The sequence below is a fragment of the Prevotella sp. P6B1 genome, assembly GCF_000702825.1.
In the GTDB taxonomy this organism is placed as follows: Bacteria; Bacteroidota; Bacteroidia; order Bacteroidales; family Bacteroidaceae; genus Prevotella.
Genome location: NZ_JNKF01000013.1, coordinates 1 through 115,343, shown reverse-complemented (window position 1 = coordinate 115,343; position 115,343 = coordinate 1). Strand labels below are relative to the sequence as shown.

The window sequence follows — 115,343 nt, the reverse complement described above, 5'->3', positions numbered from 1 at the left end:
GCTGTTGGGTGATATCTATCTGGAAGCCTACGTAGCCGTAGTCTGTTCCTCCTATATGCTTACCATTCAGCCATACATCGCCCACGTACATGATACCTTCGAAATCGAGCAGGATACGACGACCTTTCAGTGTGGCATCGGGTGTAATTATTTTGCGATACCAGCCTGCCCCCATCTCTTTGAAACCTCGTGCCGAGAGTCGGCTCTTGATGTTGGCAGCCACATCGCTATTGTCGGCCCGTTCATCTGCCGAAGGGGCAACCCAAGGCTGTTCTATCTGGAAATCGTGGGGCACATCAATCTGATACGACTGAGTAAAAAGTGAGTCGCGTGCGAAATCCCAACCATAGTTCAGGTTGACCACCTCTCGTGGTTGCGCCTGCATGGTGGATGCGAGGCACAGCAGAAGAGAGACTGAAAAAGTGCGGTACGTTTTCATTTATTTACTTGTTTTTTGGTTTCTGCTGCAAAGTTATGTATATTATCCTGCTACTTTCATATTCTTTTGTTCTGAATTTAGCAATATTGTACAACTTTATTAGATTGCGGACAAAAATGAATGATATGGACGATTAAAAACATCTACTTTTGCAGTAACTAATTAAAACTGTGATGAAAAGACTAATATTCCTAACGTTGGCATTCGCCGTAGGTCTGTGTGTAAAGGCGCAGACTGTCGACACCTTATTAAATATATATAGTGTCAACCCCATCGATTTCTCGGTTCGTGTACCTGATGGTAATTATCGTGTTACCGTTACCCTTGGTTCGAAGAAACGTGCCGCCCAGACGGTAGTACGTGCTGAGAGTCGTCGCCATTATACGGATGTCATCACCACCAAGAAAGGCAAGTATCAGACATTATCCTTCGTGGTGAACAAGCATGAGCCTCAAATTGATGCTGCTAATCGTGTGAAGCTGAAAACACGCGAGCAGACCTATAAGAACTGGGACGACGCCCTGAACCTGCAGTTCTGCGGACCAGCACCTGCCGTGCAGCGCATCATCATCGAGCCCGACACTGCTGCCACTACCGTTTTCCTGTGTGGCAATAGCACCGTGGTCGATCAGGAGAAAGAGCCCTGGGCTTCGTGGGGACAGATGATTACCCGTTGGTTCACCCCCGATGTAGTGATTGCCAACTATGCCGAAAGCGGTCTGTCGGCTACTACCTTCCTCGCTCAGCTGCGCCTTGATAAGATTCTTACGCAACTGCGTCGCGGCGATTATGTGATCTGTGAGTTCGGTCATAACGATGAGAAGGAACATAAAGCCGGCGATGGCGCTTGGTACAGCTATAGTCGTAACCTGAAGATTTTTGTGGACCGTGTACGTGCGAAAGGCGGTCATATCATTTTTGTAACACCTACAGCCCGTCGGTTCTTCGAGGCTGATCAGCGTACCCTGCGCAACACTCATGGCGACTATCCTGAAGCCATGCGCACTGTAGCCCGCAGAGAGCAGGTGCCAGTCATTGAATTGAACGGGATGACTACCGCCTTTTATGAAGCCCTTGGTTTCGAGGGTTCCAAGCGTGCGTTGGTACATTATCCCGCTAACACTTTTGCCGATCAGCCAGAACCATTGGCAGATAACACCCACTTTAATCCGTATGGAGCCTGGGAGGTGGCCAAGATGATTGTGATGGGACTCAAACAGATGCATTGTCCACTTGCTGATCACCTGCGAGCCGACTGGCAGGACTTTGATCCATCGCACCCAGACAACCCTGATGCTTTTATCTGGTATCCGTCAGGAAATACCAACCTGACCAAGCCCGATGGCAATTAAAAAAAAGTACAGGTTGAACGATAATCATAGTAATCGTACGATTTTTGTATATATGTATAGATAAAAACTTGCTACTTTTGCAGCAAAACCTAAATTTCAAATTAATAAATTACTAATTAAATTATTTAAAAACAGTATGAAAGACATTGGTAAATCAAGTCTGAACAGCAGCTGGACCATGTTCCAGAGGTTGATGTTTACGGTACTGTTCGCCGTGTTTGCCGTTGGTGCATTCGCTCAGAGCAAGATTACCGGAACAGTGGTCGATGCTAAGGGAGATCCTATCATCGGTGCAAGCGTGGTTATTAAGGGAACAAGCAATGGTGCCATTACCGATTTGGATGGTCATTTCACGATTGCTAATGCGCCCGGCAAAGGTTCTTTAGAGGTTTCTTACATTGGCTATAAATCACAGAGTGTAGCCCTTGGTGGAAAATCGCAGATCAACATTACGCTTCAGGAAGATAATGCTTTGCTCGACGAAGTGGTTGTAGTAGGTTACGGCACGATGAAGAAGAGCGATGTAACCGGTTCTCTGGCACGTGTAAGTGGCGATGATCTGAAGGCCATGCCAGTAAAGAATGCGCTGGAAGGTATGCAGGGTAAGGCTGCCGGTGTGGATATCACTTCTAACCAGCGTCCAGGTTCTGTAGGTAAGATTCAGATCCGTGGCGTGCGCTCTATCGGTGCAAACAATGACCCTTTGTATGTTGTCGACGGAATGGTGCTACAGGCTGGTGGTATTGACAACCTGAACCCCAGCGATATCGAGAGCATCGACATTCTGAAGGATGCTTCTGCTACTGCTATCTATGGTAGCCGTGGTGCCAACGGTGTTGTGCTGGTAACAACCAAGAAAGGTAAGGCTGGTAAGGTGAGCATCAACTACTCTGGTACTGTTTCGTTCGAGACCTTGCATGAGGTGACCGAGATGATGAACGCTGCCGAGTGGCTCGACTACGCACGTCTGGCAAAATATAACATGGGTTCGTATAAGAGTGCTACTCCTGATTACGAGCAGGATAAGCTGGCCTTTGGTGGTGTGGCTGCCTCTTGGGCACAGATTGACAAAGCTTGGTCTAATGGCACATACGATCCTTCAAAGGTTGGTGGCTATGACTGGGTAGCTGATGGTAAGCGTACAGGTATCACCCACGAGCACACCCTGAGTGTTTCTGGTGGTGCAGAGAAGTTTAACGGTTATGCCTCGTTTGGTTACCTGAATCAGAAGGGCACTCAGCCTGGTCAGTCATATGAGCGCTTCACGCTGAAGACTTCGTTCGAGGCTAAGCCTCTTGATTTCTTTGTATTTGGTGCTGGTATCAACGCCTCTTACGGTAATCAGGATTATGGCTACAGCTTCACCAAGTCGACTACTGGTGCTGGTGACTATTATGGTGCATTGCAGGGCATGCTGCCTTGGACTGTTCCTTATGATGCTGATGGCAACTATCTGCGTTTGCCTAACAATGATATCAATATCATCAACCCCATCCGTGAACTGCAGTACAATACCAATAACCGTAAAACCTTCCGTGCACAGGCTAACGTTTATGGTGAGGTGGATTTCGGTAAGCTCTGGAGTTCGTTAGACGGTTTGCGTTATCGTATCCAGTTCGGTCCTGAGTTCCGTTACTACACACTGGGTATTGCCAACGCTGCTGGTGGTATCAACGGTGATGGTAACAATAAGGCGCAGTATCAGAATGATATCCGTAGAGCCTACACACTCGATAACCTGATTTATTATAATAAGACAATTGCCGACGTTCACAACATTGGCTTGACTTTGATGCAGAGTGCTTCTGAGTATCATTATGAGATGGGTAACATGAGCGCTACCAATGTCAGCTCTGCCGAGCAGCTGTGGTACAATCTGTATTCTGCTGGCTCTTTGAGCGGATTCGGTACGGGCTTGACCGAGACTCAGATGACTTCTTACCTGGTTCGCTTGAACTACGGTTTCATGGATAAGTATCTGCTTACCGCTTCTATGCGTTGGGATGGTGCCTCACAGCTGGCTGAGGGTCATAAGTGGGCAAGCTTCCCATCTGTAGCGCTGGCTTGGCGTGCTAATCAGGAGAACTTCCTGAAGGATGTGAGCTGGTTGAGCAATCTGAAACTGCGTCTGGGTTGGGGTATCACAGGTAACGCTGCTATCTCAGCATATGCTACAAAGGGTGCCATCCAGGGTGCTTACTATCAGTGGGGTAAGGAGAATCCTGCCTTAGGTTACGTGCCTTCTGACCCATCAGCAAAGACCCCAAACAAGATGGCTAACAATCAGTTGACCTGGGAGAAGACCACACAGCTGAACCTGGGTATCGACTTTGGATTCATCAACAGCCGTATCAATGGTAGCTTTGATATCTATAAGACTACCACCAAGGATTTGTTGTTGCCCATGACTATTCCTTCGTTGACTGGTTATACCTCTACTTATGCCAATGTAGGTAAGACTTCGGGTTGGGGTATCGACTTCCAGTTGAACGCCATCCCTGTAAAGACACGTGATTTCGAGTGGACATCTACACTCACATGGAGTATGGACCGCAGCGAAATCAAGGAGCTGGCCAATGGTAAGAAGGAGGACGTTAACAACCGCTGGTTTGTAGGTGAGGAGATTGGCGTTTACTACGACTATGTATATGATGGCATCTGGAAGACCAGCGAGGCTGAAGAGGCTGCCAAGTATGGTCGTAAGCCTGGCCAGATTAAGGTGAAGGACTTTAATGAAGATCATGCTATTGATGGTAACAACGACCGTAGGATTGTTGGTAAGTATCGTCCTGACTGGACTGCTGGATGGACCAACACCTTCAACTACAAGAATCTGGAACTCTCTGTATTCCTGTATTCACGTTGGGGATTCACCGTTCCCGCAGGAAGTGCAACGCTCGATGGCCGCTACATGATGCGTAAACTCGACTACTGGGTAGCAGGAACCAACGAGAATGCTAAGTACTATAGCCCTGGTTCTACCGGTGAGGCTGCTGATACCTATGCTTCGTCTATGAACTATCAGGATGGTTCGTTCATCAAGGTTCGTAATATCTCTCTGGGTTATAACTTCACCGCTAAGCAGCTCAAACCACTGGGTATCAATAGCTGTAAGGTTTATCTACAGGCTAACAACCCATTCTTCCTGTATAAGAAGACCGACTGGTTGGATACTGACTTGGTAAGTTATGCAAACAATACACAGACAAATGCATCGGGTGTTACCCTTAAGAGCTTTGTTGTAGGTCTTAACATCGGATTCTAATTAAAGAAAGGACTAATTATGAAATTTAAAAATATAGTATCAATCGCCCTGATGACGAGCGTTGTGGGCGGTATGACCACATCTTGTGGTGATGAATTCCTGAAGGAGGAGCTGAAGACTGAATTCAGCACCGACTATTTCAAGACTCAGGATGGCTTGGACGATTTGGCTACAGGTGCCTACTTGAAACTGAAATTTAAGTTCAATTATATCTGGGGTATCGAGTGCTACAATATGGGTGTCGATGAGTTTACCGATGCCAATAACCAAATGCCTGCATGGAACCACTATGGCGATGCGCTGAACTCGACTGAGGGTGGTGCCAACCAGCCTGTGTGGGATAACTACTATGGCTTGATAGAGCCTGCCAATGTTCTTATTAAGAATGTGCCAGAGTTCTATGGCCAGTCGAATGCTGACTATAACACCCGCCTGGGTGAGGGCTATTTCATGCGTGCCTATGGCTACTTCGAATTGGTGAAACAGTTTGGTGGTGTGCCTCTTAAGTTGCAGCCTTCAACAGGTCCTGAGACTTATTTCACCCGCAACAGCGAGGAGGAGGTCTATGCTCAGATTATCAGCGACTTAGAGGAGGCTTATAAGTTGCTGCCTACCACACCTGCCCAGGTAGGTCGTGTCACCAAGTATGCTGCTGCCCACTTCCTGGCAAAGGCTCATCTGTTCCGTGCTTCTGAGGCTTATGATAAATGGAACAGTGCATATAAGAATGATGACCTCGATGCCGTTATCAAGTATGCTACCGAGGTGGTCAATGCGCATCCGCTGTGCAGCGACTATGTGCAGTTGTGGGATTACAAAGAGGCTAATGGTGCTAACGAGAATGTATCAGAGGTGGTGCTGGCTGCTCAGTTCTCTAACGATGAGTCAACCTGGGGCCGCTTTGGTAACCAGATGCACCTGTACTATCCCTCTGTTTATCAGGATATGAAGGGTACAAACCGTGATATCTCTGGTGGTCGTGAGTTCTCTTATGTAAGTGCCACTGAATACACCATGGAGGTGTTTGACCGTGTAAACGACTCTCGTTTCTGGAAGTCGTTCATCACTTGCTACGGTTGTAATAATACGAAGAATGCGCCCACATGGACGGCTGAAGATATCGCTTCGGGTAAAGCGCCTGCTGGCGTAGCTGCTGGCGACAAGCGTTTCGTTGGTGGTCAGGTAGGTATCAAGTATATCGTCAACAATCCTGGTGACGACCGCTATGAAAACTATGCTTCTGGTGCTTCTGATGTTCTGGTATCTAAGGATGGCGTGCTTCAGGCTCCTCACACCTTTGTGCGTTACTTCAAGGGACAGGATTTCAACTGGAACACCGACATTAAGAATCTTACCGGTAACTACTACGGCGTGATTCCTCACAAGCGTAGCGTAGCGCTGAGTAAGTATCGTGATGGTGCCCGTAACTCTATTGCGTCTCAGTTTGGTACACGTGATGCCATCATCGCCCGTTCGGCCGAGGATGTGCTGATGATTGCCGAGGCTTATATTCGCAAGGGTGAGAGCAACTATGCTCAGGCCATCGAGTGGATCAACAAACTGCGTGAGCGTGCAGGATATGCTGCTGGTGAAAACCGTTCGGTGAATGTGGATGGTGGTCAGGCTTATAAGAATAACTCATATTGTACCGGTAAGGGTGGTGGCTATAGCGCTGATGGTGCTATCTACAGCGAGCAAAACACTTACTATGAGAGTAACAATATTGCTGAGACAACAGCTTCTTCTAAGGCTGCCATGCGACTGAATAGTGTTGACGATGTATACAACTCGCCCACAGAGCAGCGCATCTATAAGGTCCTGAAGTGCTCTACCAATGCGGAGAAGATGATGTGCTTCCTGCTTGATGAGCGTACACGTGAGCTTTGTGGTGAGGCTCTCCGTTGGGAGGATCTGGCGCGCACACGTACACTCGATGCCCGTTGGCATGCCTTCAACGATGGTGTGAGCCGTGGTATAGGCGACTTTAAGGCTGATAAGCACTACTATCGTCCTATTCCACAGTCGTTCCTCGATGGTATCACTACCGAGAGTGGAGCAGGCCTCACTGCTGAGCAGAAGCAGGCTATGCAGAATCCTGGTTATTAATTTAGGCTACATAATTTGGTTCATACATATTAAATGTTAGCACATTAATTAAGGTTAGTTGTTTTGTAGACCGCCCCGCGAGCAGTGGCTCGTCGGGGCGGTTTCTTTTTTACTGACCTTTGCCGTATTTGCTGGGTGGAACACCGTATTTCTCCTTGAAACACTTGTAGAAATAGGTGGGCGACTGGAAGCCTACCTTGTAGCTCACCTCCGTCACGTTCAGGTCGCCTTCTATCAGCAGGTCAGCCGCTTTCTTCAGGCGTTCGGTCTGCAGATAGGTGTTGGGCGACATGCCTGTAAACTCCTTCATCTTGCCATAGAACTTGGTGCGGCCCATCTTGAGCAGCGCTGCGAGCATGTCGACATTGAAGTCGGGATCGCCCATGTGCTGCGCCACGATGGTCTCCATCTTCTCACGGAAACGCTGGTCGGCTTCGTCGGTGATGATGGGCTGAGGCGCTGCCGCTGTGCTGGCAGCGGTGTCGATGGGTTGCACGCGGCTGTACCACTTGATGAGTTGGGTGATGCGGAGGATGAGCAGCTCGAAGTTACAGGGCTTGACCATATAGTCGTCAGCGCCGGCTTTGTAGCCGCGTAGCAGCTGGTCGTCGCCATCGAGGGCGGTGAGCATGATGATGGGGGTGTGGCGCGAGGTCTCGCTGGCGCGCAGCTGACGTACAATCTCGAAGCCGTTGATATCGGGCAGCATCACATCGCACAGTATCAGATGGGGCTGCTGCTCAGCAATGCCAGCGAGTGCCTTGCTGCCCGCGGTATAGCTCACCGTGCGGAAATAGCGGCCTACGCTATCACGTATCTGGTCGAGCATGTCGAGGTCGTCTTCGATGATGGCCACCGTGATGTTCTCGTTGAAAGCCACTGGCGCCAACTCGCGGATGTGGTCGGGGGTGGCTTCGGACTGATAGGAGGTGTTGACAGCCGTGGCGCTGGCATAGTCTTCGCTGGTATAGACATCAGCGCTGGCAGGCAGGCTGACGGTGAACCGCGAGCCACCCTCAGCCGCGATACGCTCATAGGTGAGGGTGCCCTTGTGGAGGCGAGCCGACTGGTAGGCGGTGTAGAGGCCTATGCCCATGCCGCCCTGCGACACGTAGCCATGCATGAAGGGCTGGAACAGCTGTGGCATCTGCTGCTCGCTGATGCCAGGTCCGTTGTCCTCAACCATTAGCTGTATCTGCTGTCTTTCTTCGAGCAGTTTCACTTTCAGACTGATGTGTCCACCTTGTGGCGTGTATTTCACCGCATTGCTCAGCAGATTGTAGAGTATCGTCTCTACCAGATGGGGGTCGAAGGTCATCTGGTACTGGTGTGCGAATGGGGTGTAGGTGAGCTGTTGCTCCTTGCGGGCAGCCATCTCGCGGAACTCGTCGCTGGTGGCGCGTCCCAGTTTGATGATGTCGCCCTCCATCACGCCTAATCGCTGGTTACCTGTGTTGATACGTCTGAACTCCATCAGTTGGTTCACCAGTTTCGAGAGTCGCAGCGTGCCTCGGCGTACAGTCTGCACAGCCGAACGCGATACTTGCTCGCTGCCCTTCTGGGTGAGCTTGTCGGCAGCGCCGCTGATGATGGCCAGGGGTGTACGGAACTCGTGGGCGATATGGGTGAAGAAGTTTAATCGGAAGGTCGAAAGCTCTTTCTCCACGCGTATCTGCTGGTTGAGTTCGAAGTTACGTCGCCAGGCGCGATAGAAGTACCAGCACAGCACGCCGATAATAAAGAGGTAGATGAGCCATGCCCACCACGTGTTGTACCACGGCTGGCGGATAATGATGGTAAACACGTACTCCTCGCTCCATTGGTTGTTCTTGTTCAGCGAGCTGAGGTGGAACAGGTAGGTGCCTGGTGGCAGACTGTTGTAGCGTGCGCTGTTGTCGCTGGTCAGCTGTCGCCAGTCGTGCTCCACACCTTCCATATAATAGCGGTATTGGGTAGATGAGATACCAGCGTAGTCAAGGTTCGAGAATCCTAACTCTATCGAGTTCTGGTCGTGGTTCAGCACCAGTTGCTGGTCGCTGGTCGACAGGTAGCGTGCCACACCGTCAATGCTCACCATGGTGATGATGGGTCGTCCGGCTTTCTCAGGCAGCTCTGCGTTCAGTCGTTCTGGTTGCAGTATCATCATGCCATAGGCGGTGCCGAACAGCAGTCGTCCGTCAGGCAGCATGGCAGTACTGTTCTCGCTGTAGATGTTGCTTTCCATGGTGTGTCCGAACTGGTAGCTGTTCACCTTCTGGTCCTTGCGTATACAGGTGATGCCGTTGTCGGTACCAGCCCAGATATTGCCTTGTCGATCAGTGGTAATCGAGAGTATATTGTTGGTAATCAGTCCGTCGTGGGTGGTATAGCTGCGCTCGATGGTGAATTTCCCGTTGTCGTAGCGGCATTTCTGCAGTCCGCCGCCACGTCCGCCAACCCAGATGTTACCAGCCGAGTCGGGCATCAGACACGATATCTCGTCGAAGGGAAAGTCGCCCTGCTGTATGTTATGGCTGATGAGGTCGTTGTTGGTCAGCGTCTTTTTCAGCATGTCGATATGGTACACGCCGTTGTTGCTGGCCAGCCAGTACTGGTGGCGGTTGTCGGCACGGATGATACGTATCAGACTCTCGTTGTACGAGCGCTTCATCAGGTGTGTGGTGTTCAGCAGTCCGTCGGCCTCCAGGTGCACCACAAACAGTCCGTCGCCCCAGGTGGCTATCCACAGGCGCCCTAAGGGGTCTTCGGTGATGTCGTAGATCTGTGCCGATGGGAAATCGATGCGCTTGCCGTCGATATAGAGTCCGCCGCCTCGCAGTCCCATCCACTCGTGGCCCTTGGTGTCCTTATAGTAGGCATATACGGCAGCAGGCAGCGATTGTGGCTGTTGGTGCTGCCATGTGGCAGGATTCAGTTCGTATAACAGGTTGTCGCGTGTGCTCAGCAGCACCCTGTTGCCGCCGGCATAGTTCACCATGCGCACAAAGTTACTCCAGTCGCCCTTGCGGTTGGGCTGTGGGTAGAAGTAGTCGGCATTGGTGCGGTCGGGTGGCAGTATGCAGGTCAGTCCTGTCGATTCCTCGCTCAGCCAGATGCAGCCGCTGCGGTCTATCAGGATGTTGTTCAGATAGCTGTTGCCCACAATGGCCCATGGCGAGGTGGCCGAGTAGTGCTGCAGGCGGTCGTGCTCAATGTCGTACACAAAGAGTCCGTTGCCGTAGCTGGCTATGTAGTACAGTCCGTCGGCACCTTTCTTGATGTTATAGCGGCGGAATCGCTCCACCGTCGATTTCACGCCCTGCATCAGGTTCAGCACGCGCATGTCGCCCTTGGCAGGGAACACGTAGAGTATGCCCGTGCTGTTGCTCACAAAGTGGTTCTGGTCGTCGCTGCTCAGACCCTCCATCTGTGCGCCTCCCTGCATGTGATATTTGTTGGTGGCGTTGGCGGTGCCGTCCTTGGGGTTCACCATCAGGGTTTCGTTGTTGGTCATGATCATCCAGCAGCCGTGCCACTCGAAGCTGGCCGATACCATATTGATTTTCTTCATGTCGGCAGCGATGGCGATTCGTCGCAGTTCGCGTCCGTTCTCGTCGAAGGTGTAAATCAGTCCTGTGTTGGTCAGCGCCAGCATGGTGTGTCCAATCTGTATGCCTCGGCGGAAGAACACGCCCTGGGCAATGGTGCGTGCCTTGCCCTGTGCATCGATGATGGTGATGCCCGATGAGGTCATGGTCCACAGGCGTCCCTGCTGGTCTTCGAAGGCATCGTTCACGTGGTTCACGGGCAGGGTGCCGCTGGCTTTGGTATAGTCGATACAGCTCACTAGTCCGTCGGCGCTGCCTTTCACACGGCGCACGCCGCTCTCATCGTCGAACATCCACACCACGCCCTGTCGGCCGCGTATGAATCGGCGGTACGTGCGTGCGTAGTCCTTCTTGCCGGTAAAGTCGATAAAGGTTCCCGTACGCAGGTCGTAGCAGCAGTACACGTAGGTGCTGGTTCGCATCCACAGGTGGCGCTTGTCGTCGTCAGGAAACACGTATCCCACCACGCCGTGTATAGGGTCGCCGTCAGGTCCTAAGTTGTATATGTTGTAGAACTGGTATCCGTCGTATCTGCACAGTCCGTTGGCTGCCGCCATCCAGATGTAGCCGTCGGCATCCTGCGTCATGTCGAAAATCTGGTTACTGGGCAGTCCGTCGGCCGAGCTGATATGCCGGCTGTTGGTCAGCAGCTTGTCTTGCGCTGTCAGTATGCTGCTCAAGGCGAGCAGGCAGAGTATGGAAACTTGTCTTAAGTTCATGATGGTTAGTTGTTATCGGGTGCAAATATACTCATTATTTTCCGATTAATGGACTTGTAAACGGACAAAAATGCATGTTTTCGGATAAAATAGTTGGCTGAGTATGGAAAATAAACATTAATTTTGCAGCAAAAACCAAAAACAACGATGAGAAGCTCTACTTTAACAACCGTTTTACTGCTGTTGGCAGCCGTCATGCTGCAGGCCCAACCGCGCTATGACATGCAGCATATTCAGCGCGAACATCTGAACCGTGGTGTGGTTGCCATCCGCAGTGGCAAGCAGGTTGTGGTCAGCTGGCGCACGCTCAGCAGCGATGCTGTCGGGCAGCCGTTCAGTGTGTATCGCAACGGGCGTAAACTCATCCAGCAGCCGCTGCGCGAGGGCGGCACTTTCTATATCGATCAGGCACCGCTCGCCAGCGATGCCACCTACGAGGTGCGAGGCGGCGCCCGCAACGGTCGTTTCACGTTGCGTGCCAATGCCCCTGAGGGCTATCTGCCCATCAAGCTGCAACAGCCAGCTGGTGGTACCACCCCTGATGGTAAGCCGTTCGGCTATACTGCCAACGATGCCAGTGTGGCCGATGTGGATGGCGACGGACAGTATGAGATTGTGCTGAAGTGGGACCCCACCAACGCCCACGACAATGCCCACGATGGCTATACCGGCCCTACGCTGTTTGATTGCTACCGTCTGGATGGCACCCTGTTGTGGCGCATCGATCTGGGCATCAACGTGCGCAGTGGCGCCCATTACACCCCCTTTATTTTCTACGACCTTGATGGCGACGGACGTGCTGAGTTCATGGTCCGTACCAGCGATGGCACCCGCGATGGCAAGGGTTGGGTGATAGGCGATGCCCAGGCCGACTATCGCCACCGTGCGCCTGCCGATGCCGAGCAGCCTTTGCCCACGCCTGAATGGGCGAAATACAACAAGCAGGGCCGCCCCAAGACAGGGCGTATCCTTACTGGCAATGAATACCTCACCGTGTTCGACGGTCTTACTGGCACGGCCTTGGCCACCCAGCCCTATGTGCCCGAACGTGGCAACCTGAGCGACTGGGGCGACAACTATGCCAACCGTTCCGACCGCTTCCTGGCAGCTGTGGGCTATCTCGATGGCAAGCATGCCTCGGCCATCTTCTGTCGTGGCTACTACACCCGCACCGTGCTGGCAGCCTGGGACTGGGACGGCCGCGAGCTGAAGCAGCACTGGGTGTTCGATACCCTCCAGCCCGCGTGGGCAGCCTATGCAGGGCAGGGCAACCACAACCTGCGCGTGGCTGATGTCGATGGCGACGGCTGCGATGAGATTACCTATGGCTCGATGGCTGTCGATCACGATGGTCGAGGCCTCTATAACACAGGCATGGGTCATGGCGATGCCATCCACCTGATGTGCTTCAATCCGCAGAGCACCGACCTGCAGGTGTGGGACTGCCACGAGAACCGTCGCGACGGCTCCGACTTCCGCGATGCCCGTACTGGCAAGGTCATCTTCCAGGTGCCCTCCAAGAACGATGTAGGTCGCTGCATGGCAGCCGATATCGACCCCACCAATCCCGGACTCGAGATGTGGAGTACCGATAGTCATGGCATCCGCACGCTGAAAGGCGAGGTGCTCTATTCCGCCGAAGATCCTGACGACCCGCAGCACAAACAGCATCTGAAGTTAGGTGGCCGCTACCTCTCTGTCAACTTCGGCATCTGGTGGGATGGCGACCTGCTTCGCGAGCTGCTCGACCACGAGGCGGTGAGCAAGTACGATTGGCAGAACCATACCATGAAGGATGTGACCAGGTTCGATGGCGTGGTGTTCAACAACTGGACCAAGTCCAACCCCTGCCTGTCGGCCGATATCCTTGGCGACTGGCGCGAGGAGGTTGTCGCCCGCACCTCCGATAACAGCGAGTTGCGCATCTATGTGTCGCCCATCCCCACAGCCTATCGCATCAACAGCCTCATGGAGGATATCCCTTACCGCTTATCCACCGCAGCCCAGAATGTGGGCTATAACCAGCCCTCCGAGCCCGGTTTCTATCTGGGCCCCGACCCAACGGTCAATCCCTTCCTGAAGTCACTGCAGCCCCCGCGTGAGTACCAGCTCACCGAGCCTGCACAGCCCAAGGCTATTCGTAGCGACCACCTGCGTATGGGTGGTGCTAATCCCAAGGGCGAGCGCATCGATATCAACAACTTCTACATGTCGATGGCAGGCAAACCCGTCATCCCCGTGATGGGCGAGTTCCACTTCTCGCGCTATCCTGCCGAGCAGTGGGAGGAGGAGATCCTGAAGATGAAGGCGGGGGGCGTAACCGTTATCCCCACCTATGTGTTCTGGAGTTTGCATGAGGAGGTCGAGGGCCAGTTTCGTTGGGACGGTCAGCGTAACCTGCGCCGCTTTGTCGAGCTCTGTCAGAAGCACGATATGGCAGTGATTGTGCGTATCGGCCCCTTCTGTCATGGCGAGATCCGTAGTGGCGGATTCCCCGATTGGCTCTTTGCCAAACCTTTGGAGGTGCGCAGCAACGATCCCGAATACCTGAAACTGGTGAAGCGCCTCTATACCGAGATCGGTAAGCAGTTGCAGGGCCTGTATTATAAGGATGGCGGCCCTATTATCGGCTGTCAGGTTGAGAACGAGATGCAGCATTCGGCTGCCCCCTGGGCCATCTGCTATCCAGGCGAGCCCAAGGATAATACGGCTGCCAGCTACAATGCCGGCGAGGCTATGATAGGTGTGGGCAACCAGGCACGCAAGGCCACTGGTGCCGAGATGGGCACCCTGCACATGCAGCTGCTCAAGCAGATGGCCGTCGAGGCTGGTATCGATGTACCTTTCTACACCGCCACAGGGTGGGGTAATGCCGCTGTCATCGAGGGCGAGGCCATCCCCGTCACAGCCGCCTATACCTATCCCTTCTGGGCTAAGCCTCACATGTCGAAATTCCTGATGTTCAAGGATCTCACCAAAGAGGCCGATTATGCGCCTACGCGTTATAACCCTGCCGATTACCCCTCGTTCTGTGCCGAGATGGGCGCTGGTATACAGATGATCTACAGCGCCCGTCCCATCGTCACAGCCGAGGCAGCCGAGGGCCTGATGGTGCGCACCTTGGGTAGCGGTAGTAATGGCATCGGCTACTATATGTATCACGGAGGCAGCACGCCCAAGCAGATAGGCGGTGTGGGCTCGTTCCAGGACGAGCCTATGGGCATGCCCAAGATAAGCTATGATTTCCAGGCACCTATCGGCGAGTTCGGACTCGAAGGCAAGATGTATCGCAACCTGCGCCTGCTCCACACCTTCTTAGCCGATTTCGGCCATCTGCTGGCGCCCATGGAACCCGTTCTGCCAGCCGATTGGCAGCAGATGACGCCCGGTAACCGCGACCACCTGCGCTATGCCGCCCGTATCAAGGATGGCAGCGGCTTCCTGTTTATGGTCAACTTCCAGGACCACGACACCCTGCGCCACGACCAGTCGGGCGTGGTAAAACTCAACTTGAAAAACGAAACCATCTCTATCCCCGTTACGCTTCCTAAGGACGAAAGCATGATTCTGCCCTTCAATCTCGATATGGACGGTGCGCTGCTCAAGTATGCCACAGCCCAGCTACTCATGAAGCTTCAGGACAAGGGCACACCTCACTATATCTTCTTTGCCCCCGAAGGTGTTAAGCCTGAGTTTGTGTTTGCTGGTGGCAAGGTGTTCCGCCCGGTACCTGGCTTTAAGAGCACCTTTACTTATAAGGGCATTAAAGTTACCACGCTCACCCTCCAGCAGGCGCTGAATGCGTTGAAGGTTAACGGCAAACTGCTGATAACTGATGCCACCGTGCTGCCTACAGCCGATGGTGCCACGCTGCTCAGTCTGGGCAACCATCAGGTCAGCTATGTGGTGTATCCCAGCAAGCAGGGCTTTAAGGCTCAGACAGCCAGCGTAGCCCCCGTCGAGCCCCAGTTCAAGGTCAAGCAGGCTGGTCCCCGCCGCATGTCGGTTAAGGTGTTGGATAATGGTCAATCATCCCAGGTACAGGAGTATTTCCTGCGCATCAATTACGTGGGCGATGTGGCTATGGCGTTTATGAAGGGGCAGCTGGTGCAGGACGAGTTCTACCATGGCGAGCCTTGGACGATTGGCTTGAAGCGCTATGCCGACGATCTGAAGACCGACCCGCTGACGTTCTATTTCCGTCCGCTGCGCAAGAACGCCCCCTTCTTAGGCGATCTGCCCCAAAAAGCCGTGCCCGATTTCGAACACGGCCCTGTAGTAGATATCCAGCAGGTAGAAGTCATCCCCGAATATAAATTCGATATCAGGTTTTAGTGGGTTTACTCCATACGGCCGTATTTGACTGCGTCTCCGTCCTTCGCGACTCGGCCATTCATGCAAGCATGATGGCTCTCGCTGCTCTGTCCGGTCATCTCTTCGCCCTGTTTGTCGTACTGTTTGCGCTTGCCAACAGGAGGCTCTGTCAGGGTGATGCGCACTACGGCTGTATGGTCCAGACTGCGGGCGATGGCATCGTCGAATGCCGCCATGTGGTGTGGTAGGAATCGCTCACAGATGGCTCGCAGTGCTGCTATCTTCTCTTCGCGATCGTTCACCAGCTCTGCCTTACCTACGGCTGTGGCCGATTTGAATTGCAGGGTAAAACTGCCGTCCTTAGGGCCAACCGTAGGCGCACATTTAGTGACAGCCGACAGGAATACCGTCGGCTGATGGGTTATGCAGTCCAACTTGTCGCCCTCCAAGGCACAGTGGAAATAAAATGTTTTCTCATCGGTACGCGCCAGCGACAGGGGCAATCCATAAGGAGTGCCGTCGGGGCGCGTCATGCTTACTGTCACGTATGGAGCCTTGTCCAGCACCTCCAGTGCAAAGGCGGCATCCATCTCTCTGCTTACTTTTCTCATTTTTCCTTTAATCTTTGTATCAGGCCGCTAAAGTACAAAAAATCCCAGACATATCGCTATGCCTGAGACTTTCATTCGCATCTTTTATGCTTTATTGTGATTTTGTGTTTGAATTCAATGTTCAATGGTCATAATCTTCGTGGGGCAGGCCAGTACGCACTTGCCGCACTTGATGCAGTCGGGGTGCAGGTATCCCGATTCCTGGCCGCGCGAGTCGTAGGGCGTGAGCTGCATGGGGCATACGCGGGCACAGCTCTTGCACTTCATCTGACAGGCGCTCGATACGTGTACGTTGGTATATGCCTTGGGCAGTGGGGCCTTTTTGGGCGACACCCAGTTTGAAATGGTTCCCATGGGGCAGAATGTGCACCAAGTGCGTGGGGCATAGATGAATGCCAATACCACACCAACGATGGTGGTAGCCACAATAATTTTCCAGAACACCATGCCGATGCCAGCCCACATGGCCAGTCCGCCTTCGCTCCAGGGCACAAAGCTCAGCTGTATGCCAAACATGGTGAAGATAAAGAACACCATAAACAAGCGGAACCCGAAGGAGCGCACAAACTTAGGTATCTCGCGGTGGGGCGAGTATTTCGACAGCAGTTGGCTGAACAGATTGCCACGCGGACAAACGTTGCCGCACCACCAGCGGCCTCGCCAGATGCTGAACAGCACGGGGCCAACCATACAGATGATGGCCGCTAAACCAATTACTGGGAAGAGCCAGCCAAGGATGATATAGGCGATGATAATCCAATATAGTGGTCGCCCTGGTGTTTCAAAGTGGCGATGGAATTGCTTCTTTGTTGTTTTCTTTTTTGTTTCTTCTTGAGTCATCATTTTTACCTTTTTTTGTTTTCACGGTGCAAAATTACGCATATTTTGATAGACATACGAATTATTTTATCTATCTTTGCATCGATGTAATCTATTATAATGATCTGGAACGTATGACACTACAGCAACTAAAGTACATTGTAGCTATCGATCGCTATCGTAGTTTTGCCAAGGCTGCCGATGCCTTAGGCATCTCGCAACCCACCTTGAGTGCCATGTTGGTTAAGTTGGAAGATGAGCTCGACGTGCGCATTTTTGAGCGTAGCAACAAAAGTGTAACACCCACGATTGCTGGCGGAAAAATTATCCGTCAGGCAGAGCGTGCCATCGCTGAGGCTGAGCGTATCAATGAGTTGGTGAGCGAAGACAGGAGCGATGTGACTGGCGAGCTTCGACTGAGCGTGGGTCCCACCATCTCGCCCTATATCCTGCCCAAGTTTATCCGTTATTACACCGAGGATTATCCGCAGGTGCGGCTGACCATAAACGAGCTGAAGGGCGATGCCATGCTGGCCGAACTGCAGTTAGGGCATATCGATGCCGCCATCGCCATCAGCGGACAGGCACGTCAAGGCATACTCGAGATACCGCTTTATACCGAGAAGTTTATGGTGTATCTTGCGGCTGACTGCTGGCGCAAGTTACCCGTGTTCCATCCCGAGAATCTGGAACACGAAAAGATGTGGATTATGCGCGATGCCCAGTGCCTGCGCGATAGCGCATTCAGCTTCTGCAAGGCGCGCACCAAGGGGCGCAGGGTGTACGAGGCTGGCAGTATCGACACCCTTATCCGTATCGTAGATGAGAACGGCGGTTTTACCATTATCCCCGAGATGCACCTGCCGTTCCTTAGTGATGAACAGCGTGAGAATGTGCGCCGTATCGAGGGCGATTACCTGTCGCAGCGCCGTGTGTCGCTCTACATCCGCGAGGATTACATCCGCCAGGCCATGCTGAATACCATCACCAAAACACTCCTTCGATTCATGCCTGCTGGCATGATGGAGGACCGCATCGCCAAGTATGGCGTCAAACTAGGGTGACGTACCGAACAGAATGATTAAAAAATACGTAGTTGGTCGAATACGATATGGGCATCGAGGGCACGCAGTGTCATGGTGTGATGCCCTTGGTGCAGGTGTACCTTTGTGTTGCGAACAGCTTGTCCGCTCAATACATTCTGCTTCCAGCGTTCGGAACGGAAGGGCTCTTTGAGTGAATAAACCACAGGCTGTTCATTATCGATGGTCACGCTGAATCGCAGGTCGCCATCGTCGTTTGGCTGGGTAGGGATGAGGGCGGTCTGCAGGATGTAATCGTCCTCAGCAGCTATCTCTATCTCGTAAGTAAGCTGCCCGTCCCTAGGCATGGCTACGGCATGCATGCTATGCCCTAACATCTGGATGATGCGTACCCCATCGGTGGCCGACTGGTAATCAGCGGCATCGCGCTTCATGATGCAAGGCTGGTCGGTACCTGTTAGCTGGGCATGCACATTTTCGAACACTGGGAGCCTCCGTGGGGCGGCATCCATCAGATAGCGCCATTTGCCACCATTCATCTCGTTGTAATGCCTGGTCAGTGCTTGTATCTCTTCGTAGGCGCGATGGCTCTCTGTTGAATCGCCAAGCATCTTGGTGTTCATGGCTGCGGCTGCAAAGACAGGATATTCGATAGCCGCAAAGAAGGCATCGCCCAGTTCGCAGCGAACAAGCGGACGGATGGCCGTGATCTCGGCCATGAGGTGCTGGAAGGCTGACAGGCGCTGGGCTGCCTCGATAGGTGAGAGGGGCGCAGCGCCAACAGGTGAGAGTCCGCGAGGGTATTTCTGCTTGTCGAGTTCTACCTGTGTGTAGCCCATGAACTCCGGTCTACGCTCACCACAAAGGCGATAGAACGTGTGCATCACGGGTAGGAGCCGCTTGCCGGCTTCCTGACCAAACTGCCGGCATAGCCAGGCTGCCAGATGGTTTGTGAGTGTATGACCTTCTACACAGTTGATGTTCCAGGCCAGATCGAGAAACAACTCCAGGTCATAGGCAGCCACCTTGGGATCGTGAACGTTGGCTATCCAGAGCTTACGTACGTTGTGTTGGTAGGCCTCACGCATCTCGTTATAGATAAGGCCTGGCTGGGTGGTGGTTAACCAGAGGTAGTCGTGTGGCCGCCCCCAATAGCTCAGGTGGTAATACACGCCTGCACCGCCTGGGCGCTGCTGCTCCCTGGCATTCGACAGACGTGTCATGTAACCATAGTTGTCGTCGCACCACATCAAGGTGACATAGTCGGGCACGCGCAATCCTTTTTCATATAGCTGTAGTACCTCCTTGTAGGGCACGAACACCTGCATCTGCTTGGCTGGATCTCCTACGTGTTGGCGCAGGAGTGCCTGCTGGTTGTCGATGACCTGTTGGAGGGCATCGAATTTTTCCTGTTCGGTTTGGTAGCCTTCCATCGAGCTGTCGTGTATGCCGCGCATGCCGATGGTGAACATGTTATCTTTCGACTTCCTGACCTCTTGCAGGCGTTCTATCCAGTATTGGTGTACTTGTTGGCGATTGGTGCGATAGTTAAAGGCACCCCGTTCCGCCACCTGCCACTCGTCAACATTGTTGCGAAGCAGGGGCTCGCAATGCGATGTGCCAATCACGATGCCACACGAGTCGGCCATCGCCTTTGCGCCGGGAATCTTGAAGAAGGCCGTTGTGCCGGGATGCATGCCGGGCCAGATGGTGTTGGCGCGTAAACGGAGCATCAACTCGAAGATCCTACGATAGGTTCTCGGTCCAATCTGGCTTTTTCCTGATGGCTCAAAGGTCTTGTGACTCCAAGGGCGCAGACTCCAGTCCTCGTCGTTCAGGAAAATGCCACGATAGGCTACGCTGGGCTGTTGCTCCGTCCTGAAATCATCATTTAACACCAGGCGACTCCGCTTTTCTGGCACCACGTCGCCCCACCATATCCAGGGCGATACGCCTGCCAGGCGTGACAGCTCCAGCAGCCCATAGGCCATGCCGCGACCATTACCCCCTTCGATCAGGATTCTTCCTCTGTTTACTTGAATCCTGAATCCGTCATGAGGTAATGACGGGTTAGGGGTTACCTTAATGATGCCGTTTGCTGAAGCCATAGGGCGCATTCCCGTTACCTGTTGCATGTCGCCCATCCACATGTCAAGGGCCGTCTTTACAACGGGTTCTACCTTCTTCGGTATCTGATAGGTTATCGGATGCAGTCCGTCAAACCATACCACCTCAGCCTGTGAGGCTAAAAATGTAAGTTGGAAAACTGCGATAGCAAGTACTCTTTTTATATTCATAACGTTTTAGTTGAATTCTTGGTGCAAATTTAGGAATAAGTACCATAATATAGTTCGAAAAATATTCGAAAAGATACAATTTTGTACAAAAATGGACGGAATTACTGATGTTGTTTCGCAATAAATCGCTATCTTTGCAGCAGAAAAAGCTAAAACTGAAATATGTTATGAGGGAAAATTACTTTGCGGATAAGAACCGCTACGACAATGGAATGGAGTTTGAGCGCTGTGGGCGCTCGGGTGTACTGCTGCCAAAGGTGAGCCTGGGATTCTGGCATAACTTCGGTAGTGTCGATCCTTATGAGCGCAGCCGTGAGATTACGCACTATGCCTTTGACCATGGCATCACGCATTTTGACCTGGCCAACAACTACGGCCCTGTGTATGGCTCAGCCGAGGAGACCATGGGACGCCTCATGGACGAGGATTTCCGTCCTTATCGCGATGAACTCTTCATCTCGAGCAAGGCTGGCTACGACATGTGGCCTGGACCTTATGGCAACTGGGGTTCGAGAAAATACCTGATGGCCAGTCTGGACCAGAGTCTGAAACGTATGAAGATAGATTATGTAGACCTGTTCTACAGTCACCGCTACGACCCTGAGACCCCGCTCGAGGAGACGCTTCAGGCGCTCGTCGATATTGTGCGCCAGGGCAAGGCGCTCTACGTGGGCATTTCAAACTGGCCCCTTGAGCCGCTGAAGTTTGGCTATGAGTATCTCAAGGCCCACGACGTGCCTCTGCTCATCTATCAGGGACGACTGAACATGCTGGACCGTAAACCTCAGGAAACGGGTATCCTGGATTTCTGTGCCGAGAAGGGTGTGGGCTTTATCGCCTTCTCGCCATTGGCACAGGGTCTGCTCACCGACCGCTATCTGAACGGCATACCTGCTGATAGTCGTATGTCGAAGGGCAAGTTCCTGCGCGAGGAGATGCTCACGCCCGAGCTGTTGGACAAGCTGCGTGCCTATAACCAGGTGGCAGAGAGCCGTGGTGAGACCCTTGCAGAGATGGCACTGGCCTGGGTGCTGCACCAGAAGGGTGTGACATCGGTACTGGTGGGCGCCAGCTCGACAGCACAGTTGGAGAAGAACCTGAAGTGCGTGAGTGCTGCGCCGTTTGATGCGGAGGTGTAATGAAACAGTGGGTCCTGGTTGTTATCGTTGCCCTCGGTGGCGTTCTTCCCGGGCAGGCTCAGATAGTGAAGGACTATCTGCATAAGTTGGGCTCCTTCATCGACTCCATGTCGGTGAAGGGGCTCGACCGCCGCTATATCGATGCCCCTCAGCACCCTTGGCAGCTCATTGTGCGTGGCAATGTGAACCAGAGTATCCTGAGTATGAAAGCGGCAGGCGAACTGGAGGGCATCCCCTATACGGCACAACCCTATCTGAAGACCGAGCCTTCGCAGTATGTGGGACTATGGGCCGGCTATCGCGGCTATGGCTTCGGTTATACCGTGAACGTGGGTGGCGACAAGGGTAGCTATCTCACCTTTGGTGCCACAGGTGGTGCCTATGGGTTGAACGTGCGCATACACAACTTTGAGAACGATCACCCCGATTTCAATCTGGAGAGCTCGATCATCGCTGAGGGTCACGAGGAAGACTGGCAGAAGGTGCAGCTGATGAATCCCATCAAAGTGCGTACCGTCATTGCTGATGGCTACTACCTTTTCAACGGTAAGCGCTTCTCGTATGCGGCCGCCTATGACCAGAGTGTGATACAGAAACGCTCAGCGGGCTCGCTGATGGCTGGCGCGATGTACTATTACGGGCATGTCGACTATTCCAATGACCTGAACGGCGACCTTGTCTATCTGATGCACGGACTGGGCAAGGTCAAGCTGTGGCAGGGCAGTGTGGGCATCGGTTATGCCTACAACTGGGTGCCGGTGCGCGGCCTGCTGGTGAGCGCCATGGCCATGCCTATGCTCACTGTTGTCAATAAAATCAGGGCCTATGGTTTTGCTACCAATGTGGAGCAGCTCGCTCAGGATCCGATGTTCGATGCCGATATCTCTGACGAGGAGTGGGACGAGTGGTTCTACGGCCATCTGAGAGTGATACCCATGGGCAGCAAGACATTTAATAGCGGTATGACGGTGAACTTTGATGCCCGTCTGTCGGTGACCTATAACTTCGACCGTTGGTTTATCAACGCCTATGGCCAGTTCAATAACTTTCGCTACAGCCACCAGCACACCAGCGGGCATCTCAACGACTGGTTTGTCAATACCTCTGTCGGACTGAGGTTATAATCCTGTCAAAATCGTACGATAGTATAGGAAAACGAACGGATTTTATATTGAAATTCGGCAAAATATGCTATCTTTGCATCAAAATTACTAAAACAAAAAAATGATGATCAAAGAAAGCGGTATATCACTCCTTTTCATGGGTATGTCGATGGTGGCTGCGGCGCAAGTGCCCGAAGCCCCGAAAGATGTGAATGGTGTGGTGGATAACACCCCCGACAGTATAGCCCAGGCCATGACGGCGCGCCCTGTGCCAGGCTCGAGTCGTGTGGGCACCAACCCGGTATTGTTCCTGATAGGCAACTCTACCATGCGAACGGGTACACTGGGCAACGGCAACAATGGTCAGTGGGGCTGGGGCTACTATGCCCATAATTATTTCGACCCCACCAAGATAACAGTCGAGAACCAGGCCTTGGGCGGCATGAGCAGCCGAACCTTTTATAACCAGCTGTGGCAGCCTATCAAACAGGCCATCCGTCCGGGCGACTGGGTGATTATCTCCATCGGACATAATGACAACGGCCCCTATGATGAAGGTCGTGCCCGTGCCTCTATCCCCGGAGTGGGCGACGACTCGCTCCAGGTGGTGATCAAGGAGACCGGTGTGCATGAAACGGTCTATACCTATGGCGGCTACATGCGCCGCTATATCCGCGATGTGCGCCAGCAGGGCGGCAACCCCATCCTGATGTCGCTCACGCCCCGTAACGCCTACGACGAGCAGGGTCGCATCGTGCGTAAGCCGCACACCCAGTGGCTCATGCAGGTAGCGGCTGAGGAAGGCGTGCCCTTTGTCGACCTGAACGAGCTCTCTGGGCGGAAACTCGACCGTTATGGTGCCTGGAAAACCAGCTACCATTTCTTTCTCGACAAGATTCATACCAGCCGTTTTGGTGCCATGATGAACGCTCAGAGCGCTGCCGAGGGTCTGATGGCCAGTCACAACCCCGCCCTCCGTCCGCTGCAGGCCATGATGCGTGGTGTGGTGCCCGCCAGCTATGAGGTGGACCGCACAGGTGGCAAGCCCGTGGTGTTTATCACCGGCGACAGTACGGTGAAGAATGAGGATAAGGAAACCGATGGCATGTGGGGCTGGGGCTCCCAGGCCGGCACGGTGTTTGATGAGCGACGTATCAGCATCGTCAATGCCGCCATGGCCGGACGCAGCTGCCGCTCCTATCTGAACGAGGGCCGCTGGGACAAGGTCTATAACAGCCTGCAGCCAGGCGACTTCGTGCTCATCCAGTTCGGCCATAACGATATCAGCGTCATCGATAAGCCCAAATATCGGGGTGCCATCGCCACGGCCACCGACACCTGTCATGTGTACAAATTGGATACTGGGCATTACGAGGTGGTCTATTCGTTTGGCTGGTATCTCAAGAAGTTTATCCAGGATGTGCGCGAAAAGGGAGCCACCCCCATCCTGGTGTCGCTCACCCCGCGCAATGAGTGGACCGACGGCAAGATCGAGCGCCGTAACGACAGCTATGGCAAGTGGTACCGCCAGGTGGCAGAGGAGACTGGCGTGGAACTGGTCGACCTGCATAATATCGCCGCCGACCTGCTCGACAAGAAATGCGGCAGTAAGGCCCGCGCCCAGAAATACTATAAGCGCGACCATACCCACACCTCGCTTCTGGGGGCTAAGACCAATGCCCAGTGTGTGGCCAAGGGGCTCAGGGATAACCACAGTGTATTAGCAAACTATTTGAAAAAGAAATAAAACCAAATGAAACGATTTGCTTTTAAGATGCAGCTGAAACCAGGCTGCGAAAAGGAATACGAGCGCCGGCATGCTGCCATCTGGCCCGAGTTGGTGCAGATGATCAAGGAGGGCGGCGTGAGCAACTACAGCATCTACTGGGACAAAGAGACCAACATCCTCTTCGGCTACCAGGAGTGCGAGGGCGAGGGTAACTCGCAGGACACCACCAACGTGGATCCCATCACCCAGAAATGGTGGGACATGATGGCCGACATCATGGAGGTGAACCCCGACAACTCGCCGATAACCAAGCCTTTACAGGAAGTGTTTCATCTAGACTGAATGCCCCTATGAACAAACTTTTAATCGTGTTGCTCTCGGTGCTGGTGCTCACGGCAGGCGCCAAGACCAGAAAGAAAGCCATCGTTGAGCGGTGGCCCGATGGTACCCAGATGGACGCCTGGTTCAAGGACACCACCAAGGTGGATGTCGCCAAGCTGGGTCCGCAGTATGTGATTACCGACTATGGGGTGCAGTGTGACTCCACCCTGTTACAAACCAAGGCCATCCAGGCCGTCATCGACCGCGCCGCACAGGCGGGTGGGGGCGTGGTGGTCATCCCCCAGGGCACCTTCCTCACTGGCGCGCTGTTCTTCAAACAGGGCACCCACCTGCATGTGAAAGGTCGTCTGAAAGGCTCCGACCGTATCATCGACTTTCCTTATATGACCACCCGTATCGAGGGCGAGACCTGTACCTATTTCTGTGCGCTGGTCAATGCCGATGGCGTGGATGGATTCACCATCAGCGGCCATGGTACGATCGACGGCAACGGACTCACCTATTGGCAGGAGTTCTGGATACGTCGCAAGTGGAACCCCCAGTGCACCAATAAGGATGCACAGCGCCCACGCCTCACCTATATCTCTAACGCCAGGAATGTAACCATCCAGGATGTGCACCTGGTCAACTCGCCCTTCTGGACCAATCATGTCTATAAGAGTAGCCATGTGCGCTATCTCAACTGTTATATCTTTGCCCCCACGGAGAACATCTGGGCCCCCGATCCCACACGTGGTGCGCCCTCGAGCGATGCCATCGACATCGATGCCTGTACCGATGTACTCATCAACGGCTGCTACATGCATGTGAACGATGATGCCGTGGTGCTGAAAGGCGGCAAGGGCACCTGGGCCGACAAGGACGAGACCAACGGCAACTGCGAGCGCATCCTGATCCAGCATTGTCACTACGGCAAGGTGCACGGCTGCCTCACCTTGGGCTCCGAGTCGCTCCACGATCGCAATGTGATTCTGCGTAACTGCTATACCGAGCGTGCCGATCGTGTGTTGTGGCTCAAGATGCGTCCCGACACCCCTCAGCACTATGAGTATGTGACGGTGGAGAATATCACAGGCCATTGCAAACGGTTCCTCTTCATCCATCCCTGGTCGCAGTTCTTCAAACCCGAGAAGCGCGACGACATGCCGTTGAGCCGTTGCAACAATATCACCCTGCGCAACATACAGGTCGAGACCGCTACCCCCTACGACGTGAAGACATCCGACAAGTATGAACTTGTGGATTTCACCATCGACGGTCAGCCGCTGGTGTTCGCCAAGAATCCAGTAACAAATACCAATCTGCAAAATATCGTATATGAGTAAGCCATCCTATTTCTTCTCTGTAGACTTAGGCGCTACAAGTGGACGAACCATCATCGGACATATCAGCAACGGGCGGTTCGAACTCGAAGAGCTCACCCGTTTTCCCAATAACCTCATCATTCAGGGCGGGCATTATTATTGGGATATCTACGCCCTCTATTTCGAGATCATCAAAGGTCTGAAAGAGGCGGCACGCCGCGATCTGCCAATCACCAGCATCGGTATCGACACCTGGGGTGTCGACTTTGTGATGATAGGCGCCGACAATGCCATCCTGCGCAATCCCAGGGCCTATCGCGACCCCATCACCTTTCAGGCCATGGACGATTATCTGGCGCATGTGATGCCCCGTCAGGAGGTGTACGGCATAACAGGCATCCAGTTCCTGCATTTCAACTCGCTGTTCCAGCTCCATGCCATGCAGCAGGAGGGCAACAGCGCCCTCCGTCATGCTGAAAAGATACTCTTTGTACCCGATGCGCTGAGCTGGATGCTCACTGGGCAGGCGGTATGCGAGTATACCATTGCCTCGACCGCCCAACTGCTCGACCCGCGCACCAAGGAGCTCGACGAGCGCCTGTTGGCATCGGTGGGGCTCGACCGTTCCAAGTTCGGACGGATGGTGATGCCTGGCACCCGGATCGGTGTGCTCACCGACGAGGTGCAGCAGCTCACCGGCCTGGGTCCTGTACCCGTGGTGGCTGTGGCTGGTCACGACACCGGCTCAGCCGTTGCCGCCGTGCCTGCACAGAATGAGCAGTTTGCCTATCTCTCCAGTGGCACCTGGAGTCTGATGGGCATCGAAACCCGGGAGCCCGTCATCAGTCAGCTGTCCTACGACCGCAACTTCACCAACGAGGGCGGTATCGAAGGCACCACCCGCTTCCTGAAGAATATCTGTGGCATGTGGCTCTATGAGCGCTGCCGTCTGGAGTGGCCCGAGGAGGTGCGCCAGCTGTCGCATCCCGAGCTACAGGGCCAGGCCATGCAGGTAGAGGCCTTCCGTTCACTCATCAACCCCGACGATGCCCTGTTTGCCGCGCCAGCCTCCATGATTGGTGCCATCCAGCAGTACTGTCGCAACACCGGCCAGCCCGTGCCCGAGACGCCTGGGGCCATCTGTCGCTGCATCTTCGATTCGCTGGCGTTGCGCTATCGTCAAGTGTTCCAGTGGCTGCAGCAGTTTGCTGCCTTCGACCTCAAGGTGCTCCACATCATCGGTGGCGGCTCGCTCAACCAGTATCTCAACCAGTTCACGGCCAATTCGTTGAGCGTGGAGGTACTGGCAGGTCCACAGGAGGGCACGGCCATCGGCAACATCATGGTGCAGGCCAAGGCTGCCGGACTGGGCGACGACATCTGGCAGATGCGCCGCATCATCGCCAACAGCATCAACCTGGTGCCCTATCATCCCCAGGACAAGGCCCTGTGGGATGCCGCTTACGAGAAATATCTGAAAGTAACAAATCAATAATAACAAAACAATTATGGCTAAACCCTTAGTAGAAACGAAAGCAAGAGTGGGCGTGTTCTCTATCGCCCTGCAGGCCTATCTGCCACAGTTCCCTCAGCTCGTTCCCGAGTTTGAGGCTCAGTATGAAGCATTTAAGAAAACACTGCCCGATAGCATTGAGGTGGTCGATGGTGGTATGGTCACCACCAAGGAGCAGTCCATGGCGGCAGGCGATAAGTTCCGCGCTGCCGATGTGGATCTCGTCATCCTGCAGATGCTCACCTATTGCACCTCTTATAATATGTTGCCGGCTGTGCGCGACCTCGATGTGCCGGTGGTCATTGTGAACCTCCAGAAGAAGCTGGCTCCCGACTATGCCAAGACCGATATCCCCACTTGGTTGGGCGAGCTCTATGCATGTGGCGCCATCGGTGAGATGGTGGCCGACCTGAACCGTGCCGGCAAGCGTTCGGCGGTGATCACGGGTGTGGTCGAAGGCGGCGATCCGGCAGCACAGGCCGAAATCGAGGACTGGTGCCGTGCCGCCCAGGTACGTCGCCGTTTCCGCGATACCAACATCGCTCAGATCGGTCGTCCATATCCTGGTATGATGGATCTCTATATCGATGAGACCAACCTCTACCACCGCCTGTTTGTGTATACCAAGCAGTTCGACTGGGAGAAGATGTGGGCCATTGCCGACCACATCACCGACGAGGCTGCTATCCGTGCCAAGGCGCAGGATATCCTCGACACCTTCGACATCGAGGGTGGCGGCACCATCGAGAAGGTGTGGGATATGGCCAGGTATGTGGTGGCTTTCGAGCAGTGGGTCAAGGATGAGCAGCTGGGCATGATTGCCTCGCATTACGACGGCTTCGCACAAGGCGTTGCCGGCAAGCTCGATTCCATGCTGATCCCCGCCTTCTCCATGCTCATCAAGCAGCACACGGCCTGTGCCGTCGAGGGCGACATGAAGGTGGCCATGGCCATGAGCATCCTGAAGACCATCAGCGGCACCGGCACGCTGGCCGAGATGTATTCCATCGATTTCCCCAAGGATATCTGCATCATCGGCCACTCCGGTTCTGGCGATTTCGACATCTCGCAGGCCCGCAAGCCCACCATGAAGATCGTGCCCGTGTTCCACGGCAAGGCCGGTGGCGGCTACCTCACCCAGTTCTATCCCCCCACGGGTCCTGTCACCTATCTGGCTATCACGCAGGATAAGAACGGCGTGTTCAAGTTCGTGGTGGCCGAAGGTGTGAACGAGGAGGGCCCCATCTTTACCTTTGGCGATACCAACATGCGCACCAGGTTCTCTCTGAGCTGCCGTGAGTTTGTCAACAAGTGGAGCGAGGCTGGTCCCACCCACCACATGGCAGCCGCTGTGGGCCATCATATCGACACCATCCTGAAGGTGGCTAAGATTCTGAATATCGAGTGTGACGTGGTTTGCAGATAGTGACTATGGCAAAGAGTGGAAGTTTAAAGAGCACCCTGGCGGTGTCGCTCAATAATTATCTGGATGCCGGTGCCATCGTGGCCGGCGCCAGTGGTGTCACGCTGTGGCAGAACTACTTAGGACTGAGTGAGATGCATCTGGGCTGGCTCAATGCGCTGAGCGCCAATGCGCTGGGCGCTGCCATCGGTGCCATCATCGGTGGCTTCCTGGCGGATAAGTTCGGTCGTAAGTTCATCTTTACCTATAATCTGTTGGTGTATATGACGGGCGTGCTCATCATCATGCTCTCCATCAATTTCCCCATGCTGCTGGCAGGCTTCCTCATCACCGGCATCTCGGTGGGCATCGGTGTGCCGGCCTCGTGGACCTATATCTCAGAGAGCTCCGAGGTGAGCAACCGCGGCCGCAACATCTGTATCTCGCAGATGTCGTGGGGTGTGGGTCCCATGTGCATCCTGCTCTTTGGCATGCTGCTGGCGCCCGGGGGCTACTTCTATGGCCCCGTTGAGGCTTTTGCCCATCAGGTGCTGGGCGCCGACGCCCCCCAGGCGGCTGTCCAGGTGTTCAGCTCCCGCATGGTGTTCGCCACCCTTTTCATCGTGGCGTTCATTGCTTGGAACCTGCAGCGACAGTTGGAGGAGAGTGCGGCGTTTACGGCTCAGAAGGACCAGCACAACAGTGGTATCGTGGATAACATCAAGCTGCTGTTCACCAATCGCATCGCTGTGCGCACGGTGGCTTTCCTGGCAGCCATCTACCTCACTTGGAACCTGGTGGCCAGTGTCATGGGCTTCTTCATGCCTCACATCTACGAGACCGCCGGCGGACTCACCAACGAGACGGCCAACATGCTCAGTTGCATCAGTTGGGTGTTTGTGGTGGTCACCACCTTTATCATCTCCTTCTATGTCGATAAGGTGGCGCATCGCTTCTTCTATGTCTTCGGCTTGGCGGCAGCCCTCTCGGCGTGGATCCTCATCATCGGTGGTGGCGTCACTTCCATCGCTGGCATCTGGCTGTTCACCATCCTGTGGGGCGTCAATAACGGCAGCTCCGTCCAGGTGTTCTACGCCTTGTGGGGCTCCGAGCTGTTCCCCGCCAAGTTCCGTGCCGGTGCCCAGGGCCTCATGTTCTTCATCGTGCGCGGCCTCTCAGCCGTTTGGGGACTGGTGTTCACCTTTATCTATGGCGACAATGGCGAGGGCTTCACCCTGGCGGCCTACTGCATGATTGCGCTGCTGCTGGCATCGCTCCTGGTGGGTCTCATCGGCATGCCCGATACGCGCGGCAAGTCGCTCGAACAAATCACAAAAGAACGTTACGGAGAAAATATATAATATGGAAAAGAGTATTTTAGAAGGTCGCGAGCAGTTGAAAGCGGTCGTATATCAGATAGCCGAGGTTACAGGCTATCTCTGGCAGAAAGGTTGGGCTGAGCGTAATGGTGGCAACATCACCGTTAACGTCACCGAGTATATGGACGAGGCATGCCGTCAGCTGCCTGCCATCGCCCCCGTCAAGCAGATTGGTATGACGCTGCCTCAGCTCAAAGGCAAGTATTTCTATTGTAAGGGCACCGGCAAGCGCATGCGCGATCTGGCCCGCGAACCCATGCAGAACGGCAGTATCATCCGCATCTGCGACGACTGCGCCAGCTACGAGGTCATTGCCGACGAGCCGGTGGTGCCCACCTCCGAGTTGCCCACCCACCTGGCGCTGCAGAACTATCTGTTGGAAACCGGTTCGAGCTATAAGGCCACCCTTCACACCCATCCCATCGAGCTGGTGGCCATGAGCCATATCCAGCGCTTCCTCAAGGGCGATGAGATGACCCGTGTGCTGTGGTCCATGATCCCCGAGACGCTGGCGTTCGCTCCTCTGGGCATTGGCATTGTGCCCTACGCCCTGCCGTCGTCGGTAGCGCTGGCCGAGGCCACCCTCGAGCAGATCAAGACCCACGATGTGGTGCTGTGGGAGAAACATGGCACGGTGGCTGTAGGTACCGATATCATGGATGCCTTCGATCAGACCGATGTGCTCTGCAAGGCCGCCAACATCTATATGTGTGCCCGTGCCATGGGCAGTGAGCCCGATGGCATGACCGCCGCGCAGATGAAGGAAGTGCAGGATGTGTTCCACCTGCCCAAGAAACGTCCTTGCTAAGTTTTCGTTTCTTGGCAAACAAGAAGCATGCGCTCCAATGATGGGGCGCATGCTTTGTTTGTATGGCATATGCTTGGTTTTATTGCATCCGTTGCAGGCCTTCCCAGCGCACGTTCCAGCGGCCATCCTTGGGGAAGCCGGGGTTTAGCGGCTCTGAACAACCATCCCAGCCCGCACACATCATGGCTACGGCTGTGAGCAGGGCGCCATTGCCGGGCAGGTAGATGCGCAGACGGTCGCCTGTCTGGAAGTTATGTCCGTTGGGCAGGTAGGTGTTCTTCTGGGTGTTGATGAGCAGGGCCTGGAGGGCTGTCTCGGGCTGACCCAGGCGGGCGGCGGTCATGGCGATCATGCCATAGTCCCAGCCCCAGGTGGTCTGCCAGTTCCAGTGCTGCATCACCCAGTTGAGGGTGCGCTGCATTGCTGCCTGACTGTATAATGCGGCTGATGTCCCGTTTACGGGCATACTGGGCAGTAGGCCGCAAGCTCCTAATACGGCGGGATGATCATTGCGGCACTTATCGGCAAAGGTCTCGATCTTCTTGCCAGTGGCATCGAAGGGGTCGAAGGCCTCGTGCTGCTTGTCGGTACCTATCTGGATGCCTGCTGTGTAGATGCCGTTAGCCTCAGGCAGTGGTGAGAGTTTGGCGATGATATCGTCCCACTTGGCGATGCGGGGCTTGCCCTGACGCTCGCGCCACTGTTGCGCCACCTTCAGTCCGTACTGCCAATAGGCTAACTCGAAGGGCTGATTGTAGGAGAGGTCCTTGGTCATGCACTCCTGCATGGCGGTGGCACCCTTGAGGATGTAACGTTGCTGACGGGCATCGTAGGTCACGTAGTCGGCCATGAACTCGGCCGTTGCCTCTACCTGCTCGCCATAGGTCTTTAAGGTCTCGGCAGTGGGATAGGCGCGATATAGTTCCTCGGCCATGTAGATGTAGTGGGGCTGTTGCCAGATGAGGAACGAGCCTGTATTCGAAGGCGCCTCGCCAGCCCAGGGGTCGGTCATCTTCATCCAGCGCACGCCCTTGAATCCTTGTCGTGCGGCTATCTGGCGGGCTACGGGGTAAGCTACGTCGTTATACCATTTCATAATCTGTGCCAGTACCTCAGGACGGTTCCAAAGGGCAAAATCAACCATGTGCCACCATGCCATCTCTAAGTGCGGACGTCCAAACCAACTGTTATAGGTGAGTCCGGTTTCCTGTGGCGGCATATTATTGGCGCAGTTAATCTGGGTGAGGTATTGTGACAGTACCACGCGGCGCTCCAGTTCCTTGGCGCGAGGGTCGGTACACTGTGAGAAGTCGATGATGGCACCTGCGTTCCACCAGGCATTCCAGAAGCGCAATGCTGCCTTGTGATACTGGTCGTACTCGAATGCCAGGTCTTTGGCGGGCTGCGCATCCAGATATTCAGCCGACACGGTCAGCACCTCGTCCTGAGTAGTCAGCTCGAATGCATGCGGACCGCATACATCGAGTGTGGCGCGCCCTTCCCATTGTAGTAGCACGTAATACGTGGTGGCATCGAGGGTGCGCTTGATAAGGGCTTTCTGTGTGCCTTTTTCTATAATCTCCGACTGATGCTTCTGTGGCTGGTGCCAGTCGCTGGCATCGTCGGCATGATTGCCTGAAGGATAGGGGAAACGCAGGCTGATAATGGCACGCTGATCAGTAAGCAGCTTACTGACGATACGGGCGTAGAGCGCATCTTTGGCAGGATGAACACCTGTTGTTACTTCCACCTGTTGTCCGTCGACTATGAACTTCGATTCTATCTCGCCGTCCAGTAGTTTCTGTTCCTGACGGATGCCTGTCAGCTCGTTCAAGGCGACAGGTGTGTTGTCGGCATGTCTCAGCGAGAGTCCTATGGCGCCTAAGTTCAGACGGTGCGGGTTCACGCGAAAGAACTCTGTAGCTTCCTTGCGGCGTCCGTCTGTTGCCTTTTTGTATTCCACGGCATATACCTCCTGATGTCCATGTCCGAAGTCGAAGGTTTTCTCGGATTCTGCAGGCGTCAGCTGCTTGGTGTTTGGAAACTGATGCCAGCCCCAGTCGCTCATGGCGCAGAGGGGCACGCCGTTCTTGTAGTCTTCAGGAAACGACTGCAGTCCTGTCACATCGACCGTTGTCGTAAAGTGACCGTTACCCACGGAGAGCGATGCCAAGGGATCGACTTGTGTGATGACGGGGTTATGGCGATTAACAACAGCGTGACGGTCTATAGAGGCCGTCACGTTGTTGATATTGTATCCTAACTGTTCCATTTCGAGCGAGGCCCATATAAACGGCCCTACGCCTTTTGCGTCGTTGTCACGAATCGGTTCGGAGAGATAATAGAGGAACCCGCCGTCGCGTCGTTTGTTCTCGTTGACTGTTCCTTTGGGATTCACCTTTTTCAGCGCCGCTTCCACCTCGGGTGTGGCTGCCGGACCAAGTCCTGCTACCGAACAACACTGGGTGAGCGATATCGTCTTGTCTTCGTTAACGCGGATAAAGCGGTTGATGATGCCTTTATATGCCTTGATGCCGGCATCGCGGTATTTCGTGCCTAAGTAGCCTTTGTTGTAAGCCTTCAGCAGCACATAGGCAAACATCGACGAGCAGGTCGACTCTAAGTAGTTGCCCTTGCGGCCAGGCTGATCCATCACCTGATACCATACGCCAGTCTTCTTGTCCTGCCATTTGATGACGGCGTCCAGATCCTTCTGCAACAGGTCGATCACTTCCTGACGGCGGGCGTAGTTCTCTGGCAGTGCATCGAGCACTTCGATAAGAGCCATCGAGTACCACCCCTGCGCACGTCCCCAGCAGTGCTGTGAGAGTCCTGTCTCCTGGTCAGCCCAGAAGGTCTTGCGGGTTTCGTCGTAAGCATGACGGTTCAGGCCTGTCTTGGGGTCGAGTGTACGCTCGTAGGTTATCTTCAGCTGGTTCACAGCATCGTCGTATATCTTGAAGATGTCACCTCTCTTTGCTCCTTTAGTTGTAGTAGTGATAGGGGCTGTGAGTGTGCGGAAGGGCAGTCCCATGAATATGCCGTCCAACCATACCTGATAAGCGTAGATGGCCTTGTGCCAGAATACCTTGTCGGCTACGGTACGAGGCTGATTCTGCAGCTGTTTCATCATGGTCTTCATGGCTATCAGATTCTTGGCCTCAGGCCACTGCTGATACATACGGGTTACGAAATGACCTGTACGGATATTGTCGAGGTTATAATCCAGAATGTTATAGCCACGGATGTCGCCCTTGGCGTTGATCATCGTATCGGTATATTCCTGACAGTACTGGCGGATAGCCTCACCACCGTATTTCAGATAGGTGTCGAGCATTCCCTCGAGTTCGATACCCATCACGTAGCTCCATTTGGGAGCCTGCGAGAAATCCAGCAGATAGCTCTTGGGTACGCGCTTCATCTCCGAGTAGGTCATCCACTCCGAGTAGTTCTTATAGGGTGCCTGGAGCAGCGACAGCGAACCGTTGATAAACAGGCGGTCGAAGTTCACGTTGCGGGTCTTGCCGCTCATGAAGTTGCCGCTCTTCACGCCGTTGAAGCGACAGTTTTTCACGTTGATGTCATATACGAAGGTGTCCTCATCCAAACCTATGATCTGTACGCCGTATTTCGACTCCTGACTGGTCACGTTCTCCATGTACACATTGCGTACGATGGGGTAGTAGCCACGGCAGCAGATCTCATTATGCTCGTAGTCGAGATTGATTTTCAGCACGCTTTCCTTACACTTGCCGACGGTGATGTTACGCATGTTGATATTCTCGATGATACCACCGCGGCAGCTGTTGGTCTTGATACGCAGTACACGCTCCAGTTCAGGCGAGTCCATCACACAGTCGTGGGCATACACATTCTGGCAACCGCCCGAAATCTCAGAGCCAACCACTACGCCACCATGTCCGTTCTTCATCTCACAGTTACGGATGATGATGTTCTTCGATGGCATGTTGCGCTCGCGACCATCGCGGTTGCGTCCGCTCTTGATGGCGATACAGTCGTCGCCTGTGTTGAAGAAACAATCCTCTATCAGCACGCGGTCGCAGCACTCGGGGTCGCAGCCGTCGCCGTTAGGACCATCGTTGATCATTTTTACACGTCGAACGGTGATATCGGTAGAGTGCAGAGGATGAATCACCCAGAAAGGCGAACGCAGCAGCGTTACGTCCTCTAACAGGATTCCCTCGCACTTGTTGAAGCTGACCAACTGTGGGCGCAAGCCGTCCTTAGCAGTAAACACGCGCTCAGGTGTGCGCTCTCCTTTCTCATTATACATAGGTACGCCGTCCTCACCATCCTTCAACAGGCGAGCACGTGAACCTGCACGCTGACTGACGATGCCTTCCTTCCATCCGAAGCGGGGATTGCCGTTCCAGGGCCACCACGTGTCGTTAGAGCCACCACCGTCGATGGTGCCTTTACCTGTGATAGCGATATCCTTGGCTTTGTAGGCATAGACGCAGGGCGACAGATTGAAGCACTCCAGTCCTTCCCACGAGGTCTCGACGATGGGGTAGAGTTCTGGTTGAAAAACGAACTCGAGCACAGCGCCTTCCTGCACCTCCAGGTTCACGCCGTTTTTCAACTGGATGGCACCCGTCAGGAACTTCTGTCCTGCAGGCACTACCACGCGGCCACCGCCCTTTTTCGAACAGAGGTCGATAGCCTTCTGGATAGCTTTCTGGTTCTTGGCAGCCGTATTGTCGGTCTTTGCGCCATACTTGGTAATGAGATAAGCCTTATCGGCAAATTGGGGGGTACGGATACTCTGCTCAATCTGCTTGTATTGAGCCTCGTTCCACTGCTGGGCTGCAGCTAACAGAGGTGTCAGCATACAGAGCATCACAATCTGAAATAATTTTTTCATATTTGGTAAACGTTATTAGTCCGTAGTTACGATTTCGGTGCAAATATACAACAAAATCGTGAACCACGGACTAACTGTAGTCTAAAATCTTACGTAAACGTTAACTTTGCAGCGCCTCGAACAGCTTGTCGAGTGCCTCGTCGGCATTCTTGCTCTCGTTGAGCAGTGTGACGAACTTCGAGCCGATGATGGCGCCTGCTGCATTCTGCTGGGCAGCCTCGAGCGTCTGCTTGTTGCTGATGCCGAAACCAATCATGCGTGGGTTACGCAGATTCATGGCGTTGATACGGCGGAAGTAGGCCTGTTTAGCATCGTCGAAATTCTTCTGGGCGCCAGTGATGGCTGCGCTCGATACCATATATACAAAGCCATCGGTGTTGTCGTCGATGAAGCGGATGCGCTCCTCGCTCGTCTCTGGCGTGATGAGCATGATGATACGCAGGTCGTACTTGTCGGCAATAGGCTTGACTACCTCTTGATAGTCCTTGAAGGGCAGATCAGGAATGATGGCGCCACTCACACCGCTCTCTACGCACGATTGGCAGAATGCCTCGATGCCGTAGTGTAGTATGGGGTTCAGATAGCCCATCAGTACCAAGGGAATCTCTACCTGGTCCTTGATAGCCTTTAACTGGGCGAAGAGGGTCTTCAGGTTCATACCGTTTTTCAGTGCCTGTGTGGCTGCGCTCTGAATCACCGGACCGTCGGCCAAGGGATCGCTGAAGGGAATGCCTACTTCAATCATGGCGATGCCACGACGCTGCATGGTCAGTATCACGTCGGCAGTGCCTTCGAGTGTAGGACAACCTGCACAGAAGTACAGTGACAGGAGCTTCTGGTCCTGACTGTTAGCAAAGAGTTGATTGATCTTATTCATATATTTAAACCTTTTATAAATGCTTTTAATGTTCCAACGTCTTTGAGCCCTGGGGCTGTTTCGAAGCGTGAGTTCAGATCGATGCCGATGCATTTGCTGTGGTAGAACTTGTTCACCCGTTCAGCATCATCAGGCCCGATGCCACCGCTCAGCAGGAAGGGAGTGTCGCCTTTGTAGGCCTTGAGTACCGTCCAGTCGAACTTCTCGCCGTTGCCGCCAACACTCTTGCCTTTGGTGTCGAACAGCAGACAGTTGGCTACGCCTTGATAGGCTTCTGTCAGGGCAAAGTCGGCTGCTGTGGCTATGTTGAAGGCCTTGATCACTTTGTAGCCACTGAGCTGTTTGATATAATCAGGGCGTTCATGCCCGTGCAGTTGGATGATGTCGAGTGCATATTCGTCGGCTGTGCGTTTCACCACCTCGATATCCTCATCAACAAACACGCCTACACGGTTGCAGTAGATAGGCAAATAGGCGGGTTTCTCGCTGACATAGCGGCTCGACTTGGGCCAGAAGATAAAGCCCATCATATCGATACCCAATCGTTCCACTTCACGGATGTTATCGGCCTCACGCATGCCGCAAATCTTAACGAGAAAGGGATTTTTCATAGCTGTTCTATAAATTCATGTAATGCCACTCCTGGGTTGGCGGTCTTCATAAAGTTCTCGCCAATCAGGAATCCGCGGAATCCGGCCTCACGAAGAGCCTTAACCGTGTCAGGGTTTGAGATGCCGCTCTCGCTCACCTTGACAGCCTCCTCAGGCAGTAGCTCTGCCATGCGGAATGAGTTGTCGATATCGGTGATAAAAGAACCTAAGTTTCGATTATTAATGCCGCACATATCTGGCTTTAAATCAGCGTATTCCAATTCTTCTTTGGAGTGCATCTCTAATAACACTTCTAAGCCTAACTGGTGGGCGGTGTTCAGCAGGCTGCGGCACTCGGCTACCGATAAATCGGCTGCAATCAGCAGCACGGCTGATGCACCGCATAGACGGGCCTGAAACAGCTGATACTCGTCGATGACGAAGTTCTTATAGAGGATAGGGATGTTCACCCCGCTATGACGGGCAGTGCGGATAAAGTCGTCGCACCCGCCAAAATATTTCATATCTGTCAGGATGCTCAGAGCTGCTGCTCCGTTCTGCTGATAGCTCAGGGGAATGATGTCGGGCTGTCCGTCCTCCTTGATCCATCCTTTTGAGGGCGACTTGCGCTTAAACTCGGCGATGATGCCCGAGTGGGATGCTGTCAGTGCCTGCTTCATCGAAGCCACACTGAAGTCGAGTATTGCCTCTACCTGTTTGTACAGCACCTGTGGGGCAACGGCTGCCTTCGCCAATTCCACCTCCATGCGCTTATGCGCTACAATTTCTTCCAGGATATCCATGATATTTCTCTTTTTGCAGCGGACTACAGGACTAACAGGATTGATTATCCTAAATGAAAAAGTCCTTAAGTCCTGTGATCCGTTGCTAAATTTTTAACTATTGAGCTCAACGAATTTCTTGAATGTTCTGAGGGCAGCGCCGCTGTCGATACTCTCGCGGGCAATCTCCACGCACTCCTCGATGCTCTTCTGGCCCTTCTCCAGTACTTGAATACCGAAGGCGGCATTTGCCAGAACGATGTTCTTCTGGGCAGGCAGTGCACGGTTCTCCAGTACGCTGTCGAAGATCTGTGCGGCCTCTTCCTCGGTAGCGCCGCCCACCAGCTCCTCGGGCTTGGCTATCTCGAAACCTAAGTCGCTGGGCTTGAAGATACGCTCGTACTGCTTGGTGGTTACCTTGAAGTCGCCAGTCAGCGAAATCTCGTCGTAACCATCGATAGAGTTCACGATGCCATAGTCGATACCAATCTTCTGATAGACCTGATTGTACAGGCGCATCTGGTCGAGGTTGGCCACGCCGAGCAGCTGACATTGAGGCTGTGATGGGTTAACCAGCGGGCCCAGCAAGTTAAAAATGGTTGGGAACTGTAGCGCCTTGCGGATAGGACCCACGAACTTCATGGCTTTGGCAAACAGCTGGGCGTGCAGATACACGATGCCTGCCTCGTTGAGACTGCGATTGAGCTTGTCGATATCGTCGGTGAATTTGATACCGTGATGCTGGATTACGTTCGAAGCACCCGATACCGAAGTGGCGGCATAGTTACCGTGCTTGGCTACCTTATAGCCTGCACCTGCAATCACAAAGCAGCTGGTGGTAGAGATGTTAAAGGTGTTCTTGCGGTCGCCACCTGTACCAACCACGTCGATGTAGCGGTCGGCATTCAGGATGGCTGGCACGCCAGTCTCTAAGATACCATCGCGGAAACCTAACAGCTCGTCGACTGTTACGCCACGCATCTGCAGGGCTGTGAGTAGCGCTGTGATCTGTTCGTTGGGAAACTCACTCTGGGTGATACCAATCAGGATATTCTTCATTTCTTCACGAGATAGTTCCTCGTGGTTCAGCATCCTGTTCAGGATGTCTTTCATTGTCTGTGCCATACTATTTAAAGTTCAATGTTCAATATTCAATGTTCAATGTTAAAGAAACATCCAGTTCTGCAGCATTTTTTTGCCGTCGGGCGTGAGCACGCTCTCGGGGTGGAACTGTATGCCACGAATGTTCATCGATTTGTGGCGTAGCGCCATGATCTGCCCCTCGTCGCTCTCGGCGGTTACCTCTAAGCAGTCGGGTAGATTCTCTTTCGATACCACCCATGAGTGATAGCGGCCGATGGTGATGTCGCGACTGATACCGCTGAAGAGTGGGTCGTCGCTTGTGATATGACAGGGTGTAGCCACGCCATGGAACACCTCGCTCAGGTTCTCCAGCTTGCCGCCGAATACCTCGCCGATGGCCTGATGGCCCAAGCACACGCCCAAGATAGGCTTCTTGCCGGCATAGGTGCGGATCACATCGAGCAGCAGACCAGCCTCTGAGGGGATGCCAGGACCTGGACTCAGGATAATCTTGCTATATGGCTCCAGCTCTTCGAGTTTGAACTGGTCGTTACGCAGCACGGTTACCTCTGCACCCAGTTCCTTTACCAAATGACTCAGGTTGTATGTAAACGAGTCGTAGTTATCTATTATAACGATCTTCATAATGTTCAATCTTCAATGTTCATTGATTAAAGGTTCTCAGCCTGTAGTATGGCCTTGCGCAGGGCGCCAAGTTTGTTGTTAACTTCCTGTAGTTCGTATTCCACATCGCTCTTAGCCACGATGCCACCGCCTGCCTGGAACCACAGCTCACCGTTACGGCTTACGAAGGTACGGATGGTGATGGCCTGATTCAACGAACCGTCCAGTCCGATGTAGCCGATACAGCCACCATAGGCACCACGGTTGTGAGGCTCGTAGTCGCTGATGAGCTGCATGGCACGTACCTTTGGTGCGCCTGAGAGTGTGCCTGCGGGGAAGGTGTCGATAAACGCCTTGATAGGATCGGCGCCCTCATCGAGTTCGCCACTAACGCGACTCACCAGATGGATGACGTGCGAGTAGTACTGCAGGTCCTTGTAGAAGTCGACTTTCACACCATGGCAGTTTCTTGAGAGGTCGTTACGTGCGAGATCTACCAGCATCACATGCTCGGCATTCTCCTTGGGGTCGTTGCGCAGATACTCTGCGCCACGTCGGTCGGCCTCAGCATCGCCCGTACGTTTTGTGGTACCGGCAATGGGGTCGATATATGCGCGGAATGCGGGTTTTGATTGTTTTGTGTTGGGTGATGGCTCAATTCTGCAGTGTGTCTCAGGTGATGAGCCGAAGATACGGAAACCGCCGAAGTCGAAGTAGAACAGATAAGGGCTGGGGTTGATGCTGCGCAGTGCGCGATAGAGCTTGAAGTCGTCGCCCTCGTACTGTTGGATAAATCGGCGTGAGAGCACAATCTGGAACACATCGCCACGCAGACAGTGCTTGATGCCTCGGCGGATGTTCTCACGGTGCTCATCGTCTGTCAGCGTTGAGCGTACATCGCCTACGGGGTGGAAGTCGTATGCCTGCACGTTGGCCTTGTTCATGGCCTTCATCACGGCATCGAGTTTGGCCTCGCCGCCAAGCGACACAATCTTCAAGGTGTTGTTGAAGTGGTCGAACACGATCACCACCTTGTAGAGTATATACAGCAGGTCGGGCGCATCGTTCTTGGCCTGCGTCTCGTCCTTCACGTTGATATCCTCGAAATAGCGCACCGCGTTAAACGATGTATAGCCGAACAGTCCGCACACCTTGGCATCGTCGCCCTCCACGTGAATGCGGTCTATCAGTTCGTGGATGGCCTTGTCAGAGCGATAGTCCTTGTTCACCTCGTGCTGCAGGGTACTGCCGTCAGGATAGGCGATGGTAGCTACGCCATGACCGATTGCCACGCTGGCCATGGGCTCAATGCCGATAAACGAACGTGAGTTGTCCTTATCGTGATAGTCCGAACTCTCCATCAGCGCACTCTGTGGATACAGGTCGCGCAGTCGCATATACACGCCTACTGGTGTATATAGATCCGCCAGGATCGTCTTCGATATTGTTGTATAATTGAATGTACTCATAATGTTCAATGTTCAATGCTCAATGTTCAATTAAAACTTCCCGTACTCGCCAGCCATGGCTTTATTCTTCAAGTAAGTCTCTACATCCTTGTCGCCGCGACCGCTTACGGTCAGCACTACCACGTCGTCCTTCTTGAATGTGAGTTTCTTCAGGGCTGCGATGGCGTGAGCACTCTCGATGGCGGGGATGATACCCTCCATGCGGGTCAGCTCGTAGCCGCCGTAGATGGCCTCGTCGTCGTTGATGCTCAATACCTGCGAGCGACCTTTCTTGGCCATGTTGCAGTGCATGGGTCCCACGCCGGGATAGTCCAGTCCTGCCGAGATGGTGAAGGCCTCCTGTATCTGTCCGTCCTCGTTCTGCATTACCAGCATTTTCGAACCGTGCAGAATGCCTGTTGTGCCTTTATGGATGGTAGCTGCTGTGTAGTCGGTCTGCCAGCCGTGTCCGCCAGCCTCAGCCAGTACTATCTTGGTGCGCTCCTCGTTCACGTAGTGGTAGATGGTACCGGCTGCGTTGCTACCGCCACCGATGCAGGCGATGAGATAGTCGGGATAGTCGCGGCCAATCTTCTCCTGCAACTGCCATTTGATTTCTTCGCTGATCACGCTCTGCATGCGTGCTACCAAGTCGGGGTAGGGATGTGGACCCATGGTGCTGCCTACGATATAAAAAGTGTCGGCAGGATGACAGCACCAGTCGCGGATAGCCTCCGAGCAGGCATCGCTCAGGGTCATGTTACCAGTACGTACGGGGTGTACCTCAGCACCCAGCATCTTCATGCGCTCCACGTTGGTGTGCTGGCGCTCCACGTCGGTAGCACCCATAAACACCTCGCACTTCATGTTCATCAGTGCGCAAACTGTAGCGGTAGCCACGCCATGCTGTCCGGCACCTGTCTCAGCAATGATACGGGTCTTGCCCATCTTCTTGGCCAGCAGGATTTGTCCGATGGTGTTGTTGATCTTGTGGGCACCAGTGTGGTTCAGGTCCTCGCGCTTCAGGTAGAGCTGGCAGCCGTAGTGCTCGCTCATACGCTTGGCATAGTACAACGGACTGGGGCGACCCACGTAATCCTTCAGCAGGGTATGATACTCAGCCTTGAACTCTGCGCTCTCAATGATGGGCAGATAGGCCTCCTGCAGGTCGTGCACACACTTGTAGAGTATCTCGGGCACGTAAGCCCCTCCGAACTCTCCGTAAAAACCTTTCTCATCAGCAAAATAATTCTCCATATCTATTTATATTTTCAATTTTCATTGTTTAATCAAAAAAAAGACTCGCCGCTGTCGCGACGAGCCTTTTTATACTATATCTATAGGTATACGGCATTAAACCTCGCGACTGTTTAATCTCGAGCTCTGCCACCACCAATAGTTGTTCTGAATTCTATTCATATTCTATGTTGCCTTTATAACATTTCGGCTGCAAAAGTAAGTATTTCATTTCAAACCGCCAAACATTTCGCCAACTTTTTTAATAAAATGTTAGCAAAAGTTGCTTTTTGCTTACTTTTTATAGGGCGAACTGTATGATTACACAGATGTTCGGCAAAGTTGCTGCATTTTTCTTCTAAAAACATTTGGCGGATTCAGAAATAGTGTGTAACTTTGCGGGCGGAATTAATCATTTAAACTGAAATAAGATGATGAAAACGGTATTAGTGACAGGTGCCAACAAGGGCATCGGATTTGGAATAGCAAAACATCTGGGCCTTAGTGGTTGGCGTGTAATCATTGGCGCACGCGATGAGCAGCGCGCAGAGAAAGCGATTAGCGAACTGAAGGGACAAGGCATTGATGTGCTGGGATGGGTAAACATCGAATTGGCCAATCTTGATAGTGTTGAACAGGCTGCCAAGGAAGTAAGCGAGAAGTATCCGGAACTATCGCTCCTGGTTAACAATGCCGGTATTCCTGGCGACATGAGCGTAGATAGTGAGCATACAGAGATAAGCGTGATCAAAGAGACGCTCGATGTGAACTTTATCGGCACATTCGCACTTACCAAGGCGCTGATACCATTGATGGCTAAGAATAATGGGCGAATCGTAAACATCACCGTACCATCAGAAATCAGCCCTTATTGGCACCCGTTAGCCTACGTAGCCAGCAAGGCTGCACAGAATGCCATGATGGGCGTAATGGCCATTGAGTTCAAGCAGAGCAATACGCCTGTAGAGATTTTCTCTGTACACCCAGGACCCACCACCACCGATCTGAATGGTAATATGGCGCTGCCCGGATTCCACGATATAGAAACCGTAGGCCAGAAGACCGCCGAACTGATCAATGATGGCCAGAACCACCAAGGCGAGTTTATCGAGCTTTACCCCATTGTAGAGGAATAATAGAAATCTTTCATAACAGATAAAAACTCCAGTCGTTAATCTTGCGGCTGGAGATTTTGTTATTTTCTTACCTAATTTTTTGGCGGTTTGAAAATATGTGTGTACCTTTGTGGCGTGTATTTAAGAAACTGATAAAAACCTATATTAAGTATGAATAGACTATTGATTCTTTTTCTGGCGTGCGTGATAGCGCAGTTCTCCTATGGTGCAACCGTATCCGAAAACGAGTGGTATGAAAAATACCTATCGTGCGCTAAAGACAGCGACTTACGTGTGTTGAAGGCGATAATAGAACAATGGGAACAGGCTGAACCTGAATCGCCAGATGTATATGCAGCATGGTATAACTATTATATAAAGTTAGCTTTGACCGATGTAGTAACCCTCACTACTATACCACCAGAAGATAACCAGAAAGCGCTTCAATTTGTAGATAGTACGGGCGTAGTGGCTGGATACATGTATGATACTAAGGCGTTTAATGATTCTATCATACAGATAGGTTATCAGAAATTGGATGTGGCAATCAGACTTTATCCCGACAGGTTAGATTTGCCTTTGGGCAAAGTTACAATGTTATTCAGACAAGACCATTATTCTGAGGCTATAACGGAACTATGGCGTGTTATAGACTATTCGGAGAAAAACGGAAACAGATGGCTTTGGACTTTAAATCAACCGGTAGAGGATGGTGTATACGTATTTAAGGATAGTATGCAGGATTATTTTGTACAGTTGGTTGATGCAGAACAAAGCGACTTTGCACAGCAATTGGTCGACAGAATGTTGCAATTGTATCCTTCCGACATAATCTTTCGTTCAGATAAAGCGTCGTTGCTTGCCATCGCTAATCGTTATTCAGAAGCATTACCACTCTACCTGTCTATATACAAAGATAATCCAGACGACATCATAGTGGCATCAAACATTGCTCACATATATTACACGCAGGGCGATAAAAAGCAAACAGTGAAATATTATAGCAAGCTGGTGCAGTGTGGCGACAGCGAGATTGAGGATATTGCAAAACAGCGAATTAAGGAAGCAAAATCATGGTGATGAAGAAAGTAATGAAAAGAGATATAATTAAAATTATAGTAGCGCTGGCTTCCGTTGCAGTGTGTAGTGGTTGCCGTAGTGCACGTGAAACTGTAGAAGATGCGGCTGAACATGCTGATGTGAATTATACAACTAGCGAATCGGAACGTGAAATTATCCGTGCTTCAAATGATTTCTCCTTCAAACTGTTTCAATTGCTAGCAGCCAATAATATAGATAAGGATTTTATTATTTCCCCATTAGGTGTGGTATATTCGCTCGATATTATCAGCAATGGCGCCAGCGGACAAACCAAGCAACTGCTGCAGCAGCAACTGGACACAAGCCAATATAGCCTGGACGAGATTAATGCGTTGAGACGAAAGATGATGCTTTGCCATGCTAAAGATTCTGTTGTGGAATTTCTTGCCACCAAAACGGCTTTCATGAAATCATCCAATTTGCTACTTCATCGTGATGAACACACTATAAAGCCAGAATATATCCATACAATCGGTCGTGATTATTTTGCAGACTGTCTGTCGTATCAGAACGAGAATGATGCCAAAAGTGTTGTTGAAAGCTGGAATAAAGAAAATAATCATGGTGCTATCAAGGAAATCTCGCTGGAATTTGATGCTAATGCCGATGCTTATCTCATCAATACATTGCTGTTTAACGGTGCATGGATTCAGGAATTTTACGATACTAAACCAGATACATTCTATGTAGCAAAGGATGAGACTCGAATTGTTAATATGATGACTAATACGGAAAAAGAAGGATGCTTTAGATATATGCAGAATAATAAATATGCCATGCTGTGTATGCCTTATGTTGGGGACTTTTATATGGATGTTATACTGCCAAATAATGATCTTACAGTGGATAGTATGATAAAGCAGATGGATATGGAACAGTATAAAAATAGTACCAAAGAACTTAAAAAGTATGATGTTATAGATGTTAGTTTTCCAAAGTTCCACGTAAAATCAGAGATTGATATTAAGTATCTGTTGCAAGAAATGGGACTCACAGATATCTTTTCGAAGAAAGCTGACTTTAGTTTAATGAGCGAATCCCCACTTTATATCAATAAGATGAAGCAGAATATCGAAATTGATGTTGATGAAAAAGGTACTCATGTAGAGGCAGTTACATCTACTTCTTTTGTTACATTATGCGCATTGAGCAACCCCACCAAGGCAGAGTTTTATGCCAATCGTCCTTTCATTTACTTCATCCGTGACTATTTCGGTTCCATCTGCTTTGCAGGAGTATATCGTGGAGGTAAATGATGATTTCTCGCAAAAATATTTTGTGGAATGCGTAAGATACATATTATAATGTTTGGAGGGCAGTTTGTTATGAGCCTTGTGTTTTCACTATTGCTTTTTTGTGGAATTCTTGGTGAGTATGCGATATTTGCTTTTGTATATCCAATTCTTGTATGTGTTTACTTTGTGACGGATGTATTAATTACGATGATAAGTACAGACTTGATAGTTCGTGCTATTCAGAATAAAGCAGCGTGTATGTTTTCTATTGTAGCTCGCGATTTGGTAATAATAGGAGTGTGGTTATCTATTCTTTTGTATATAAATATAAATGTCATAACACTTTGGGGAACTATAAGTTACGCTCTTCCAAAAATACAGAAGATCATCATCTTCGACATCATCAATCAACAGAAATACTTGCATAACTATATCAAGATATAATGGTCATGGGGACGGAGGAGGTGATTTATCTACGGATAAAGTACCACAGAACTATCCAGAAAATGATGATGCAAATGAAAGCTATCAGGAATGGGGTGTTGGAAAGCAACCCGTGTTTCGAGAAATTGACAATGCCGTGAAATGCAGAGCAGAAAAGTAGCGAATGGGTATCTGTTGCGACCTTACCAATTCCCCATGAAGCGAAAAGCAGAAGTAAAAAGAATGGCAGTAGGTTGCGCTGATGCAAGTCCAAATGCCACAGAAACCACATGATTGTAATGATCAGAACGTATTGCCACATGGGGAGATGTCTGAGCTCGTATTGCAAAAATCCGCGCCATCCGTATTCTTCCAACAAGCCATAGGTGAATGCCAACAAGCATAATACTGCCATGTCCAATCCTCCGATAATGCCAAACACAAGGCATGGCACCGCTATGGTTACAACAGATTTCCAGATAGACTTGCCCGTGATGGTGTAGGCTGTTTGGCGTTTGAAAATGGCCATAGCAATAAGTGCTCCAACGATTGGACCAAGTCCTGTGGAAAGCTGAAACGCATAATTACCCTCGAGTGTGGGATACTTGTGTCCAACAGCCAGTATAATCAGACGTAGTGATAGAGCAATCAGGTAAAATGTTGCTATTGCGCCGATGTGGATTCTTTTATAAACTGATAACTGCATAATAATAAATATGTATAATTTGATGTTTCACGCTGCAAAGATACTACATGAAACCGAAACATTATGTTAATTACCAAAAAAAAATTGATTTATCAGATTTTATTTGTATCTTTGCGAAATAAATACCGATTTGTGAAAACCTATGGATATCTGACACGAAGTAACCATTTTCTCAAACCGCCCCAATAATTACGCGAAATTGTTTGGCGGTTTGAGAAATATTGTGTACTTTTGCCGGAGTTTTTTAACAATTCAAATTACTTCGAAAATGAAAATTGAGTTACGAACCTATCTGTTCACATTGTTGTTATTAGTTGCCAGTATGTCAGCGAAGGCTGATGACATAACCAAAGAGCCTGTTGGACTCACCTTGGATAGTACGGTTGTTGAAGCCGACTGCCAGACGTTCGGGCGGCGGTTGGACGACATCGTTATAACCCCATCGCAGGATTATATGCTGCTGAAATTCCGTGATCTTACCAAAGATGGTAAATGGATAAAGTCCAAGGGAGATATAGGTGCCTATAGCCTGAAGGAGTCGAAGTTGTTGTGGACCCAGCCGTTCGACTTTAGTAATTCGACGGTCTATTGTACAAAGGGAGGTATACTCACAGTTAAGAACAATAACAAGGTGACCATGCTCAACCCTCATACCGGCGAGGTGATCTGGCAGTCAAAATTCTATCTTGCACAGGTCGATGACTCTACTCACATCGTGTTAGGCTATGCAGGTCGCCTCTCGGGTAAACTGAGTGCCTACGACATCACCTCGGGTCAGAAGTTATGGACCGTAAACATACCTCATGTAAAGAATTGGGGGTGGAATCATGTGATTCGTGAGGACTCTGTGCATTGGCTGGTGGTAGCCGATGATCTTAACCGATTGAACATTCTTACAGGCGAGGTGAGTTCTTACGATGCCAAGACTGGTGTGACCGATGTAAAAGCCTCTTTGCTGCAGGGACTGGCGATGGTTGGTGGTGCTGTGGCGGGTGCTATGGTTTCGGGCGGTACTTACGTGCCTTACTTTTCTTATTATCCGAGTGGTATGACCGACTCGAATGTTATTAACCACTTGTACTCTAATGTGCTTCGTGACGACTCGCTTTATTACTTTGCCGACCGTCAGCATGTGGTGTGTCTCGATAGTATGATGAATACCGTCTGGAGCTATGACCTGCCGTCAAAGACTTCTGCTTTCTCGCAGATTGTAAGCAACGACAGTACACTCTATATGTTTAATCTGGGCTTTGGCATGCAGGATGGTGTACGCCGCAAAAAGATGGGGCGCCCGTTTATCGCTTCGTTCGACAAACGTACAGGCGCCTGCCGGTTTATGAACATGCTGAGTATTAAGAAGGATATGGTGGAAGATGCTGTGCTGACACCTGATGGCGCCTTCATGCTCTTCGACGACGCACTGGCTTATAAGCGCGAACTCAACGATTCCGCTGTAACCATCTCACCATGGCAGGTGGAAGAATATGGTAAGTTGAGTGGTATCATCACTCAACCTGTATATGCAGACTACAAATATCACGGCATGTTTGAGCTAATCGCTTCTGATGGCATCTTCTTTCCTGTCATAACAGAGAAAGGTGATATCCTCATGGTTGATAAGGAACTGCGTACAGCAGAGCATTTCCCTGCATCATCACTCTATTGGCCACTCTGTATGGTTGGCGATCGCATGTGTATATCTTCTTATGCCGGTGGCCAGCAGAATGTGTGGTTAGTAACACTGCAAGGTGTGCCCGAGCTGAAACTTACGATTCCCATCCATAGGGTAGGCATCGCCGGCAATAAGCTCTACCTGCACAACAACCGTGCTCTGTATTCTATCCCGCTCAACTAATCTATTCTCTTCTTAAGTTGTAAGGGTACGACAGTTTCCAAGGTGAGTCTTCGAGTTTGAACTTCTTGGCACCTTCCTGCGTTTTAGGTGTACGGACGAGGGGGATGTCGGAGAGATCCATCAGGTAATAGTAATAGCCGAAGAGCTGGGTTAAGCAACCTCTTGCTGAATAGCGGGCCGATTCTCAAGCAGCCACGAGCCTCGGTCGTAATCGGCCGCCTCGTTATAAAGCACAATGTCGGTATTCATATTCTCGACGCCGCTGCAAAGCGGTCCTACTACACTGGTGGTATAGCGGGTCATTTTCTCACGTGTATCAACCTCTGATGGGTCGGGCAGTACGGGCAGATTCTTGTAGGCCTCGTCGAATGTGCTATACGAATACTTGGCTATCAGCGCTTTCTCCTCTTCCTTACTCAATTTAAAGTCGGTTCGCAGGCCATTACCTTCTCTGGCTGTGTAGTCCCAGAACATGTGCCCGCCCAGGTTCTGGGCGTAGTTACGATCCTCGGGCTCTACATAGAGAATCTTAGAGGAACTAACTTTTGCAGTACTGCTCTTAGTGGTGCTGATTTTGGTTTATGTCTGGCTTTTGGCCTTAGTTTGTGTTGTACTTTTGGCTTTAGCTTTTGTCTGTGCCTGCATGGGGGGAGCACCTGCCAGCAGCAATGCCGAAACACAGATGTAGAAATTAAAAAATAATAGATTAGCCATCATAAATGACACTTTCAGAACATATTATATGATTTATGGGACATTTTCAGGCTCATTGCGATCATAATAGAGGACGTTCAATTGAGCTAAATGCATCAGGTTAATTCACTTGGAATAGAGCTATTTCCGTTTTTTTAAGAGTTTTATTTGGAAGTTATCAAAAAAGTGCTTATATTTGCAGACGATAGCATAACAAAACTGTAAAAACTATAAATGTATGAAGCGATTGATATTTTTGACAATGGCGTTTACGGTATTTATCCAGATGGGATGGGCCCAGAAGGATGTGGATACCTATGTGGCAGTAAACGAGGTTGAGGATCCTAATACCTTTGCCGTAATTATTTCGAATGAGCATTATAAGCACGAGGCCGCTGTGCCTTTCGCTCTGAACGATGGCGCTATCTTTAAGCGCTATCTGATAAAGACGCTTGGCGTGCCCGAGCAGAATATCAAGTATGTGGCTGATGCCTCGCTCAATGATATGAACTACAACCTGGCATGGTTGGAGAAGATTATCAACGTGAAGAAACAGCAGGCGCGTGCCATCGTGTACTATAGTGGACACGGCATGCCCGACGAGGACAGTAAGAAAGCTTATCTGCTGCCGGTAGATGGCTATAGCACCGAACCTTCAAGCGGTCTATCTACCGAGGTTCTCTACAAACGCTTAGGGGCGATGCCCGCCAAGCAGACTCTGGTGTTTCTGGATGCCTGCTTTAGCGGTTCGAAGCGTGAGGGCGACATGATGAAGGCTGCACGTGGCGTGGCTATCAAGGCCAAAAGCGCTCCAGTGACGGGTAACATGGTGGTATTCTCGGCTGCACAGGGCAACGAGACTGCCTATCCGCTCAAATCGAAAGAACACGGATTGTTTACCTACTTCCTGCTTGACAAACTTCAAAAGAGCGGTGGCGCCGTATCGTTAGGCGATCTGAGTGACTATGTGACCGAGAAGGTGTCGGAGACATCGATTGTAACCAACGACAAGAGTCAGACTCCCACTGTGACAGCGCCTGTTGGCTCTACCGACTGGCGTAAGTGGATGATGGCCGACAAGGCTGCCAAGAAGTTTGAGAACATGCCCAAGTTTGTACCAACTACACAGACACCGGCTGCTCAGCAGGGAGCACAGCAGGCTACACCAGCACAGCAGAGACCTGCACAGAAGTCGTTCCTGAAGAGGAGAACGACAACAACTAATGAGGAATAATTTAATCTTCAAAATTATAAATATTTACCTATGATGAAAAAGCTATTTGTGATGGCAGCAATGCTGCTGAGTGCAATGGGCGCTATGGCCCAAGATGACAAGCCTGCCGTACTGGTACAACAGTTTACCAATAAGAGCTCAGGCAAGGATGCTGTTGCTAATGCCGTACAGCAGTCGGTTGTATCGGGACTGGTTGGTACAAACCGCCTTAACGTGGTAGATGCTGGCACGATGACTGATCTGCCCACAGTGAAGAACGACCTGTTGGTATATCTGGGTGATAATGGTATCGGCTGGTTGGTTGAAGGCATCCTGAATTCAGTGAGCAGTGCTCACAAGTCGTCGACCGTTAGTGGCAAGACTACTTATTACTATGAGGGTAATGTGAACTATACGCTCACGCTGATTAATACAGAGACTGGTGTGACAGCCATCTCGGAGACTTATACCAATAGCAGTACCGGTGATTCGGAGACTGAGGCTATCACGGCAGCAGCCAATGGCGCTAAAGGTCGTATGGAGCGTTTCGTGCAGAATAACTTCAAGGTTGAGGCTACTGTTAAAGCACTCGACGAGGTTGACGCCAAGAAGGGTGTGAAAACCTGCTATATCAACATCGGTAGCAATATGGGTGTTGAGAACGGACAGATTTTCGAGGTGTTCGGACAGATTCAGGTTGCTGGCGAGAATGTAGATCGCAAGATCGGTGAGATCAAGGTTATCGAAGTGGTAAGCGGCACGATGTCGCGCTGCTCTACCAAGAGTGGTGGTCCTGCCATCAAGTCGGCTTTCGAAAACCAGCAGAAGATCACTGTACGCAGCCGTGCCAAGAAGGATATCCTTGGCGGACTGGGCAATCTGTTGAACTAAATTCGCTTATTTTTTGAGTGCTTGTTTAATGAAGCGGGGTGTGTAGCCCCGCTTATTATTTGCTACCTCTTCAGGGGTGCCTGCACAGAGTATCTCTCCACCTCCACGACCACCATCTGGACCGATATCGATAATCCAGTCGGCCTGTTTGATGACGTCGAGGTTGTGTTCGATAATAATCACGGTATTGCCACGATCAACCAACTGCTGCAGTACCTGCATCAGGATACGGATATCCTCGAAATGCAGACCTGTGGTGGGCTCATCGAGGATATACATGGTCTTGCCGGTATCACGTTTAGAGAGCTCGGTGGCTAATTTAATGCGCTGGCTTTCACCACCGGAAAGGGTCGTGGAGGGCTGGCCCAGTTTGATATAGCCTAAGCCCACATCCTGTATACTCTTGATCTTGCGCAGGATGTCGGGCACGTTCTCGAAGAATTCTACTGCCTGATTGATGGTCATATCGAGTACGTCGGCTATCGACTTGCCTTTGTAGCGCACTTCGAGTGTCTCGCGGTTATAGCGTTTGCCATGACAGTCCTCGCAGGGAACCTGGATGTCGGGCAGGAAATTCATTTCGATGGTTTTATAGCCGTTGCCACCACACGTTTCACAGCGACCGCCTTTCACATTGAATGAGAAGCGGCCGGGTTTGTAACCACGAATCTTGGCTTCGGGCAGGTTTACAAACAACGAACGGATATCGCTGAACACGCCAGTATAGGTGGCGGGGTTAGAACGCGGCGTGCGACCAATAGGGCTTTGGTCGACACTAACCACCTTGTCAATCAAGTCAAGTCCCTCGATACTGTCGTAAGGCATGGGGCGCTTCAGTGAGCGGTAGAAGTGCTGCGACAGGATGGGTTGCAGCGTCTCGTTGATGAGTGTTGATTTGCCGGAACCACTGACGCCTGTCACTACAATCAATTTGCCGAGAGGAAACTCGGCATCAATATGCTTGAGGTTATTGCCAGTGCAGCCTTTCAGTACGAGGCTTTGGCCAGAACCTTTACGACGTTCGCCGCAGGGAATGGTGAGTGAGCCATTCAGATACTGTGCTGTGAGCGTGTTGGTCTTCAACAGTTCGGCAGGTGTGCCCTGGAATACCACTTCACCGCCTTTGCGACCAGCTCGTGGACCGATATCTACCACATAGTCGGCACTGCGCATCATATCCTCGTCATGCTCAACAACGATTACAGTATTGCCGATGTCGCGTAGTTCCTTGAGTGAACTGATGAGTCGTTCGTTGTCGCGCTGATGCAGACCGATACTGGGCTCGTCGAGGATATAGAGCACATTGACGAGTTGTGAACCAATCTGGGTAGCCAGACGAATGCGCTGGCTCTCACCGCCTGAGAGCGAAGCCGACTGGCGGTTGAGCGACAGGTAGTCAAGCCCCACCTCAAGTAGGAAATCGAGTCGGGTTTTGATCTCCTTCAGGATTTCCTTGGCAATCTTGTGCTCCTGGGAGGTGAGTTTGTCACTGCCTTCCAGTTCATCAATCCATTGACGCAGGTCCTTCAGGTCCATCGTGGCCCATTCAGCAATGTTACGTCCCCCCACTGTATAAGAGAGGGCCTCACGGTTCAGACGCTGGCCATGGCATTCTGGGCAGGCGCATTCGGCCAGAAACTGGTCGGCCCACTTCTGCCCGGCACTCGAGTCATCACTCTCCATTACCGTACGCAGGTATTTGATGATGCCGTCGAACGATACGAAGTAGTCGCTCGTGGTGTGTATGAGTTCCTTGCTGATGCGCACATCTTCGAGCGAGCCGTAAAGCACTTCTGTCATGGCATCGTCAGGGATATCGTTGATAGGCGTATTGAGGTCGCACTCGTATTTCTTCAGGATGGCCTCAATCTGCCAGAAGATCATCTGATTCTTGTATTTGCCTAAGGGTACGATACCGCCTTCACGGATAGTGGCATTTTTGTTGGGGATGACCTTGTCAAGGTCGATCTCGTTGATGACACCTAAGCCCTTACAGTGAGGACAGGCGCCTTGAGGTGAATTGAATGAGAAGTTGTTGGGCGCAGGGTCGCTATAGCTGATACCTGTCGTGGGACACATCAGACGTTTAGAGAAATGCTTCAGTTCGCCAGTGTCCTGATCGAGGATCATAATCAGCCCGTCGCCTTGTTTCATGGCGAGTGAAATAGTCTTCTGCAGGCGTTCAATATCTGGTGTCTCAGCCACTTTCATGCGGTCAATCACAACTTCGATGTCGTGATTCTTGTAACGGTCCACCTTCATGCCTTGGGTAATCTCTTTCAATTCGCCATCTACACGGATATGCAGGTAGCCTTTGCGGCGCATGCTCTCGAACAGTTCACGGTAGTGACCCTTGCGACTGCGTACAACAGGTGCCAGGATATAAATCTTATGACCGGCATAATCGTGGGTGATCATGTCGAGCACATGCTCTTCTGTATAGCGCACCATCTCTTCGCCAGTGGCAAAGCTGTAAGCACGACCTGCACGCGCAAAGAGCAGGCGTAGGTAGTCGTATATCTCGGTAGTGGTTCCCACTGTAGAACGTGGGTTCTTGTTGGTGGTTTTCTGCTCGATGCTGATAACCGGTGACAGACCAGTAATTTTATCAACATCGGGGCGTTCCATACCTCCGAGAAAATTTCGTGCATAAGCGGAGAACGTCTCGATATAACGGCGCTGGCCTTCGGCAAAGATTGTGTCGAACGCCAACGATGACTTGCCGCTACCACTCAGACCGGTAATCACGGTCAGGGAGTTGCGGGGAATCTCTACATCAATATTCTTCAGGTTGTGTACGCGTGCGCCGTACACGTTTATCTTATCGTCTTCTCTTTTCATCAACTATTCACTTGAAAAATACCCTCTCAGCAGATTCACGTCCTTGCGGATGTTATACACCACATCATCAGCACCGCGAGCCTTCACCAGTACATAGTAAACACCTTCTTTGACAGCATGCCCCTTATAGGTGCCGTCCCAACCTGTAGAGGGGTCGCTCCACTCGTAGAGTTTCTGTCCCCACCTATTAAATATATAGGCGTGGAACTCTACCAGGTTCTTGTACTCCTTGGGTTGGTAGATGTCGTTATGACTGTCATTGTTGGGCGAGAATGCATTAGGCATGATAAGCTTGCTCTCGGAGCCTGTGGTGGCTGTCGAGTCGGTGGCGCTTGTGTCGGTCTGTGCGCAGGCCAAAAGCGAGGCAAACATGGCCCAAACGGTGAAGATTATCTGCTGAAATCTCATTTTTTACTTGTTTAAAGTGCAAAGTTACTAAATAATTCATAAATATTCTACCCCAATTCACAATTATTTTGTACTTTTGTACGCGAAATGACTAAAATTTGAATTTATGACGCGAGTTTTAAGATATTTTTTGTTCTTTTCCGCCTTCTGGATAGCAGTTGGTGTGGCCTCGGCTCAAGAGGGTGAACAGATACGCGGACTGCATAAAGTGAAGAAAAAGGAGACTATCTTCGGCATATCGCGTATGTATGAGATCACCATCGACCAGCTGATGGAGGCTAACCCCGAGATGAAGGAGCCTGATTTCAATCTGAAGAAAGGCACGGTGCTACGCATCCCTTTTCCAAAGCAGCAGGTGGCAACGGCTGTGGTGAAGGATGCCGATCCCGATGAGACAGATGATATCCGTAAGCGTGCCATCCGACTGGGTGTGATACTGCCGCTGCACAATGTGAATGGCGACGGCAAACGTATGGTGGAATACTATCGTGGCGTGTTGATGGCATGCGACAGCTTGAAGCAGCGTGGCATCTCGGTTGATGTGCATGCCTGGAATGCTGCTGAGGATGGCGATATCCATCAGATACTGCATGACGAGGCTGCTGCTAAGTGTGACCTGATTATCGGTCCGCTCTATTCGAAACAGATGGATGCGATGTCGGCTTTTGTGGCTAAACATAAGATTAAACTATTAATTCCTTTCTCGATTAATGCGCCACAACTGGCTGATAACCAATATATTTTCCAGGTTTATCAAAGTCATGTGACGCAGAACGCGTCAACGATTTCTCACTTTGTTCGTGGCTTTAAGAATTACCACACGGTGATCATTGATTGTAATGATTCGACCAGTCAGAAGGGGAGTTTTACGACTGCATTGCGCCGACAGTTGGAGCAGGAAAAGATGACATGCTCGATTACAAACCTCAAGTCGGGCGAGAGCGATTTCTCGAAGGCTTTCAGTCGGACCAAACCCAATGTGGTGGTGCTGAATACTGGGCGCTCGCCCGAATTGGGTATCGCCTTCTCGAAACTTAATGGTCTGAAGGTAACCGATCCCGATCTGGTGATCAATATGTTCGGTTATACCGACTGGCTCATGTATACCCGTACACATTTGGAGAATTTCTACAAGTTTAATACATATATCCCTTCGGTGTTCTACTACAATCCTTTGTCGGCATCGACCAAGCGTTTGCAGCAGAAGTTCCGTTGGAATTTCCATACCGACATGCAGAATCGCTTGCCACGATTGGCTATTACCGGTTTCGATCATGCTTACTATTTCCTGACCGGTATGCATCGTGAGGGTAGGAAGTTTTTGGGTGCCAAGAGTCATCCTGACTATGTACAGACACCTTTGCAGTTTGAGCGCTATGGCAGTGGCGGTCTGAGAAATAATACACAATTGTTTGTTCACTACACACCCGACAATAGGGTTGAAACAATCAAGTTTTAGTGAATAGTGTTGACTGAAATAATGATGAGATATATTTTGAATGCGAAGTATGTGCGGGTGATTATAGTGATGCTATTCACTATTTACTGTTCACTATTCACAGCTTCTGCGCAGGTAGGTGATTACCGTAATGATCTGGCCGTTGGTGTAAACGGCGGATACGTGATGAGTAATGTGGCATTTGTAACCAAGGTGCCACAATCACAGTTAGGCGGTATCACCGGCGGTCTGACAGCGCGTTATACGTGTGAGAAATATTTTAGTAGCATCTGTGCCGTTACGGCAGAGTTGAACTTTGCACAGATAGGTTGGAAGGAGAAGATATTGGACAAGCAGGATCAGCCTGTTCCATTGCATACCGATCCTACTCAGAATCTGGCTTATCAGCGTTCGATGACCTACGTGCAGATACCCTTGTTAGCCCGACTGGGTTGGGGACGTGAGCGTAATGGTCTACAAGCGTTCATTCATTTAGGACCGCAGATCGGATTTTTCCTGAACGAGAAGACCACGACCAACTTTGATGTGCGTGAGGATGCCTTTAATCCTGAGAGTAAGGAGTATCAGTATGGTAGTCTGCGATCATCGCAGGTAGTGGCACAGGATACGATGGCTGTTGAGAATAAGTTCGACTATGGCATTGCTGTCGGTGCTGGTCTGGAGTTCAGCAACCGTCATTTCGGTCATTTCATGATAGAGGGCCGTTACTATTATGGTCTGGGTAATATTTATGGTAATACTAAACGTGACTATTTCTCACGTTCCAACTTCGGTAATATTGTTATCAAGTGTACCTATCTCTTCGATGTGATAAGAACAAAGAATTCTAAAATCAAATAAAATAATTAATTTATGTTCGAAAATCAACCCAAAGGTTTATTTGCGTTGGCCCTGGCCAACACTGGTGAGCGCTTCGGTTATTACACCATGCTCGCCGTATTTGCATTGTTTTTGAGAGCTAACTATGGTTTGGACGCCGGTTGGGCAGGCGAAATCTACAGCGACTTCCTGATGCTGGTTTATTTCCTGCCTATCGTAGGTGGATGGCTGGCCGATAAGTTCGGTTTTGGCAAAATGGTTACCATCGGTATCCTGATTATGTTTGCTGGTTATCTGCTACTGTCTATTCCCCTGGGTGGCGACACATTCGCTCTGGTAGTGATGCTGGCTGCGTTGGTGCTGATAGGTTTCGGTACCGGGCTCTTCAAGGGTAACCTGCAGGTAATGGTAGGCGACCTGTATAACGATCCAAAGTATGCCAACAAGCGCGATGCCGGTTTCTCACTGTTCTACATGGCCATTAACATCGGTGCCCTTTTTGCTCCTACGGCTGCTGTACGTATCATGGAGTGGTCGCAGCAGAATCTGGGTACCAGCGTTAACGATAGCTATCACTTTGCTTTTGCTATCGCATGTGCATCGCTCATCCTCTCTATTGCTATCTACTACATCTTCCGTGGCACATTCCGCCATGTTGAGGGTGGCAATGGCAAGGCCGACAAGACTCAGGCTGCCAGCAACGAGCCAGAACTGACCAAGGAGGAGACAGCACAGCGCGTAGTTGCTCTGTGTCTGGTTTTCGCTGTGGTTATCTTCTTCTGGATGGCTTTCCACCAGAACGGTCTGTCGCTGACATACTTTGCTGACGAGTTCACAGCTAAGTCGGCTACCGGTGCTGACACTATGCCTTTCGATGTTATCAACCTGGTGATGATCATCTTCATCGTGTATGCTGGTTTCTCACTCTTCCAGAGCAAGACTCCAAAGGGTAAAGGCATCTCGGCTGCTATCATCCTGGTAGCACTCGGCATACTGGGCTATAAGTACACTCAGGCTACTGGCGAGGTCGCTATTTCGGCTCCTATCTTCCAGCAGTTCAACCCATTCTATGTAGTTGCACTTACACCAGTATCGATGGCTATCTTCAGCAGTCTGGCTAGCAAGGGTAAGGAGCCAACACCTCCACGTAAGATTGCCTACGGTATGTTGGTTGCTGCATCGGCATTCATCGTGATGATGCTGGCTTCGCAGGGACTGATGACTCCAAACGAGCAGAAGGCTGCAGGCGATGCTGCTACATTCGTATCGCCTTACTGGCTGATAGGTACATACCTGATCTTGACATTCGGTGAGTTGCTGCTCAGCCCAATGGGTATCTCGTTTGTATCGAAGGTGGCTCCTCCAAAGTTGAAGGGACTGATGATGGGTGGATGGTTTGTATCTACCGCCATCGGTAATAAGCTGGTGGGTGTAGGTGGTTACCTGTGGGGCGACATCAACCTGACAGTGGTTTGGGGCGTGTTCATCGCCGTATGTGTGGTTGCTGCCCTGTTTATGTTCGCCATGATGAAGCGTCTCGAAAAGGTTTGCTAAATGATTTCATTCATCCCATTTATAGTACTGATTGTACTCATCACATGTTGCGTTGCCGTATTCGGTAACGCAACATTGGATGGTGCCAGTCAGGTGTCGCTGTTGGCTGCATCGGCTGTGAGTGTGGTAATTGGTCACTTCTCGAAGCGACTGGAGTGGGAGAATCTGGAAAAAGAGATAACGGATAAGATAGCCAGTTGTACACCGGCTATCATTATCCTTTTGTTGATAGGTGCCATTGGTGGTACCTGGATGGTGTCGGGCATTGTGCCGACGATGATTTACTACGGCATGCAGATTATCCGCCCCGAGGTATTCTTAGTGAGTAGCAGTGTGCTGTGTGCCTTGGTGAGTCTGATGATTGGTTCGTCGTGGACAACCGTAGCTACCATTGGTGTCGCGCTAATGGGTATAGGCAAGGCACATGGGTTCGACGATGGCTGGATAGCCGGTTCAATTATCACCGGTGCTTACTTTGGCGATAAGTTGTCGCCATTGAGTGATACAACAGTTTTGGCTTCGAGTGTGTCGGGGACGCCGCTGTTTACGCATATCCGCTACATGCTTTACACAACGGTGCCCAGCTTTATCATTTCGCTGTCTATTTTCTTAGTGGCCGGACTGATGATGAATGTATCAGGACACGGCAACGTGCAGGAGTTTATGGATGGTCTGCAGCATACGTTCGTGATCTCGCCGTGGCTGTTGATTGTGCCGGTGTTGACGGGTGTGATGATTGCGCGGCGCTGGCCTTCGATGGTGGTTCTGTTCTTGGCTATACTATTGGCGGCGGTCGTAGGATTGCTGGTGCAGCCGGAACTGATTCGTCAGATATCTGGTCATGATGGCTTCTTGTCATCGTATAAAGGTATGATGCAGGTGTGCTATGGCAGCACGAACATCGAAACGGGCGTGCCCATGCTGAACGACCTGGTTCAGACCAGCGGTATGGGCGGTATGATGCCTACCATCTGGTTGATTATCTGTGCACAGACCTTCGGCGGTGCTCTGACGGCTACCGGACAGCTGCAGGATCTGATGAAGGTAGTTTTACACTGGGTACGTGGTACGGCATCGATGGTAGCATCGACTGTTGGTACATCGCTGTTTTGTAATATTGCGATGGCCGATCAGTATCTATCGATTATGTTAGCCAGTTCGATGTTCAAGGATGTGTATAAGAACCGTGGCTACGAAGCCCGTTTGTTGAGTCGCAGTTGCGAGGACGGTGCTACGGTCACTTCGGTACTGGTGCCTTGGAACACATGCGGATTGACGCAGAGTACGGTGCTTGGTGTGGCTACGCTCACCTATCTGCCGTATTGCTTCTTTAATATTCTGTCGCCTATCACGAGTATCGCCGTAGCGGCACTCGGGTGGAAGATTAAACGGAAATGATTCTTAGTCTGCTGTTATCGGGATTCTTTACATTGGTCGAACTGAACTGCGAAAATCTGTTCGACTATACGCATGATGACGGTAAACAGGATACAGAATACTTGCCGGAAGCAACACGTCATTGGAATTCCTACCGCTATTGGCATAAACTGAACAATATTGCTCAGGAACTGGTTTCCTGTTCGGATGAACATATACCTGACTTGATAGCGCTCTGTGAAGTGGAGAACGACTCGGTACTGCATGATCTGACAAAACGTTCGTTGCTTCGGAATGCAGGCTATGAATACCTGATGACTTCTTCGCCCGATCAGCGTGGTATCGATGTGGCGCTATTGTATTCACCTTTTACGTTTGCACCAATCCGTCACAATGCCATCAGGGTACAGCCTGTAGTTGGCATGCGCCCAACACGTGATGTCTTGTATGTGTGTGGTGAGACGGTATCGGGCGATACGCTCCATGTCTTTGTGGTGCATCAGCCCAGTAGGTTTGGCGGAGAAAAGTACAGTCGTCCTTTCCGTATGGCAGTGGCCGACAGGGTGTGTCAATCGGTTGATTCGATTCGTGTACTGTCGCCTGAAGCAAAGATACTGATAGCTGGCGACTTTAATGATGGTGCTGATAGTCCGAGTATGAGATTGTATGCACAACACGGACTGATGAACCTGACGAAGGAAGCGCGAGGCGAACATGGTGTGAAAGGCACCTATCGCTATCAAGGGGAGTGGGAGAGCATCGACCATATATTGGCAACCACAGCTTTATCCAGTCGGGTGGATACAACAATGATTCATACACCGCTCTTCCTGTTGGAAGAGGAACCGCGCTATGGTGGCTATCGCCCCAAGCGAACGTATGTAGGTATGCGTTATCACTCAGGCTATAGTGACCATCTGCCGCTGATAGTACGATTTACTTTTTGATATTTGGTAGTTGTAGACCATAGTGCTTATGCTTGTCGATAAGCAGTATGCCTATGGCTGTGATGGCTGCACCCAGAGCAGTGAAGCCGAAGATGAGCATGGATGTGGTGTAAGTTGGATCGGTCTCGTTGGCGCTACCTACAAACATGGGTATAATGGCGCGTCCGAAGTTCTGGATGAAGAATATCATCGAGTAGGCAGTGCCTAAGCATTTTAAGGGGATAATCTTGGGTACACAGGGCCATAAGGCTGCTGGTGCTAACGAATAGCCGATACTGAGAGTCACCATCAGAGCAATGGCGATGGTGCTGCTATGCATTGGCAGTGAGAATCCGAAGTGTACAGCTGTCAGCATGAGCGCACCGGTAATGACCAGTGTGACACCCTTGCCGTAACGGTCGTAAATCAGTCCGAATAATGGTGTCATAAGAATGGTACCAAAGGGTGCTATCGATGAGAAGAACCCTGCGATATCAGGATCGACACCATACTTCATGACCATCAGCTTGGTAGAGAACTTGAGGAAGGGCGATACAGCCGAGTAGAATAGCACGCAGAAAAGTGTTATCAGCCAGAAACCTGGATTGCGCAGAGTGATACCGATATCTGCAAAGCGGAATTCTTCGGAGTTCGATGTATCTGTTGGTACTGATACATCCAACTTGCGGTCCATCACACAGAATACTAAGAATGCCAACAGTCCAATCACGAGGAAGGCTACAGCTACTAACAGCGGTGTGGATAGCGTATAATGACGGGCTATTGGGGCCGAGATACTCAGTGCAGCGGCTGTTCCTAATCGGGCCATAGCTAACTGGATGCCCATGGCTAAGGCTAACTCATGACCGGTGAACCAGCGTACCATCGCTTTAGAGACGGTGATACCTGTCATCTCGTAGCCAACACCGAACACAGCAAAGCCAAGAGATGCAACAGCTACCGACATGGGTAATTGGAAGCCGAAGACAACAATCTCGGTTGTACCGAAATCATTGGTGACACCGTATAACTTCAGTAGTGTACCAATCACCATCAGTGAGCAGGCTAAGGTGCCTGTAAAACGGATGCCCATCTTGTCGAGAATCAATCCTGAGAAGAAGAGCATCAGCAAGAATACATTGATGAAGCTGCCTGCGCCTGAGAAGAAACCATAGTCGGATGGTGTCCAGCCTAAGCCTCCTTGACTCTTGGGCAGTTCGAGAATAGCTTCGAGTGGCGACATCACGTCATTAACGAAATAGCCCATCATCATGGCTGTTGCCACGATGATGAGCACTGTCCATCTCGCAAAAGGCGAGTCGTTTAGTCGATGACGGATAACCTCTGTCATATATTACTTTTTCTTCACCGGATCGCAGGTGAGTCCGCAGCCGAGCTTCTTGAAGATCTTGCGGTCAACCTCACTCAGCATGACGGTGGTGTGTACCTGACAGCCGCGCAGTTTTGGTAACTGCTCTAAGGCTTTGCGACATTTCTCGTCGTCGTTAGAGAGTACACTCAGGGCTACCAGTACCTCGTCGGTATGCAAGCGAGGATTCTTACCACCTAAGTATTCAATCTTGGTCTTCTGTACGGGCTCAATCAAGCTCTGTGGAATCAGCTTCTCCTCGTGATTAATCTCTGCCAGGTGTTTCATGGCATTGATAAGCAGAGCGGCACTGCAACCTAACAGTGGTGACGATTTGGCGGTGATGATGGTACCATCCTCAAGCTCGATGGCAGCAGCCTGCAGACCTGTCTCGATCTTCTTCTCGTAGGCAGCTGTGGTAACCGGACGGAAAGCGGTGGTAATCTTAGCCTGATTAAAGAGCATACGGATCTTGTTTACCTCGCTCTCGTTATCAGCGCCGTCGGCCATCTTGTTAGTGGCATCGTAGAATCTGCGGATAATTTCATCCTTCGAAGCCTTGCAGCAAATCTCGTCGTCGCTGATGCAGAAACCAATCATGTTCACACCCATGTCCGTGGGTGACTTGTAAGGGTTCTCACCATAGATTCCTTCGAAGAGTGCATTGAGCACGGGGAAGATTTCGATGTCGCGATTGTAATTTACGGCAGTCTTGTTGTAAGCCTCCAGATGGAAGGGGTCAATCATGTTCACATCGTTCAGGTCGGCAGTAGCGGCCTCGTAGGCGATGTTTACAGGATGCTTCAAGGGCAGGTTCCATACGGGGAAGGTCTCGAACTTGGCATATCCAGCGCGGATGCCACGCTTGTTCTCGTTGTAAAGCTGACTCAGGCAGGTAGCCATTTTACCGCTACCAGGACCAGGAGCTGTTACGATAACGAGTGGACGTGAAGTCTCTACGTAATCGTTCTTACCAAAGCCCTCGTCACTGGCAATCAGCTCCACGTTGTGGGGATAGCCGTCGATGGGGTAGTGGATATATGATTTGATACCCTCACGCTCCAGACGATGACGGAACTGGTCGGCGGCATGCTGACCGTTGTAGTGAGTAATCACTACGCTACCTACCATGAAGTTACGACTCATGAATTCGTCGCGCAGGCGCAGTACATCTTCGTCATAGGTGATGCCGAGGTCGGCACGTACCTTGTTTTTCTCGATGTCCTCAGCGCTAACCACGATGACAATCTCGATGCTGTCGCGCAACTGCCCCAGCATGCGGAGTTTTGAGTCAGGCTTGAAACCTGGCAGTACACGCGATGCATGGTGGTCGTCGAACAGTTTGCCACCCAACTCCATATAAAGCTTGCCATCGAACTGAGCGATGCGCTCCTTGATATGCTCAGACTGTATCTTGAGATACTTGTCGTTATCGAAACCGATTTTCATAATTATTCTGTGATGTTTGGAAGTTCAAGACCAATACCTTTCTTCTTATCAACTACCTTCAGCACGAAGCCCAGGATGAGTGCGGCTACACCGAGTGATGCCAGCATAACCAGCGGAGCGGTGTAATCGAACTGGGTAGGATCGGTGACATTGGGGTTGGTGGCATCGAGCACCTTACCGATCAGCAGTGGGAACAGCCACAAACCGATGTTCTGAATCCAGAAAATCAGGGCATAGGCCGAACCGATGACCTTAGCGTCAACCAACTTGGGCACTGAAGGCCAGAGGCTTGCAGGTACCAGTGAGAACGATGCACCCAGCACCAGAATGGTGGTGTAAGCAATGATGATACCACCTACTGCATTGCCCTTGAACATAGGCAGTACGAAAGCGAAGGTAAGGTGACAGGCAATGAGCAGCACTGAACCCAGCACGAGCATGGTAGCTGCCTTACCGTGGTGGTCGAGATAACTACCAAGGATAGGTGTGATGAGCACGGCCAGCAGGGGGAATACAGCAAAGATACTCTCGGCCGACTGGCGCATGAAGCCCATGTAGCAGTAAGTTACAAGTGCTAAGATTGAAAGGCCCAGCAGACCGTACTTCAGGTTGGCCTTCTTCTGGAAGTTTGATGCGAAACCTGCAGCAGCCACAATCAGCATAATGATGTACTGAACGATGGTAACATCGGGCTGTGCCCAGAACGAGTTAGCATCAGGAGCTGTCAGCGTGAGGTTACACTGCAGCATGTTTACAGCATACTTTTGGAAGGGGAATATTGCTGAGTAGTACAGTACGCAGAGCAGGGCAACGATCCAGAAACCAGCATCGGTCAGAATCTTACCCAGATCGGAAATCTTGAAGGGATCGTCCTTCTCCTCAGCTTCGCCAGTCTGACTGTCGAGCTTCTGATCCATGAAGAAGTAAACGATGGTCATGATAAGTGCGATACACATCAGTACTACACCGAAGGCTACTGAACGACTTACTGATACCTCACCACCCAGACGTGCAAAGAAAGGTGAGAATATCATACAGGTGGCAACACCCAGACGGGCGAGTGCCATCTCTGATCCCATAGCCAGAGCCATCTCACGACCCTTGAACCATTTTACAATACCACGGCTAACGGTGATACCAGCCATCTCACAGCCACAACCAAAGATCATGAAACCGCAAGCTGCAAACTTGGCTGATGCAGGCATGCCAGCATAGAATGGCGATACACCGAGTTCGTCGAATCCTGGAATATAATTCAGGTTGTTATTAAACCAAGTCTCGAGTCCGGTTCCGATAAAGCTTTCGCTTACGGCATACCACTTTACACAGGCACCAACCACCATCACAGCTGCTGAAAGCACAGCGGTGAAACGAACGCCCATCTTGTCGAGGATGATACCAGCGAAGATGAGGAAGAACACGAATACGTTGAGGAATACCTCAGAACCCTGCATGGTACCGAATGCGGTAGAGTCCCAACCACGGGTCTCCTGCATCAGGTCTTTGATAGGTGAGAGGATGTCCATAAAGATGTAGGCACAGAACATAGCGAGTGCCAGAAGTAAAAGCGCGGTCCAGCGCATGCCAGCGCTGTCGCGAAGGGTCTTTTGAATTGCTTGAGTCATTATCTTGTTTTTATTTAATTACTATTTCGTATTTATTCCCATATTCGGAACGTTTTATTCCCACGTTGGGAATATATTATTCCCACACTGGGAATCTATTGTTCCCAACGTGGGAATATATGGCTTGCTTATTTCAACCAACGGTCTAACCAATTGAAGAAGGTGCGCTGCCACAGTACACCGTTCTGTGGTTTCAGTACCCAGTGGTTCTCGTCGGGGAAGATGAGCAGCTCGGCAGGCAGTCCTTTCATGCGGGCAGCGTTGAAGGCTGCCATACCCTGAGTGGCATTGATACGATAATCCTTCTCACCATGGATGACGAGAATTGGTGTATCCCACTTCTCTACGAACTTATGTGGAGAGTTGTGGTAGGTCTTCTTGGCGTTAGGCAGCTGTGGACGATGCCAGTAAGCCTCGTCGTACTCCCAGTTAGAGAACCAGTTCTCCTCAGTTTCCAGATACATTGCAGCCAGATTGAAGGCACCATCGTGGGAGATGAAGGCCTTGAAACGCTTGTCGTGATGACCTGCGAGATAGTATACAGAGAAACCACCGAACGATGCACCTACGGCACCCAGATGATCCTTATCTACGTATGGCAGGTTATTGGCTGCATCGTCGATAGCCGACAGATAGTCGTTGATGCACTGACCTGTCCAGTCGCCAGAGATTTCCTCCAGCCATTCCTGACCGAATCCAGGCAATCCGCGACGGTTAGGTGCTACAACTACATAGCCTTGAGAGGCCATGATCATGAAGTTCCAGCGATAACTCCAGAACTGCGAAACAGGACTCTGAGGACCGCCCTCGCAGAACAGCAGGGTGGGGTACTTCTTAGTCTCATCGAAGTTGGGAGGCAGGATAATCCAGGTGAGCATCTCCTTGCCATCTGTAGTTTTCACCCAACGCTGCTGAACGGTTGGCTTGGCCAACTGGTCCAGAATATGCTTGTTCTCGAAAGTAAGCTGAGTGGTCAGTGTCTTCTCAGGCTTCTTGAAATTCGGAGTTACGATATACAGGTCGGCAGGCGATGTGTAGTTATGGCGCTCCATCAACAGTTGCTTGCCGTTGTTCATCAGGTGAATCTGACCGAAGTCATCCCAAGTATTAGTCAACTGCTTCAGCTCCCCCTTCCAATTAACGGCGTAGAGGTTCACGGTAGCGTGCCAAACACCGATGAAATAAATCATCACGTCCTTAGAATCGCTCCATACGAAATCGTCAACGCCAGAGTCGAAACTCTCTGTCACGTATTTCTTTTCGCCAGTAGCTAAGTTATACACGCACAGACGGTTACGATCTGACTCATAGCCATCGTGTTCCATCGATGTCCAAGCTACGTACTTGCCATCAGGTGAGAACTTAGGGTTCTGATCGTAACCCACATTGTTCTTCAGATTCTCCTTGGCATTTACGCTCTGATATTTCAGAGACTTGGTGGGATCAACCTCTGGTGCCTTATAATCAGCAGGCTTGCAAAGGTTCTTGGTTTCGCGCGTACCTATTATATATAAATATATATCAGAGTCGGTAGAGATTGAGTATTCCAGGCCGGTCTTCTTGCGGCAGGTATAGGCAATCGACTTAGAGTCGGGTGCCCAGTCCAACTGTTCGATACCACCGAATGGCTCCATGGGGCACTCGTAGGGCTCGCCCTCCAGGATGTCGATACCATCCTTGATACCATCCTCTGTTACATCAGCTACAAAGGGGTGCTGGATGCTCTCTACATAGTGATCCCAGTGACGATACATCAGATCGGTTACCAGTCGGCCGGTAGCCTTTGGCAGATCATCAGGATTCTTCTTAATGATCTCGTGGAACTCGAGTGAGTGGAGCAGAATCACCTTCTTGCCATCAGGCGAGAACTTGAAACCTTCGATAGCCTTCGAGGTCTTTGAAATCTGCTTGCGGTCAGAACCATCAGGGTTCATGGTCCACAGCTGACCACCTGAAAGGAAGGCAATTTTTCCGTTATACCAGGTAGGATCGGTCTCGCTCTTGCTGCCAGTAGTCAGTGTGGTGTTGCCTGTACCATCGGCATTGATGATGGCAATCTTCTGCTGACTCTTGTTGGCCTTGACGCTGTAGTAGCCAATCTGATAAACAATCTGTTTACCATCAGCCGACGCTTCAGCAGCACCTACACGTCCCATCGCCCAAAGAGCCTCAGGCGTCATCAGATTACTGTTCAGTTTGATATTCTGCTTACCTATTTTCACGTTTTCTTCTGCTTTTATAGGACTGCTTAAAAGTGCAAATCCCATCAGTAAAACTGGAATACAAAATCTTTTCATAAGTTTTATTTCTTTTGTTGGTTCATACGCTGTTTCTGCAGTTCCTCTGCCTGCTTCTGCATAGCCTCCAGACGGGCAGCCAGACCAGAAGTCTTCTTCTGAGGATTATTCTTGTTCTCCTTATACTTAGCCTCCAGGATGGCGAGTAACTTCTCGTCGTTGGTGGTCTTGCGGAGTGTCCACATGATGGTTGCCGACATGAACAGTGAGATGAAGTAGTAGAAGTTCAGACCAGAACTGTAATCATTGAACATGAAGAAGAACATCAGAGGCATCAAGTACATCATCCACTGCATCATTTTCATCTGCTCGGCCTGCTGACCAACCATCTGATCCTTCTGCTGGCGCATGGTCATATACGAGTAAAGGATCTGGGCCACACAGAACAGGATACAAGTGAGCGACAGGTGGTCGCCGATACCCCAGATGTTGGTGCCCCATTCGATGATAGGATCGTAGGTTGAGAGGTCGCTGATCCATAGGAATGACTCGCGACGCAGTTGGATAGCGTTAGGTACGAAGAAGAACATAGCCATCCAGATTGGGAACTGAATGAGCATAGGCAGACAGCCACCCAATGGCGATACACCATATTGTGAGTATAGTTGCATCATAGCCTGTTGTTTCTTCATCTGGTCCTCTGGTTTGTCGTACTGCTTGGTAGCCTCATCGAGTTTGGGCTTCAGCACACGCATCTTGGCAGATGACATGTAGCTCTTCTTCACCATAGGATAGGTGATGACCTTCAGCAATAGGGTGATCAGAATCAGAACGATTCCCATTGAGAAACCCCATGAGGTGAGCCAGTCGAATACATAGATGGTGAACCAACGGTTAATCCAGCGTACCAGCCACCACCCCAGATTTACTAACTGCTCCAGATCGAGGTCCTTGCCGAATGTGCTCTGCTGCTCTACGTCCTGAATCAGACGGAAGTCGTTAGGGCCAATATACATCTCGAACTCTGTAGCCTTAGCACCAGTGGGGTCGAAAGCAGTCTTCAGCTTTGCACCCATCTGTTTCAGATAACCAGAACCTTTCTGCTGTGGAATGCTGGTCAACAGAGAATTGGCAGCGAAGTTATCTTTAGAGATAAGAGCTGCCGAAAAGAACTGGTTCTTGAAAGCCACCCAGTCGAGTTGCTCCTCAATCTCCTTGTCAATCTCCTCTGAACTCTCACTAACCTCCTTAGTGCCGCTGTTAGCCTTCTTATAAGTAACAGATGTATAGCGGTTTTCGAATGTAAAGCCTTTCTCCTGCTGGCGAACCAAGTCGTTCCACTCAATGTCCATCTGCTGGTAGTTGGGTGCAAACATGCCCTGCAGACCGTTAGCCTTCATGTTGAAGTGCAGCATGTAGTCCTTGCCCAACACATAGTTGAACTCGATACTACCGCCATTACCAGCCAGAGCGGTCATGGTGAGGGTAGAGTCGGTAACGTTCGATGGGGTGAAGAAAAGGTCTTTGGTGATGATGTTCTCCGACTTACCAGCCAGCATGAAGTTCATCTGCTGTGTCTTTTCGTCGAAGAGCGTCACATCCATGCCGTCTTCCAGATTCTCGAAACCTTTGATTACTGCTTTAGCCAGTGTACCACCTTTTGTGTTGAATGTCAGCTCCACCTTGTCGTTCTTCAGTATAACGGGTTCGTTCTTACCATTTAACGATGCATAGAAAAGAGCTGTTGTGTCACCCTGAGCAGCCGCATCAGCCTGTGCTTTACGTGCTGCCTCTTCTGCTTTCTGTTTCTTGGCGGCATTCTGCTGAGTCACTGTTGCAATGCTGTCTTGCTTTCTTGCGGCCTCTATTTCCTCCTGCGAAGGCTGGTTATACCAGCTGAAGCCGATAAGCACCAGCGCAATAAGGACAAAGCCGATAATAGTGTCTTTATTCATTTTATTTTGCTTTTTTATTAATGTACGCGTAAATCAAGGTGCAAAATTACGAAAAAAATGCGAAAAGAATGCATTCTATAGCCAAAAAATTGTATCTTTGCACCTGATATGAGAAAAGTAGCATTGTTATTTGCAGCTTTTTGTGCGCTCAGCGCCTCTGCTGCTCAGCCCAAAGATACGTTAGATGGACGTTTCTATCGTCTGTTTGCGCCAGTAACTTTTTATCACAATGTAGCTAATAAATCGCTTTCATTCGAGTCGGATGCTACTGGTAAGGATCCTGTGGCTGATGCTATCGATGCTGCGCTGATGCATATTTACTTGAATCGTCCAGATCTGGTGAATAGTACAGAGACAGAGTTGCTGGAAACGGGTAAGATTCGTAAGGATGTGGATAAGCCACTTAAGAATCAGGTGAAGCTGGTTGAGAAAGTTGAAGGTCCGGTGATTGACACCCCTGATGATGTGCCTACAACCGTTCTGATTCAGAAACCGGATTTCTGGACTAAAAAGGGTGATGGCTATCTGCAGTTCATGCAGAACTACGTGAGTGGCAACTGGTATAAGGGTGGTGAAAGCAACTACTCGATGGTAGGTGCTCTGACACTGGAGGCTAACTACGATAACAAGAACAAGTGGAAGTGGGATAATAAGTTGGAGATGAAACTTGGTTTCCTGCGTTCACGTACCGACTCTGTGCATAAGTTCAAGTCTAATGAAGACCTGATCCGTTTGACCAGTAAGGTGGGACTTCAGGCAGCCAAGAACTGGTACTACACTTTGCAAGTGCTGGCTTACACGCAGTTTACACAGGGTCTGAAGTCTAACGACCATAATACTTACTCTGACTTCTTTTCGCCTTTCAATCTGAACTTCGGTCTTGGTATGGATTACAAGGTGGCTTCGAAGAACAAGAAACTGAATGGTACGGTCAATATGTCACCCATTGCAGTCAACTATCGCTATGTTGATCGCTTGGCGCTTGCTCCAAGCTATGGCTTGAAGGAAGGCAGACATTCTATGGTTGACTTTGGTTCGCAGTTGACAGCTGATGTTAGCTGGAAAATGAACGATGTGATTACATGGAAGTCACGCCTCTATGCATTCACGTCGTATAAGCGTACTGAAATCGAGTGGGAAAACACTTTCTCTCTGCGAGTATCTAAGTATATCTCAGCCAACCTGTTCCTCTTCCCCCGTTTCGACGATACGGGTACGAAGGATGGCGACTTGGGATATCTTCAGTTCAAAGAGTATAGTTCTATCGGATTTACTTATGGATTCTAAAACAAAAGCCCGCTTACTTCAAGCGGGCTTTTGTTTTATTGAGCTTCTGTCATTTCTCCCTCAATATAGAGGCGTGTCATTTCAACTACTCCGTTGGTTCGGATGGTGATTGACTTTTTGAAGTGACCTGGGAACTTTCCTGTACCGTTATAGGTTACTTTTATTTCACCCTTTTCGCCTGGCTGAATCGGGGTCTTGGTGTACTCAGGTACGGTGCAGCCGCAGCTGGCTACGGCCTGATTGATGACCAAAGGCTGCTCGCCTACGTTGGTGTAGGTAAATGTGTAAGTAACAACAGGACTCTTCTCTGAGAAAGTGCCGAAATTATGCGTCAGTTTATCAAACTTAATCTCAGCAGGTTTCTGAGCCAGAGCGGCTGTCAAACCGCAAACAAGCATCAATGCTATAAATGCAATCTTTTTCATCTTTTTATTCGTTTAAATGATTAAATCAGTGCAAAGTTACTATAAAATTACGAATTAATGACGAAGAATTAAGAAATATGTTTGTCTATTATCAATTTTTTATGTAATTTTGCACCTTAAATGAATAAATAGCAATTAAATATGTATAGAAGTAAGACTTGTGGAGAGCTTCGGCTCCAGGATGCAGGCAGTGTGGTAACACTGGCCGGATGGGTACAGCGCAGTCGTAAGATGGGCGGTATGACCTTCGTTGATCTTCGCGATCGTTATGGCTTGACTCAGCTTGTTTTCAACGAGGCTGACAATGCAGAGCTCTGCGAGCGTGCCAACAAACTTGGTCGTGAATTCTGTATTCAAATCAAGGGTGAAGTGAGCGAGCGCCAGAGTAAGAACCCTAAGATGCCTACTGGTGATATTGAAATTCTTGTAAAGGAGTTGAACGTATTGAGCGAGAGTCTCACACCTCCTTTTACCATTGAAGATAATACAGATGGCGGTGATGATATCCGTATGAAATACCGTTATCTCGATTTGCGTCGTGCGGCTGTTCGTAAGAATCTTGAGCTGCGTCACCGCATGACTATCCTGATTCGTAACTTCCTCGATGCTAAGGAGTTTATCGAGGTTGAGACTCCAATTCTCATTGGTTCTACTCCAGAGGGAGCGCGCGACTTTGTGGTTCCTTCTCGTATGAACCCAGGTCAGTTCTATGCACTTCCCCAGTCACCTCAGACTTTGAAGCAGTTGCTGATGGTATCTGGCTTCGACCGTTATTTCCAGATAGCGAAATGCTTCCGTGATGAGGACTTGCGTGCCGACCGTCAGCCTGAGTTTACTCAGATTGACTGCGAGATGTCGTTTGTTGATCAGGAGGATGTGCTCCAGATTTTTGAGGATCTGGCTCGTCATCTGTTCAAAGAGGTGCGTGGAATCGAATTGCCTGCACTTCAGCGTATGACTTGGCATGAGGCTATGCGCCGTTTCGGTTCGGATAAGCCCGACTTGCGTTTCGGTATGGAGTTTGTCGAACTGATGGACCAGCTTAAGGGTACAGGCACGTTCCCTGTATTCAACGAGGCTAACTATATCGGTGGTATCTGTGTACCAGGTTGTGCTAACTATTCTCGTAAGCAGCTCGATGAGTTGACTGATTTTGTTAAGCGTCCTCAGGTGGGAGCTAAGGGCTTGGTTTATGTCAAGTTTAATGAGGATGGTACCGTTAAGTCGTCTATCGATAAGTTCTATACACCAGAGGTGTGGGCTCAGGTCAAGGAGGCAATGGGCGCCAAGGATGGCGACCTCGTGCTGATTCTGAGTGGTGACAATGCCAACAAAACGCGAGTTCAGCTCTGTACTCTCCGTTTGGAGATGGGTGACCGTCTTGGACTTCGCGATAAGGATAAGTTCGTTTGTCTGTGGATTGTCGATTTCCCATTGTTCGAGTGGAGCGATGAGGAGCAGCGCCTGATGGCTACTCACCACCCATTCACGATGCCAAATCCTGATGATATTCCTCTGTTGGATACCGATCCTGCTAAAGTTCGTGCCGTAGCTTACGACTTCGTTTGCAATGGTGTTGAGGTTGGTGGCGGTTCACTCCGTATCCATGATGGAAAGTTGCAGGAGAAGATGTTCCAGATTCTGGGCTTCACCCCAGAGCGTGCGATGGCTCAGTTTGGTTTCTTGATTAATGCTTTCAAATATGGAGCACCTCCTCACGCAGGTCTGGCCTTTGGTCTGGATCGTTTCGTAAGTCTGATGGCAGGTCTCGATAGTATCCGCGATTGTATTGCGTTCCCCAAGAATAACAGTGGTCGCGATGTAATGCTCGATGCACCTGGTGAGTTGGATCAGAAACAGTTAGATGAGTTGAATCTACAGGTTGAACTGCGTTCTACCTCATCCTCGCAAGGCAGTGAATAAAGTTCACTGCGCTTGCTTCGCTCGTTGGTTGACCTACATCAAGAATAGTTTTCGTTCTGCTAAAAAAGCCTAAAAATCAGTAAGTTGTCTGAAATAAAAACGGTATTTTTGCAGTCGAAAATTAACAGAAGTTTATAACTTCAATATAAGTATTAATTTTTTAGAACTATGGCAGAAAAGAAAGCAACAACTAAGAAGGCTACCGAGACAAAGGCAGCCGTAGCTAAAAAGACAACTGTAAAGAAGGCTACAGCTCCTAAGGCAGCAGCAAAGACTGTTCTCGCAATCAATGCAGAGAATATTGGTTTTAAGGCAGGTGATGTATATCAGGCACTTGCAGCAGCAGAAAAGGCTCTCAGCGTAAAAGAGATTGCAAAGGCTGCAAAGATTTCTGAGGAGGAGACTCTTCTTGGTTTGGGTTGGCTCTTCAAGGAGGGCAAGCTCGCTAATGATGGTGAAAAAGTTACATTGGCATAAGCCTCTTAACAAATGATAGAAAGAAGGTCGGTAATCGCTTTTACCGACCTTTTTTTACCCGAATGACGTACGATCAGCAGATATTGAGTATTTTGACCAGTGTGGGTGAGCGTGGCATCAGCGTAATGCAGGTGTCAAAGCATGTCTATAACATGAACTTGAGTTTTTTCTATACGCCCGACTTGGATGAGATACGTGCTTATGTCCAGCAGTACTTGCTGAAGAATTCCAAGTCGCCACAGTCATTAATCGAATCCACTGGTCGTCGTGGGTATTACCGTTTGAATACCCAGAATAATTCCGACGCCCGTCAGTTGATGTTGGAATTTGGTAACTCCTTATAAACAGTTTCGTACAGTTTGAGTAGTTGTTCTGCAGTCTGTCGCCATGAGAACAGACTGGCTCTTTTCAAACCAATTTCCTTTTGTGCCTCATAGAATGCTTCATCATTTTCCAGACGTAGCATCTGTTCGGTTATCTCATCAGAGTTCTCTGGGTTGATGAGTATGGCTTCTTGACCACCAATTTCTGGCATCGATGAGGTGTTGGATGTGATGACTGGCGTGCCGCAGGCCATAGCTTCAAGCAGTGGTATGCCGAAACTCTCTCTGAGCGACGTATAGAGGAAGGCAAAAGCGCTATGATAGATATAAGGTAAGTCGCCGTTGACGATATAACCTGGCATCACGATATGCTCGCGGATGTTTTCTATATGGTTCCTTTCGATGATACCATCAAGATAGGTCTTGTCCAGATCTGCCATCAGCAGTTTTCGCCTCACAGTCGATTCCTTGAGGTATTTCGAATAGGCAATCAGCGTACGTTCGGTATTCTTCTTCGGGTCAGTATTCCCCAGGAAAAAGAAGTAACCTGGCTTTTCGATGTATGATTTATAGATGTCAGCTACATCTCTTAGCGGTTTAAACCATTCATTGTAACCATTATATATCATGGCCATCCTCTTTTCGGGGATGTTCAGTTTGCTAATAATATTCTGTTTCTCAAAGTTCGAAACTGTGATGATGCGATGACATCTCTGCAGTATCTTGGGCACAACGATGCGTCGGTACAGCCACCCCATATTCTGATAGAGCGACTTGTTATTCTTATCTCTTGGCTCTAAGAAGATGATATCATGCAGTGTCAGTACAAGCGGAATATCGCAGAATATGGGAGCCGTATTGCTGGTGCAATGCAGTATGTCCAATTGGTATTTCTTGGCCGCTCTAGGTAGAGTTATCTGTTCCCATACAGGATAGAAACTCTCGCCGATGACAATGATATGTACATTTTTTGTATCTTTCAGACATCTGTCCACGCCGGGGGCTACAAACACGAAATACTCGTTCGTGGTATCAATCTTCTGCAGTTCCTTGATTTCCTGTAGTACCACATAGTCCATGCCATGTTTGTTCCGGCGGAACACGCGTTGAGCTTCGATGCCTATTCTCATATCTGTTTGATTATTTTTGCTGGTACACCCGCTACAAGCGAGTGGGGTGGAACATCCTTGGTAATAACAGCCCCTGCTGCTACCACGCAGTGGGTGCCAATCTTTACACCTGGTAGAATCACAGCATTTGCTCCAATCCATACATCATCCTCTATAATGACGTTGTTGGTGCTAACTCCTTGTTCATCAATTCTTTTGCTCGTATCGCCGAAGTTGTGGTTCAGGGCTGTTACTGTAATTCCTTGTGCCAGGTTTACATGGTTGCCTATCTTCACTGGACCTATGATTGTGTTGTGTAGTCCCACCCTTGTATGATTGCCGATGGTGACATCGCCAACCGCATTATTGATGCAGGCAAACGACTCCACGACCGAATAATCTCCTATTGAGAATTTTCGGTAGGGTGGTGTATCCATTCGGGCCGACCGATGAATCACAGAGTGTTTTCCTCGGTGTTGATAGAGTGGGGCCAATAATCTGATGAACCAGCGTGGCCTTGTTTCCACCTGATTCATTATCACCCAGTCGATAAACTTCTTTAACTTCGGGCTATTTTTGAACTTTGCTCTTACGCTTTCGTTGTCCATCACTCTCTATCAGCGTTTTCCATTGTTCAACAATCACACTCACGTTGAACCGCTGGGCTATCATGATTGCCTCGTCCGATTTCGCCTGCCAGTCCATGCGGGTGGCTGCTTCAAGTTGATTAGCCAGATCATCTACATCACCATTCTTGAAGTACATGCCGAAATCGCCCAGAATCTCCTTGCTCGAAGGCAGGTCTGAAGATATCACAGGCAATCCATGAGCCATTGCCTGTACCAGTACCAGTCCGAAATTCTTCCATCTCGAACTGGATACATATACACTGGCTTGTGTATAGTACATCTGAATGTTTTCTGTATATGGATGAATCTTTATTCGTTTGTTCAGATTGCGGCTTTCAATCATTTTGTTTAGCATATCCTTCTCAGGACCGTCACCAACGATATCCAAGTACCAGTCTTGGTTCTGTTGGGCAAACTTATCGAATGCCTTAATCAGTAAATCGAATCCCTTGTGCATGGGGGTTAGTCGTCCTACTGCTAAGAAGCGCTTGTTTTTGCCTGTTGCAGGCGCCCCTGGTTTGATTGTCAGTGGGTTCGGAATTACAAAAGGCGAGAAACCGTAAGCTCGATAGTACATCTCCGAATCCTGCAGATACAGTAATACGGTTTCATCCAACTTCTGTAGCTGGCGTCCGTAATGGTACTTCAACTCCGTACCTAAGTAGGGCGAACCCTCTCTCAAGAAGGCCTGAAACGAATTGTAAATCCAACCGATAGTCTTTACATGACCTAAATCTCTTTTGATGGTAGCCAGTCTCATGGAGAGGTATGAGTTGACTGCTATGATTGTGTCAAATTGTCCTTCCTTCAGAACTTTTACCACAGCCTCTCGTTTTTGTCTGGGGAATGAACTATGGGCATACAGGTCGGAAGTCATTGAAGTTTTGGGCAGGATGTTCTTGTAGAGATTGCTATAGATGTTGTATGAAAGGCTTTTCCATTTCCCTGGTTCTGGAAAATGCGTAAAGACAAATTTGATGGGATAGTCTTTTAAATTATACATGGCTAAGTTTTTTTGCTGGGGATCTTCGAAGCTTACGATGGTTACATCATAATATTTTGTCAATTCCTCAGCAATCACCGCGGTCACTCTCTGCATACCGCCCGATTTAAAAATACTATCTGCAATAAAACAAATTTTCTTCATACAAGTATAGGCATCCAATTATCGTTGACAAAAGTACAAATAATTTTGGATTTTTCCAAATTTTATGCTCTATTTCTCAAAAAATGATACTATTCTATCAGTTTTTTCCATTGCCTGATGATATTTTTAATATCAAATCGTTGGGCTATTTCCAATGCTTCCTTCGATTTTGATGCCCAGTCGATGTGAGTGGCATCCTCTAATCGCTGTGCCAAATTCTCGATATCTCCATTCTTGAAATAGAGTCCGAAGTCACCAAGAATCTCTTGGCTCACCGGAAGATCTGACGATACGATTGGTAGTCCATGTGACATAGCCTCGACTAATACCAAAGGCATGCCTTCCCATCTGGAACTCAATACATATACCTGCGCATTGCTATAATGGGTTTGAATATGGTTCGTAAAAGGATGGATGGTGACTCTGTCCTCCATTTGATATCGTGTGATCAACCCTTTAAATGCAGATTCTTCGGGGCCTTCACCCACTATATCTAATAGCCAGTCTTTATTCTTTTGGGCGAACAAATGGAAAGCCTCGATTAATATGTCGATGCCTTTATGCAGTGGCGTAAAACGTCCAATGGTCAGAAATCTCTTACTACAACCCTTAGATACTTCTCCCTGTATCAGTGTCAGTGGATTATAGATTACAATGGGATTTAGTTGTTTGTTTGATACTTGAAAACGCTTCGCATCGTCTTGGCAGAGTACTATCAGATGATTTAATTTTCTGAATTGTAACAGATAATGAGTCAGTCTTCGTGGACCAATGTGATAGCGGGAATTCTCACCAAATAGAGCTTCGAATGAATTGTGTAACCACCCAATCAGTTTTATATTTGGCAATTGCTCCTTGAGAGTTGCCAATCTGGCGGCAAGAGGAGCGTGTACGCCTATAATAATATCGTACTTGCCTTGTCGGAGTTCTGATAGCAAAGCATTTCGCAGTTCCGATGGATATGAACTATGGGCATACATGTCAGAGCACCATTTGCATGATGGCTGTAATTTCAGATATAGACCGCTGTATACTTTACATATATGCCTTTTCAGCTTACTGATTTCCGGATAGCTAAAGAATCGATAGGTTATATCCGCTTCCTTTAGACCATAAAGAGTCGTATCCAGCAGTTCTGGCTTGTCAAAGGTCACGATGCTCACATCATAATCCTTTGCCAATTCCTTGGCAATTACGGCTGTAACTCTTTGCACCCCGCCTATACTGAAAATGCTGTCAACTACAAAACAGATCTTTTTCATGGTAATACACGATTCAAAACTATTTTCATTTGTTCTCCCCACGAGAGATTCTTTATCGAATCTCTTATTTCTGCTGGTGACAGGCTCAAGCTCTTATAGAAATCAATGATACTATTAATTTCTATTGGAGTTTCATTCGCAGGAACTTTGAGCACATATGGCTTTTTATCAAAATCACTATCTGTTTCGGAATATACAAAAGGTATGCCTCTGGCTGCATATTCTCTATTTTTCAGTGTCTTGATCTTGTCGATTCCTACGCGATGCCTGCCAAGACTTCCTATACCAAAATCACATTTCTCAAATATCTGGTCGAGTTCTTCCCCATGTTTTTTTCCATAGAGAATAACATAATCCTCCATATGATTATCTGAGATAATCTTTTTGAATTCATTTTCTATTTCTGTTGAGAAAAAATAGCCTACAACATGAAATCTTACAATATACTCTTGTGGTTTAGAATAATAATAAGCTAATCCTTTTACAATCCTGTCAAATCCATGCCATTCGTGTATCTCAGCAACTCCAATGAGATTGAGTTCTTTTGAGGTGTCGTTGATGGTTGTCTTCATTTTGACACTATCAAAGTCTATTCCATTAGATATCTTGATGGTGCGCTGGCCGAATATTTTGTCATAGTCAGAGAATGTGACAATGGCGTCTAAATTCTTGGCAAGTTGATTCCTGAAAATCCTATCTTGAAAAATCTGTCGGCTTATACCTTGTGCTTCGTATTCTGTGTCATAAGGGTATGTCGGTATTTCCATGACCACTTTTGTACCATCTGCCTTCATCTTCTTAACCATGTTAATGGTGAACAGGTTGGCATTATGGTTAGAACGTATGTAAACCAGATCTATATGATGTTCTTTCACATAGTTGGAGATAGAAGAAAATTCTGTCCGTTTACGTATCTTGCTCAAAAAGCCCTTCCCATAATCAGCAATGACTTCTTGGTCAATGATCCTTCTTTTGGTGTCCTTTTCATCCATATAACATAAATGAACCTCCATTCCACATTGAGCCAAGGCATCTACTTGATATGATATCTTTTTGCTGATACCATTGTTGGGGTCAAACCCATGAAATATTAAAAACAGGACCTTCTTCATGATCTATATTTGAAAACATCGGCTAAGTTAACTATTTTTTTATTAGTAGCCAAATTTATAGGCACTTTTTTGTGTTTTTCAGTTTAAATTTGTACTTTTGCATCCAAAAAGGAAAAAGGTTTTATATGAGAAACGATAAGTTTACCATAGTTTACTGTACCCCTGCATTGTACTCTGCCGGAGGAACAGAACGTGTCGTTTCTCTGAAAGCTAACTATTTTGCTGATGTTTTGGGGTATGATGTGACAATAATTGTTACAGAGGGTAAAAATGGCAATTCATTCTTTCCACTTTCGGATAGAGTTAAGGTTATCAATTTGGGCTTGAACTTCGAAGAAATATGGAATGTGCCATTTGTAAAGAAGATACTGCTTTATCTGAAGAAACAGAAAGCGTATAGGAAAATGCTGAGGAGAGAGCTGTTAAGGATTCGTCCTGACATCACAATAACAACTTTACGTAGGGAAATCAACTTTATCACCGATATTAACGATGGTAGTAAAAAGATTGGTGAACAGCATCTGAGTAGAAGTAATTACCGAGGTGTAGATAATCGTTACTCCAATTTTTTTGAGTTGTCATTTTTCAGGTGGTGGAAAGATAGAGTTGTTTCGAGTCTTATGCGATTGGATAAACTCGTGGTATTAACAGATGATGCTGTATCTGAGTGGCCTGAATTGACGAATATTCGAATGATTCCAGATCCGTTAGCTATTAGAGTCCGAAATTCCAGTTCTTTAACGTCTAAGCGTGTTATAACTGTTGGGCGCTACTCTTATGAAAAAGGGTATGACCTTCTGTTGAGAATATGGTCGATTGTTGAAAAAAAATGTAGTGATTGGCAGCTCGATGTCTTTGCTATGGGGGATCCGACTCCATACGTAAAATTGATGGACGAACTATCGATTGATAAGAAACGTTGTCATCTCAATAGTAGTATTGTTGATGTTGAAACCGAATATCTGAAAAGTTCAATTCTGGTTCAGCCATCGAGGACCGAAGGCTTTGGCTTGGTCATTGTTGAGGCTATGGCATGTGGTTTGCCTGTCATTTCTTTTGATTGTGAGAATGGCCCCCGTTCGATCATTGTCGATGGCGAAAATGGATTCCTTATTCCACCATTCGATGTCGAAACGTATGCAGAGTCGTTGTTGCGATTGATTAGTGATGAAAACTTACGTCAAAAGATGGGCGAGAATGGAAAGCAAATGTCTATGCGATATGATATAGACACTGTTGGGAAGCAATGGCAGCAATTATTTGAAGAATTGATGCAAAATGATGGGGTATGATGTAACGATAGGTATTCCAGTTTACAAGTCTGCTGATTTTGTCCGCAGATCTTTGGAATCTGCACTTGCTCAAACATATCCGTCTATAGAAATCTTGGTAGTAGATGATGCTGGTGGCGATGGCTCTTTGGAAATTATTCAACAGGTTAAGCGTACACACCCAAGAGGAAATGACGTACATTTGATATGTCATCAAGAGAATCAAGGTGTTTCTGCCTCTCGAAATCAAATCATCGACCATGCCAAAGGCTGTTTCCTGTATTTCATGGATTCTGATGATGTCATAGCAGAGAAGACGATTGAACTATTGATGTCTCAGGTACGCTCGTATGATGCCGAAATGGTCTTCGGTTCTTATGAGAAGGTAGAATTGTCAGGTCATAAGGAACTTTATCAGTATCCTGACGTTCATTTTACTCAAAAAGATGGGTTGGCTGCCTTTGCTTATCGCAAATATGCTGGAATCCAGGCTTCTGCATGTAATTATCTGATAAAGATAGACATTCTTCGTGAAAATCATCTGCGTTTTATTGAAACAGACTATTGGGAAGATATGGTATTTACTTTCGATCTGGTAACCTATATTTCACGTGCAGTTATGTTGTCTGATATCACATATAGTTACATCTGTAGGCCTCATTCACTTTCTCATTATCAGTATCGCGAAACCATATCGAAGCATGAAGTATGGCAGAATGTCCGAGCTGTCGACTATCTCAAAAGAACATCTACTCGTTTAGTAGACAAAGTGTACTTTCCTAATAGGTGTTGTAATATTGTTATGACAGATTTCTACATAGCCTGCAATATTCTTAAACGTAGGAAAGCTATTGCTCCATATGTCGAGGATTGGGAAATCAAGTCTTTGATGAAACATCCAGCAAGTTTTCGTCAAGTCTGTAAATTCCGTCAGTCTCGTGCTAAGAATACTATATTGTTCGTTTTATCTAAATTGCCTGTTTTTTGGTGCGTCCGTGTTATCTGGTGTGTTGGAAAACTGAAAAAGTTGATATAAAATTTGGTTGTTTGTCAGAAAATGCTTATCTTCGCCAACAAATATAGATATGAAGCTTATGTCCAATTGGTACGATAAATATCTGAGCATTTATGGGAAACCGTTTAGTGAGGTTCCTCATGACATCATTGAAGGCACTCGTCAACGTTTGGCGGCCTTGCAGAGTGATCACCCTATTGCTTCGATTGTTGTTATAGGTTATAATGAAGAAACTCATTTGCAGGCTTGTTTGTGGGCTATCAGTGAGATAAAATGTAAATATCCCGTTGAGATTATCGGTGTTGATAACGACTCTAAAGACCGTACCGCAGAGATATACGAAAAATCAGGTATTCCTTATTATACCGAATACCAACACTCGTGTGGTTATGCTCGTCGATGTGGATTACAGCATTCACGAGGAAAGTATTACTTCGATGTAGATAGTGATACGCTTTATCCGCCAATGTATTATGAGTTGATGCTCGACCAGCTGATGAAACCAGGAGTTGTTGCTGTTTCTGCTACTTGGAGCTATTTTCCCGATGCGAATCATAGTAAATTGGGACTGAAACTATTCGAAATGTGCCGTGACCTGTTTCTTTGGGTACAGCATTTTAAACGTCCGGAGTTGAGTGTCCGTGGATTGGTCTTTGCCTATAATGCTGACTATGGTCGCCAGGAAGAATATAGAGTGGATATTATCCGTGGTGAAGACGGATCGATGGCTTTGTCATTAAAGAAATACGGAAAGATCAAGTTCGTTCGCGATAGTCGTTGCCGTGCGATAACGGGCTATGGCACCATTGGCAATCAATCCATGTGGCAGAGTTTCGTACAGCATGTCAAGATCCAGAGTAAAGGAATTACCCGAATCTTTTTCAAGAAAGATCATTATGAGGATAGTGACGATAATCTCGTAAAACCAAAGACATCGCGATGAGACTATTGTACGTTACTGATGCATTGGCAATCTATGGAGGTATAGAGCGGGTGTTAACTCAAAAGGTTAATTGGTTGGCAGAACACGGCTATGAAGTGTGCGTGTTGACAGTTAATCAAGGTAAAGAGCCTCTTTGTTTTCCGTTGCATTCAAGTGTGCAGTATGATGATTTGAATATTCTTTTCTATCAGCAGTATCGTTTTGTGGGATGGAACCGATGGCTAAAGAAACATCAGCTGAATTGTTTGTTTCGTCATCGGCTATCCGAAAGAATTAAAGTGTTCTCACCGGATATTATTATTTGTACCTCTTTGGAGTATGTGTATAGTTTATTGTTAGTTAAAGGACTTATTCCACTGGTGTTCGAGTCACATTCTTCATGCTTATGTGAGTCTTTTGAGCACGATGGTATCTGTCGTAGACTTTACATGAGGTATATGAAACACTTCGTTAAACAGGCAGCTATGGTGGTGGCTCTTACTGAAGGTGATGCTGCCGAATGGCGTAAGTATTCGTCTCATGTTTGTGTTATACCTAATGTGGTTTCTCTGAATCCGAGTAATGTAATAAGTGATTGTTCCGCAAAATCTGCTATATTTGTAGGACGTTTTTCTGGCCAAAAGGATATTGGTAGTCTGTTACGTATTTGGTCTGTTGTACATGAACAATATCCTGACTGGAAACTACATATTTATGGTGGATACGGAGTTGAGAAAGTCAAAAGAATAACAGAAATAAATAGTAGTGGAACAAATATCGTTGTTCATGAACCATCTGCGGAAATAATAGAACGTTATAAGGAGAATTCTATTTTCCTGTTGACATCCAAATACGAACCGTTTGGATTGGTTCTTCCAGAAGCGATGAGCTGCGGTTTGCCTGTTGTGGCATTTGATTGCCCTTATGGACCTGCTGATATTATTACAGATGGGGTAGATGGTTTTTTGGTGAAAGGGCGAGACTGTAGGTCTTTTGCAGAAAAAGTCTGTATGTTGATTGACGATATGGCATTGCGTAAGAAAATGGGAGAATCTGGGGTACAATCAGCCCGTCGTTTTGATACTTCTGTTATTATGCCAGTGTGGGATAGTTTGTTTAAAAAGATATTGAATCATGATAGATACTCGTAGTAATGATAGAATGAATAATCCACTTGTTACGATTGGTATACCTGTGTATAATGTGGAACCGTATGTTGAAAAGTGTTTGTGTTCAGTTCTGAATCAGACCTATACGAACTTAGAAATCCTGATTGTTGATGATTTAGGTACTGATAATTCCATGGGTATTGTTGCTGATTATGCAAAATCCCATCCCCAAGGAGACCGTATTCGTATTATTCGTCATCCTCAGAATATTGGTATTGGTGGAGCAAGAAATACAATTATTGATCAAGCTCAAGGAAAATATCTGTATTTTATTGATTCCGACGACTTTATTGAATTGGATGCGATAGAAACTCTGCTAGATGTTGCTGAAGAAAATCGAACAGATGCAGTTTTCGCTTCATGTAGGCGTGTTGATTACGAATCCTTAAAAGAATTACCTACATTTACATATACAAAAAGAGAGTCTTTTTTTGATAAAGATGCCTTTGCGAATTATGTCTGTCAAGATCTTCGTTGGCATGTAGGAATTAACGTGTGGAATATTTTGTTTAGGCTTGATTTTCTTAGGAAAGGCAACTTCCGCTTTTCTGCGAGGAAGGACGAGGATGCCGTGTTCCTCTCTGATTTCTATTCAGAGATAGAGCGTGCAGTGATATTACCTGTTGTCACATACAATTATGTGAGTCGTCCTGGATCTATTATGGGTAATATGGCTAGAACACATATCCCAACCAAAGAAATTCGGGAGCGTTTCCGAGCTGATGCTGTGATGACTGATCATTGCGCTCGATTGAGAGGGCGTACTTTCTATGACGTTCATTGCGCCAGGGTTGTCAAACATAAATTCCGTGCAGTGTGTGTAGCTTTGCGCCATCGCAAACGTTTTACGGAGCCATTGCCAGACAAAGAGATATGGGAAGAACTGAGACATCCTGCGTCATTTCATGAGATTATCCGTTTTGAGCGATATCGGGGATTCCACATGCTGTTTTACATGATGAGTAAACTGCCACCATCAATCTCAGTTTTCTCTTGCTATGTGGTGGGGAAACTTATGAGATGGATTTAAGCCGTCTGTTTATAATTCGAACGATGATTTCTGGGGGAATTTTTGATCAAAAATACGTTTGAGTTCTTGACTTACCCATTCATAATCATCTTCTGTGCATAATGGTGTGTCATTCAAACAGATGGACTTACTTTTGCAGCCCAATAAAGCCTGTTCAATTGCTTTTAAACTATTCTTTTTTACCATGAAGTAGAGCCCATCACGTTTGGTAGGATAGAATCGGTTAGTGGCGAATTGCCAATAGCGGAATAGATATTGATTAGCACTTACGTCTTCGCGGAATCTTGTACAACTGGCAAACAAGAAATCAGTGTTCTTTTCCCAAACTTCTTCTATGCTTGATTTCAGGTATGCCTGCTCAAGATGATAGTTGGAGAATCCTGTGAACAGTCTCTGTTTAGAAAGCAAAGCACTTGTAATAAGCCCTTTCAATCCGAGATGCGGTCCAAACCATCGTTTGGGCGACTGCTTGACGACTTGCCATCTGTTAAAGTTACTATTCAAGATGCCGATATCTGTTAGCATGGTGATATTAATGCCAAACTTATCTTCCTTGGTGTAGATGGGGACATTCAGATAGGTCTCCTTATTCCTGTCGCAAGGTAAACCCTTCTTGAAGAAATAATCTTGCTCAACAGGAGCGTTGAGCATCATGTCGTCGTTAAAGAATACGAAATGTTCTGATAGTCCTTTGATGCGATGTATAAACAATTCGATGGTGTATGCATTAAAAGTTGGGAGATATTCTTCTGGTATGTAGTCGCTGTGCTTTACCAAAACTAATTTGGGGTTATTCGCATTAATCCATGTGGGGAACTTGCCGTTTGTCACCAGATATACCTTATTTACCCATGGCGCATACGTTTCCACGGCTCGGAACCAATAGTTAAAAACATTCGTGTCTCTAAAGCGAGCCCATTCAATGTGCCCTTTTGTCCCAGTTTTATACTTAGCATACGATTGTTGCCATGCCGGGTCGTTAGAATCTAACCATAATACAACGAAATCAATTTTGTGTTCCATATACTTGATGTTAGTTACTTCCCCATTTTAAGTGCTTAATTACCATCATCAGGATTATATATAGATGAGGCCATGTCCTGAATAGGTATGTGTGAGTTTTCTGTATGATTCCATGGCTGAATTTTAAACTCGGGCATGTTTGTTTCAATTCTTTCAGAACGGCTACTCTGTCAGAATTCTTTTTAAAGACATAGCACAGCTTTTGTAACAGACTCTTGTATGACATGAAAACCTTATCCTTAAGGATGTATGAGAGCTGAGGGGGGATATTTTTCATGTCTTTTAATGCCCATGATAGGGTGATGGCCATGCAATAATCTTTGGCTTTTTTCCTGCTGAAATTTCCTGGGAATGAAGTGGAGTCATACCTTATTCGGTATATATTCAATCTCCATGATGTTTTTAGGCATAGGCCGGCTTTTAGATAACATTCATGGGTAAAAGGTATATCTTGTGAAGCAATTCCCGGATAAAACTTAAGATGATTGTCTAATAAGAAATCTCTTCTAAAAAGAATCCTCCAGACGTATGCCTTATAAGGTAAATAAAAATCGATGTACATTTGCTGCCCTGTACTTTCCTCAAATATAGGTTCTGCTATTTGCTTTACAGGGTTTTCTTTTATTTTTTCTATCTCCTCAGAGCTCATGCTTACATAGTCAGCAGTTACCATGTCTGCTTTTGTCTCCAAGGCTTTCTTTAAGAGCGGGCTTAAGCTGTTCTCTATTAGCAAGTCGTCCGAATCAGGCATCAATATGTATTCTCCTTTGGCTATGGCAATACCATTGTTGCGGGCAACAGATAAACTGAGATTATCTTGGTTGATAACAATGATGTTGTTATGTTCTTCGATAATATCTTGAATGACTTCCATACTCTGGTCTTTCGAACCATCATTGACTATGATAACTTCATAGTCATTCTCGTTTAATCCTTGCTTGAATATGCTTTCAATACAAGGTCGGATATACTTTTCTACATTGTATACCGGCACAATTATAGAAAGTTTAGTCATAGGCTAATAGAATTTCGATATTTCTTGCAAAAATAACGAAATAATCAGAAATAGCCAAACAAAATCGTAGTTTTTTTGGTGTGGGTATGAAAAATGCTGCTAATTACATCTCAAATGATGATTTTTGTGGGAATTTCTGATCTAAAATACGTTTCAGCTCTTGACTCGCCCAGTCATAGTCACTATCCGTGCATAGTGGTGTGTCATTTAAACAAATGGATTTACTTTGGCAACCCAATAAAGCCTGTTCAATATCTTTTATACGATCTTTTTTTACCATAAAGTATAGACCATCACGTTTGGTGGGATAAAAACGGTTGGTAGCAAACTGCCAGTATCGGAATAGGTATTGATTAACGTTTGTGTCTTCGCGGAATCTTGTACAACTGGCATACAAAATGTCGCTATTCTTCTTCCAGACTTCTTCTAAGGTTGATTTTAGGTAGGCCTGTTCAAGATGATAGTTGGAGAATCCTGTGAAGAGTCTCTGTTTTGCCAATAGTACACTCATGACAAGTCCTTTTAGGCCAACATGTGGTCCAAACCATCGTTTGGGCGACTGTTTGACAGCGTGCCATCTGTTAAAGTTGCTGTTCAAGACTCCGATATCTGTTAACATGGTGATATTAATGCCAAACTTGTCTTCTTTAGTGTAGATGGGTACATTCAGATAGGTTTCCTTATTCCTATCGCAAGGTAATCCCTTCTTGAAAAAATAATCTTGTTCAACTGGAGCGTTGAGCATCATGTCGTCGTTAAAGAATACGAAATGTTCTGATAATCCTTTGATGCGATGTATGAACAATTCGATGGTGTTTGCGTTAAAAGTTGGAAGATATTCCGCTGGAATATAATCACTATGCTTTACCAAAACTAATTTGGGGTTATTCGCATTAATCCAAGAGGGAAACTTGCCGTTTGTTACCAGATATACCTTATTTACCCATGGCGCATACGTCTCCACGGCTCTGAACCAATAGTTAAAAACATTTGTATCTCTAAAGCGAGCCCATTCAATGTGCCCTTTTGTCCCAGTTTTATACTTAGCATATGATTGTTGCCATTCTGGGTCGTTAGAATCTAACCATAAAACGACAAAGTCTATTTTTTGTTGCATACTATTCTTATGATTAAGTGGTTCCATCTCATTTGTTTCTCCACTGTCGAATTAAAATTTGCTGCAAAAGTAATACTTTTTTGTGAAATTAGCAAATAATGGAAGTGTTTTTTCCAAAAAGAATAGGCCACTTATCTTTGTTGTTGATGATGATGGGTAATTATAGGGAATAAGGGTGATTATGCGGCTTTTGATTGCATTGAGCGATTTTGCTATGTAGTTAATGGCAAATACTGAGATGGTATTACTAAAAAATGTAATAGAGTTTGAAAAATATAACAACCTGCATTTGGATTAATAGTTTTTTCTTAACACTTTTGTATTCTATTCTTCCCGAGCATAAATGGAAAATTGTTCTTGAAGAATATTATTATGGGGTATTCTAATGCAACAAAAAAAAGTGCTATGAGAATAGCTGTTATAAGAGGATAAACAATTTCTCTTTGAATACCAAATAACATTGAAATACCATAGTTGGTGGCTCCAATAAACATTCTGTGTAACCCCATAATAACAATGGTGCCTATTGAAATATTGTCAATAGCTGTAAAATGGACCTTGTTCAGAAGCTTGCAAAGACTTAGTATTCCCCAAATTGCAGATAAACAGATTAACCAATAAAGTATGCCATATTCAACAATGGAAGTACCATTTCTAAAAATAGAAAAAAAATAGATGCTACTAATGATTCCTAACAGGCAGATGAAAATATCTTTCTTCTGATAATCTGTGTAGATATAATTCTTCTGTTTACAATAGAAACCAAGGTAAAAAAAAGCACAGCATTTTGTAAATCCTACAAAAGGTAAATCTGTAACAAAACGAAATGCCTCGTTAACTATATAAAAACATGTGGTACATATTGATAATAGTATAATGAATAATCCTCCTTTTTTGTATTTGTTGCATATTGCGAGGATAATTTTCATAATCAGTAGAGATACAATAAACCATGTAACTCCATTTAGTGACTCATAATAAGCTGTTTTATGTTGTAGCATAAAAGTACCAATTATCGGTTTAATATAGTCATACCATCCTGCATAGGGATAATCTATAGAATGCCTAACTACCCAATATGGATAAAAGATAATATTGTAGCAAAAATATGGAATAATAAGAGTGTTCCAATATTTTTTCAGAGTAATTTTACTAAAAAACTCTTCTTTTGTTAAAAATCCCGAGATGAAAAAGAATAGGGGCATATGAAAAACTACGATGTAATTTTGTAGAAAATTTCCTTTTTCTATTGGCGTGTGTCCAAATACTACCAAGGTAATTGCTAGGGCTTTTGCCCAATCAATCCAAATTAACCTGTTTGTAATTATAATCGTATTTCCCATATAGAATATTTTTCTGCAAAAATAATATTATTTTCTTAGTAATCCAAATTTTAAGTACTATTTCTTTCCTAAAAGGGATGGCAACCTTTCTTGGGTGCAAATGATGAATGGTAATAATGTTAGTTCTATTATTATAACTAAGGCAATGTTTTGGTACCAGTTATAAGTGATATTTGAGATATCCGTACTATTCTCTAAGGTGTAATCGATTATGCCAATCATCATACGATGGAGGCCGAAGATCAGCATGGTTCCTATAGATATGAGGGTGATTATGTGGCTTTTGACTGCGTTGAGCGATTTTGCCAGGTATATAAAGGCAAATACAGAGATGGTATTTACAATATAGAATAATATAATATGTATGATAAATCTGTCTTCATGGATGTGCCAGTAGAAGAGAATGAGGCTCAATAATAGGGTAGATGTGCCGATTGTTAAATCCTTTCGGAGATTGAATCGTTTCAGCTGATGCCAATGTTGCAAGAGATTTCCCAGGAAGAAGAAACATAGACAGCGGATTAATCCGTGGTAGGTGATGTATGGGGCATAGTGGTAGAATTTGTTGGCGCCGTAGAGCATCATGGATGTGATGGTGAGAATAAGCATTATTGACTTGCTATGCTTATGTTTGTTGGTCACGTCTGTTAGGATGTGCATGATGAATAGAGCGATTAAAAACCATGTTACACCGTTTAGCTCGCATGAGAAACTGCTGTTTAGCTGTCCCAGTATTGTGCCGACGATAGGCCTAAATGCGTCGATAATAGTTATACTGCCGTGTTCTATGTAGAATTTGGTAAGCCAATAGGGATAGTAGATGGCATTATATATTATATAAGGTAAAAGGAGTGAGTATCCGTATTTCTTGGCAGACTCCTTAATAGTTAGATTCTGTTTTTTTAGATAACCTGATACAAAGAAGAATGTAGAGAGAATGACTGATGCGAGATATTGTAGATAAAACGTATCTTCCTGTTGGGGTAGGTGGCAGAATACCACTACCGTCATGCAGAATGCTTTCGCCCAGTCTATCCAGTTTATTCGCTCTTTCATACTGCAAAAATACAGAAAAAAGCTGGAATACGCAATAGTTCCAACTTTTTTCTGTACTTTTGCAAGTGAAATGGCTGCACAGAGAATAGAATACATCGATGCGATGCGGGGATTGACAATGATTCTCGTGGTGTTTGCCCATGTGTGTCATTTCTGTTTTGGTGACTCGCGGATGGGGTATAATGCTGTGTTTATCCTCTTCCGATTGCCTTGTTTCTTTATGATTAGTGGCTGGCTGTTTGAGTCCGTGGCGCAGCGGTCGTTCAAAGAAGTTACTAGACATAAGGCGATGGTGCAGTTGGTGCCAACTTTTATTTTCTTGTTTCTTTTGGCGCCTCCACCAGAATTCTTTCATCAGTTAGGATCGCTTAAAGGAGGGTATTGGTTTACCTTCGCATTGTTTGAATATTTTGTGCTCTATATGCTGATGATTCGCATCAGTAGGAAATGGACCCCCCTGATGGCTGTGTCACTGGCTATCGCTACTTTTATCTATGCGCGCTATTACAATAGTCTTCGTATGGTAGCTGATGGTTATCAATTGTGGCTGATGGATGCTTCGGGGTTCTTGAGTATAACCACATGGCGTTTGTTCTTGTTTTTTTATTTAGGTACTTGTGTCAGACGCCATTTCGAGGCCTTTATCCGCTGGACGGATAAACCTGTTGTAATCATACTCGTAACGGTTATCTTTGCCTTAGTAGCTTCTACTTCGCATCATGATCATCTGATATTCGAGATGTTCAGGTTTTATGTGGGTGGCATCACTGGTATGGTTATAGTGTTTACATTCTTCCGACTCTCTGCTTCGTGGCTCAAGCGTTGCCATATCTCCAGGCCATTGCAGTATATTGGAACGCGAACGCTCGATGTTTATCTATTACACTATTTTTTCCTGCCGCGATTCCTGATGGCTAATGCTGATACCCTGAAGGCATATGAGAACCAGCTTGTTGAGTTCGTTGTGATTTTTGCTGTATCAATAGGCGTTCTGGCACTCAGCTTGATTGCCAGCTATGTAATCAGGTTGAGCCCAGTCCTGGGGCATTATCTGTTTGGAGTCAAATACACGAAGCAGTCTTAAGCGATGTTATGCCAGGTATAATGCCATAGTTTATGACACCCGTCCTTGAATGATAAACTTTTACCCATGATGTGTTTCATCAGGAATTGTCCTTCTTCTTCCAAAGGCTCGATTGGCAAGCACTTGGGGTCAAGATTAAACACTTCCTTCATCAGCCACATGATGCCACGTGCGAAACGGGTGAGTCCCAGTTCTTGTATTTCTCCCTCAACGCTTGTCTGAGAGAACTGGAATAACCTGCTGTCACCTCCGGCATAACGGAGCACGAAAAACAGATCCATCAGGTTTCTCATCAGCAGACGTTTTTCAAGAAACAGATTATACAGATGAACCAACTGGATGATGATAGTCATAGAATGCGAGGGTACAGTTAATTCTCCGGCTTTACGGTACATCAGGTCGTTATTCTGTAGTATCCACTTGTCAAGTCGGTTATTGCGCTGCGTTGATTTTCCGGCACGCAGTTCTGTGAAGATGCGTACCTGCATGTCTGGCCATTGGCTCAGATCAATCTGGTTCTTGTAGCCAAACACATACAGATCAATGCCCTTGGTGAAACGAAGCATCTGTAGCTCGCGGTCATAAAATCTTACAAGTCCAGGACCTGTCAGGAGTGATGAACGCAGATGGTGAGTTTGTAACTCTTCCTGAAGCTTGATAAGCTTACGACTACCACCGCGATTCTGCTCTTTGATTCCTTCTGCCTCTGCCATCCAGTCGAGCGAGAGTTCCTGTGGTGCTACCAGTCCGTAATCAAACAGTTTGGTCAGTCCATGATAACAGATACCAACAACAGCCTGGCGTTTAGCCAGATTGTATAACTGCTGCCATTCATGAGGGGCAGGAAATCTGCTTAAGCAATCCAACTGGCCGATAGAAACCTGCATGAACTCGAAAAAAAGCTTGCTCACCATGATAACAGATATTTGGATTTTAATAGAACTAATGTCATACCTAATGATAATACTGATGAAGCGATACATCCCAGTAGGGCATATACCATCACAGCGAAAGCGTTGATAGGCGAGAAACCACCCAGTAGCATACCGCAGAACAATAGTGGAATGGCGGCTAATGCCAGAACCGAAAGATTGGCAATCGTGGGAGAAAGGATTGCCAGAAGACTGGTACGCATAAATGGTATCATGGCTTTCCATGGCGTTGCTCCGTTGCCTATCATAAAGTCAAATTGAGCACGGTCGCGCTTAAATGTGGCGTCGAAGGCGCTGAGACCTCTTACTAACATGGATGCAGAATGTCCTAACAACACAGCAATTACTGGCACAAACCAACGAGCAGTGATGGGGCCGATTGGTAATACGGCTATCAGTAACCATAACCCGATAATGAGGACGCCACCAAAAAGTCCTGCACTGGCAGGTAGTAGGTGGTGGTTGACGGGCAATTTGCATTTTCTGGTTACAAGCCATCCTGCCCATATTGACATGATGAGGAACCATCCCATCGATAACCAGATGTTGTCCACTTTGTACACGCCCCAAATCAGAATGGCAAATAGCAGTAACTGTGCCAATCCTCGTATAAGAGCGATAGCCAAGGGCTTGATGGATTTCTGGTCCAAGAGATAGAGCGCTCCAAAAGGTAAAGCCAATAATAATAGGGCCAGGAATGTATGAAGAATCAATGCTGTAGTCATAACTGGAACTGGTTTAAATCAATCACACGATGAGCGTTTGCTATGAGTTGAGGATGCCGACTGGCTATGAGCACACACTTACCTTGTGTGGCTTGTTGCTGGAGTAACTCAAGCATCTGAGGAGCCAATTCGGGAGAGAGATGTGATGCAGGTTCATCAGCAACCACAATGGATTTGTTGGTGGCTTCATGGATGGTTTTGCTGGCCAGTTGGAATATCTCTTCGGGCGACAGAGGCTGTGTCTTTGGTATTTCTGTAGCTGACGGCAGTTGACTGTTCCATACAAGATATTCATCGGGTTCAGCTGGCTGAGCCTCGGGCTGGTAGAGTTGATGGCGCAGTAGGTGGATGTCCTGTGGCAGATAGCACATCATACGGCGGAAGGATGGTGCCGACTGGACAGTTAATAGCTCGCCATCCACACTGACAAAACCTTCTGTGATAGGCTGGAATCCCATGAGTGTACGCAGAAAAGTTGACTTGCCTGAGCCTACTGCTCCGGTGATACAAGTCAGTCTTCCGTCGTCTGCAATAAAGGATAGGTTTTTTACCAAAACCTTCCCCGATACGGATATTGTAGCGTCTTTAACCTCTAACATAGCAAATTGTTAGTGCAAAAATACAAAAAATTCTTATCATGCCATCAGTTATTACTCATTTTTTTGTAACTTTGCGCCAAAATTATGAGCATAGAAAAGAAAATCGACGCAAAAAGGTGGCGACTGCCCGCTGAATGGGAGCCACAATCGATGGTGCAGCTGACCTGGCCGCACGAGAAAACTGACTGGGCACCCATGCTTGACGAAATCACCAAGACTTATGAGGAAATGGCTGCCGCCATTCGTCAATATGAGGAATTGCTGGTAGTGGGCGAACCCAACAACGATACATGGGCTCGCGATCATGGTTTTATCACGTTGGTTGATGACGAAGGTGGAGCCCGATTGCTTGACTATTGTTTCAATGGTTGGGGCGAGAAATTCGAGGCGGCACTGGATAATGCGATCAATCGTCGTATCTATGATGAGGGTAAGGTCAAAGGCGACTATGTGGATTGTCAGGACTTTGTTCTCGAGGGTGGTTCTATCGAGAGCGATGGCGAAGGCACCATCTTTACCACATCCGGTTGTTTGTTAGCACCTCATCGTAATCAGCCAATGACAAAAGATGAGATTGAAGCACGTTTGAAGCACGACCTTTGTGCCGAGCGTGTTCTCTGGATAGATTACGGTCATCTGACGGGCGATGATACCGATGGACATATCGATACATTGGTCCGTATTGCTCCTAATCATACCTTATTATATATAGGTTGTGATGATGAGTCTGATGAACAGTATGACGACTTGAAGAAAATGGAGGAACAACTCCAGACCTTCCGTACCATGGCGGGAGAACCTTATCACTTGGTAAAACTGCCGATGCCTCGTGCCATCTATGATGAAGATGGTGAGCGACTACCTGCTACCTATGCGAATTATTTAGTTATGAATGGCGCTGTATTGGTGCCCACTTATAATCAGCCCGATCTCGATGCCGAAGCTCTGGGATTGATTGGTGAAGCTCACGAGGGTAGGGAGGTTGTAGGTATTGATTGTAGAAGTATCATTAAGCAGCATGGCTCGCTCCATTGCTGCACCATGCAATATCCTCTTATAGTGAAGAATGAATAGTGAATAGCATATGAAGGAGTTAAGAGTAGGTTTTTTACAGCAGCATAATACTGCTAACACGAAGGACAACATCCTGAGGTTGGGTGAGGGTATCACCGATTTGGCAAAACGTGGTGCGCAACTCATTGTTTTACAGGAGTTGCATAATACACTTTACTTCTGTCAGACGGAAGATGTCGATCTGTTCAATCTGGCCGAGACGATTCCTGGTCCATCCACCAAGTTTTATTCCGAATTGGCCAAGACATTAGGTGTGGTTATCGTAGCTTCTTTGTTCGAGAAGCGTGCACCAGGTCTGTATCACAATACCGCAGTGGTCATTGAGAGCAATGGCGAGATTGTTGGCAAATACCGTAAGATGCATATTCCCGATGATCCAGCATATTATGAGAAATTCTATTTCACCCCAGGTGATATGGGATTCCATCCTATCCAGACATCGGTAGGAAAATTGGGCGTGTTGGTATGCTGGGATCAGTGGTATCCCGAGGCTGCCCGTCTGATGGCGATGCAAGGTGCCGAGATGTTGATCTATCCAACAGCTATCGGCTATGCTGATAATGATACGCCTGAAGAACAGGAACGCCAGCGTATGGCATGGCAGACGGTGATGCGTGGTCACGCCGTAGCCAATGGACTGCCTGTAGTGGCTGTCAATCGTGTCGGTTTTGAGTCTGATCCTTCAGGTCAGACAGGTGGTATCCAGTTCTGGGGAACCTCGTTCGTAGCTGGTCCTCAGGGTGAGATTCTCTACGAAGCTTCGACTGATGATGAGGAGAGTATCATTGTAGAGTTGGATATGGACCGTTCGGAACAGGTGCGTCGTTGGTGGCCGTTCTTGCGCGATCGTCGTATCGATGCCTATAGCGATATCACCAAGCGCTTTATCGATTAAAGGTAAGAAAGTAAAAAGGTAAAAAGATAATTAATATAAGACTATGTCAAATCAACTTAGATTCCAGGTTGTAGAAGAGGCCTTTAAGAAGAAGGCTGTCGAGGTGAAAACGCCATCAGAGCGTCCCTCAGAGTATTTCGGCAAATATGTGTTTACCCGCGAGAAGATGTATAAATATCTGCCTATCGACGTTTATAACAAACTGATAGACGTAATCGATAATGGCGCTCGTCTGGATCGCTCTATTGCTGATGCAGTAGCTGAAGGTATGAAAAAGTGGGCCCAGGAGATGGGTGCTACGCATTATACGCACTGGTTCCAGCCTTTGACAGAGGGAACAGCCGAGAAGCACGATGCTTTTGTAGAGCATGATGGCAAGGGTGGTATGGTGGAGACTTTCAGTGGAAAACTGCTGGTTCAGCAGGAGCCTGATGCCTCCAGCTTCCCTAACGGTGGTATCCGTAACACCTTCGAAGCACGCGGCTATTCGGCTTGGGATCCTACATCGCCAGTGTTCATCATCGATGATACACTCTGTATTCCTACCATCTTCATTGCTTATACGGGTGAAGCTCTCGACTACAAAGCACCACTGCTTCGTTCTCTTCATGCACTCGATAAGGCGGCAACCGATGTCTGTCAGTACTTCTACGATGATGTGAAGAAGGTACAGGTCAACCTGGGTTGGGAACAGGAGTACTTCCTGGTTGACGAGGGCTTGTATTCAGCTCGTCCCGACTTGGTGATGACTGGTCGCACCCTGATGGGGCACGAGAGTGCCAAGAACCAGCAGATGGATGACCATTATTTCGGTACGATTCCTGATCGTGTGCAGGCCTTCATGAAGGATTTGGAAATTCAGGCTTTGGAGCTGGCCATTCCTTGTAAGACACGTCATAACGAGGTAGCTCCCAACCAGTTTGAGTTGGCACCTATCTTCGAGGAATGCAATTTGGCTGTCGATCATAATATGCTGCTCATGTCACTGATGAAGCGTGTGGCTCGTAATCATGGTTTCCGTGTGTTGCTCCACGAAAAACCTTTCGATGGCATCAATGGTAGCGGTAAGCATAACAACTGGAGTCTGACTGCCGACAACGGAGTGCTACTCCATGCACCAGGTAAGAGTCCTGAGGAGAACCTGCGTTTCGTCACCTTCATTGTTGAGACCTTGATGGCTGTCTATAAGCATAACGGATTGTTGAAGGCTTCGATTGTCAGTGCCACCAATGCGCATCGCTTAGGTGGTAACGAGGCACCTCCTGCTATCATCAGTTCGTTCTTGGGCAAACAACTCACCGAGTTGCTCGATCATATCGAATTGTCGGATAAGGACGACCTCTTTAATATCAAGGGTAAGCAGGGTATGGAGATTGATATCCCTCAGATTCCTGATCTGATTATCGATAATACGGACCGTAACCGTACATCGCCATTTGCATTCACCGGAAACCGCTTTGAATTCCGTGCACCAGGCTCTTCAGCCAACTGTGCATCGGCTATGATTGCGCTTAACTCTGCTGTGACCGAGGCATTGCAGAACTTTAAGCTTCGTGTGGATAAGCGCATCGCCAAGGGTGAGAGCAAGCTGTCTGCCATTATTGACATCCTGCGTGAGGATATCAAGACCAGCAAGCCTATCCGTTTTGATGGTAATGGCTATAGCGATGAGTGGGTGTCCGAGGCTGCCAAGCGTGGACTGGATGTCGAGAAGTCAACACCAAAGATTATCGAGCATTATCTTGATAAGGAAAGCGTAAAAATGTTCGAGTCGACCAAGGTGATGAACCGTAAGGAGTTAGAGGCTCGTAACGAGGTGAAGTGGGAGACTTACGTGAAGACTGTTCAGATTGAGGCTCGTGTGATGGGCGACCTGTCGATGAATCATATCATCCCTGTCAGCACACATTATCAGAGTCAGCTCATCAAGAATGTGCAGGGTATGAAGGATGTCTTTGCGAAGGCTGAGGCTGAGCGCTTGTCTGCCCGTAATATGAAGTTGATAAAGGAGATAGCCGAGCGTACTGAGCGTATCGAACAGCTGGTCGATGACCTGACCGAGGCCCGTCGTGTGGCTAATCGTATCTATAATATCCACGAGCGTGCCATGAGCTATCATGATACTGTTTGTCCGAAGATGGATGCTATCCGTTATGAGATCGACCATCTGGAGATGATCGTGGAGGACGGTCTTTGGTCATTGCCAAAGTATCGTGAGTTGTTGTTTATCAGATAATTTTTCTACACAAAAATGAAGAAACTCTTAGCTATGCTGGTGTTCTTGGTTGCTTTCATAGCGGCCAAGGCCCAGATAATGGACCCAGTTCACTTCACCACGCAGTTGAAAGACTTGAAGAATGGTGAGGCTGAGTTGGTATTCAAGGCCACGATTGATGCTGGTTGGCATGTCTATTCCACCGGGTTGGGAAGTGATGGACCAATTTCTGCTTCGTTCCACAAGAATAAAATGGAAGGTGCCGAACCTGTCGGCAAACTGCAGGCCCGTGGAAAAGAGCTGAAGCAGTTTGATAAGCTCTTCGAGATGGAGGTGCGCTACTTTGAACAGGCTGTAAGCTTCGTACAGAAGATTAAGTTCACCAAACCCAAGTACGATATTGATTGCTATGTGGAGTATGGAGCTTGCAATGATCAGGCTTGTCTGCCACCATCCGAAGCTGTGCTCAAAGTGAGCGGAAACAGTGCTGTGGCTGAGACAACCGAGGAAAAGGAGGTTGCTGAAACGGCGAAGATAGCCCCCCCCGTCGATACAGCTGCTGTCGATACCGCGGTTGTTGCGAATGATCTTTGGACGCCAGTTGTTTCAGAGCTGCAGGCGTTTAACGGCGATACAGCTCCTACTGAAAGCATGGCTTGGTGGCTGATATTCATCGAAGGCTTGTTAGGCGGATTCTTGGCGCTGTTCACACCTTGTGTCTGGCCCATCATCCCTATGACCGTATCCTTCTTCTTGAAGCGTAATAAGGATCGTGCCAAAGCGATTCGTGAGGCTACCACATACGGTCTGAGTATCGTGGTCATCTATGTTCTGTTAGGCTTGGCGGTTACGCTGCTCTTTGGCGCCAGTGCACTCAATGCCTTGGCTACCAATGCAGTATTCAATATCTTCTTCTGTCTGTTGCTGGTCGTGTTTGCTGCTTCGTTCTTAGGTGCATTCGAAATCACATTACCTTCAGCGTGGCAGAATAAGGTGGATGCCAAATCCGAGAGCACCACTGGCTTGTTGAGCATCTTCCTGATGGCATTTACCTTATCACTGGTATCTTTCTCATGTACTGGTCCGATTATCGGTTTCCTGTTGGTGGCTGTTTCTACGCAGGGTAGTATTGTGGCACCAACCATCGGTATGTTGGGATTCGCTATCGCACTGGCCATTCCGTTCACGCTCTTTGCCATGTTCCCATCATTATTGAAGTCGGCACCTAAGTCGGGTGGCTGGATGAATGCCATCAAGGTGACTTTGGGCTTCATCGAGTTGGCTTTTGCGTTGAAGTTCTTGAGTGTGGCCGATCTGGCATATGGCTGGCATATCCTCGATCGTGAGGTGTTCCTGGCGTTGTGGATTGTCATCTTCGGTCTGTTAGGTGCCTACTTGTTAGGCTGGCTTAAGTTCCCGCACGATGACGATCAGCATCGTACCAATGTGCCGCAGTTCTTCCTGGCCATGGCGTCGTTGGCCTTTGCCATCTATATGATTCCTGGTTTATGGGGTGCACCGCTGAAGGCTATTTCTGCTTTTGCACCGCCGATGAGTACGCAGGATTTTAATTTGCAGAAGACGGTAACCGAGGCTAAATACAAGGATTACGAACAGGGTATGGCTGCTGCCAAGGCAGAGCACAAGCCTGTCATCATCGACTTTACCGGTTTCGGTTGTGTGAACTGTCGCAAGATGGAGGCGGCTGTATGGAGCGATCCTCAGGTGTCGGATATCCTGAATAACAAGTATATCTTGATCTCGCTGTATGTGGATGATAAGACACCATTGGACGAACCTATCCAAGTGGAGGAGAATGGACAGCAGCGTACACTGCGTACCGTGGGTGACAAGTGGAGTTACCTGCAACGTGTGAAGTTCGGCGCCAATGCACAGCCGTTCTATGTGCTGTTAAACGAAGAAGGCCACCCGTTAGCGGGCAGCCGTTCTTACGATGAGGATATTCAAGGTTATATAGAATTCCTGAATAAAGGTCTGAAATAGAAAATCCCCGCCGATTTGGCGGGGATTTTTATTATTTGTTCTTCAGCGCTGCGATGCTTTCTTTCAGCGAAGCAATCTTCTCTTCAGAATCGCTTTGCTTCTTACGCTCCAGTGCTACCACAGCCTCAGGGGCATTGGCTACAAAGCGCTCGTTGCTGAGCTTCTTCTTCACGCCAGCCAGGAAACCTTCAAGGTGCTGCAGTTGCGCTTCCATCTTGGCAATCTCGGCCTCAACATCGATCATGTCACCAACAGGTACAGCGAACTCATCGGTTCCTACCATGAAGGCAGAAGCGGTGGCATCCTTCTCGGTAACAATGCTGATACCCTTCAGGTTAGCCATCTTGATGATGACAGCATCAAACTCTGCGTAGTCGTTCTTGCCAACTACCTGCAGGTCGAGCTGCTCCCTAGGCGCAATGTTCTTCTGGTTACGAACCATACGAACACCTGATACTATCTGCTTGACGTTCTCAATCTGAGCAGTCAACTCATCATCGGCCTTGGTAGGTGTGTCGAGCTTCAGGCTGACACGCATGATGCTCTCGCCATCCTGACGGTCATACAGGTGCTGCCACAGCTCTTCAGTGATGAATGGCATGAATGGGTGCAGCATCTTCAGCAGGATCTCAAAGAACTCGAGGGTCTTAGCATAGGTCTGCTGGTCGATAGGCTGAGGCTCACCATTGATATAGGCGGGCTTCACCATCTCCAGGTACCATGAAGAGAACTCGTCCCAGAAGAGTTTATAAACAGTCATAAGCGCTTCTGAAATACGATATTTTGAGAATAGTTCTTCAATTTCTTGATTTGCCATTTTTAGCTTGGCCTCAAACCATGCGGTAGCAATCTTGCCAGCCTCGGGCTGCTCAATGTCTGCCACCTTCCAACCCTTAACCAAGCGGAAGGCGTTCCAGATCTTATTGTTGAAGTTACGTCCCTGCTCACACAGTGCCTCGTCGAAGAGAATATCGTTACCAGCAGGTGCAGAGAGCATCATACCCATACGCACACCGTCGGCACCAAACTTCTCAATCAGGTCGATTGGGTCGGGTGAGTTACCGAGTGACTTCGACATCTTACGGCCCAACTTATCACGAACGATACCTGTGAAGTAAACGTTCTTGAAAGGCATGTCGCCGATATACTCATAACCGGCCATAATCATACGGGCAACCCAGAAGAAGATGATATCCGGACCTGTTACCAAGTCAGAAGTGGGGTAGTAGTACTTGATCTCCTCGTTGCCGGGATTGTTGATACCGTCGAACAGTGAGATAGGCCACAGCCATGAAGAGAACCAGGTGTCGAGGGCATCCTCGTCCTGGCGCAGGTCGGCATCCGTTACCTTTGGATCCTTCTGCTGAGCCAGCTTCAAAGCCTCCTCACGGGTCTCTGCTACTACATAGTCGTCATTCTCGTTGTAGTAGTAGGCAGGAATACGGTGACCCCACCACAGCTGACGGGAGATACACCAGTCCTGAATGTTTTCCAACCAGTTCTTATAGGTGTTCTTGTATTTTGCTGGGTAGAACTTCAACTCATCGTTCAATACGGGTGGCAGAGCGATATCGGCGAAGTGCTGCATCGAGAGGAACCACTGCATAGAGAGACGTGGCTCGATAGCGGTATCGGGGTTACGCTCTGAGTAGCCTACCTTATTAATATAGTCCTCAATGCGCTCCATCAATCCTGCTTCCTGCAGGTCCTTGCTGATCTGCTTGCGGCAGTCCATGCGGTCCATACCTACGTAGAGAGGACTCTGCTCTGAGATGGTACCATCGGGGTTGAAGATGTCGATGGTCTCCAGATTGTGGGTCTTACCCAGCATATAGTCGTTGGTGTCGTGTGCAGGTGTTACCTTCAAACAACCAGTACCGAACTCGATATCCACATAACGGTCTTCGATAACAGGGATGACGCGGTTCACCAGAGGCACAATCACCTTACGGCCCTTCAGCCACTGGTTCTTGGGGTCCTTGGGGTTGATACACATAGCGGTATCGCCCATGATGGTCTCAGGACGGGTGGTTGCTACTACAGCGTAGTACCCCTTCTCATCCTTGTGGATGATGTTGCCTTCGGCCTTCAGTGCCTCCTCGTTATCGAGTGTGGTCAGACCATCCACATAATATTTCAGGTGGAACAGATGGCTCTGCTCCTCTTTATAGATTACCTCTTCGGTTGAAAGAGCTGTCAATGCCTTAGGATCCCAGTTCACCATACGGAGACCACGGTAGATGAGCCCTTTCTTATAGAGGTCAACGAAAACCTTGATGACGCTCTCGCTGCGCTTCTCGTCCATGGTGAAAGCGGTGCGGTCCCAGTCACAGCTGGCACCTAAGCGGCGCAACTGCTTCAGGATGATGCCACCGTGCTCGTTGGTCCAATCCCATGCATGCTCCAGGAACTGCTCGCGGGTCAGATCGTGCTTCTTAATGCCTTGTCCAGCCAACTTTTTCACTACCTTTGCCTCAGTAGCAATTGAGGCGTGGTCGGTGCCAGGCACCCAGCAGGCGTTCTTGCCCTCCATACGGGCACGACGTACTAGGATATCCTGAATGGTGTTGTTCAACATGTGTCCCATGTGGAGCACACCTGTTACATTGGGAGGCGGAATCACAATCGTATAGGGTTGACGTCCGTCGGGTTTACTGGCAAAGAGCTTGTTGTCCAGCCAGTACTGATACCATTTCGATTCGACCTCTTTTGGGTCGTATTTGCTAGCTAATTCCATATATAATATTTTAATATTTTGCAAAAATCGCTGCAAAATTACTAAATTTCCATTTAAAATTAGTACTTTTGCACGGAAAATGATTGTTTTATGCATACAAAAGAAGAAAAAATGCAGGCTTTCGGTCGGTTTCTTGACGTTTTAGACGCGTTAAGGGCTAATTGTCCTTGGGACAAAAAACAAACAAACGAGAGCCTTCGCCCCAATACCATCGAGGAGACTTACGAGCTCTGCGATGCTCTCATTAAGAATGATATTCCTGATATTTGTAAGGAGTTAGGCGATGTATTGCTGCACATCTGTTTCTATGCCAAGATAGCAGAGGAGAAAGAACAGTTTGATATGGCCGATGTCTGCAATGCCCTGACACGCAAGATGATAACCCGTCATCCGCATGTATATCATCCTTCGCAGATTGATGCCGAAGATCCCAAACCACTGCCCTTTGTTCCAAAGGAGGTGAACGGTGAACAGGGAATAGTGAATAGTGATTCTGCAAAGGTAACGACTGTCGGTCAGGTGCTTGAAAATTGGGAACAGATTAAACTCAAGGAAAAAGATGGCAATAAATCTGTACTCGCTGGTGTGCCCGATGCTTTGCCTTCGCTCATTAAGGCTTATCGTATTCAGGATAAAGCCCGCAATGTAGGCTTTGACTGGGAAGACCGTCAGGATGTGTGGAAGAAAGTACGCGAAGAACTGGCAGAGTTGGAAGTGGAACTCAATCGGGAAGATAAAGAAAAATCAACTGAAGAGTTGGGCGATTTCCTGTTCAGTGTGATCAATGCGGCGCGCTTGTATAAGCTCAATCCGGATAATGCCCTTGAGAAGACCAATCGTAAGTTTATCGATAGGTTTAACTATATCGAGGCGCATAGCATCAAGATTGGCAAACCCTTGAAAGATATGACCTTAGGTGAAATGGACGCTTTGTGGAATGAAGCGAAAACAGCCTTAAAGTCCTGAAGTCCGTTGCAAAAAAACAAAAACGAAGATATGAAAAAGTTAGTTTTTCTGAGTGTGGCAATAGCCGTTGTGATGTTGATGAGTTGTGGTGGCGGTGGTCGTCATCAGGCTGAGCGTGAAGAGGATACGGTTGATGTGAACGATCTGATTCGCGATCACACCATTTATGGCCTCTGTAGTGGTATTCCTTCGGCTTCTCAGTTGAAGTTGTTGACGGATAACGGCGATACGCTGACGCTCGATATCACGCGTGCCAGAAGTGAACATCAGTTGTTGGGCTCCTTCAGGGTGGGCGATCGCTTGGCAGTGATGACCAATAAAGCAAAGACCGTAGCCACAGAGGTTATCAATGTCAACCTGTTGCTGGGCGATTGGGTGATGCCTGATCCGCTGGATGGCAGCGATGAGGTTGGTATCCGCATCAAGGAAGGTGGTGTGGCAGAGTCTATTGAGATGACCAATATCACCTATCGTACATGGCGAATCTTTAATGGAAAACTGGAGATAACCTCTATCCGTGAGAGTGGTGGTGAAGGTGAGGAAACTAACTTCTATAATATTCTGAAACTCTCCTCGGATACCCTGATATATAAGACCATCGGAAAGCCTCAGGATGAGGAGGAAACCCTGGAGTACACCCGTTGGCGCGAAAAACCACTTCCTGATCTGCATGGTTTGAAGCTGGAAGAGCATCAGGATGAGTTCATGAAAATGTAAACAAACGTCAGAAAAATTGGAACCATTTAAAGTTCATATATTAGGATGTGGGAGTGCACTTCCCACACTCCGTCATAATGCCTCTTCGCAGGTGGTTGAGGTACGTGAGAAGGTGCTGATGCTGGATTGCGCGGAAGGCACGCAGATGCAGTTGCGTAGATGTCGGGTGCGTTTCACCAAACTCAGTCATGTATTTATCACCCATCTGCATGGCGATCATTGCTTCGGTTTGATTGGTATGATTTCCACTTTCGGTTTGTTGGGTCGCACAGCCAAACTGCATGTCCATGGACCGAAGGAGTTAGGTGACGAACTGGCCCGCCAGCTGAAGTTCTATACCCATGATTTAGGGTTCGAAGTGGTCTTTTATCCGGTCGATACCACCCAGCGTGCGGTGGTCTTTGAGGATCGGAGCATCACAGTCGAAAGCATCCCATTGATTCATCGCATGCCGTGTTGTGGCTACCTGATTACTGAGAAGCCTTCCCAGCCGCATATCCGTCGCGATATGATGGAGGCTTACGGGATTCCCAATTCACAGGTGAACAACATCAAATGCGGTGCCGATTGGACAACACCCGATGGTGATGTGATTCCTAACGAGCGACTGGTGATGCCTGCTGACCCGGTGCGTAGTTATGCTTATCTGTCGGATACCCGCTATATTCCAGAGCTTTGGCAACAGGTGAAGGGTGTGAGCACCCTCTATCATGAGAGTACCTATGGCGATGACCATCTGCCACAGGCAGAGAAATATTGTCATTCCACAGCCCGTCAGGCAGCTATGGTGGCGCGCGATGCCGGGGTGGGGAAACTGCTGTTGGGCCATTATAGCTCGCGCTATGAGGACGAGACGGTATTGCTCAATCAGGCTAAAGAGGTGTTCGAAAACAGCTATTTAACCAACGAAATGGATGTTTTCGATGTCTGAAAAGTCAGAAAAGCCATTTTTTTAGCTTAAAATTTGGCTGTTTCGAAAGAATTTCCTAACTTTGCGCCAACTATAGATAGATTGCTTATGCGTAGACTTATACTTATCTCAACCATATTGTTCCTGCTGGCAGCCCCTGTTCTGGCTGTTGGCATGCTGATGGATCCAGCGCCTTCTGCGCAAGTCGATGGGCCATCGGTTGCTGTTGATGGGCGAACGGTGACGGTTAGTGGTGCTCAGGGCGAAAAGCTTCAGGTAGTATCATTAACTGGTCGATTGGTGGCAGAGTATGATATTGATGCCCCTGTACAGCGTGTGGAACTTAATCTGTCTAAAGGGTGTTACATATTAAGGGTAGGCAAAGTAGTCCGCAAGATATCCATCCGATAATCTTCGGTTTGTTGAGCATCTGTTGGTTGCTGACTTCCTGTTTTGGAAGTGGGGGTAACGAATTGACGGAGGCTGAACGTTCGGCATTTGGTGAATATGTTAATCAGATGGACAGCACGCTTTCTGGCGTGTGGTTCGATCGTATGGGGGTATCCGAAGATGCCGATTCGTTGCTGTCTTACCTGAACCGTGAACTGCCTCGTAATGGTTTGGATACGGCGGCATTCTTTGTGCCTGAGATAGCCAGGGATCTGGAGATAGTACATACCCTTGCTTTCGATTCTGTCGGTGTCAGCATCAATGAGGTTCTTCCCCGTTTGGAGGCTCATCTCACTAAGGCTTATATCCGTTATGCCACTGGTCAGCGTTATGGTTTTATGCGTCCTCGCGTCTTTAACCGTATGGATCCCAAGGTGGGCAATCCTGATACCTTTGCCCGTGTGTTCGATTATGAAGCTGCTGCACCTGATACAACCGAGGCTGCCAAGAAGGTGAAGGAGGATGATAGGATGTCGTATCTTGTTTCGTCGGCTCCTGATACCTATATATATCAGGCACTCCTCAGTGAGATGGATAAGACTACCGATGCCGAGAAACGCCGCATACTGGCAATCAACATGGAGCGCTGCCGTTGGCAGATAGCACATCCGGAGGCTAACAAGCGGCAGATACTGGTAAATATTCCTGCCCAGCATTTGTGGGCGATTGGTGGCGACTCTGTGCTCGATATGCGTATCTGCTGTGGCGCTGTACCTACCAAGACGCCTTTGCTGCATAGTGCCATCAGTTATATGCAGATTAATCCGGAGTGGGTCATCCCGCAGAATATCGTCAAGACCGAAGTGTTGAACCATGCTGGTGATTCGGCCTATTTTGCTCGTAACCGTTATTTTATTATTGACAAGGAATCGGGCGATACCCTCAATGTGAGCGATGTAGGTACCAGTTCCATGCTTTCAGGCAAGCTGCGTATCAGTCAGCGGGCTGGGGTAGGCAACTCCTTGGGGCGCATTGTGTTCCGTTTCCCAAACAATTTCTCGATTTATCTGCACGACACCAATAACCGCGGTGCTTTCCAGCGCGATCGTCGCACTTTATCACATGGTTGTGTCCGTGTGCAGAAACCATTCGAGCTGGCTTGCTATCTGTTGCCTGATGCTGATGAGTGGACACGCGAGAGCATCCGTATCTCGATGGATATGACGCCTGTGACTGATCGTGGCCGCAACTGGGTTCGTCAGCATGCCAACGCTCAGCGTCCGTTTAAGCTGATATCCTATCGGGATGTGAAGCCACATGTGCCTCTATACATATTATATTATACAGCCTTCCCGAATCCTAAGACGGGTGCCATCGATTATTTGCCCGATCTGTATGGATTCGACAAGGTGATTAGTAAGGAATTGAAATGGATAAGCGGAGAGAGTTCGAGTCGATAGTAAAAGAATATAGCGAACAGCTGTATTGGATGATACGTCGCATCGTGCTCACGCATGACGATGCCAACGACGTGCTTCAGAATACTTTTCTGAAGGCCTGGAATGCATTCGATAGTTTCCAGGGCGGGTCGAAGGTGTCAACCTGGTTATCCCGCATTGCCATTAATGAAAGTCTCGACTTCTTACGTCGCAATAAGTTTGTGGCTTCAGCTTCGTCCGAGGATTTATCAGTGGCCAATGCCTTGTTGGCTGATGATTATTTCGATGGTAGTGAGACCGAGGCGATGCTCCAGGAGGCTATCGCTCAGTTGCCAGATGTGCAGCGAACGGTGTTTAATCTTCGCTATTATGAAGAGATGAAATACAGTGAGATGAGTAAGGTGCTTAACACTTCGGAAGGGGCGCTGAAAGCCTCGTATCATATCGCGGTGAAAAAGATTACTGATTTTTTTAAGGCACGCGATTAAACTATTTGGATATCAATACGTCATATATACGATGAACGAAGAAATGTACATACAGGAGAAGGTTGGAAAGCGGAATCCATTCCGTGTTCCAGAGGGTTATTTCGACAACCTGACTGCCCAGGTGATGCAGAATCTGCCTGAGCAGCCTCAGCAGCGTCGTGCTAAGTCTGTATTCGTGCGTCCTGTATTCTATGCAGCGGCGAGTGTGTGTGCTTTGTTGGTTGCAGGAGCCGCTTGGATGTGGCAGTCGAAAGCCGATACAACAGCTGTTACTGCCGTTCAAGCTAAGGTTGAAAATCGTTCGCAACAATCTGAGAATGAAGAGTATATGGATGAAGCTGCTGATTATATGATGCTTGATAATCATGAGATATACTCATACTTAGCAAGTGCGAGTGAGTAATAGTTATTGAATAGTGAAGAGTGAATAGAAAAATGAATATAGATATCAAACGAGGATGGTTAGTGAGAGTGATGGCGATATTGTTCGTTATGCACTGCTCGCTTTTCACTGCTTCTGCTGAGGAGCAGCAGAAGTTCTCGCCCGAGAAGTTTCAGGCTGATTTAGAACAGTATATTACCAATGAGGCAGGATTGACTGCTGAGGAGACTGCTAAGTTCTTCCCCCTTTACCGTGAGATGCAGCAGAAGCAGCGTGTGGTTTATAATAAGATGCACGAGCTCTTTAAACTGCCCAAGGATGAGGCTTCTTGCAAGCGTGCCATTCAGCGTCGCGACCAGTACGAGATAGAGTTGAAGCAGATTGCGCAGACCTATCATAACAAATTCCTGCGTGTACTCCCTGCTTCAAAGGTTATCCGTACGATTATTGCCGAGGATAAGTTCCACCGTCGTGCATTCCGCAATTGGGGCAATCACAACCGTGGCGAAGGGCATCATCGTGGTTCGCAGCCTAAGAAATAACCTTTGCACAGTATTTTTCGATCTCGCATTTCTCACAGTGAGGCTTTCTCGCTGTGCAGACATAGCGTCCGTGTAGCAGCAGCCAGTGGTGCGCATTGGGTATATCCTCTTCTGGGATATATTTGGTGAGCGCCATCTCCACCTTATAGGGCGTATTGTCGCTTTTGTTCACTAATCCCAAGCGATGCGCCACGCGGAATACATGCGTATCCACTGCTAAGGTGGCCTTACCAAAGGCTACACTCTGAATCACATTCGCTGTCTTGCGGCCAACGCCCGGTAGGGTGAGGAGCTCGTCGAGCGTACTGGGCACTTCGCCACCGAACTTCTCCATCAGTACACGTGCCATCTCTACCAGATGCTTGGCTTTGGCATTCGGATACGACACACTTCTGATCCACTCAAAGATGTCTTCTTCCTCTGCTTCTGCCATCGAGGCTGCGTCAGGGTAGTGGGCAAACAGGTCTGGCGTCACTTGGTTGATACGCTTGTCTGTACACTGGGCACTCAGCACAACGGCCACCAGTAACTGGAACGTGCTACCAAAATCCAGTTCGGTAGTTACCAAAGGCATCTTTTCGCGGAAATGCGCTAAAATAGCATCGTATCTTTCTTTCTTTTTCATCTTATAAATAGATAATTACAAAGAATGAGGCTATCCAACCAAGGATGCAGAACTGCACGAAATGGTCTTTTACCAACGATTTGGTTGGGCTACCACTCAGTCCGAACACAATCATATTCTGCAGATAGCGTAGTAAACCCGCTAAAACCCATCCGGACGTAAGGTAGACATAACGGGTGCCTAAGCGATGGATTACTTCTGGCGACATGGTGTACATGATGTAACACACCAAAGTGACAGAAGCAATGATGGCTGTGGCCTCATTGATAAATGTCTTGTTATAGCCTGTTATCGATACGCGAGGCTTTGTGCCTGTTTGTTCGTAGATGCGATAGTCGTCATTACGTTTGGTGAAGGCTAAGAACAGTGTTACCAGGAAAGTCATCATTACCAACCAGTGGGAAATGTAGATATCCGTTGCTATGCCTCCAACTAATACACGCATCACAAAGCCTATGGCAATAATTGATACGTCAAGGATGGCAAACTGCTTCAACTTCAGACAATAGCCGATGTTCATCAGCCAGTAACCAATGATAATGGCGTAGAGGTAAGGCGTATTTACACTCTGTGCCAATGGCAGAATGGCTAACGCACCAATGGTACATAATATCATCATCACATATCCTCCTATCACCGACACCTTGCCTGATGCAATGGGACGATGACACTTCTTGGGATGCTGGCGATCAGCCTCCACATCCTTCAGGTCGTTGAAGCAATAGATAGAACTCGATATCAAACAAAACGACGCAAATACCGCTAAGGTAGGCCAGAAGAATTCCGGCTTCAGCAGATTGGTGCTGAAGAAGATGGGCGCAAACACAAACAGGTTTTTGAGCCACTGCAGCGGGCGAAGTAACTGTATATAATGTATCATAGCTGCAAAGGTAAATGTTTTCTTTGAATTATCCAAAAAAAGTAGGAATAATGTTTGGCAGTGTCAAAGAAAATGTGTATATTTGTAGCCAGATAATCAACAAATATGATTGTTCGAAATATGAATTCCTTCTTAACGTCCCATCTTCCGAAGGAACATCAAATTCTATAATACACCATCTAAGGTCGGTTTATAAATTTATATAAATTTATAGATTTAACATTTAAAATTTGGGAGATATCGATATATTTCTTATCTTTGTCCCCTAAATGACTAATTCTATAAGTGATATGAAAAAGATTATACTGTTTGCGATTGGTTTGTTAACATCAGTGACCATGCTGGCTGAAGATTATGACGATGGAACATACACATATACGTATGATCCGGATAAATCGACGGCGACTCTAACAGGTGTGTTGGAGGTACGTAAAAACATAGAGTACGCTGTTATTCCTAGTCAGATATTGGATAAATATCCTGTTACTGCCATAGGAACGGCAGCTTTTAAAGGTTGCTCTAGCTTGAAATTGTTAACACTACCTGAAACACTTATGTCTATAGCTAATAATGCGTTTAGTGATTGTAAAGACTTGAAACATATTTATTGTAAGGTTTTAGATCCCAAAAATAAACTCAAACCCGGAGGTCTGCCATATTGTTCTGATAATAGTTTGGTGACGCTTTATGTTGAATCGCAAGAAAGTAAGGCTAACTACAAAAATGATCCGAATTGGAACTCCAAATATAGTAGAATTTTAGTTGGCCCAATGTCATCTGAACCAATTAACTATAAAAATGGTAGTGATGATGTAACTGGTATGTTTTATGTTTGCGCGGAAGGATCTCAAGAAGCAACGTTGATCACAGGAAAGAATGAAAAGGATATAGTTGTTCCTTCGACTTTTAATATTAGTTCTGGTGAACAAAATATTAAATTTAGAGTTACAGGAATTGACAGACTAGCTTTTTCTGGTTTCGGCGATATTAAAAATATTACAATTTCTGAACATGTAGAAGTGATTGGACCTCAAGCTTTCAATGGTTGTAAACAATTAGAGACTGTCAAATTACCTTCTACTTTAAAATCGATAAAGGAACAGGCCTTCAGTGGATGTGATAATTTAGTCCGTGTCGAATGCACTGCTTCTGCATTTGATATTCCCACTAATGTATTTAGCAATTCCCTTGAAAAAACACTTTATGTTCCTGAACCAGATTTATATCAGACGTATCCAGGATGGCAAAAGTTTACTTATTTCATGGAAGGCACAATAAAGGAGAATGTTACATATACTTCGCCTGAAGGTGTGAAAATGAAATTTATTTGTGCAAAAGAATCAAATCAAGCTACTTTAGTAGAAGTAGAAACAGATGCTAAGGCCGTTACAATACCTTATTCATTCGTGGGCTCAGACAATATTACTTATGTAGTGAAGGTAATTAATAATAATGCTTTCTCAAAAGCAACCTCAATTGAAGAATTGACGTTCTTGGATAGTGATAATGGTGAGAGTGAAAACTTGAAGATAGGAGAAAAGGCACTTAATAGTTGTGAGAATTTGAAGATACTTATTTTACCAGAACGACTTGATAGAATAGGTAAGGAGGCTTTCAATTCTTGCAGTAGGTTGGCTTATGTCTATTTTAAGAGTGTCCCATCTTCAATAGGAACAACTTCCATATTTGCAGAAGATACTAGAAAAAATGCTACATTGTTTGTAAACGAAACTTCAGATCCTGCAGCGCTGAAATTCACCCACTTTACTCTATGTACAAGCATGAGCGTATTTTATGATAATAAAATGAAATATGTAGGATGGACAACATCATCTGGAAATGAAGCAATATTAATTAAAGGTGACAAAGACTTTAATGGGGCATTCTCTTCGCAAGTTCCAAATAATAATATTTATTACGACTTAGTTAGAATTGGCGAGTCTGCTTTCTATGAAAATAATTCATCTATTGGGTCTTTTGAAACTTTAACAATACCATCAAAAGTCAAGACTATTGGGGCAAATGCGTTCATGAATCATTCACAATTGAAAGAGGTTATATGCCCTCCAAGTTTGATAGGTATTGGCGAGAAAGCTTTTTGGGGATGCGGTAATTTGATAAATATTAGTTTAGGCGGCATAGAAACTATTGGTGGTAATGCTTTCAGAGATTGTAAAAAACTAGAAATGCTTATTATACCATCAAGTATAAAATCAATTAGGGGTAGTGCCTTTGCTGGTTGTGATAAACTTATAGAAGTTCAATGTAATAAAGAAGAACCGATAGAAATTGGTGTTGACGAATCCTCCCCATTCCCAAATACTGACATTATATTATATATACCTCAGTCTACTGGTAATAATAAGAATCAGTATAGGGAAAAAGGATGGAATTTCCCCAATATCTATTATGGAGAGAGAAAGTATCATGATGAGGAAGGGCTGAGATATGTATATGGTGCCGATGATAATTATGCAGCATTGCTCAAAAACTTGAATACATCAGGAGAGAGTGCATTTATTGCATCTATTAAGCCTTCTATATTAGACGGCAGTAAAACGGTTAATCTCATTGCAAGACGTGCCTTTGAAAACAATCAATTACTTAAAACAGTGAGCATTCCCAATGGAATAGAAAGAATTGGAGATTATGCTTTCAGAAACTGTAAGGTTTTAGAGAATATTGTTTTGCCATCTAATCTAAAGACTATTGGCAAATACGCATTTGAGAGCAATAATAAACTTAAGATTGTAGATATTCCAGAAGGTACTACTAAAATTGGAGCTCAAGCATTTTATAATTGTGCATCATTGGAAGAGGTTATATTGCCATCTACACTTACAACCATAGGTAGTATTGGGGATGAAGCGTTTAATCTATGTAACAATATTACAACTATTACGAGTAGAATAGAAAATCCGTTTGAAATTAGTTCTGAAGTGTTCACTTCCCCTAAGATTTCGAAAATATATTTGCCTAATGGCAATAAAGCTGAATATTTAAAAACTGCTGGTTGGAAAATATTCGAAAAGGATAAATTTATAGAAGGAGAAGTATTTGATGCACCTGATAATAATTACTCTGCTATGGTTTATAAATGTCAAATAGTGGGTGATAATAAAACGGCAACATTGATTCAAGTAACACAGACAGGCCAATTGGAGACTCTTCCAATACCAAAGAGTGTTTCCTTAACAAATAGTGTTGGTCATATATATGATAATGTATTAGTAACAGCGATAGGTCCCTCTGTCTTCAAGACGAATACCGATAAGGGCAATATCAAGACAATCGATATTCAGGCAGATATTGAGAGCATCGGTGCAAATGCTTTCCAGGGCAGTGAAAATCTGGAAGAAGTGAAACTTCCTTCGAGTGAGACACCAACCCTGGTTTCTATAGGTGCATATGCTTTCCAGAAATGTAAAAGTTTGTATAAGATTCCGTTCCCATCAAGTCTGACCTCTATCGGTGATTATGCTTTCAGTGATACCAAACTGCCAGAGTTGCGTTCCGATAACATCAAGACTATCGGAGTCGGTGCCTTCAGCGGCAGCAAGGTTAAGGAGGTTCATCTGGGTGTTGTTGAGAAAATCGGCGAGAATGCTTTCCAGAATTGTAGTAACCTGAATAAGATATGGCTTCCCAATACTCTGACTACAATTGGTGAAAGTGCCTTTGACAATTGTAATGCAATATCTCATGTAATTAGCAAGATGGAGTATCCATCTGCAATGAATTATAATATATTCTCTATCCCTGAAAATAATAAAGCTACATTGTTTGTTCCCTCAAAGACTGGTTATACAACAGGCAGTTGGACTCAGTTCTCGAATGTAGTAGAAATGGGAGCAGGTGATTATGTTACCGATACTGAGGAGAACGGTATGATTTTCGCTTGTTATACAGTGAAAGGTGATGATACTTCGAAATACGCAATCCTGACGAAGTCTAAGAATACAAGTATTTCCGAAGCCTTGATAAAAGAGAAAGTCAATAATGATGAGTATACTGTGCGCTCAATCGGAAAATATGCGTTCCAGAATTGCTCGCAAATTACAAAGGTTGAGTTGCCTAAGACTCTGACCTCGATAGATGCACAAGCTTTTGCAGGCTGTTCAACAATCAAAGAGATTGTTTCCGATGTTGTAAAAGCATTTAATATCCCAGAAAATGTATTTGATGGTAATGTATATGCTGGCACGCTGTTGTATGTCCCAGATGAAGGTATAGGAAGTTATACGGCTGAGGATTCAGGTGGCTGGCAGCGGTTCCAAAATAAAGTGAAGGGCAAATGGGAAGAGAGTGATTACCTTGCATACCAAGGTAGTATGTTCAAGTACCGTTACCATACTAGTAAGAAGGATGCGACAGTAATCGGCATCACCTTCCCTGGTGACGGTAGCAAGACCGAACTTGAGATCCCAAGCTCAGTTGTAATTAAGAATAAGGAAGGTAAAGAGATAAGTTATTATGTAAATATCATCTCTCCTTCAACTTTTGACAACAAGGACAAGGTCCAGAGTCTTGTCATCAAGGAGAAGACCTGGACAGAATCAGACGGCATTGACAAGGCAGGTATTGAGATCATTGACGAGAATGCTTTCTCAGGCTGTACTAACCTGATGAGTGTAGTTCTTCCATCGAGTGTATCTGAGATAGGTAAGAATGCCTTCAAGGGTTGTAGCAAGCTTGCCTCGGTGAACCTTTCTCAACTGTCAAAGCTTACCTCTATAGGTGAGTCTGCTTTCAGCGGTTTATCTAAGTTGGAGGAGCTTCATCTTCCAGCAGGTGTAGAGAAGATTGGAACCAGTGCTTTCCAGAGCTGTAGTAGTCTGAAGAAGGTATGGCTTCCTGCTAATCTGACTGAGATCGGCAAGCAGGCCTTCGACGGCTGCAGCAAGCTGACCCATGTCAGCATTGATGCGAAGACAATGCCAAGTACTCTGAGCGAGGTTGTTCCCGATGGCAGCAGTGCTTTACTGTTTGTTCCTAATGGTAAGAAGGATGTCTATGAGAATAAGACCGGTTGGCAGT

At 48.0% G+C, this 115,343-nt stretch carries 86 protein-coding genes and 1 pseudogene (1 of these 87 running past the window's edge); 48 read left to right on the top strand and 39 right to left on the bottom strand.

Features of this window, described 5'->3' with window-relative positions; all coding sequences use genetic code 11:
- Positions 1–439, bottom strand: the start of a protein-coding gene (locus tag T495_RS0109790) for a glycoside hydrolase family 2 TIM barrel-domain containing protein (RefSeq protein WP_081832082.1). Its footprint begins 1,934 nt before the window's first position; only the first 439 of its 2,373 coding nucleotides appear in the window; the start codon lies at positions 437–439; its stop codon lies off the left edge, out of view.
- Positions 440–612: 173 nt separating this feature from the next.
- Between T495_RS0109790 and T495_RS0109785 the strand changes: the two genes are divergently transcribed.
- From T495_RS0109785 to T495_RS0109775, 3 genes are all read left to right on the top strand, one after another.
- On the top strand, positions 613–1,791 hold the full coding sequence (locus T495_RS0109785) for a rhamnogalacturonan acetylesterase (RefSeq protein ID WP_033148532.1): 1,179 nt from the start codon (positions 613–615) through the stop codon (positions 1,789–1,791).
- A gap of 178 nt (positions 1,792–1,969) precedes the next feature.
- Positions 1,970–5,056, top strand: a complete 3,087-nt coding sequence (locus tag T495_RS0109780; RefSeq protein ID WP_231495091.1) for a TonB-dependent receptor — start codon at positions 1,970–1,972, stop codon at positions 5,054–5,056.
- 18 nt (positions 5,057–5,074) lie between these two features.
- Positions 5,075–7,162, top strand: a complete 2,088-nt coding sequence (locus T495_RS0109775; RefSeq protein WP_033148530.1) for a RagB/SusD family nutrient uptake outer membrane protein — start codon at positions 5,075–5,077, stop codon at positions 7,160–7,162.
- Positions 7,163–7,271: 109 nt separating this feature from the next.
- On the opposite strand, the gene T495_RS0109770 is transcribed toward T495_RS0109775, so the two are convergent.
- Positions 7,272–11,468 (bottom strand): two-component regulator propeller domain-containing protein, encoded by a 4,197-nt coding sequence (locus tag T495_RS0109770; RefSeq protein WP_033148529.1) that lies wholly within the window; start codon positions 11,466–11,468, stop codon positions 7,272–7,274.
- 147 nt (positions 11,469–11,615) lie between these two features.
- On the opposite strand from T495_RS0109770, the gene T495_RS16180 reads away from it, so the two are divergent.
- On the top strand, positions 11,616–15,803 hold the full coding sequence (locus T495_RS16180) for a beta-galactosidase (protein WP_231495083.1): 4,188 nt from the start codon (positions 11,616–11,618) through the stop codon (positions 15,801–15,803).
- A 5-nt stretch (positions 15,804–15,808) separates the two neighbouring features.
- On the opposite strand, the gene T495_RS0109755 is transcribed toward T495_RS16180, so the two are convergent.
- Positions 15,809–16,393 (bottom strand): pyridoxamine 5'-phosphate oxidase family protein, encoded by a 585-nt coding sequence (locus tag T495_RS0109755; protein ID WP_081832081.1) that lies wholly within the window; start codon positions 16,391–16,393, stop codon positions 15,809–15,811.
- Between the two features lie 114 nt (positions 16,394–16,507).
- The gene (locus tag T495_RS0109750; RefSeq protein WP_231495082.1) at positions 16,508–17,236 is read right to left on the bottom strand and encodes a 4Fe-4S binding protein; all 729 of its coding nucleotides are present in this window, start codon (positions 17,234–17,236) and stop codon (positions 16,508–16,510) included.
- 110 nt (positions 17,237–17,346) lie between these two features.
- Here T495_RS0109750 and T495_RS0109745 point away from each other — a divergent pair, with 110 nt between their 5' ends.
- Positions 17,347–18,276 carry a LysR substrate-binding domain-containing protein gene (locus T495_RS0109745; RefSeq protein ID WP_033148528.1) on the top strand — a complete coding sequence of 310 codons (930 nt, stop codon included), beginning with the start codon at positions 17,347–17,349 and terminating at the stop codon, positions 18,274–18,276.
- A 17-nt stretch (positions 18,277–18,293) separates the two neighbouring features.
- Here T495_RS0109745 and T495_RS0109740 read toward each other — a convergent pair whose 3' ends face one another.
- A complete protein-coding gene (locus T495_RS0109740; protein ID WP_051651980.1) occupies positions 18,294–20,552 on the bottom strand; it encodes a glycosyl hydrolase 115 family protein in 2,259 nt (752 codons plus the stop codon).
- Positions 20,553–20,719: 167 nt separating this feature from the next.
- Here T495_RS0109740 and T495_RS0109735 point away from each other — a divergent pair, with 167 nt between their 5' ends.
- The 9 genes from T495_RS0109735 to rhaD all read left to right on the top strand — a co-directional run bounded on the left by T495_RS0109735 (position 20,720) and on the right by rhaD (position 31,271).
- A complete protein-coding gene (locus T495_RS0109735) occupies positions 20,720–21,691 on the top strand; it encodes an aldo/keto reductase (protein WP_033148666.1) in 972 nt (323 codons plus the stop codon).
- Positions 21,691–22,815, top strand: coding sequence for a DUF4421 family protein (locus T495_RS0109730; RefSeq protein WP_033148527.1), 1,125 nt, complete (start codon positions 21,691–21,693; stop codon positions 22,813–22,815). Before T495_RS0109735 ends, T495_RS0109730 begins: the two co-directional genes overlap by 1 nt.
- Before the next feature lie 136 nt (positions 22,816–22,951).
- Positions 22,952–24,541, top strand: a complete 1,590-nt coding sequence (locus T495_RS0109725) for a rhamnogalacturonan acetylesterase (RefSeq protein WP_231495090.1) — start codon at positions 22,952–22,954, stop codon at positions 24,539–24,541.
- A gap of 6 nt (positions 24,542–24,547) precedes the next feature.
- Positions 24,548–24,865 carry an L-rhamnose mutarotase gene (rhaM, locus tag T495_RS0109720; protein WP_033148526.1) on the top strand — a complete coding sequence of 106 codons (318 nt, stop codon included), beginning with the start codon at positions 24,548–24,550 and terminating at the stop codon, positions 24,863–24,865.
- Positions 24,866–24,873: 8 nt separating this feature from the next.
- A complete protein-coding gene (locus T495_RS0109715; protein WP_033148525.1) occupies positions 24,874–26,190 on the top strand; it encodes a glycoside hydrolase family 28 protein in 1,317 nt (438 codons plus the stop codon).
- Positions 26,183–27,664, top strand: coding sequence for a rhamnulokinase family protein (locus T495_RS0109710; protein WP_033148524.1), 1,482 nt, complete (start codon positions 26,183–26,185; stop codon positions 27,662–27,664). Before T495_RS0109715 ends, T495_RS0109710 begins: the two co-directional genes overlap by 8 nt.
- A gap of 13 nt (positions 27,665–27,677) precedes the next feature.
- Positions 27,678–29,108 carry an arabinose isomerase gene (locus tag T495_RS0109705; protein ID WP_033148523.1) on the top strand — a complete coding sequence of 477 codons (1,431 nt, stop codon included), beginning with the start codon at positions 27,678–27,680 and terminating at the stop codon, positions 29,106–29,108.
- Positions 29,109–29,113: 5 nt separating this feature from the next.
- A complete protein-coding gene (locus T495_RS0109700; RefSeq protein WP_033148522.1) occupies positions 29,114–30,445 on the top strand; it encodes an MFS transporter in 1,332 nt (443 codons plus the stop codon).
- 1 nt (position 30,446) lies between these two features.
- Positions 30,447–31,271 (top strand): rhamnulose-1-phosphate aldolase, encoded by an 825-nt coding sequence (gene rhaD, locus T495_RS0109695; protein ID WP_033148521.1) that lies wholly within the window; start codon positions 30,447–30,449, stop codon positions 31,269–31,271.
- 79 nt (positions 31,272–31,350) lie between these two features.
- Here the strand turns inward: rhaD and T495_RS16375 are convergent, their stop codons facing one another.
- From T495_RS16375 to trpB, 8 genes are all read right to left on the bottom strand, one after another.
- Positions 31,351–36,156, bottom strand: coding sequence for a glycoside hydrolase family 88 protein (locus T495_RS16375; protein ID WP_081832080.1), 4,806 nt, complete (start codon positions 36,154–36,156; stop codon positions 31,351–31,353).
- Positions 36,157–36,256: 100 nt separating this feature from the next.
- A complete protein-coding gene (trpA, locus tag T495_RS0109685) occupies positions 36,257–37,033 on the bottom strand; it encodes a tryptophan synthase subunit alpha (RefSeq protein ID WP_033148520.1) in 777 nt (258 codons plus the stop codon).
- Positions 37,030–37,644 carry a phosphoribosylanthranilate isomerase gene (locus T495_RS0109680; RefSeq protein ID WP_081832079.1) on the bottom strand — a complete coding sequence of 205 codons (615 nt, stop codon included), beginning with the start codon at positions 37,642–37,644 and terminating at the stop codon, positions 37,030–37,032. Before T495_RS0109680 ends, trpA begins: the two co-directional genes overlap by 4 nt.
- Positions 37,641–38,426 carry an indole-3-glycerol phosphate synthase TrpC gene (gene trpC, locus T495_RS0109675; RefSeq protein WP_051651979.1) on the bottom strand — a complete coding sequence of 262 codons (786 nt, stop codon included), beginning with the start codon at positions 38,424–38,426 and terminating at the stop codon, positions 37,641–37,643. Before trpC ends, T495_RS0109680 begins: the two co-directional genes overlap by 4 nt.
- Before the next feature lie 93 nt (positions 38,427–38,519).
- Complete coding sequence (gene trpD, locus T495_RS0109670; protein ID WP_028904033.1) at positions 38,520–39,518, bottom strand: anthranilate phosphoribosyltransferase; 999 nt, start codon at positions 39,516–39,518, stop codon at positions 38,520–38,522.
- A 51-nt stretch (positions 39,519–39,569) separates the two neighbouring features.
- Positions 39,570–40,133, bottom strand: coding sequence for an aminodeoxychorismate/anthranilate synthase component II (locus tag T495_RS0109665; RefSeq protein ID WP_028904032.1), 564 nt, complete (start codon positions 40,131–40,133; stop codon positions 39,570–39,572).
- 26 nt (positions 40,134–40,159) lie between these two features.
- Positions 40,160–41,581 (bottom strand): anthranilate synthase component I family protein, encoded by a 1,422-nt coding sequence (locus T495_RS0109660; protein WP_033148517.1) that lies wholly within the window; start codon positions 41,579–41,581, stop codon positions 40,160–40,162.
- 30 nt (positions 41,582–41,611) lie between these two features.
- The gene (gene trpB / locus T495_RS0109655) at positions 41,612–42,817 is read right to left on the bottom strand and encodes a tryptophan synthase subunit beta (RefSeq protein ID WP_033148516.1); all 1,206 of its coding nucleotides are present in this window, start codon (positions 42,815–42,817) and stop codon (positions 41,612–41,614) included.
- A 410-nt stretch (positions 42,818–43,227) separates the two neighbouring features.
- Between trpB and T495_RS0109650 the strand changes: the two genes are divergently transcribed.
- The 3 genes from T495_RS0109650 to T495_RS0109640 all read left to right on the top strand — a co-directional run bounded on the left by T495_RS0109650 (position 43,228) and on the right by T495_RS0109640 (position 46,268).
- Positions 43,228–43,932: an SDR family NAD(P)-dependent oxidoreductase gene (locus tag T495_RS0109650; RefSeq protein WP_369793246.1), complete on the top strand. Its 705-nt coding sequence runs from the start codon at positions 43,228–43,230 to the stop codon at positions 43,930–43,932.
- A 150-nt stretch (positions 43,933–44,082) separates the two neighbouring features.
- Positions 44,083–44,991 carry a M48 family metallopeptidase gene (locus tag T495_RS0109645; RefSeq protein ID WP_051651978.1) on the top strand — a complete coding sequence of 303 codons (909 nt, stop codon included), beginning with the start codon at positions 44,083–44,085 and terminating at the stop codon, positions 44,989–44,991.
- The gene (locus tag T495_RS0109640) at positions 44,991–46,268 is read left to right on the top strand and encodes a serpin family protein (protein ID WP_197020381.1); all 1,278 of its coding nucleotides are present in this window, start codon (positions 44,991–44,993) and stop codon (positions 46,266–46,268) included. The genes T495_RS0109645 and T495_RS0109640 overlap by 1 nt, the downstream gene beginning before the upstream one ends.
- A 448-nt stretch (positions 46,269–46,716) precedes the next feature.
- Here T495_RS0109640 and T495_RS0109630 read toward each other — a convergent pair whose 3' ends face one another.
- Positions 46,717–47,376: a type II CAAX prenyl endopeptidase Rce1 family protein gene (locus T495_RS0109630; RefSeq protein WP_033148513.1), complete on the bottom strand. Its 660-nt coding sequence runs from the start codon at positions 47,374–47,376 to the stop codon at positions 46,717–46,719.
- Between the two features lie 268 nt (positions 47,377–47,644).
- Between T495_RS0109630 and T495_RS0109625 the strand changes: the two genes are divergently transcribed.
- Positions 47,645–49,231 carry a PQQ-binding-like beta-propeller repeat protein gene (locus T495_RS0109625; protein WP_033148512.1) on the top strand — a complete coding sequence of 529 codons (1,587 nt, stop codon included), beginning with the start codon at positions 47,645–47,647 and terminating at the stop codon, positions 49,229–49,231.
- Between the two features lie 150 nt (positions 49,232–49,381).
- On the opposite strand, the gene T495_RS0109620 is transcribed toward T495_RS0109625, so the two are convergent.
- Positions 49,382–49,705: a hypothetical protein gene (locus T495_RS0109620; RefSeq protein WP_033148511.1), complete on the bottom strand. Its 324-nt coding sequence runs from the start codon at positions 49,703–49,705 to the stop codon at positions 49,382–49,384.
- Between the two features lie 457 nt (positions 49,706–50,162).
- Between T495_RS0109620 and T495_RS0109615 the strand changes: the two genes are divergently transcribed.
- Together T495_RS0109615 and T495_RS0109610 are read left to right on the top strand one after the other, a co-directional pair.
- On the top strand, positions 50,163–51,158 hold the full coding sequence (locus T495_RS0109615; RefSeq protein ID WP_081832078.1) for a caspase family protein: 996 nt from the start codon (positions 50,163–50,165) through the stop codon (positions 51,156–51,158).
- A gap of 30 nt (positions 51,159–51,188) precedes the next feature.
- The gene (locus T495_RS0109610; protein WP_028904016.1) at positions 51,189–52,028 is read left to right on the top strand and encodes a hypothetical protein; all 840 of its coding nucleotides are present in this window, start codon (positions 51,189–51,191) and stop codon (positions 52,026–52,028) included.
- A gap of 6 nt (positions 52,029–52,034) precedes the next feature.
- Here the strand turns inward: T495_RS0109610 and uvrA are convergent, their stop codons facing one another.
- Together uvrA and T495_RS0109600 are read right to left on the bottom strand one after the other, a co-directional pair.
- On the bottom strand, positions 52,035–54,869 hold the full coding sequence (uvrA, locus tag T495_RS0109605) for an excinuclease ABC subunit UvrA (RefSeq protein WP_028904015.1): 2,835 nt from the start codon (positions 54,867–54,869) through the stop codon (positions 52,035–52,037).
- A gap of 3 nt (positions 54,870–54,872) precedes the next feature.
- Positions 54,873–55,172, bottom strand: a pseudogene (locus tag T495_RS0109600) (gliding motility-associated C-terminal domain-containing protein); the annotation flags it as partial.
- Between the two features lie 211 nt (positions 55,173–55,383).
- Between T495_RS0109600 and T495_RS0109595 the strand changes: the two are divergent.
- The 5 genes from T495_RS0109595 to T495_RS0109575 are packed head-to-tail and all read left to right on the top strand — an operon-like array spanning position 55,384 to position 61,433.
- Positions 55,384–56,736 carry a LysM peptidoglycan-binding domain-containing protein gene (locus T495_RS0109595; RefSeq protein ID WP_033148510.1) on the top strand — a complete coding sequence of 451 codons (1,353 nt, stop codon included), beginning with the start codon at positions 55,384–55,386 and terminating at the stop codon, positions 56,734–56,736.
- A 24-nt stretch (positions 56,737–56,760) separates the two neighbouring features.
- Entirely contained in the window at positions 56,761–57,576 is an 816-nt protein-coding gene (locus T495_RS0109590) for a porin family protein (RefSeq protein ID WP_033148660.1), read from the top strand.
- Positions 57,577–57,588: 12 nt separating this feature from the next.
- On the top strand, positions 57,589–59,109 hold the full coding sequence (locus tag T495_RS0109585; RefSeq protein ID WP_033148509.1) for a peptide MFS transporter: 1,521 nt from the start codon (positions 57,589–57,591) through the stop codon (positions 59,107–59,109).
- Positions 59,110–60,507, top strand: a complete 1,398-nt coding sequence (locus T495_RS0109580; protein WP_033148508.1) for a Na+/H+ antiporter NhaC family protein — start codon at positions 59,110–59,112, stop codon at positions 60,505–60,507. It abuts the gene before it with no gap.
- Positions 60,504–61,433, top strand: coding sequence for an endonuclease/exonuclease/phosphatase family protein (locus T495_RS0109575; protein ID WP_033148507.1), 930 nt, complete (start codon positions 60,504–60,506; stop codon positions 61,431–61,433). The genes T495_RS0109580 and T495_RS0109575 overlap by 4 nt, the downstream gene beginning before the upstream one ends.
- On the opposite strand, the gene T495_RS0109570 is transcribed toward T495_RS0109575, so the two are convergent.
- The 5 genes from T495_RS0109570 to yidC form a co-directional block, all read right to left on the bottom strand.
- Positions 61,423–62,763, bottom strand: a complete 1,341-nt coding sequence (locus T495_RS0109570) for a nitrate/nitrite transporter (RefSeq protein ID WP_033148506.1) — start codon at positions 62,761–62,763, stop codon at positions 61,423–61,425. The genes T495_RS0109575 and T495_RS0109570 overlap by 11 nt on opposite strands.
- Before the next feature lie 3 nt (positions 62,764–62,766).
- The gene (locus T495_RS0109565; protein ID WP_033148505.1) at positions 62,767–64,230 is read right to left on the bottom strand and encodes a DUF1846 domain-containing protein; all 1,464 of its coding nucleotides are present in this window, start codon (positions 64,228–64,230) and stop codon (positions 62,767–62,769) included.
- A 2-nt stretch (positions 64,231–64,232) separates the two neighbouring features.
- Entirely contained in the window at positions 64,233–65,855 is a 1,623-nt protein-coding gene (locus T495_RS0109560; protein ID WP_033148504.1) for an MFS transporter, read from the bottom strand.
- Positions 65,856–65,983: 128 nt separating this feature from the next.
- A complete protein-coding gene (locus tag T495_RS0109555; RefSeq protein ID WP_081832077.1) occupies positions 65,984–68,152 on the bottom strand; it encodes a S9 family peptidase in 2,169 nt (722 codons plus the stop codon).
- A 5-nt stretch (positions 68,153–68,157) separates the two neighbouring features.
- A complete protein-coding gene (gene yidC, locus T495_RS0109550; protein ID WP_033148502.1) occupies positions 68,158–70,047 on the bottom strand; it encodes a membrane protein insertase YidC in 1,890 nt (629 codons plus the stop codon).
- 108 nt (positions 70,048–70,155) lie between these two features.
- On the opposite strand from yidC, the gene T495_RS0109545 reads away from it, so the two are divergent.
- Positions 70,156–71,334 (top strand): DUF3078 domain-containing protein, encoded by a 1,179-nt coding sequence (locus T495_RS0109545; RefSeq protein ID WP_033148501.1) that lies wholly within the window; start codon positions 70,156–70,158, stop codon positions 71,332–71,334.
- 35 nt (positions 71,335–71,369) lie between these two features.
- Here the strand turns inward: T495_RS0109545 and T495_RS0109540 are convergent, their stop codons facing one another.
- Positions 71,370–71,759: a DUF1573 domain-containing protein gene (locus T495_RS0109540; protein ID WP_028904002.1), complete on the bottom strand. Its 390-nt coding sequence runs from the start codon at positions 71,757–71,759 to the stop codon at positions 71,370–71,372.
- Positions 71,760–71,900: 141 nt separating this feature from the next.
- Here T495_RS0109540 and aspS point away from each other — a divergent pair, with 141 nt between their 5' ends.
- The 3 genes from aspS to T495_RS0109525 all read left to right on the top strand — a co-directional run bounded on the left by aspS (position 71,901) and on the right by T495_RS0109525 (position 74,503).
- On the top strand, positions 71,901–73,682 hold the full coding sequence (aspS, locus tag T495_RS0109535) for an aspartate--tRNA ligase (protein WP_033148500.1): 1,782 nt from the start codon (positions 71,901–71,903) through the stop codon (positions 73,680–73,682).
- A gap of 168 nt (positions 73,683–73,850) precedes the next feature.
- Positions 73,851–74,159, top strand: a complete 309-nt coding sequence (locus T495_RS0109530) for a winged helix-turn-helix domain-containing protein (protein WP_028904000.1) — start codon at positions 73,851–73,853, stop codon at positions 74,157–74,159.
- Between the two features lie 62 nt (positions 74,160–74,221).
- Positions 74,222–74,503: a hypothetical protein gene (locus T495_RS0109525; protein WP_051523133.1), complete on the top strand. Its 282-nt coding sequence runs from the start codon at positions 74,222–74,224 to the stop codon at positions 74,501–74,503.
- On the opposite strand, the gene T495_RS0109520 is transcribed toward T495_RS0109525, so the two are convergent.
- From T495_RS0109520 to T495_RS0109500, 5 genes are all read right to left on the bottom strand, one after another.
- Complete coding sequence (locus T495_RS0109520; RefSeq protein ID WP_033148499.1) at positions 74,470–75,612, bottom strand: glycosyltransferase family 1 protein; 1,143 nt, start codon at positions 75,610–75,612, stop codon at positions 74,470–74,472. The genes T495_RS0109525 and T495_RS0109520 overlap by 34 nt on opposite strands.
- Positions 75,609–76,199 (bottom strand): DapH/DapD/GlmU-related protein, encoded by a 591-nt coding sequence (locus T495_RS0109515; RefSeq protein WP_033148498.1) that lies wholly within the window; start codon positions 76,197–76,199, stop codon positions 75,609–75,611. The genes T495_RS0109520 and T495_RS0109515 overlap by 4 nt, the downstream gene beginning before the upstream one ends.
- Complete coding sequence (locus tag T495_RS0109510; RefSeq protein ID WP_197018864.1) at positions 76,162–77,319, bottom strand: glycosyltransferase; 1,158 nt, start codon at positions 77,317–77,319, stop codon at positions 76,162–76,164. The genes T495_RS0109515 and T495_RS0109510 overlap by 38 nt, the downstream gene beginning before the upstream one ends.
- A 137-nt stretch (positions 77,320–77,456) precedes the next feature.
- Positions 77,457–78,629 carry a glycosyltransferase gene (locus tag T495_RS0109505; protein ID WP_028903997.1) on the bottom strand — a complete coding sequence of 391 codons (1,173 nt, stop codon included), beginning with the start codon at positions 78,627–78,629 and terminating at the stop codon, positions 77,457–77,459.
- A complete protein-coding gene (locus T495_RS0109500; protein WP_033148497.1) occupies positions 78,626–79,741 on the bottom strand; it encodes a glycosyl transferase in 1,116 nt (371 codons plus the stop codon). The genes T495_RS0109505 and T495_RS0109500 overlap by 4 nt, the downstream gene beginning before the upstream one ends.
- A 125-nt stretch (positions 79,742–79,866) precedes the next feature.
- Here T495_RS0109500 and T495_RS0109495 point away from each other — a divergent pair, with 125 nt between their 5' ends.
- The 5 genes from T495_RS0109495 to T495_RS15250 are packed head-to-tail and all read left to right on the top strand — an operon-like array spanning position 79,867 to position 85,148.
- On the top strand, positions 79,867–81,033 hold the full coding sequence (locus tag T495_RS0109495) for a glycosyltransferase family 4 protein (RefSeq protein ID WP_033148496.1): 1,167 nt from the start codon (positions 79,867–79,869) through the stop codon (positions 81,031–81,033).
- A complete protein-coding gene (locus tag T495_RS0109490; protein WP_081832076.1) occupies positions 81,020–82,048 on the top strand; it encodes a glycosyltransferase family 2 protein in 1,029 nt (342 codons plus the stop codon). Before T495_RS0109495 ends, T495_RS0109490 begins: the two co-directional genes overlap by 14 nt.
- Positions 82,049–82,106: 58 nt before the next feature.
- Positions 82,107–82,970, top strand: coding sequence for a glycosyltransferase family A protein (locus T495_RS0109485; protein ID WP_028903993.1), 864 nt, complete (start codon positions 82,107–82,109; stop codon positions 82,968–82,970).
- Positions 82,967–84,100 (top strand): glycosyltransferase, encoded by a 1,134-nt coding sequence (locus tag T495_RS15595; protein ID WP_081832075.1) that lies wholly within the window; start codon positions 82,967–82,969, stop codon positions 84,098–84,100. The genes T495_RS0109485 and T495_RS15595 overlap by 4 nt, the downstream gene beginning before the upstream one ends.
- Positions 84,084–85,148 (top strand): glycosyltransferase family 2 protein, encoded by a 1,065-nt coding sequence (locus T495_RS15250; RefSeq protein WP_051651976.1) that lies wholly within the window; start codon positions 84,084–84,086, stop codon positions 85,146–85,148. Before T495_RS15595 ends, T495_RS15250 begins: the two co-directional genes overlap by 17 nt.
- A 9-nt stretch (positions 85,149–85,157) precedes the next feature.
- On the opposite strand, the gene T495_RS0109470 is transcribed toward T495_RS15250, so the two are convergent.
- The 5 genes from T495_RS0109470 to T495_RS0109450 all read right to left on the bottom strand — a co-directional run bounded on the left by T495_RS0109470 (position 85,158) and on the right by T495_RS0109450 (position 90,702).
- Positions 85,158–86,171, bottom strand: coding sequence for a Stealth CR1 domain-containing protein (locus T495_RS0109470; protein WP_033148493.1), 1,014 nt, complete (start codon positions 86,169–86,171; stop codon positions 85,158–85,160).
- A gap of 10 nt (positions 86,172–86,181) precedes the next feature.
- Positions 86,182–87,186, bottom strand: a complete 1,005-nt coding sequence (locus T495_RS15245; RefSeq protein ID WP_051651975.1) for a glycosyltransferase — start codon at positions 87,184–87,186, stop codon at positions 86,182–86,184.
- Positions 87,187–87,289: 103 nt separating this feature from the next.
- The gene (locus tag T495_RS0109460) at positions 87,290–88,303 is read right to left on the bottom strand and encodes a Stealth CR1 domain-containing protein (protein WP_033148655.1); all 1,014 of its coding nucleotides are present in this window, start codon (positions 88,301–88,303) and stop codon (positions 87,290–87,292) included.
- Positions 88,304–88,611: 308 nt separating this feature from the next.
- The gene (locus T495_RS0109455; protein ID WP_033148492.1) at positions 88,612–89,646 is read right to left on the bottom strand and encodes an acyltransferase family protein; all 1,035 of its coding nucleotides are present in this window, start codon (positions 89,644–89,646) and stop codon (positions 88,612–88,614) included.
- A gap of 57 nt (positions 89,647–89,703) precedes the next feature.
- Entirely contained in the window at positions 89,704–90,702 is a 999-nt protein-coding gene (locus T495_RS0109450) for an acyltransferase (RefSeq protein ID WP_033148491.1), read from the bottom strand.
- 70 nt (positions 90,703–90,772) lie between these two features.
- Between T495_RS0109450 and T495_RS0109445 the strand changes: the two genes are divergently transcribed.
- On the top strand, positions 90,773–91,786 hold the full coding sequence (locus T495_RS0109445; RefSeq protein ID WP_033148490.1) for an acyltransferase family protein: 1,014 nt from the start codon (positions 90,773–90,775) through the stop codon (positions 91,784–91,786).
- Here the strand turns inward: T495_RS0109445 and T495_RS0109440 are convergent.
- Genes T495_RS0109440 through T495_RS15240 form a run of 3 tightly spaced genes read right to left on the bottom strand, consistent with a single transcriptional unit; the run spans position 91,783 to position 93,997 of the window.
- The gene (locus T495_RS0109440) at positions 91,783–92,700 is read right to left on the bottom strand and encodes a nucleotidyltransferase family protein (RefSeq protein WP_033148489.1); all 918 of its coding nucleotides are present in this window, start codon (positions 92,698–92,700) and stop codon (positions 91,783–91,785) included. The genes T495_RS0109445 and T495_RS0109440 overlap by 4 nt on opposite strands.
- The gene (locus T495_RS0109435; protein ID WP_033148488.1) at positions 92,694–93,443 is read right to left on the bottom strand and encodes an ABC transporter permease; all 750 of its coding nucleotides are present in this window, start codon (positions 93,441–93,443) and stop codon (positions 92,694–92,696) included. The genes T495_RS0109440 and T495_RS0109435 overlap by 7 nt, the downstream gene beginning before the upstream one ends.
- The gene (locus T495_RS15240; protein WP_197020380.1) at positions 93,440–93,997 is read right to left on the bottom strand and encodes an ATP-binding cassette domain-containing protein; all 558 of its coding nucleotides are present in this window, start codon (positions 93,995–93,997) and stop codon (positions 93,440–93,442) included. Before T495_RS15240 ends, T495_RS0109435 begins: the two co-directional genes overlap by 4 nt.
- Positions 93,998–94,126: 129 nt before the next feature.
- Between T495_RS15240 and T495_RS0109425 the strand changes: the two genes are divergently transcribed.
- The 4 genes from T495_RS0109425 to T495_RS0109410 are packed head-to-tail and all read left to right on the top strand — an operon-like array spanning position 94,127 to position 100,230.
- A complete protein-coding gene (locus T495_RS0109425) occupies positions 94,127–95,116 on the top strand; it encodes an agmatine deiminase family protein (protein ID WP_033148487.1) in 990 nt (329 codons plus the stop codon).
- A gap of 10 nt (positions 95,117–95,126) precedes the next feature.
- The gene (locus T495_RS0109420; RefSeq protein WP_028903982.1) at positions 95,127–96,011 is read left to right on the top strand and encodes a carbon-nitrogen hydrolase; all 885 of its coding nucleotides are present in this window, start codon (positions 95,127–95,129) and stop codon (positions 96,009–96,011) included.
- Between the two features lie 43 nt (positions 96,012–96,054).
- Entirely contained in the window at positions 96,055–98,247 is a 2,193-nt protein-coding gene (locus T495_RS0109415; RefSeq protein ID WP_033148486.1) for a glutamine synthetase III, read from the top strand.
- A 15-nt stretch (positions 98,248–98,262) separates the two neighbouring features.
- Positions 98,263–100,230, top strand: a complete 1,968-nt coding sequence (locus T495_RS0109410; RefSeq protein ID WP_033148485.1) for a protein-disulfide reductase DsbD — start codon at positions 98,263–98,265, stop codon at positions 100,228–100,230.
- Between the two features lie 31 nt (positions 100,231–100,261).
- On the opposite strand, the gene T495_RS0109405 is transcribed toward T495_RS0109410, so the two are convergent.
- Positions 100,262–102,967: a valine--tRNA ligase gene (locus T495_RS0109405; protein WP_033148484.1), complete on the bottom strand. Its 2,706-nt coding sequence runs from the start codon at positions 102,965–102,967 to the stop codon at positions 100,262–100,264.
- A 90-nt stretch (positions 102,968–103,057) separates the two neighbouring features.
- On the opposite strand from T495_RS0109405, the gene mazG reads away from it, so the two are divergent.
- The 8 genes from mazG to T495_RS0109365 all read left to right on the top strand — a co-directional run bounded on the left by mazG (position 103,058) and on the right by T495_RS0109365 (position 108,801).
- Complete coding sequence (mazG, locus tag T495_RS0109400; RefSeq protein WP_028904574.1) at positions 103,058–103,933, top strand: nucleoside triphosphate pyrophosphohydrolase; 876 nt, start codon at positions 103,058–103,060, stop codon at positions 103,931–103,933.
- A 30-nt stretch (positions 103,934–103,963) separates the two neighbouring features.
- Positions 103,964–104,650: a lipocalin family protein gene (locus T495_RS0109395; protein WP_028904573.1), complete on the top strand. Its 687-nt coding sequence runs from the start codon at positions 103,964–103,966 to the stop codon at positions 104,648–104,650.
- A 16-nt stretch (positions 104,651–104,666) separates the two neighbouring features.
- Positions 104,667–105,581 carry a ribonuclease Z gene (locus T495_RS0109390; RefSeq protein ID WP_033148483.1) on the top strand — a complete coding sequence of 305 codons (915 nt, stop codon included), beginning with the start codon at positions 104,667–104,669 and terminating at the stop codon, positions 105,579–105,581.
- An 87-nt stretch (positions 105,582–105,668) separates the two neighbouring features.
- Positions 105,669–105,971: a T9SS type A sorting domain-containing protein gene (locus T495_RS0109385; RefSeq protein ID WP_028904571.1), complete on the top strand. Its 303-nt coding sequence runs from the start codon at positions 105,669–105,671 to the stop codon at positions 105,969–105,971.
- Positions 105,920–107,410 carry a L,D-transpeptidase family protein gene (locus tag T495_RS0109380; protein ID WP_197020379.1) on the top strand — a complete coding sequence of 497 codons (1,491 nt, stop codon included), beginning with the start codon at positions 105,920–105,922 and terminating at the stop codon, positions 107,408–107,410. Before T495_RS0109385 ends, T495_RS0109380 begins: the two co-directional genes overlap by 52 nt.
- On the top strand, positions 107,380–107,877 hold the full coding sequence (locus tag T495_RS0109375; RefSeq protein ID WP_036916210.1) for an RNA polymerase sigma factor: 498 nt from the start codon (positions 107,380–107,382) through the stop codon (positions 107,875–107,877). The genes T495_RS0109380 and T495_RS0109375 overlap by 31 nt, the downstream gene beginning before the upstream one ends.
- A 31-nt stretch (positions 107,878–107,908) precedes the next feature.
- Entirely contained in the window at positions 107,909–108,280 is a 372-nt protein-coding gene (locus T495_RS0109370) for a hypothetical protein (protein WP_033148482.1), read from the top strand.
- Positions 108,281–108,312: 32 nt separating this feature from the next.
- Entirely contained in the window at positions 108,313–108,801 is a 489-nt protein-coding gene (locus T495_RS0109365) for a hypothetical protein (RefSeq protein WP_231480268.1), read from the top strand.
- Here the strand turns inward: T495_RS0109365 and nth are convergent.
- Together nth and T495_RS0109355 are read right to left on the bottom strand one after the other, a co-directional pair.
- Positions 108,791–109,426, bottom strand: a complete 636-nt coding sequence (nth, locus tag T495_RS0109360) for an endonuclease III (protein WP_028904567.1) — start codon at positions 109,424–109,426, stop codon at positions 108,791–108,793. The genes T495_RS0109365 and nth overlap by 11 nt on opposite strands.
- A gap of 1 nt (position 109,427) precedes the next feature.
- Complete coding sequence (locus T495_RS0109355; RefSeq protein ID WP_028904566.1) at positions 109,428–110,306, bottom strand: UbiA prenyltransferase family protein; 879 nt, start codon at positions 110,304–110,306, stop codon at positions 109,428–109,430.
- Positions 110,307–110,596: 290 nt separating this feature from the next.
- Here T495_RS0109355 and T495_RS0109350 point away from each other — a divergent pair.
- On the top strand, positions 110,597–115,343 hold a 4,747-nt coding region (locus T495_RS0109350; protein ID WP_197020378.1), incomplete at its 3' end, for a leucine-rich repeat domain-containing protein.

Excerpts from the sequence above, each read along its gene's own strand:
- T495_RS0109785 (WP_033148532.1), top strand. The coding sequence starts at position 613 with ATGAAAAGACTAATATTCCTAACGTTGGCATTCGCCGTAGGTCTGTGT.
- T495_RS0109780 (WP_231495091.1), top strand. The coding sequence starts at position 1,970 with ATGTTCCAGAGGTTGATGTTTACGGTACTGTTCGCCGTGTTTGCCGTT.
- T495_RS0109775 (WP_033148530.1), top strand. The coding sequence starts at position 5,075 with ATGAAATTTAAAAATATAGTATCAATCGCCCTGATGACGAGCGTTGTG.
- T495_RS0109770 (WP_033148529.1), bottom strand. The coding sequence starts at position 11,468 with ATGAACTTAAGACAAGTTTCCATACTCTGCCTGCTCGCCTTGAGCAGC.
- T495_RS16180 (WP_231495083.1), top strand. The coding sequence starts at position 11,616 with ATGAGAAGCTCTACTTTAACAACCGTTTTACTGCTGTTGGCAGCCGTC.
- T495_RS0109755 (WP_081832081.1), bottom strand. The coding sequence starts at position 16,393 with ATGAGAAAAGTAAGCAGAGAGATGGATGCCGCCTTTGCACTGGAGGTG.
- T495_RS0109750 (WP_231495082.1), bottom strand. The coding sequence starts at position 17,236 with ATGATGACTCAAGAAGAAACAAAAAAGAAAACAACAAAGAAGCAATTC.
- T495_RS0109745 (WP_033148528.1), top strand. The coding sequence starts at position 17,347 with ATGACACTACAGCAACTAAAGTACATTGTAGCTATCGATCGCTATCGT.
- T495_RS0109740 (WP_051651980.1), bottom strand. The coding sequence starts at position 20,552 with ATGAATATAAAAAGAGTACTTGCTATCGCAGTTTTCCAACTTACATTT.
- T495_RS0109735 (WP_033148666.1), top strand. The coding sequence starts at position 20,720 with ATGAGGGAAAATTACTTTGCGGATAAGAACCGCTACGACAATGGAATG.
- T495_RS0109730 (WP_033148527.1), top strand. The coding sequence starts at position 21,691 with ATGAAACAGTGGGTCCTGGTTGTTATCGTTGCCCTCGGTGGCGTTCTT.
- T495_RS0109725 (WP_231495090.1), top strand. The coding sequence starts at position 22,952 with ATGGGTATGTCGATGGTGGCTGCGGCGCAAGTGCCCGAAGCCCCGAAA.
- rhaM (WP_033148526.1), top strand. The coding sequence starts at position 24,548 with ATGAAACGATTTGCTTTTAAGATGCAGCTGAAACCAGGCTGCGAAAAG.
- T495_RS0109715 (WP_033148525.1), top strand. The coding sequence starts at position 24,874 with ATGAACAAACTTTTAATCGTGTTGCTCTCGGTGCTGGTGCTCACGGCA.
- T495_RS0109710 (WP_033148524.1), top strand. The coding sequence starts at position 26,183 with ATGAGTAAGCCATCCTATTTCTTCTCTGTAGACTTAGGCGCTACAAGT.
- T495_RS0109705 (WP_033148523.1), top strand. The coding sequence starts at position 27,678 with ATGGCTAAACCCTTAGTAGAAACGAAAGCAAGAGTGGGCGTGTTCTCT.
- T495_RS0109700 (WP_033148522.1), top strand. The coding sequence starts at position 29,114 with ATGGCAAAGAGTGGAAGTTTAAAGAGCACCCTGGCGGTGTCGCTCAAT.
- rhaD (WP_033148521.1), top strand. The coding sequence starts at position 30,447 with ATGGAAAAGAGTATTTTAGAAGGTCGCGAGCAGTTGAAAGCGGTCGTA.
- T495_RS16375 (WP_081832080.1), bottom strand. The coding sequence starts at position 36,156 with ATGAAAAAATTATTTCAGATTGTGATGCTCTGTATGCTGACACCTCTG.
- trpA (WP_033148520.1), bottom strand. The coding sequence starts at position 37,033 with ATGAATAAGATCAATCAACTCTTTGCTAACAGTCAGGACCAGAAGCTC.
- T495_RS0109680 (WP_081832079.1), bottom strand. The coding sequence starts at position 37,644 with ATGAAAAATCCCTTTCTCGTTAAGATTTGCGGCATGCGTGAGGCCGAT.
- trpC (WP_051651979.1), bottom strand. The coding sequence starts at position 38,426 with ATGGATATCCTGGAAGAAATTGTAGCGCATAAGCGCATGGAGGTGGAA.
- trpD (WP_028904033.1), bottom strand. The coding sequence starts at position 39,518 with ATGAAAGACATCCTGAACAGGATGCTGAACCACGAGGAACTATCTCGT.
- T495_RS0109665 (WP_028904032.1), bottom strand. The coding sequence starts at position 40,133 with ATGAAGATCGTTATAATAGATAACTACGACTCGTTTACATACAACCTG.
- T495_RS0109660 (WP_033148517.1), bottom strand. The coding sequence starts at position 41,581 with ATGAGTACATTCAATTATACAACAATATCGAAGACGATCCTGGCGGAT.
- trpB (WP_033148516.1), bottom strand. The coding sequence starts at position 42,817 with ATGGAGAATTATTTTGCTGATGAGAAAGGTTTTTACGGAGAGTTCGGA.
- T495_RS0109650 (WP_369793246.1), top strand. The coding sequence starts at position 43,228 with ATGATGAAAACGGTATTAGTGACAGGTGCCAACAAGGGCATCGGATTT.
- T495_RS0109645 (WP_051651978.1), top strand. The coding sequence starts at position 44,083 with ATGAATAGACTATTGATTCTTTTTCTGGCGTGCGTGATAGCGCAGTTC.
- T495_RS0109640 (WP_197020381.1), top strand. The coding sequence starts at position 44,991 with ATGAAGAAAGTAATGAAAAGAGATATAATTAAAATTATAGTAGCGCTG.
- T495_RS0109630 (WP_033148513.1), bottom strand. The coding sequence starts at position 47,376 with ATGCAGTTATCAGTTTATAAAAGAATCCACATCGGCGCAATAGCAACA.
- T495_RS0109625 (WP_033148512.1), top strand. The coding sequence starts at position 47,645 with ATGAAAATTGAGTTACGAACCTATCTGTTCACATTGTTGTTATTAGTT.
- T495_RS0109620 (WP_033148511.1), bottom strand. The coding sequence starts at position 49,705 with ATGTTCTGGGACTACACAGCCAGAGAAGGTAATGGCCTGCGAACCGAC.
- T495_RS0109615 (WP_081832078.1), top strand. The coding sequence starts at position 50,163 with ATGAAGCGATTGATATTTTTGACAATGGCGTTTACGGTATTTATCCAG.
- T495_RS0109610 (WP_028904016.1), top strand. The coding sequence starts at position 51,189 with ATGATGAAAAAGCTATTTGTGATGGCAGCAATGCTGCTGAGTGCAATG.
- uvrA (WP_028904015.1), bottom strand. The coding sequence starts at position 54,869 with ATGAAAAGAGAAGACGATAAGATAAACGTGTACGGCGCACGCGTACAC.
- T495_RS0109595 (WP_033148510.1), top strand. The coding sequence starts at position 55,384 with ATGACGCGAGTTTTAAGATATTTTTTGTTCTTTTCCGCCTTCTGGATA.
- T495_RS0109590 (WP_033148660.1), top strand. The coding sequence starts at position 56,761 with ATGAGATATATTTTGAATGCGAAGTATGTGCGGGTGATTATAGTGATG.
- T495_RS0109585 (WP_033148509.1), top strand. The coding sequence starts at position 57,589 with ATGTTCGAAAATCAACCCAAAGGTTTATTTGCGTTGGCCCTGGCCAAC.
- T495_RS0109580 (WP_033148508.1), top strand. The coding sequence starts at position 59,110 with ATGATTTCATTCATCCCATTTATAGTACTGATTGTACTCATCACATGT.
- T495_RS0109575 (WP_033148507.1), top strand. The coding sequence starts at position 60,504 with ATGATTCTTAGTCTGCTGTTATCGGGATTCTTTACATTGGTCGAACTG.
- T495_RS0109570 (WP_033148506.1), bottom strand. The coding sequence starts at position 62,763 with ATGACAGAGGTTATCCGTCATCGACTAAACGACTCGCCTTTTGCGAGA.
- T495_RS0109565 (WP_033148505.1), bottom strand. The coding sequence starts at position 64,230 with ATGAAAATCGGTTTCGATAACGACAAGTATCTCAAGATACAGTCTGAG.
- T495_RS0109560 (WP_033148504.1), bottom strand. The coding sequence starts at position 65,855 with ATGACTCAAGCAATTCAAAAGACCCTTCGCGACAGCGCTGGCATGCGC.
- T495_RS0109555 (WP_081832077.1), bottom strand. The coding sequence starts at position 68,152 with ATGAAAAGATTTTGTATTCCAGTTTTACTGATGGGATTTGCACTTTTA.
- yidC (WP_033148502.1), bottom strand. The coding sequence starts at position 70,047 with ATGAATAAAGACACTATTATCGGCTTTGTCCTTATTGCGCTGGTGCTT.
- T495_RS0109545 (WP_033148501.1), top strand. The coding sequence starts at position 70,156 with ATGAGAAAAGTAGCATTGTTATTTGCAGCTTTTTGTGCGCTCAGCGCC.
- T495_RS0109540 (WP_028904002.1), bottom strand. The coding sequence starts at position 71,759 with ATGAAAAAGATTGCATTTATAGCATTGATGCTTGTTTGCGGTTTGACA.
- aspS (WP_033148500.1), top strand. The coding sequence starts at position 71,901 with ATGTATAGAAGTAAGACTTGTGGAGAGCTTCGGCTCCAGGATGCAGGC.
- T495_RS0109530 (WP_028904000.1), top strand. The coding sequence starts at position 73,851 with ATGGCAGAAAAGAAAGCAACAACTAAGAAGGCTACCGAGACAAAGGCA.
- T495_RS0109525 (WP_051523133.1), top strand. The coding sequence starts at position 74,222 with ATGACGTACGATCAGCAGATATTGAGTATTTTGACCAGTGTGGGTGAG.
- T495_RS0109520 (WP_033148499.1), bottom strand. The coding sequence starts at position 75,612 with ATGAGAATAGGCATCGAAGCTCAACGCGTGTTCCGCCGGAACAAACAT.
- T495_RS0109515 (WP_033148498.1), bottom strand. The coding sequence starts at position 76,199 with ATGGACAACGAAAGCGTAAGAGCAAAGTTCAAAAATAGCCCGAAGTTA.
- T495_RS0109510 (WP_197018864.1), bottom strand. The coding sequence starts at position 77,319 with ATGCAGAGAGTGACCGCGGTGATTGCTGAGGAATTGACAAAATATTAT.
- T495_RS0109505 (WP_028903997.1), bottom strand. The coding sequence starts at position 78,629 with ATGAAAAAGATCTGTTTTGTAGTTGACAGCATTTTCAGTATAGGCGGG.
- T495_RS0109500 (WP_033148497.1), bottom strand. The coding sequence starts at position 79,741 with ATGAAGAAGGTCCTGTTTTTAATATTTCATGGGTTTGACCCCAACAAT.
- T495_RS0109495 (WP_033148496.1), top strand. The coding sequence starts at position 79,867 with ATGAGAAACGATAAGTTTACCATAGTTTACTGTACCCCTGCATTGTAC.
- T495_RS0109490 (WP_081832076.1), top strand. The coding sequence starts at position 81,020 with ATGATGGGGTATGATGTAACGATAGGTATTCCAGTTTACAAGTCTGCT.
- T495_RS0109485 (WP_028903993.1), top strand. The coding sequence starts at position 82,107 with ATGTCCAATTGGTACGATAAATATCTGAGCATTTATGGGAAACCGTTT.
- T495_RS15595 (WP_081832075.1), top strand. The coding sequence starts at position 82,967 with ATGAGACTATTGTACGTTACTGATGCATTGGCAATCTATGGAGGTATA.
- T495_RS15250 (WP_051651976.1), top strand. The coding sequence starts at position 84,084 with ATGATAGATACTCGTAGTAATGATAGAATGAATAATCCACTTGTTACG.
- T495_RS0109470 (WP_033148493.1), bottom strand. The coding sequence starts at position 86,171 with ATGGAACACAAAATTGATTTCGTTGTATTATGGTTAGATTCTAACGAC.
- T495_RS15245 (WP_051651975.1), bottom strand. The coding sequence starts at position 87,186 with ATGACTAAACTTTCTATAATTGTGCCGGTATACAATGTAGAAAAGTAT.
- T495_RS0109460 (WP_033148655.1), bottom strand. The coding sequence starts at position 88,303 with ATGCAACAAAAAATAGACTTTGTCGTTTTATGGTTAGATTCTAACGAC.
- T495_RS0109455 (WP_033148492.1), bottom strand. The coding sequence starts at position 89,646 with ATGGGAAATACGATTATAATTACAAACAGGTTAATTTGGATTGATTGG.
- T495_RS0109450 (WP_033148491.1), bottom strand. The coding sequence starts at position 90,702 with ATGAAAGAGCGAATAAACTGGATAGACTGGGCGAAAGCATTCTGCATG.
- T495_RS0109445 (WP_033148490.1), top strand. The coding sequence starts at position 90,773 with ATGGCTGCACAGAGAATAGAATACATCGATGCGATGCGGGGATTGACA.
- T495_RS0109440 (WP_033148489.1), bottom strand. The coding sequence starts at position 92,700 with ATGGTGAGCAAGCTTTTTTTCGAGTTCATGCAGGTTTCTATCGGCCAG.
- T495_RS0109435 (WP_033148488.1), bottom strand. The coding sequence starts at position 93,443 with ATGACTACAGCATTGATTCTTCATACATTCCTGGCCCTATTATTATTG.
- T495_RS0109425 (WP_033148487.1), top strand. The coding sequence starts at position 94,127 with ATGAGCATAGAAAAGAAAATCGACGCAAAAAGGTGGCGACTGCCCGCT.
- T495_RS0109420 (WP_028903982.1), top strand. The coding sequence starts at position 95,127 with ATGAAGGAGTTAAGAGTAGGTTTTTTACAGCAGCATAATACTGCTAAC.
- T495_RS0109415 (WP_033148486.1), top strand. The coding sequence starts at position 96,055 with ATGTCAAATCAACTTAGATTCCAGGTTGTAGAAGAGGCCTTTAAGAAG.
- T495_RS0109410 (WP_033148485.1), top strand. The coding sequence starts at position 98,263 with ATGAAGAAACTCTTAGCTATGCTGGTGTTCTTGGTTGCTTTCATAGCG.
- T495_RS0109405 (WP_033148484.1), bottom strand. The coding sequence starts at position 102,967 with ATGGAATTAGCTAGCAAATACGACCCAAAAGAGGTCGAATCGAAATGG.
- mazG (WP_028904574.1), top strand. The coding sequence starts at position 103,058 with ATGCATACAAAAGAAGAAAAAATGCAGGCTTTCGGTCGGTTTCTTGAC.
- T495_RS0109395 (WP_028904573.1), top strand. The coding sequence starts at position 103,964 with ATGAAAAAGTTAGTTTTTCTGAGTGTGGCAATAGCCGTTGTGATGTTG.
- T495_RS0109385 (WP_028904571.1), top strand. The coding sequence starts at position 105,669 with ATGCGTAGACTTATACTTATCTCAACCATATTGTTCCTGCTGGCAGCC.
- T495_RS0109375 (WP_036916210.1), top strand. The coding sequence starts at position 107,380 with ATGGATAAGCGGAGAGAGTTCGAGTCGATAGTAAAAGAATATAGCGAA.
- T495_RS0109370 (WP_033148482.1), top strand. The coding sequence starts at position 107,909 with ATGAACGAAGAAATGTACATACAGGAGAAGGTTGGAAAGCGGAATCCA.
- T495_RS0109365 (WP_231480268.1), top strand. The coding sequence starts at position 108,313 with ATGAATATAGATATCAAACGAGGATGGTTAGTGAGAGTGATGGCGATA.
- nth (WP_028904567.1), bottom strand. The coding sequence starts at position 109,426 with ATGAAAAAGAAAGAAAGATACGATGCTATTTTAGCGCATTTCCGCGAA.
- T495_RS0109355 (WP_028904566.1), bottom strand. The coding sequence starts at position 110,306 with ATGATACATTATATACAGTTACTTCGCCCGCTGCAGTGGCTCAAAAAC.